At 71.5% G+C, this 113,308-nt stretch carries 105 protein-coding genes, 2 tRNA genes, 1 pseudogene and 1 riboswitch (2 of these 109 only partly in view); of the genes and pseudogenes, 40 read left to right on the forward strand and 68 right to left on the reverse strand.

The annotated features are described in order from the left end of the window. A pseudogene (locus tag AB1046_RS10675) lies at positions 1–111 on the reverse strand (HAD family hydrolase); its annotated part reaches 267 nt to the left of the window's first position; the annotation flags it as partial. Between the two features lie 62 nt (positions 112–173). On the opposite strand from AB1046_RS10675, the gene AB1046_RS10680 reads away from it, so the two are divergent. The 4 genes from AB1046_RS10680 to AB1046_RS10695 all read left to right on the forward strand — a co-directional run bounded on the left by AB1046_RS10680 (position 174) and on the right by AB1046_RS10695 (position 2,456). Next, positions 174–914: an XRE family transcriptional regulator gene (locus AB1046_RS10680; protein ID WP_369375096.1), complete on the forward strand. Its 741-nt coding sequence runs from the start codon at positions 174–176 to the stop codon at positions 912–914. Next, positions 911–1,405 carry an NUDIX domain-containing protein gene (locus AB1046_RS10685; RefSeq protein WP_369375097.1) on the forward strand — a complete coding sequence of 165 codons (495 nt, stop codon included), beginning with the start codon at positions 911–913 and terminating at the stop codon, positions 1,403–1,405. Before AB1046_RS10680 ends, AB1046_RS10685 begins: the two co-directional genes overlap by 4 nt. A 73-nt stretch (positions 1,406–1,478) precedes the next feature. Further along, the gene (locus tag AB1046_RS10690; RefSeq protein ID WP_369375098.1) at positions 1,479–1,970 is read left to right on the forward strand and encodes a TIGR00725 family protein; all 492 of its coding nucleotides are present in this window, start codon (positions 1,479–1,481) and stop codon (positions 1,968–1,970) included. Positions 1,971–2,162: 192 nt separating this feature from the next. Next, positions 2,163–2,456 carry a peptide deformylase gene (locus AB1046_RS10695; RefSeq protein WP_369375099.1) on the forward strand — a complete coding sequence of 98 codons (294 nt, stop codon included), beginning with the start codon at positions 2,163–2,165 and terminating at the stop codon, positions 2,454–2,456. A gap of 8 nt (positions 2,457–2,464) precedes the next feature. Here the strand turns inward: AB1046_RS10695 and AB1046_RS10700 are convergent, their stop codons facing one another. The 5 genes from AB1046_RS10700 to AB1046_RS10720 form a co-directional block, all read right to left on the reverse strand. Further along, complete coding sequence (locus AB1046_RS10700; RefSeq protein ID WP_369375101.1) at positions 2,465–3,142, reverse strand: DUF429 domain-containing protein; 678 nt, start codon at positions 3,140–3,142, stop codon at positions 2,465–2,467. Positions 3,143–3,206: 64 nt separating this feature from the next. After that, on the reverse strand, positions 3,207–3,584 hold the full coding sequence (locus tag AB1046_RS10705; RefSeq protein ID WP_369375104.1) for a hypothetical protein: 378 nt from the start codon (positions 3,582–3,584) through the stop codon (positions 3,207–3,209). Positions 3,585–3,705: 121 nt separating this feature from the next. Continuing rightward, a complete protein-coding gene (locus tag AB1046_RS10710; RefSeq protein WP_369375106.1) occupies positions 3,706–4,962 on the reverse strand; it encodes a hypothetical protein in 1,257 nt (418 codons plus the stop codon). Positions 4,963–5,112: 150 nt separating this feature from the next. Beyond that, on the reverse strand, positions 5,113–5,346 hold the full coding sequence (locus AB1046_RS10715; RefSeq protein WP_369375853.1) for a hypothetical protein: 234 nt from the start codon (positions 5,344–5,346) through the stop codon (positions 5,113–5,115). Then, on the reverse strand, positions 5,276–5,692 hold the full coding sequence (locus AB1046_RS10720) for an aminoglycoside phosphotransferase family protein (RefSeq protein ID WP_369375108.1): 417 nt from the start codon (positions 5,690–5,692) through the stop codon (positions 5,276–5,278). Before AB1046_RS10720 ends, AB1046_RS10715 begins: the two co-directional genes overlap by 71 nt. Before the next feature lie 201 nt (positions 5,693–5,893). Between AB1046_RS10720 and AB1046_RS10725 the strand changes: the two genes are divergently transcribed. The 3 genes from AB1046_RS10725 to AB1046_RS10735 all read left to right on the forward strand — a co-directional run bounded on the left by AB1046_RS10725 (position 5,894) and on the right by AB1046_RS10735 (position 7,995). After that, positions 5,894–6,574 carry a YceI family protein gene (locus AB1046_RS10725; RefSeq protein ID WP_369375110.1) on the forward strand — a complete coding sequence of 227 codons (681 nt, stop codon included), beginning with the start codon at positions 5,894–5,896 and terminating at the stop codon, positions 6,572–6,574. A gap of 72 nt (positions 6,575–6,646) precedes the next feature. Then, the gene (locus tag AB1046_RS10730) at positions 6,647–7,171 is read left to right on the forward strand and encodes a sigma-70 family RNA polymerase sigma factor (RefSeq protein WP_369375112.1); all 525 of its coding nucleotides are present in this window, start codon (positions 6,647–6,649) and stop codon (positions 7,169–7,171) included. Further along, complete coding sequence (locus tag AB1046_RS10735; RefSeq protein WP_369375114.1) at positions 7,168–7,995, forward strand: anti-sigma factor; 828 nt, start codon at positions 7,168–7,170, stop codon at positions 7,993–7,995. The genes AB1046_RS10730 and AB1046_RS10735 overlap by 4 nt, the downstream gene beginning before the upstream one ends. 35 nt (positions 7,996–8,030) lie before the next feature. On the opposite strand, the gene AB1046_RS10740 is transcribed toward AB1046_RS10735, so the two are convergent. The 5 genes from AB1046_RS10740 to AB1046_RS10760 all read right to left on the reverse strand — a co-directional run bounded on the left by AB1046_RS10740 (position 8,031) and on the right by AB1046_RS10760 (position 12,767). Then, on the reverse strand, positions 8,031–8,528 hold the full coding sequence (locus tag AB1046_RS10740; RefSeq protein WP_369375116.1) for a nitroreductase/quinone reductase family protein: 498 nt from the start codon (positions 8,526–8,528) through the stop codon (positions 8,031–8,033). A gap of 129 nt (positions 8,529–8,657) precedes the next feature. After that, positions 8,658–9,440 (reverse strand): endonuclease I family protein, encoded by a 783-nt coding sequence (locus AB1046_RS10745; RefSeq protein ID WP_369375118.1) that lies wholly within the window; start codon positions 9,438–9,440, stop codon positions 8,658–8,660. Between the two features lie 194 nt (positions 9,441–9,634). Beyond that, the gene (locus AB1046_RS10750) at positions 9,635–10,471 is read right to left on the reverse strand and encodes a carbohydrate ABC transporter permease (RefSeq protein WP_369375120.1); all 837 of its coding nucleotides are present in this window, start codon (positions 10,469–10,471) and stop codon (positions 9,635–9,637) included. A gap of 2 nt (positions 10,472–10,473) precedes the next feature. Next, on the reverse strand, positions 10,474–11,421 hold the full coding sequence (locus tag AB1046_RS10755; RefSeq protein ID WP_369375122.1) for a carbohydrate ABC transporter permease: 948 nt from the start codon (positions 11,419–11,421) through the stop codon (positions 10,474–10,476). Continuing rightward, positions 11,418–12,767 carry a sugar ABC transporter substrate-binding protein gene (locus AB1046_RS10760; RefSeq protein ID WP_369375124.1) on the reverse strand — a complete coding sequence of 450 codons (1,350 nt, stop codon included), beginning with the start codon at positions 12,765–12,767 and terminating at the stop codon, positions 11,418–11,420. Before AB1046_RS10760 ends, AB1046_RS10755 begins: the two co-directional genes overlap by 4 nt. 221 nt (positions 12,768–12,988) lie before the next feature. Between AB1046_RS10760 and AB1046_RS10765 the strand changes: the two genes are divergently transcribed. Then, positions 12,989–13,918, forward strand: coding sequence for a sugar-binding transcriptional regulator (locus tag AB1046_RS10765; protein ID WP_369375126.1), 930 nt, complete (start codon positions 12,989–12,991; stop codon positions 13,916–13,918). A 34-nt stretch (positions 13,919–13,952) separates the two neighbouring features. Here the strand turns inward: AB1046_RS10765 and AB1046_RS10770 are convergent, their stop codons facing one another. Next, positions 13,953–15,446: a mannitol dehydrogenase family protein gene (locus AB1046_RS10770; protein WP_369375128.1), complete on the reverse strand. Its 1,494-nt coding sequence runs from the start codon at positions 15,444–15,446 to the stop codon at positions 13,953–13,955. 102 nt (positions 15,447–15,548) lie between these two features. After that, positions 15,549–16,541, reverse strand: a complete 993-nt coding sequence (locus AB1046_RS10775; RefSeq protein WP_369375130.1) for a helix-turn-helix transcriptional regulator — start codon at positions 16,539–16,541, stop codon at positions 15,549–15,551. Positions 16,542–16,629: 88 nt separating this feature from the next. Between AB1046_RS10775 and AB1046_RS10780 the strand changes: the two genes are divergently transcribed. Beyond that, positions 16,630–17,796, forward strand: a complete 1,167-nt coding sequence (locus tag AB1046_RS10780) for an epoxide hydrolase family protein (protein WP_369375132.1) — start codon at positions 16,630–16,632, stop codon at positions 17,794–17,796. A 134-nt stretch (positions 17,797–17,930) separates the two neighbouring features. Here the strand turns inward: AB1046_RS10780 and aztD are convergent, their stop codons facing one another. Further along, entirely contained in the window at positions 17,931–19,214 is a 1,284-nt protein-coding gene (gene aztD, locus AB1046_RS10785) for a zinc metallochaperone AztD (protein ID WP_369375134.1), read from the reverse strand. A gap of 178 nt (positions 19,215–19,392) precedes the next feature. Beyond that, positions 19,393–20,958: a LuxR C-terminal-related transcriptional regulator gene (locus tag AB1046_RS10790; RefSeq protein ID WP_369375136.1), complete on the reverse strand. Its 1,566-nt coding sequence runs from the start codon at positions 20,956–20,958 to the stop codon at positions 19,393–19,395. Between the two features lie 168 nt (positions 20,959–21,126). Here AB1046_RS10790 and AB1046_RS10795 point away from each other — a divergent pair, with 168 nt between their 5' ends. Beyond that, complete coding sequence (locus AB1046_RS10795) at positions 21,127–22,521, forward strand: FAD-dependent oxidoreductase (protein ID WP_369375138.1); 1,395 nt, start codon at positions 21,127–21,129, stop codon at positions 22,519–22,521. Positions 22,522–22,605: 84 nt separating this feature from the next. On the opposite strand, the gene AB1046_RS10800 is transcribed toward AB1046_RS10795, so the two are convergent. Beyond that, positions 22,606–23,508 (reverse strand): alpha/beta fold hydrolase, encoded by a 903-nt coding sequence (locus AB1046_RS10800; protein ID WP_369375140.1) that lies wholly within the window; start codon positions 23,506–23,508, stop codon positions 22,606–22,608. A gap of 104 nt (positions 23,509–23,612) precedes the next feature. On the opposite strand from AB1046_RS10800, the gene AB1046_RS10805 reads away from it, so the two are divergent. Continuing rightward, complete coding sequence (locus tag AB1046_RS10805; protein WP_369375142.1) at positions 23,613–24,275, forward strand: TetR/AcrR family transcriptional regulator; 663 nt, start codon at positions 23,613–23,615, stop codon at positions 24,273–24,275. Here AB1046_RS10805 and AB1046_RS10810 read toward each other — a convergent pair. Next, positions 24,272–24,901, reverse strand: coding sequence for a DUF6518 family protein (locus AB1046_RS10810; RefSeq protein ID WP_369375144.1), 630 nt, complete (start codon positions 24,899–24,901; stop codon positions 24,272–24,274). The two genes, AB1046_RS10805 and AB1046_RS10810, sit on opposite strands and share 4 nt — an antisense overlap. Before the next feature lie 170 nt (positions 24,902–25,071). Between AB1046_RS10810 and AB1046_RS10815 the strand changes: the two genes are divergently transcribed. Then, positions 25,072–25,959: a helix-turn-helix transcriptional regulator gene (locus AB1046_RS10815; protein WP_369375146.1), complete on the forward strand. Its 888-nt coding sequence runs from the start codon at positions 25,072–25,074 to the stop codon at positions 25,957–25,959. On the opposite strand, the gene AB1046_RS10820 is transcribed toward AB1046_RS10815, so the two are convergent. Beyond that, the gene (locus tag AB1046_RS10820) at positions 25,937–26,566 is read right to left on the reverse strand and encodes a GyrI-like domain-containing protein (protein WP_369375148.1); all 630 of its coding nucleotides are present in this window, start codon (positions 26,564–26,566) and stop codon (positions 25,937–25,939) included. The genes AB1046_RS10815 and AB1046_RS10820 overlap by 23 nt on opposite strands. Before the next feature lie 163 nt (positions 26,567–26,729). Between AB1046_RS10820 and AB1046_RS10825 the strand changes: the two genes are divergently transcribed. Beyond that, positions 26,730–27,878 carry a DUF418 domain-containing protein gene (locus AB1046_RS10825; protein ID WP_369375150.1) on the forward strand — a complete coding sequence of 383 codons (1,149 nt, stop codon included), beginning with the start codon at positions 26,730–26,732 and terminating at the stop codon, positions 27,876–27,878. A gap of 8 nt (positions 27,879–27,886) precedes the next feature. Next, the gene (locus AB1046_RS10830; RefSeq protein ID WP_369375152.1) at positions 27,887–29,572 is read left to right on the forward strand and encodes a gamma-glutamyltransferase; all 1,686 of its coding nucleotides are present in this window, start codon (positions 27,887–27,889) and stop codon (positions 29,570–29,572) included. A gap of 59 nt (positions 29,573–29,631) precedes the next feature. On the opposite strand, the gene AB1046_RS10835 is transcribed toward AB1046_RS10830, so the two are convergent. The 14 genes from AB1046_RS10835 to rplU form a co-directional block, all read right to left on the reverse strand. Further along, on the reverse strand, positions 29,632–30,732 hold the full coding sequence (locus tag AB1046_RS10835) for a sorbosone dehydrogenase family protein (RefSeq protein ID WP_369375154.1): 1,101 nt from the start codon (positions 30,730–30,732) through the stop codon (positions 29,632–29,634). Between the two features lie 300 nt (positions 30,733–31,032). Continuing rightward, positions 31,033–31,108, reverse strand: a tRNA-Ala gene (locus tag AB1046_RS10840). Between the two features lie 109 nt (positions 31,109–31,217). Next, the gene (locus tag AB1046_RS10845) at positions 31,218–31,844 is read right to left on the reverse strand and encodes a superoxide dismutase (protein WP_369375156.1); all 627 of its coding nucleotides are present in this window, start codon (positions 31,842–31,844) and stop codon (positions 31,218–31,220) included. A gap of 174 nt (positions 31,845–32,018) precedes the next feature. After that, positions 32,019–32,091, reverse strand: a tRNA-Ala gene (locus tag AB1046_RS10850). Between the two features lie 91 nt (positions 32,092–32,182). After that, complete coding sequence (locus tag AB1046_RS10855) at positions 32,183–32,848, reverse strand: histidine phosphatase family protein (RefSeq protein WP_369375158.1); 666 nt, start codon at positions 32,846–32,848, stop codon at positions 32,183–32,185. Then, the gene (rsfS, locus tag AB1046_RS10860) at positions 32,845–33,282 is read right to left on the reverse strand and encodes a ribosome silencing factor (RefSeq protein WP_369375160.1); all 438 of its coding nucleotides are present in this window, start codon (positions 33,280–33,282) and stop codon (positions 32,845–32,847) included. Before rsfS ends, AB1046_RS10855 begins: the two co-directional genes overlap by 4 nt. After that, on the reverse strand, positions 33,279–34,487 hold the full coding sequence (locus tag AB1046_RS10865; RefSeq protein WP_369375162.1) for a hypothetical protein: 1,209 nt from the start codon (positions 34,485–34,487) through the stop codon (positions 33,279–33,281). Before AB1046_RS10865 ends, rsfS begins: the two co-directional genes overlap by 4 nt. Next, entirely contained in the window at positions 34,480–35,094 is a 615-nt protein-coding gene (gene nadD / locus AB1046_RS10870) for a nicotinate-nucleotide adenylyltransferase (RefSeq protein ID WP_369375164.1), read from the reverse strand. Before nadD ends, AB1046_RS10865 begins: the two co-directional genes overlap by 8 nt. 44 nt (positions 35,095–35,138) lie before the next feature. Continuing rightward, a complete protein-coding gene (locus AB1046_RS10875; RefSeq protein WP_369375166.1) occupies positions 35,139–35,291 on the reverse strand; it encodes a hypothetical protein in 153 nt (50 codons plus the stop codon). Positions 35,292–35,376: 85 nt separating this feature from the next. Further along, positions 35,377–36,696 carry a glutamate-5-semialdehyde dehydrogenase gene (locus AB1046_RS10880; RefSeq protein WP_369375168.1) on the reverse strand — a complete coding sequence of 440 codons (1,320 nt, stop codon included), beginning with the start codon at positions 36,694–36,696 and terminating at the stop codon, positions 35,377–35,379. Continuing rightward, positions 36,693–37,907 carry a glutamate 5-kinase gene (proB, locus tag AB1046_RS10885; protein ID WP_369375170.1) on the reverse strand — a complete coding sequence of 405 codons (1,215 nt, stop codon included), beginning with the start codon at positions 37,905–37,907 and terminating at the stop codon, positions 36,693–36,695. The genes AB1046_RS10880 and proB overlap by 4 nt, the downstream gene beginning before the upstream one ends. Positions 37,908–37,978: 71 nt before the next feature. Continuing rightward, positions 37,979–39,496 carry a GTPase ObgE gene (gene obgE / locus AB1046_RS10890; protein ID WP_369375172.1) on the reverse strand — a complete coding sequence of 506 codons (1,518 nt, stop codon included), beginning with the start codon at positions 39,494–39,496 and terminating at the stop codon, positions 37,979–37,981. Between the two features lie 121 nt (positions 39,497–39,617). Then, positions 39,618–39,875: a 50S ribosomal protein L27 gene (gene rpmA, locus AB1046_RS10895; RefSeq protein WP_369375174.1), complete on the reverse strand. Its 258-nt coding sequence runs from the start codon at positions 39,873–39,875 to the stop codon at positions 39,618–39,620. A gap of 88 nt (positions 39,876–39,963) precedes the next feature. Continuing rightward, entirely contained in the window at positions 39,964–40,272 is a 309-nt protein-coding gene (gene rplU / locus AB1046_RS10900) for a 50S ribosomal protein L21 (RefSeq protein WP_369375176.1), read from the reverse strand. 227 nt (positions 40,273–40,499) lie between these two features. Between rplU and AB1046_RS10905 the strand changes: the two genes are divergently transcribed. Together AB1046_RS10905 and AB1046_RS10910 are read left to right on the forward strand one after the other, a co-directional pair. After that, the gene (locus tag AB1046_RS10905; RefSeq protein WP_369375178.1) at positions 40,500–41,117 is read left to right on the forward strand and encodes a protein-L-isoaspartate O-methyltransferase; all 618 of its coding nucleotides are present in this window, start codon (positions 40,500–40,502) and stop codon (positions 41,115–41,117) included. Positions 41,118–41,292: 175 nt separating this feature from the next. Further along, a complete protein-coding gene (locus AB1046_RS10910; protein ID WP_369375180.1) occupies positions 41,293–42,402 on the forward strand; it encodes a fatty acid desaturase in 1,110 nt (369 codons plus the stop codon). Between the two features lie 14 nt (positions 42,403–42,416). On the opposite strand, the gene AB1046_RS10915 is transcribed toward AB1046_RS10910, so the two are convergent. Then, entirely contained in the window at positions 42,417–43,034 is a 618-nt protein-coding gene (locus tag AB1046_RS10915) for a thymidine kinase (RefSeq protein ID WP_369375182.1), read from the reverse strand. Positions 43,035–43,070: 36 nt separating this feature from the next. On the opposite strand from AB1046_RS10915, the gene AB1046_RS10920 reads away from it, so the two are divergent. Further along, the gene (locus AB1046_RS10920) at positions 43,071–43,745 is read left to right on the forward strand and encodes an alpha/beta fold hydrolase (RefSeq protein WP_369375184.1); all 675 of its coding nucleotides are present in this window, start codon (positions 43,071–43,073) and stop codon (positions 43,743–43,745) included. Here the strand turns inward: AB1046_RS10920 and AB1046_RS10925 are convergent. From AB1046_RS10925 to AB1046_RS10935, 3 genes are all read right to left on the reverse strand, one after another. Further along, positions 43,706–44,431 carry a GNAT family N-acetyltransferase gene (locus AB1046_RS10925; protein WP_369375186.1) on the reverse strand — a complete coding sequence of 242 codons (726 nt, stop codon included), beginning with the start codon at positions 44,429–44,431 and terminating at the stop codon, positions 43,706–43,708. The genes AB1046_RS10920 and AB1046_RS10925 overlap by 40 nt on opposite strands. Positions 44,432–44,672: 241 nt before the next feature. Further along, complete coding sequence (locus AB1046_RS10930) at positions 44,673–45,845, reverse strand: acyltransferase family protein (protein WP_369375188.1); 1,173 nt, start codon at positions 45,843–45,845, stop codon at positions 44,673–44,675. 196 nt (positions 45,846–46,041) lie between these two features. Next, the gene (locus tag AB1046_RS10935) at positions 46,042–49,986 is read right to left on the reverse strand and encodes an Rne/Rng family ribonuclease (RefSeq protein ID WP_369375655.1); all 3,945 of its coding nucleotides are present in this window, start codon (positions 49,984–49,986) and stop codon (positions 46,042–46,044) included. Positions 49,987–50,493: 507 nt separating this feature from the next. On the opposite strand from AB1046_RS10935, the gene AB1046_RS10940 reads away from it, so the two are divergent. The 4 genes from AB1046_RS10940 to cydC are packed head-to-tail and all read left to right on the forward strand — an operon-like array spanning position 50,494 to position 56,981. After that, positions 50,494–51,990, forward strand: a complete 1,497-nt coding sequence (locus AB1046_RS10940) for a cytochrome ubiquinol oxidase subunit I (RefSeq protein WP_369375190.1) — start codon at positions 50,494–50,496, stop codon at positions 51,988–51,990. Between the two features lie 35 nt (positions 51,991–52,025). Next, positions 52,026–53,075, forward strand: a complete 1,050-nt coding sequence (cydB, locus tag AB1046_RS10945; protein WP_369375657.1) for a cytochrome d ubiquinol oxidase subunit II — start codon at positions 52,026–52,028, stop codon at positions 53,073–53,075. 52 nt (positions 53,076–53,127) lie between these two features. Next, positions 53,128–55,020, forward strand: a complete 1,893-nt coding sequence (cydD, locus tag AB1046_RS10950) for a thiol reductant ABC exporter subunit CydD (protein ID WP_369375192.1) — start codon at positions 53,128–53,130, stop codon at positions 55,018–55,020. After that, entirely contained in the window at positions 55,017–56,981 is a 1,965-nt protein-coding gene (gene cydC, locus AB1046_RS10955) for a thiol reductant ABC exporter subunit CydC (RefSeq protein WP_369375194.1), read from the forward strand. Before cydD ends, cydC begins: the two co-directional genes overlap by 4 nt. Before the next feature lie 23 nt (positions 56,982–57,004). On the opposite strand, the gene AB1046_RS10960 is transcribed toward cydC, so the two are convergent. After that, positions 57,005–58,720, reverse strand: coding sequence for a phytoene desaturase family protein (locus AB1046_RS10960; protein WP_369375196.1), 1,716 nt, complete (start codon positions 58,718–58,720; stop codon positions 57,005–57,007). Between the two features lie 140 nt (positions 58,721–58,860). Next, a riboswitch (cyclic di-AMP (ydaO/yuaA leader) is annotated at positions 58,861–59,024 on the forward strand. 6 nt (positions 59,025–59,030) lie between these two features. On the opposite strand from AB1046_RS10960, the gene AB1046_RS10965 reads away from it, so the two are divergent. Next, the gene (locus AB1046_RS10965) at positions 59,031–59,933 is read left to right on the forward strand and encodes a C40 family peptidase (protein WP_369375198.1); all 903 of its coding nucleotides are present in this window, start codon (positions 59,031–59,033) and stop codon (positions 59,931–59,933) included. A 107-nt stretch (positions 59,934–60,040) separates the two neighbouring features. Beyond that, on the forward strand, positions 60,041–61,018 hold the full coding sequence (locus tag AB1046_RS10970; RefSeq protein WP_369375200.1) for an NAD(P)-dependent oxidoreductase: 978 nt from the start codon (positions 60,041–60,043) through the stop codon (positions 61,016–61,018). Positions 61,019–61,037: 19 nt separating this feature from the next. Here AB1046_RS10970 and mutM read toward each other — a convergent pair whose 3' ends face one another. The 9 genes from mutM to AB1046_RS11015 form a co-directional block, all read right to left on the reverse strand. Next, a complete protein-coding gene (mutM, locus tag AB1046_RS10975) occupies positions 61,038–62,102 on the reverse strand; it encodes a bifunctional DNA-formamidopyrimidine glycosylase/DNA-(apurinic or apyrimidinic site) lyase (RefSeq protein ID WP_369375202.1) in 1,065 nt (354 codons plus the stop codon). Next, positions 62,095–62,823: a ribonuclease III gene (gene rnc / locus AB1046_RS10980; RefSeq protein ID WP_369375659.1), complete on the reverse strand. Its 729-nt coding sequence runs from the start codon at positions 62,821–62,823 to the stop codon at positions 62,095–62,097. The genes mutM and rnc overlap by 8 nt, the downstream gene beginning before the upstream one ends. Positions 62,824–62,869: 46 nt before the next feature. Continuing rightward, positions 62,870–63,064: a 50S ribosomal protein L32 gene (rpmF, locus tag AB1046_RS10985; protein ID WP_108495103.1), complete on the reverse strand. Its 195-nt coding sequence runs from the start codon at positions 63,062–63,064 to the stop codon at positions 62,870–62,872. Between the two features lie 2 nt (positions 63,065–63,066). Beyond that, entirely contained in the window at positions 63,067–63,612 is a 546-nt protein-coding gene (locus tag AB1046_RS10990) for a DUF177 domain-containing protein (protein WP_369375205.1), read from the reverse strand. A 227-nt stretch (positions 63,613–63,839) separates the two neighbouring features. Further along, positions 63,840–64,337, reverse strand: a complete 498-nt coding sequence (gene coaD, locus AB1046_RS10995; protein WP_369375207.1) for a pantetheine-phosphate adenylyltransferase — start codon at positions 64,335–64,337, stop codon at positions 63,840–63,842. Positions 64,338–64,346: 9 nt separating this feature from the next. Further along, complete coding sequence (locus AB1046_RS11000; protein ID WP_369375209.1) at positions 64,347–65,024, reverse strand: RsmD family RNA methyltransferase; 678 nt, start codon at positions 65,022–65,024, stop codon at positions 64,347–64,349. Positions 65,025–65,046: 22 nt separating this feature from the next. Continuing rightward, on the reverse strand, positions 65,047–66,024 hold the full coding sequence (locus AB1046_RS11005; RefSeq protein WP_369375211.1) for an endonuclease/exonuclease/phosphatase family protein: 978 nt from the start codon (positions 66,022–66,024) through the stop codon (positions 65,047–65,049). Between the two features lie 140 nt (positions 66,025–66,164). Next, complete coding sequence (locus AB1046_RS11010; protein WP_369375213.1) at positions 66,165–68,531, reverse strand: ATP-dependent DNA helicase RecG; 2,367 nt, start codon at positions 68,529–68,531, stop codon at positions 66,165–66,167. After that, the gene (locus AB1046_RS11015; RefSeq protein WP_369375215.1) at positions 68,528–70,477 is read right to left on the reverse strand and encodes a DAK2 domain-containing protein; all 1,950 of its coding nucleotides are present in this window, start codon (positions 70,475–70,477) and stop codon (positions 68,528–68,530) included. Before AB1046_RS11015 ends, AB1046_RS11010 begins: the two co-directional genes overlap by 4 nt. A 345-nt stretch (positions 70,478–70,822) precedes the next feature. Between AB1046_RS11015 and rpmB the strand changes: the two genes are divergently transcribed. Together rpmB and AB1046_RS11025 are read left to right on the forward strand one after the other, a co-directional pair. Next, entirely contained in the window at positions 70,823–71,020 is a 198-nt protein-coding gene (gene rpmB / locus AB1046_RS11020; RefSeq protein WP_369375217.1) for a 50S ribosomal protein L28, read from the forward strand. A 191-nt stretch (positions 71,021–71,211) separates the two neighbouring features. Beyond that, the gene (locus AB1046_RS11025; protein ID WP_369375219.1) at positions 71,212–71,724 is read left to right on the forward strand and encodes an N-acetyltransferase family protein; all 513 of its coding nucleotides are present in this window, start codon (positions 71,212–71,214) and stop codon (positions 71,722–71,724) included. Between the two features lie 100 nt (positions 71,725–71,824). Here AB1046_RS11025 and AB1046_RS11030 read toward each other — a convergent pair whose 3' ends face one another. After that, positions 71,825–72,973, reverse strand: coding sequence for a thiamine-phosphate kinase (locus tag AB1046_RS11030; RefSeq protein ID WP_369375221.1), 1,149 nt, complete (start codon positions 72,971–72,973; stop codon positions 71,825–71,827). A gap of 33 nt (positions 72,974–73,006) precedes the next feature. Here AB1046_RS11030 and AB1046_RS11035 point away from each other — a divergent pair, with 33 nt between their 5' ends. From AB1046_RS11035 to AB1046_RS11045, 3 genes are all read left to right on the forward strand, one after another. Next, on the forward strand, positions 73,007–73,483 hold the full coding sequence (locus AB1046_RS11035; protein ID WP_369375223.1) for a DUF3515 family protein: 477 nt from the start codon (positions 73,007–73,009) through the stop codon (positions 73,481–73,483). A gap of 92 nt (positions 73,484–73,575) precedes the next feature. Next, a complete protein-coding gene (locus AB1046_RS11040) occupies positions 73,576–74,139 on the forward strand; it encodes a TetR/AcrR family transcriptional regulator (RefSeq protein WP_369375225.1) in 564 nt (187 codons plus the stop codon). Beyond that, on the forward strand, positions 74,133–74,288 hold the full coding sequence (locus tag AB1046_RS11045) for a hypothetical protein (RefSeq protein WP_369375227.1): 156 nt from the start codon (positions 74,133–74,135) through the stop codon (positions 74,286–74,288). Before AB1046_RS11040 ends, AB1046_RS11045 begins: the two co-directional genes overlap by 7 nt. A 21-nt stretch (positions 74,289–74,309) precedes the next feature. On the opposite strand, the gene AB1046_RS11050 is transcribed toward AB1046_RS11045, so the two are convergent. The 4 genes from AB1046_RS11050 to AB1046_RS11065 form a co-directional block, all read right to left on the reverse strand. After that, the gene (locus AB1046_RS11050; RefSeq protein WP_369375229.1) at positions 74,310–74,840 is read right to left on the reverse strand and encodes a DUF6232 family protein; all 531 of its coding nucleotides are present in this window, start codon (positions 74,838–74,840) and stop codon (positions 74,310–74,312) included. A gap of 41 nt (positions 74,841–74,881) precedes the next feature. Then, on the reverse strand, positions 74,882–76,060 hold the full coding sequence (locus AB1046_RS11055) for a D-alanine--D-alanine ligase family protein (RefSeq protein ID WP_369375231.1): 1,179 nt from the start codon (positions 76,058–76,060) through the stop codon (positions 74,882–74,884). Positions 76,061–76,152: 92 nt separating this feature from the next. After that, a complete protein-coding gene (locus tag AB1046_RS11060) occupies positions 76,153–77,775 on the reverse strand; it encodes an AMP-binding protein (protein WP_369375233.1) in 1,623 nt (540 codons plus the stop codon). Between the two features lie 171 nt (positions 77,776–77,946). After that, the gene (locus AB1046_RS11065; RefSeq protein ID WP_369375235.1) at positions 77,947–79,650 is read right to left on the reverse strand and encodes an aldehyde dehydrogenase family protein; all 1,704 of its coding nucleotides are present in this window, start codon (positions 79,648–79,650) and stop codon (positions 77,947–77,949) included. A 498-nt stretch (positions 79,651–80,148) separates the two neighbouring features. Here AB1046_RS11065 and AB1046_RS11070 point away from each other — a divergent pair, with 498 nt between their 5' ends. Together AB1046_RS11070 and AB1046_RS11075 are read left to right on the forward strand one after the other, a co-directional pair. Further along, positions 80,149–81,129 (forward strand): PucR family transcriptional regulator, encoded by a 981-nt coding sequence (locus AB1046_RS11070; protein ID WP_369375237.1) that lies wholly within the window; start codon positions 80,149–80,151, stop codon positions 81,127–81,129. A gap of 84 nt (positions 81,130–81,213) precedes the next feature. Then, on the forward strand, positions 81,214–82,407 hold the full coding sequence (locus AB1046_RS11075; protein ID WP_369375239.1) for an acyl-CoA dehydrogenase family protein: 1,194 nt from the start codon (positions 81,214–81,216) through the stop codon (positions 82,405–82,407). Between the two features lie 82 nt (positions 82,408–82,489). Here the strand turns inward: AB1046_RS11075 and AB1046_RS11080 are convergent, their stop codons facing one another. Both AB1046_RS11080 and AB1046_RS11085 read right to left on the reverse strand, forming a co-directional pair. Next, complete coding sequence (locus tag AB1046_RS11080) at positions 82,490–83,788, reverse strand: PLP-dependent aspartate aminotransferase family protein (RefSeq protein ID WP_369375241.1); 1,299 nt, start codon at positions 83,786–83,788, stop codon at positions 82,490–82,492. Between the two features lie 36 nt (positions 83,789–83,824). Then, positions 83,825–85,162 (reverse strand): MFS transporter, encoded by a 1,338-nt coding sequence (locus AB1046_RS11085; RefSeq protein ID WP_369375243.1) that lies wholly within the window; start codon positions 85,160–85,162, stop codon positions 83,825–83,827. 83 nt (positions 85,163–85,245) lie between these two features. Here AB1046_RS11085 and AB1046_RS11090 point away from each other — a divergent pair, with 83 nt between their 5' ends. Both AB1046_RS11090 and AB1046_RS11095 read left to right on the forward strand, forming a co-directional pair. Next, the gene (locus AB1046_RS11090) at positions 85,246–86,298 is read left to right on the forward strand and encodes a GlxA family transcriptional regulator (RefSeq protein ID WP_369375245.1); all 1,053 of its coding nucleotides are present in this window, start codon (positions 85,246–85,248) and stop codon (positions 86,296–86,298) included. A gap of 71 nt (positions 86,299–86,369) precedes the next feature. Further along, entirely contained in the window at positions 86,370–87,056 is a 687-nt protein-coding gene (locus AB1046_RS11095; RefSeq protein ID WP_369375247.1) for a hypothetical protein, read from the forward strand. Between the two features lie 58 nt (positions 87,057–87,114). Here the strand turns inward: AB1046_RS11095 and AB1046_RS11100 are convergent, their stop codons facing one another. The 3 genes from AB1046_RS11100 to murA all read right to left on the reverse strand — a co-directional run bounded on the left by AB1046_RS11100 (position 87,115) and on the right by murA (position 90,348). Continuing rightward, on the reverse strand, positions 87,115–88,113 hold the full coding sequence (locus tag AB1046_RS11100) for an NAD(P)H-dependent glycerol-3-phosphate dehydrogenase (RefSeq protein ID WP_369375661.1): 999 nt from the start codon (positions 88,111–88,113) through the stop codon (positions 87,115–87,117). Positions 88,114–88,226: 113 nt separating this feature from the next. Continuing rightward, entirely contained in the window at positions 88,227–88,982 is a 756-nt protein-coding gene (locus tag AB1046_RS11105; protein ID WP_369375249.1) for a lysophospholipid acyltransferase family protein, read from the reverse strand. 49 nt (positions 88,983–89,031) lie between these two features. Continuing rightward, on the reverse strand, positions 89,032–90,348 hold the full coding sequence (gene murA, locus AB1046_RS11110) for a UDP-N-acetylglucosamine 1-carboxyvinyltransferase (protein ID WP_369375251.1): 1,317 nt from the start codon (positions 90,346–90,348) through the stop codon (positions 89,032–89,034). 368 nt (positions 90,349–90,716) lie between these two features. On the opposite strand from murA, the gene AB1046_RS11115 reads away from it, so the two are divergent. Next, positions 90,717–92,096, forward strand: coding sequence for an MFS transporter (locus AB1046_RS11115; RefSeq protein WP_369375253.1), 1,380 nt, complete (start codon positions 90,717–90,719; stop codon positions 92,094–92,096). Positions 92,097–92,212: 116 nt separating this feature from the next. Here AB1046_RS11115 and AB1046_RS11120 read toward each other — a convergent pair whose 3' ends face one another. Continuing rightward, positions 92,213–92,608: a MarR family transcriptional regulator gene (locus AB1046_RS11120; RefSeq protein WP_369375255.1), complete on the reverse strand. Its 396-nt coding sequence runs from the start codon at positions 92,606–92,608 to the stop codon at positions 92,213–92,215. Between the two features lie 81 nt (positions 92,609–92,689). Here AB1046_RS11120 and AB1046_RS11125 point away from each other — a divergent pair, with 81 nt between their 5' ends. Continuing rightward, the gene (locus AB1046_RS11125) at positions 92,690–93,103 is read left to right on the forward strand and encodes an SgcJ/EcaC family oxidoreductase (protein WP_369375257.1); all 414 of its coding nucleotides are present in this window, start codon (positions 92,690–92,692) and stop codon (positions 93,101–93,103) included. Then, positions 93,100–93,759: an NAD(P)-dependent oxidoreductase gene (locus AB1046_RS11130; RefSeq protein ID WP_369375259.1), complete on the forward strand. Its 660-nt coding sequence runs from the start codon at positions 93,100–93,102 to the stop codon at positions 93,757–93,759. Before AB1046_RS11125 ends, AB1046_RS11130 begins: the two co-directional genes overlap by 4 nt. A gap of 12 nt (positions 93,760–93,771) precedes the next feature. Here AB1046_RS11130 and AB1046_RS11135 read toward each other — a convergent pair whose 3' ends face one another. Genes AB1046_RS11135 through AB1046_RS11145 form a run of 3 tightly spaced genes read right to left on the reverse strand, consistent with a single transcriptional unit; the run spans position 93,772 to position 96,928 of the window. Continuing rightward, positions 93,772–94,704, reverse strand: coding sequence for an ABC transporter permease subunit (locus AB1046_RS11135; protein WP_369375261.1), 933 nt, complete (start codon positions 94,702–94,704; stop codon positions 93,772–93,774). Between the two features lie 32 nt (positions 94,705–94,736). Next, positions 94,737–95,777 carry an ABC transporter ATP-binding protein gene (locus AB1046_RS11140; RefSeq protein ID WP_369375263.1) on the reverse strand — a complete coding sequence of 347 codons (1,041 nt, stop codon included), beginning with the start codon at positions 95,775–95,777 and terminating at the stop codon, positions 94,737–94,739. Next, positions 95,774–96,928 carry an outer membrane lipoprotein carrier protein LolA gene (locus AB1046_RS11145; RefSeq protein WP_369375265.1) on the reverse strand — a complete coding sequence of 385 codons (1,155 nt, stop codon included), beginning with the start codon at positions 96,926–96,928 and terminating at the stop codon, positions 95,774–95,776. The genes AB1046_RS11140 and AB1046_RS11145 overlap by 4 nt, the downstream gene beginning before the upstream one ends. A gap of 162 nt (positions 96,929–97,090) precedes the next feature. Between AB1046_RS11145 and AB1046_RS11150 the strand changes: the two genes are divergently transcribed. From AB1046_RS11150 to AB1046_RS11160, 3 genes are all read left to right on the forward strand, one after another. After that, positions 97,091–97,774 (forward strand): response regulator transcription factor, encoded by a 684-nt coding sequence (locus tag AB1046_RS11150; RefSeq protein ID WP_369375267.1) that lies wholly within the window; start codon positions 97,091–97,093, stop codon positions 97,772–97,774. Continuing rightward, the gene (locus AB1046_RS11155) at positions 97,774–99,111 is read left to right on the forward strand and encodes a sensor histidine kinase (RefSeq protein ID WP_369375269.1); all 1,338 of its coding nucleotides are present in this window, start codon (positions 97,774–97,776) and stop codon (positions 99,109–99,111) included. The genes AB1046_RS11150 and AB1046_RS11155 overlap by 1 nt, the downstream gene beginning before the upstream one ends. A gap of 64 nt (positions 99,112–99,175) precedes the next feature. Continuing rightward, entirely contained in the window at positions 99,176–99,922 is a 747-nt protein-coding gene (locus AB1046_RS11160; RefSeq protein ID WP_369375271.1) for a sulfite exporter TauE/SafE family protein, read from the forward strand. A gap of 1 nt (position 99,923) precedes the next feature. Here the strand turns inward: AB1046_RS11160 and AB1046_RS11165 are convergent, their stop codons facing one another. Genes AB1046_RS11165 through AB1046_RS11175 form a run of 3 tightly spaced genes read right to left on the reverse strand, consistent with a single transcriptional unit; the run spans position 99,924 to position 103,072 of the window. Beyond that, the gene (locus AB1046_RS11165) at positions 99,924–101,432 is read right to left on the reverse strand and encodes a tripartite tricarboxylate transporter permease (protein WP_369375273.1); all 1,509 of its coding nucleotides are present in this window, start codon (positions 101,430–101,432) and stop codon (positions 99,924–99,926) included. Between the two features lies 1 nt (position 101,433). Further along, a complete protein-coding gene (locus AB1046_RS11170; RefSeq protein ID WP_369375663.1) occupies positions 101,434–102,072 on the reverse strand; it encodes a tripartite tricarboxylate transporter TctB family protein in 639 nt (212 codons plus the stop codon). 1 nt (position 102,073) lies between these two features. Continuing rightward, positions 102,074–103,072, reverse strand: a complete 999-nt coding sequence (locus tag AB1046_RS11175) for a tripartite tricarboxylate transporter substrate-binding protein (protein WP_369375275.1) — start codon at positions 103,070–103,072, stop codon at positions 102,074–102,076. A gap of 102 nt (positions 103,073–103,174) precedes the next feature. On the opposite strand from AB1046_RS11175, the gene AB1046_RS11180 reads away from it, so the two are divergent. Beyond that, on the forward strand, positions 103,175–104,470 hold the full coding sequence (locus AB1046_RS11180; protein WP_369375277.1) for a hypothetical protein: 1,296 nt from the start codon (positions 103,175–103,177) through the stop codon (positions 104,468–104,470). Between the two features lie 69 nt (positions 104,471–104,539). On the opposite strand, the gene AB1046_RS11185 is transcribed toward AB1046_RS11180, so the two are convergent. The 5 genes from AB1046_RS11185 to AB1046_RS11205 all read right to left on the reverse strand — a co-directional run bounded on the left by AB1046_RS11185 (position 104,540) and on the right by AB1046_RS11205 (position 112,877). Next, positions 104,540–105,718, reverse strand: a complete 1,179-nt coding sequence (locus AB1046_RS11185; RefSeq protein WP_369375278.1) for an NUDIX domain-containing protein — start codon at positions 105,716–105,718, stop codon at positions 104,540–104,542. A 40-nt stretch (positions 105,719–105,758) separates the two neighbouring features. Then, complete coding sequence (locus AB1046_RS11190) at positions 105,759–108,005, reverse strand: MMPL family transporter (RefSeq protein WP_369375280.1); 2,247 nt, start codon at positions 108,003–108,005, stop codon at positions 105,759–105,761. Beyond that, positions 108,005–109,204, reverse strand: coding sequence for an alpha/beta hydrolase (locus AB1046_RS11195; RefSeq protein ID WP_369375282.1), 1,200 nt, complete (start codon positions 109,202–109,204; stop codon positions 108,005–108,007). Before AB1046_RS11195 ends, AB1046_RS11190 begins: the two co-directional genes overlap by 1 nt. A gap of 86 nt (positions 109,205–109,290) precedes the next feature. Beyond that, positions 109,291–110,358, reverse strand: a complete 1,068-nt coding sequence (locus AB1046_RS11200; protein WP_369375284.1) for an NAD-dependent epimerase/dehydratase family protein — start codon at positions 110,356–110,358, stop codon at positions 109,291–109,293. Continuing rightward, positions 110,355–112,877 carry an MMPL family transporter gene (locus AB1046_RS11205; protein WP_369375286.1) on the reverse strand — a complete coding sequence of 841 codons (2,523 nt, stop codon included), beginning with the start codon at positions 112,875–112,877 and terminating at the stop codon, positions 110,355–110,357. The genes AB1046_RS11200 and AB1046_RS11205 overlap by 4 nt, the downstream gene beginning before the upstream one ends. Before the next feature lie 108 nt (positions 112,878–112,985). Here AB1046_RS11205 and AB1046_RS11210 point away from each other — a divergent pair, with 108 nt between their 5' ends. Continuing rightward, on the forward strand, positions 112,986–113,308 hold the 5' portion of the coding sequence (locus tag AB1046_RS11210; RefSeq protein WP_369375288.1) for a MarR family winged helix-turn-helix transcriptional regulator. It continues 130 nt past the right edge of the window; 323 of the gene's 453 nt are visible here — the first part of the coding sequence; its start codon is at positions 112,986–112,988; its stop codon lies beyond the right edge, outside the window.

Raw genomic sequence — 113,308 nt, forward strand, 5'->3', positions numbered from 1 at the left:
GCGGGCGTCCACGGCCGGGCAAGGCGCGTTCACCGGTCTGGCGACGGTCGCCGTCCTGCACTTGCAATGCTTCTGCGTGAGCGCGGACAGCACATCGACACGGCAAGACATCTACCGACATCTTCCCGTCAGGGGTCTGTCGTGGGACGTCGTGGGGTGTCTAGGCTGTCGGGATGGTCAATGAACGATTCCGCCGTGCGATGCACCGGGGAGGGCTCGATATCCAGTCGCTTGCCGCGGCGGCCGAGGTATCCATGAAGTCGGTAGAGCGATGGCTCAGCGGCTCGTTGCCTTACCCGCGCACCCGCTACCGGGTCGCCGCGATCCTCCAGGAGGACGAGAGCTATCTGTGGCCGGAGGCAGTCAACGGAGCTTCCTTGGCAGGCGCGGAAGTGGTCGCGACCTACCCCCGCCGCAATGACGTGCCGCGGCACCTGTGGACCGAGCTGCTGCGCAACTCCGAACGGGACATCGACCTGCTGGCGTTCGCCGGACTCTTCCTCACCGAGGAGCACCCCGACTGGATGCCCACCCTCGCCGCGAAGGCAGAACAGGGAGCACGAGTTCGGATACTCCTCGGTGACCCCGCCGGCAATCAGCTGGCCGCCCGGGACACCGAGTACCGCATCGGAGGCGGGGTCGCCGGCCGGGTCGCCGCAGTGAAGGCCTACTACGAACAACAGATGCCCGACATGGTCGAGATCCGGTTCCATGACACCCCGCTGTACAACTCCATCTACCGGTTCGACGACGAGATGATGGTCAATACCCACGTCTACGGCGTGCTCGCCGCCTACACGCCGACCTTGCATCTACGCCGTATCGACGGCGCATACTTCAACACCTACGTCGAGTCCTACGAGCGGGTCTGGGCATCGGCACGGCCCGCCGAAGCCTTGGTGGAATCCAGATGAGCAAAGGCACCCGCCGGATCGACTACTGGCAGGACCCGGCCGCGCCGAAACCGACCAGCCGCAAGACCTCGGCCTCGGTGTTCGTGCGCGACGACCAGGGGCGCCTGCTGCTCCTGCAGCGGGTCGACAACGACCTGTGGACCATCCCCACCGGCGGAGTCAAGAAGGGCGAGACCGTCGGACAGGCCGGTGTCCGCGAGTGCCGTGAAGAGACCGGGCTCGACGTCGAAGTCACCGGCCTGGTCGGGGTGTTCTCCACCCCGGACCACGTCATCGTCTACCTGCACGGCGACAAGGTCGACGAGGTGCGCCAACCCATCAACATCTGCCTACGCGCCCGCCTGATCGGCGGACAGATCACACCCGAACCATCCGAGGCAGCCGACGTCCGGTGGGTCGACCCCGCCCACCTCGACGACTACCCGATCCACCCAGCCCTCCGGGCCCGAATCGACCACGGGCTGAACTCACCAGAGCCCTACATCGCCTGAGCGCCCCGTCGATCCTCGCTCGTGCTTCCGCATCAACGTGTCGATCGTCAATGCTCACCAGTAGGGAGATCCGATGCCCGTCCAGGTAGCCGTGTGCGGCCCACGCTTCTGCACGGAACGAGACAAAGATCAGGCTTACGAGGTGGGGCGCTTGCTCGCCCAGGCTGGGGCCACCGTCCTTAACGGCGGTGGCATCGGCGTCATGGCTGCCGTCTCGGCGGGCGCACGCTCGGCAGACGGGCTCGTCATCGGCATCCGTCCTGGAGCCACCCGCGACGACGCGAACCCTGACCTGAGTGCCGTACTGGTCACGAACATGGGCGAGGCCCGCAACGCCATCCTGGTGTGGTCGGCCGACGCGGTCATCGTCGTCGGCGGCTCGTGGGGCACCCTGTCCGAGCTCGCCCTGGCCAAGCGGCGCGGCGTACCGGTCGTCAGCCTTGGCGGCTGGCAGATCCTGGACGCTGATGGCAACCCCGTGCCCGACGCACCGCCGACCGCGGCGACACCGCGGGATGCCGTCACGTTCGCCCTCTCACGACCCGGCGAACCAGGGAGCCCATAGTTAACAGTGCAGGCACGCCGACCAACCGTCGAGCGCGCGTCAACCCGACCCACCGTTCAGAAGGAACCGATCACGAATGACTCTGCCCCGCAGCAACGACGACTGGATCAAGGGCATCCCCGGCGACGGCGTCGTTACGCTCGGCGACCCCTGGCTCAAGGCTCCCACCGCGCCGAGACCGGCCTGATCCAGATGCTCAACCCCGTCATCGTCGAACGCTCCAGCGAGACCGTGCTCGACTGGGAAGGCTGCTTCAGCATGCCGGGCTACATGGGACTGGTCCCCAGGGCAGCGAGCCTCACCGTCCGGTACACCGCCGAGTCCGGAGAGGCGGTCACCAGAGAGTTCACCGGGTACGCCGCCCGCGTCGTCCAGCATGAAACGGACCACCTCGACGGCTTCGTGTACATCGACCGCATGCCCGACATGACGAGTCTCACCACCACGCAGAACTACCTCGACCACCACCGCCCTACGCCGGCCTAGGGTCAAGGTCAGGCATGGATGCACGCGGCGATCCCGTCGAGCTGCTCAGGCGGATCCGGGTAGCGGACCGCCACTCCCCCGGCCACCCGCCGTGCGGTCCAGCACGCGACAGCAGCATCGAGAACGTCGTCCGGACCCGCGACCAGCCCTGCGAGGCCAACGTCAGCAGGGAACACGAGCCCGGCTTCCGCCAACAGGGCGCGCCGGTCTTCCAACCCCGCCCAAGTCGACTTCGCGGCCGGCAAATGGCGGTCCGCGAGGAAAGCGAACGACGCCTCGGGATGCACCTCCACGATGCGACGGTCGATCGACCGAACAACCTGGTCCACCTCGAGGATCCGAGGTGCCAGAGCCCAAGCCTGCTGGCTGATCCCCTTGTTCATCACCCGACGAGCCTCGGCGGACGCCTCCGCGTAGACCGACGCCGCCAGCACCGTGCGCGGCGGAGTCATGAACACCGACCGCCACCGCGGGCCGACTGCCCTGCGCGCCAACACGTCAGCCTGCCTCGGTTCGGCACCAGAAGGCAGTCCGATCGGGATGTCGATACCGACCACCTCGACCGTGCCATCGGCATCTGCTGCAGCAACAAGTCCGGTCAGCGTCGCATCCGCGTAAACACGGAGATCACTGGCGACCGCGACCCAGTACTTCCCTGCGGCGTCGACACCCAGCACCCGAACCATCGCTCTATAGTGTCCGACCGGCAGTTCCCAAGCACGGCCCGTCGAGATGAGCAGGGGGCCATCGCTAGTCGACCAACCGGTCGTACCCCACGTAGAACCGCGCCGACCCCGCCCCCGTGTCCATCACCCCGGTAACCACGCGCCGCAGGTCGAGCACACCCTGGAACGCGCTTGTCTCCCCCTCGGGCATCACCTCGGCCGCCAGTTCCTCCCCCGACATCCCGTCCGGAGCGTCCACAGTGAGCTCCCGCCAGCAGCCTCCGGAGCCGCAGCCCATGTCCTCGGCGACCACCCGCGCGCCGTCGGGCAACGCGGGCAGGGCCGACGCCGGAGGCTTTGCCCACTCGTCGACGAGCAACCACAACGGAGGGAACGTCAGACCCACTGCCGCGACCACGGCAAGCCCGACCACTCCACGGACGACGGTTCGGGCGCGCACCATGCGCAGACGATACCGACTGGCCGCGCAGGCCCTGGACCGTGCAGGCCCCACCCGGTACTGAGCCAGGAGGACGCCAGCGGTCGGGTCAGGTCAAGCAGTCAGGTCAGGTCAGGCGGTCAGGTCAGCGCGAGTAGAACCGCATGTACCAGAACCCGTCGGCGGGCGGCTCCCCACCCACACCGTCGCCGTCGTCCTCGTACTCGTACGTCACCACGACGGGGCCCCGTGAGCTGGCGTCCACCTGGAACGGCCCGCCGTTGGAGTAGTCGGAGAGGTGCCTCTGGTTCAGGACGCCGTCGGCCCGGTCCACCGTCAGGATGTCCGCGATCTCCACCCCCTCGCACACCAGGTTGATGTCGTCGATGTCGTGCCGGATCCCGACGGCCACGTAGGACCGCCCGCCAGGGACCATGCCGACGCCGAACTGGATGCCCTTGTCGCAGCTCGGGTCGGTCGGCGCGTCATGCCACCAGAGCAGCTTCTCGGCACGCCACTGCGGATCCGCGAACCGGGTGCGGATCTCGTACCGCCCGCTGGTCTTGACGGCCCAGATCAGGCGCGTCCCGGTGGTGCCGGTGGCGAGCACGGCCCGCGTGCTGGTGCGGAACTGGTAGCGCGGAAGCGTCGTGCTGGTGGTCTGCCGCCAGAGCTTGTTGCCCGCGATCACCGTCTCCCGGCCCTGCCCGTCAGTGACTATCGAGATCTTCGGCCGGGTGTTGTTCACGCTGCCGAGGTCACCCGCGGAAGCCCAGGTGCTCGACCCCTTCTGAAGGACCACCCGTCCGATCTGCGACGTCGCTCCGGTCCGGTCCGCCCAGACCACCGTGACCTTGCCGGCGTCGTTGATCACCACGTCCGCCAGCGCGCCGGCCAGATCGTTCGCCAGGGGGACGGTCTGCCAGGTGCCGCCGCGGATCAAGCGGCTCAGCTGCGGCGTCCCACCGCCGGGGGCCGTCCAGAGCAGCGCGGCATCTCCGTTGGTGTTGCCGACCAGCTTCGACTCCCCGATCGCCGCGGCGATCTGCACGGGACCGCCCCAGCTCGAACCGTTGAACACCCGCGACACGTTCCCGGTCACGGCCACGGCATAGTCGTCGGGACCCGCGACGACGCCGCCCTCGGACCGGACCGGTACCTCGACGGAGGACCAGTCCGCCCCCACGCCGTGCTCGAGGAACGAGTAGTCCAGGATGTCCGGGTCGGGCAGCCCGACGGCGAACACGCGGCCCGACCCGGACACGTCCACGTCGCGATACATCACGTCGTAGCGCTCGTTCGGCCAGCCGGGCGCCGGGTCCCCCGGTGCGGCCGACGCCGTCGGCGCAACGAGACCGGTCAGGGCGGCTGCCGCGATGACCACGGCTGCAGATCGACGCATGATGCCTCCAGTGCTCGGCGGCACGTGCCACTGCCACCCGCAGCCGGAGGCGTCGTCGCCTGCAGGCCGGAGGGTGCGCACGGCCTGGCTCGATCATCACACGATCCCGCGAAGCCCGTCGGCCGTTTCACCCCGCACGTCACCCCCAGGTCATTCGGCCGGCAGCGGGTCGCGCAGCACGTCGAGCGCGGTCACGATCATGGACTCCGGGAGCCCGGGCCGGACGGCGTCGAGCAGCAGGGCGGCCAGGTACGCCGACGACGTCGGCGCCCCGCTGAGCGAGCCAGGCCCCGAAACGGGCGCGATCCGGTACCTACGCCGTGAGGCGGTCCGCTTCGGCCAGCAGCAGGTCGCCGAAAGGCTGCATGCCGATACTGCAGGCATAGACGCCGCTGAAGATCGGAGCCCCGAGGCGCTCCAGCAGCAGGGCTTGCCGACCCAGGTCTTCGCCCAGCAGCTTGGCGCAGCCCGCTCCGTCCGCCAGGCGCAGCAGCGTGGCCTCCGGCCCGACGTCCCGGCCCGGCACACCGATCTTGAGGACGGCGGGAGCTCCGTCGGCCAGCGTCACCTCAAGGACCAGGGCGACGTGCCCACCCGCGAGGCTGGGCCCGATCAGCAGGGACCACTCCTGGGCCAGCGAGTCGACCATGCCCGGCAGCTCGTCCAGCCAGGATTCATGCCCGCTGGCTATCACCGTCTTGCGGACCTGGTCAGGAATGTCGAGGCGCACACCGCCAGGCTAGTCCGGGTGCCTCCTGCCGGGCCCTGCGCTAGACGCCATCTGGTCGAGGGACCGACGAAAGGTCCGCTACTGCGCGGCAGCAGATCTCTCCACACGAATTTTGAACTCGATTGAACCGATCGCCCCTTTCACCCGTCGTGTGGGTCAGGGGCCGACGTCCGGTCGGCCTGCGAACGAGAGGGGCGGAGCGTGCGCAGAGGGACAAAGGTGGCAGTAAGTGTCGGTGCGGCGGTAGTCGTGCTCGGTGGGGCAGCCGCGATCTGGGGACCGGGTCTGTACGCGGCTCAGGCACCCGAGGCGGCGGAGGTGCCCACGCTCGAGGAGTCGGCAGTACCGCTGCCCGACTCCGAGGCGGCTGCCGGCACATGGACCGTGAGCGAGGGGTCGTTCGCCGGGTACCGCGTCGACGAAGTGCTGAACAACGCGGACGTGACCGTCACCGGCCGGACCGAGGACGTCACCGGGTCGATCACCGTCGCGGACGGCTCGCTGACGGAGGCCACCGTCGAGGTGGACATGGCGAGCGTCGCGACCGACGAGGCCAACCGCGACGACTTCTTCCGGACCAACGCGCTGGAGGTCGGCACGTACCCGACGGCGACCTTCGAGCTCACCGAGCCCGCAACGATCGAGGAGGGCGCGACGGCCGTCGAGCTGACGGGCGACCTCACCGTCCACGGCGTCACGCAGCCCGCGACCTTCGAGGGTGAGGTCGCGGGAGACGCGGCCAGCGGCGACGTCGTGCAGGTCATCGGGAGCATCCCGATCACGTTCGCCGACTTCGACGTGGACGCCCCCTCCCTCGGGTTCGTGACGGTGGAGAATGAGGGCAGCATCGAGTTCTCGCTGCAGCTCCAGCCTGGCCAGTGACAGCCTGACCAGTGACAGCAGTGACAGCTCGAAAGTGACGGCAGTGCCGACGACGACGGAGGTGATCGGACCGTGAGCAGAGGTGACCCGCCCGCGGGTGCCGAGGACGAGCTCCTCGCCTCCGTGCACAACACGCACGCCGGTGCGCTGTACCGGTACGTCGTGCGCCGCACGGGCGACGAGGAGGAGGCACGCGACGTGGTGCAGGAGACCCTGCTGCGCGCGTGGCGGCACCCTGAGGTTCTGGAACGCTCGGAGGAGTCGGTTCGTGCGTGGCTGTTCACGGTCGCGCGGAACCTCACGGTCGATCACCTCCGCAGCGCCCGGCGCACCCGCGAGCGGGCCACCGGTCACGTCCCCGACCGCGAGGAGCGAGACACGACCCAGGCCGTGCTCGACTCCTGGCTCGTCGCGGACGCGCTGGTATCACTGTCGCCGGCACACCGGGCGGTCGTCGTAGGCGCGTACTACGGCGGCCGCTCGGTGGCCGAGCTCGCGACCGAGCTGAGCATCGCCCCCGGGACGGTGAAGTCGCGCCTGCACTACGGGCTGCGTGCGCTGCGCCTGGCCCTGCAGGAAAAAGGAGTCACGTCATGAACTCGGCGGCAGAAGGCGGGCACGGCGACCGGTACGCCGAGTGGGACGCGGCGTACGTGCTGGGCGCCCTGAGCCCGAGCGACCGTCGCGCCTTCGAGCATCACCTGGCCGAGTGCGACGCGTGCCGCGGCGCAGTGGCCGAGCTGGCCGGCCTGCCGGGCCTGCTCAGCACGCTGACCCCGGCGCACGCGGAGTCGCTCGTCACTGAAGAGCCTGGTCTTCAGCTGCCCGACGGCGGCGCGCCGGCCCTGCCCGGTGCCGGCCCCGCCGGCGACTCCGGTACCGGGATGGCACAGGTGATCCCGCTGGCGAACCTCGCGAGCGTGGCGCGCAGGTCCCGGTTCCGACGCCGGACGCTGGGCGCGGTGGCCGCGAGCGCCCTGCTGATCGCCGGCGTGGCCGGCGGTTCGTTGGTCGCCCGTAGCGGCTTCTTCGAGAGGCCGGACGATGCGGGCACGACGCCGTCGTCGGAGATCGTCGCGGACGCCCAGACCATCGAGCTGCTCCCCGTGGGTGAGGCGGACATGCACGCCGAGGTGGTGGCGACGCCCACGAGCTGGGGGACCAAGCTCGAGTGGAGCTGCGAGTACCCGCCGGTGCCCGGGCAGCCGTCGGGCGGTAGCTACGGATCGCAGGAGCCCATCCAGTACGAGCTCGTGGTGGTCGGCCGGGACGGCGAGCGCACGGTCGCGGGGACGTGGTTGTGGTCGGGCGGCGAGATCGCGGACCTGGACGCGTCGTCGCACGTGCCGCTGACCGATGTGGACCGCATCGAGATCACGCTCGACGGGCAGGAGGAGGCACTGGCGTCGGCGACGCTGTAACCCTGCTGGCGCGACCCGCCGTCACGACCCTGCCGTCACGACCGCGGTACGGGCTCCGGCCGCGGCGCCAGGACCACCACCGCCGTCTCGGTAGACCGGAGCGCGGCGTAGTCGTCCAGGTGTGCATCGAGCTCGCGCCACCTGGCCCACAGCCGGGTGCGCTCGTCGCCCTGCGCGATGTGCGACCGCACGGTGCGCTCCCCGTCGACGAGGTCCACGCAGGCCTCCGGGTGCTCCCGCAGGTTGCGCAGCCAGGCGGGCTCGCCGTCGGCCCAGCCGTTCATCGCCAGCAGGAGCAGGTCAGGGCCGTCCTCGATGTAGGCGAGGAGCACGCTGTGCTCGCACCCGGTGCGGCACCCGGTGGTGGTCAGGCGCAGCGTTCCCCAGCTCTTCCCCTTCGGACGGCGCAGGCCGATCCGGCCTCCGGTGATGCGGTACAGACGGCGGTGCAGCCCCCACACGGTGCGGACGAACCAGCGCGGTGCGACGCGCGGCGTCGTCTTCTGCTCGACTGACTTGTGTTCGTTCGACACGGTGACCCTCCGGGCACTCGGTTCGAGCCGCCGGGTGCGCTCGTCACTGAGCGACCGGCCTTCTCCACCCAGGGTAGAGACCACACCCCGGTCGCGACCAGAGGCGACCGGGGTGAGCGGACGGGTCGATCAGCCCCAGATCGCTTCCGCCCACTCCGGGTGGTCGATGAACGGGTTCCGGTTGCCCTGGTAGTCCTCGTAGATGATGTCGTTGCGGTTGGCCTCGGACGTGGAGACCGGGTCCTCGGCGTTCCAGTCCAGCAGCACCGAGATCCGGCCGTGGAACGGGACGGAGCCGTTGCCGGCGGTGTCGTTGGTCTCCAGGTCGGCGAAGGCGTCCTCGCCCTCGTAGCGCACCGCCATGTAGAGGATCATGCGCGCGACGTCGCCCTTGACGGCGTCGCGAGGCTCGAACGAGTTCGAGTCGGTGTAGCTGCCCGGTGCGCCGCTGACCGCGCTGCCGCCGTTGTCGAAGTCCTTGTTGCCACGGGTGCTGTTGACCTGGACGTCCTCGGGGCGCAGGTGGTGCAGGTCGGTGCCGGGGCCCGCCGTCGTGCCGAAGTCGCCGTGCGACTGCGCCCATACGTGCTCGCGGTTCCAGTTGCCGACGGCACCGCCGTTGAGGCTCTTCGCGCGCGACTGGCCGCCGTACAGGAGGATCACGTTGTTCGAGTTGTTGGGGTCCTGGTCGGTGACCATCAGCGCGGTCCACACCTGGCTGTAGGACAGCCGGGTGCTCACGCTGATGATGTCGTTCAGCTCGGACTTCAGCGCCTCACCGGTCAGGCCCGCCGTGCCGTTGTAGTAGCCGGGCGGGATGGCCGCGACCCCCTGCGCCGCGCCCTCCTGCGCGACCGCGCCGGGTGCCGTCAGCAGCCCGGCAGCAACCACGAGTGCGGACAGTCCGCTCAACCACGCTGTTCCACTCCCCCAAGCCCGCCCGAGACGTGTGCGCATCGTCGACCTCCGTGTGAGTCGGCCCGCGGCCCCCTGCGGGCAACGGTGCGTCATCAAAATGGCATGCGAAGGCTTTGACCTGCGGTGATCCCGGTAAACATCGCGTGAAATCTGCCAGATGTCGTAAATCTACGTAATTACCGAACCCCCTACTTGATCGCACCCATCGACAGCCCGCGGACGAGCTGCTTCTGCGCCACCCAGCCCGCGATGATCACGGGCAGCGAGGCGAGCAGGGCCGCCGCGCTCAGCCGGGCGAGGAACAGGCCCTCGCTCGTCATGGTCGACACGATGAGCACCGGCACGGTCGCCGCCTGCGACGCCGTGAGGTTGAGCGCGAAGAAGAACTCGTTCCACGCGAAGATCACGCAGATGAGCGCCGTCGCCGCGATGCCGGGCGCGACCATCGGGATGAGCACCGACCGCAGGGTCCGCATCAGCCCGGCGCCGTCGACGGACGCCGCCTCCAGCACCTCCCCGGGTACCTCCAGGAAGAACGACCGCATCATCCACACCGCGATCGGCAGGTTCATCGCCGTGTACAGGACCACCAGGGTCCAGATGTTGTCGAGCACCCGCAGCTGCCCGGCCACCACATAGATCGGCACGATGACGGCGACGACGGGCAGCATCTTGGTGGAGATGAAGAAGAACAGCACGTCGCTGACCTTCTCCACGGGCCGGATCGACAGCGCGTAGGCCGCCGGTATGCCGAGGAGCAGCACCAGCACGGTGGACACCCCGGTGGCGATCACGGAGTTGCCCACGTAGACCATGGACCCGCCCTCGAGCACGGCGCGGAACTGGTCGAGCGTCGGCGTGAAGAACCACGTCGGCGGGTCGGACGCCGCCTGGCTCTCCTGCTTGAACGCCGTGGCCGCCATCCAGGCGACGGGGAAGAAGAATGCCAGCGCCAGCAACCAGGTCAGCGTGGTCAGCACGCCACCTCCTGCTCGGCGGCGGTACGCGCGCGTCACGTCGGACATGCTCACTCCTTGACCTCGAAGCTACGGAAGATGAGGCGCAGCGCGGCGGAGGCCACGATGATCGTGGCGATCACGACGACGACGCCCATGGCGGCGGCCTGCCCGATGTCGAACCCGAGGAAGGCGCGCTGGTAGATGTAGAACGGCAGGTTCGCGCTGGCCGTACCGGGCCCGCCCGCCGTCATGAGATAGATCTGATCAAAGGTATTGACCACGTAGATGACACCGAGCAGCACGCCCAGCTCGATGTACCGCCGCAGGTGCGGCAGCGTGATCGAGGTCCAGACACGCCAGGGCCCGGCGCCGTCGACGGCGGCGGCCTCCAGCACGTCCTTCGGCTGTGCCTGCAGGCCGGCGAGCACAAGCAGCATCATGAACGGCGTCCACTGCCAGACGAGCGCCATCAGGATCGCGACGATCGGGTACGTGGACGTCCAGTCGATCGCCTCGATGCCGAACAGGCCGAGCGTCCAGTTGAACAGGCCGTAGGTCGGGTTGAGCAGCGCGATGGACCACAGCACCGACGTCGCCACCGGCATCACCAGGAACGGCGTGATGAGCATGGTGCGGGCCACGCTGCGCCCGAAGAACGGCCGGTCCAGCAGCAGCGCGAGCACGATCCCGAGCACCATCGCCACCAGCACGCAGCCCAGCGTGATGACCACCGAGTTCAGCGCGGTCTGGCGGAACGTCGAGTCCTGCGCGATGTCGAGGTAGTTCGACAGGCCGACGAACAGGTCCTCGCCCGGCCGCAGCAGGTTCTGCGAGCGCAGCGAGTACCAGATCGTCACCAGGAACGGCAGCTGCGTGACGATGACGGTGAAGATCAGGGCAGGCAGCAGCGGGGCGCGACGGCGCCACCCCTCAGCCCGGCTCGTCGCACGTTCGGACGCCGCCTTGCGGGCTGCCCTGCGCGAGCCTTCGAGCCGGCCGATGGTCGAGGTGCTCATTGCTCCTCCTGGGCCCGGTAGGTCTCCGCCACGGTTTCCGCGTAGCGCTGGGACTGACGGATGGCCTCGTCGACGGTGATCTGCCCGGCGATGGCCGCGGACATCTGCTGACCCACGCGGGTGCCGAGGTCCTGGAACTCGGGGATCCCGACGAACTGGATGCCCGGGTAGGGCACCGGGTGGGTCATCGCGGACTCCTGGGTGGCGCCGTTCATCGACTCCAGGGTGGCGTCGGCGTACGCCTGCGAGACCTCGGCGTACTCGGGGATCTCGTAGGTGGACAGCCGGCTGCCCGGGGGCACCCGCTCCCAGCCGATCTCCTGGCCCACCAGCTGGATGTACTCCTTGTTCGTCATCCAGGACACGAACTCCCAGGCGGCGTCCTTGTGCTGGCTCGTGGACGGGATGGCCAGCGACCAGCTGTAGAGCCAGCCCGACGACTCGGTCTCCGCGACGGGTGCCGGCACGTAGCCGACGGAGCCCGCGACGGTCGACGAGGCCGGGTCCTCGACCGAGGAGACCATCGAGGTCGCGTCGTACCACATGGCCGACTGGCCCTGGGCGAACCGCGTGAGGCAGTCGCCGAAGCCCGACGTCGCAGCGCCGGGCTGCCCGTAGGACTGCAGGATGTCGACGTAGGTCTCGATGGCCTCGCGGCTCTGAGGGGAGTCGAGGGTGGCGTTCCAGTCCTCGTCGAACCAGCCGCCGCCGAACGTGTTCATGACCGTGGTGATGGGCGCCATGTCCTCGCCCCAGCCGGCCAGGCCGCGCAGGCAGATGCCGGAGAAGTCGCTGGCCGGGTCGTTCAGCTCGGCGGCCAGGTCGCTCACCTCGTCCCAGGTCGGGTTGGCGGGCATCTCCAGCCCCGCCTCCTCGAACAGGTCGGTGCGGTAGGCCAGGAACGACGACTCCCCGTAGAACGGCACGGAGTACATGTCGTCGTCGTACGAGAGCGACTCGCGGACGCTGGGGACGAAGTCCTCGGCGTCGTACCCGTCGGTGGCGTCGATGTACGGCTGCAGGTCCTCGATCCAGCCGTTCTCGGCCCACATGGGCGTCTCGTAGTTGGAGATCATGACGACGTCGAACTCCCCGCCGCCGGTCGCGACCGAGGCCGTGATCTTGGCGCGGGCCTCGTTCTCGGGCAGCGACACGAACCGCACGTCCACGCCGGGGTGGGCGGCGCGGAACTCGTCCTGCAACGAGATCGCGTCCTGCATCTGCGGGTTGGACACGATCGCCACCACGATCGTCTCGCCGTCACCACCGCCTACTGCGCCCGCTCCGGCACAACCGGCCAGGGCCAGCGCGGCGGCCGCCGTCGCTGCAGTCGCCGCCGCTCGCACCGAAGCACCCCGTGCCGAACTACGCCGTGCCGAACTACCTCTCGGAGGTCGGAACATCCTTGTCCTCTCCTTGGCGCAGCCGTCGACTCCGCGCTCATCTGAGAATTTTTGTTTGCTCATCTGCATCCGCACAGTAGTTGGGTATGCTCAGGTGAGCAAGACCCCCCGCTCAATAGTCGCTCAACTGCCCCCGCTATCGCCTGCGGGAGTTAAGGACGCAGGTGACCCAGAACGACTCGAACCTCATGGTCGAGGTGAGCACGGACTACTACCTCGACGGCAAGTCGAAGGTCGAGATAGCCCGCCACCGCGGCATCTCCCGCTTCCAGGTCGCCCGCCTGCTCGCCCAGGCCCGCGATCTGGGCGTGGTCCGCATCGAGATCACCCCGCCCCGGGTCGACGGCGAACGGGGCGCCCGCCTCGCCGCGCGCCTGGGTGTGCGCGAGGTGCTGATCGCCGCCAGCGGCGACGACACCGCGGCGACCCGGGAGAACGTGGCCGTCGAGCTAGCCCGCGCGGCTCACGAGCACATCGTCGAGGGCACGACGGTCGGCGTGTCCTGGTCGCGCACCGTCGAGGCCGCCGTGCGGCACATCGGGCGCCTCCCCCACTGCGACGTCGTCCAGCTCGTCGGGGCGCTGCCGGTCGAGGGCAGCGGCAACTCCCTAGGGCTCATCAACACGTTCGCCCAGATGCCGGGCGTGCGCACCTGGCCCGTCTGGTCCCCGCTCCTGGTGGCCGACGCCGCCACCGCCGCGGGCATGCGCCGGCAGCCGGAGATCGCCGACGCGCTGGCCCGGGCCGATCGCCTCGACGTCGCGATCGTCGCCATCGGCCACTGGTCCGAGCGCACGTCCACCGTGTTCCCGCAGATCAGCGCGGAGGAGCAGCGGGCGGCCACCGAGGCGGGTGTCATCGCCGAGTGCTCGGGCCGCCTGTTCGATGCCGAGGGCCGGCCCGTCCGGACGAGCCTCGACGAGCGCGTAGTGGGAGTGACCCTGGAGCAGCTGGCGGCCACGCCGCAGGTCATCGCGATCGGCTACGGCGCCGCCGTCGCCCCGGGCCTGGCAGCCGCGGTACGCGGCGGCCTAGCCAACACCCTGGTGGTGGACGACGCGGCGGCGACGGCCCTGGAGACCCTTACCCCCTGACCAGTTACTGCCTGACCAGTTACCGCCTGACCAGTTACCGCCTGACCAGCGCCTCGACCGTGGCGCGGGCGCCGTTCTTGTGGAGGGACGCCAGCGCCGTCGTGTAGGCGGCGGTGAAGCGCCCGTCGTCGACCAGGTCGCCGAACACCTCGCGGTCGCGCAGGAACGCGAGCGGGTCGGCCTGCTGGGCGAGCGCGGCCTGGTGCAGCCGGTCGGCAAGACGGTCGACGATGTCGATCGGCTCGCCGACCTCGTCCACACCCTCGTCGTAGCGGGCCCAGGACGCCACCACGAGGGCAGCGTGCTCGATCGGCCCGCCGTTCGCGAGGTGGTAGCGGACCACGGGCAGCAGCCACTTCGGGATGCGGTCCGACGACTCGGCGCACAGCCGCGCCAGGGTGTCGGCCACGTGCGGGTTGGCGAAACGCTCGATCAGCGTGCGCTTGTACAGGTGCAGGTCGATGCCCGGCACCGGCTCCAGCGTGGGGGTGCCCTCGTCGTCCATGTAACCGAGCAGGAACCGGACGAACACGTCCTGCCCCGCCACCTCGTGCGCGTACCGGTACCCGGACAGGTACCCCACGTAGCACAGGGCCTGGTGGCTGGCGTTGAGCAGGCGCAGCTTCATCAGCTCGTACGGTTCGACGTCGGGCACCACCTGTACACCGGCGTCCTCGAACGGGGGCCGGCCGGTCGGGAACGTGTCCTCCAGGGCCCACTGCTCGAACGGCTCCGCCACGACGGGCCAGGCGTCGTCGACGCCGAAGCGCGTCGCCACCAGCTCGCGGTCGGCGTCCGTGGTGACGGGCGTGATCCGGTCGACCATGGAGCTCGGGAACGCGACCTCGGCCTCGATCCAGGCCGCGAGCTCGGCGTCCTTGGCTCGGGCGAACGTGGTGAACGCCCGCCGCGCGACCTCGCCGTTGCCCTGGATGTTGTCGCAGCTCATCACGGTGAAAGGCGGCAAACCCCGGTCCCGCCGGCGGCGCAGGGCCTCTGTGACCAGGCCGAACGTTGTCGCCGGGACGGCGCCGTCGGCCAGGTCCTGGGCTACCGCCGGATCGGCCAGGTCGAACTCGCCGGTGACGTGGTGGATGTTGTACCCGCCCTCGGTGACCGTGAGCGAGACGATGCGGACCTCGGGCGAGGCCATCTTCTCCAGCACGGCCTCGGGGTCGTCGGGGGCCAGCAGGTACTCCTTGATCGACCCGATCACACGCGCCCCCAGGCGCCCGTCCGGGTGCTTGAGCACGAGGGTGTAGAGGCCGTCCTGCGCGGCGAGCGCATCGCGCATCCGGGCGTCTCCCGGCAGCACGCCGACGCCGCAGATCGCCCAGTCCATCGCCTTGCCCTGCGCCATCAGCCGGTCGAGGTACATCGCCTGGTGCGCGCGGTGGAAGCCGCCCACCCCGAGATGGACGATTCCGGTGGTCAGCCGGGAGCGGTCGTAGGTGGGAACCGTCAGGTCCGCGCCGCCCGGCGCGGACGCCACCAGGGTGCCCACGGTCGCCTCGTCGAGTGCCGTCATCGTGCTCCTCCGCCGCCCTTCAGACTTCGTTGAACCAGCGGCCAGATTAACAGATGAGCACCACGGCGGTCACAGATGAGCGGGTCGCTGATCGGCAGCCGGTCAGGCCGGCACGCCCGGCGTTCCCGCCGCGCCCGGCAGCGCCGCGCCCGGCAGCGCCGCCGCGTACCGCCGGGACAGGACCCCGAGGTGCTCGACCAGCTCCGCCGGCCCCTCCACCGTGAAGTCCAGCCCGAGCAGACCGATCCACACGGCCACCATCTCGAGGCTGTCCCCGCCGGTGACGAGCACGCTCGTGCTGTCGTCCCGCGGCTCGACGGTCCCCACCGCCGGGTTGATGCGGGCGAGCACCTCGTCGGCCGGGGCGTGCACGACGATCCGGGCGTGCACCGCCCAGCCCGTCCGCGCCACCTCGCGCACCACGAGCTCGGTCAGGTCCACCGGCGGCTCGGTGGGCACGAACCGCCGTCCGCCGGGGTGGCGCAGCTCCAGCCAGTCCACCCGGAACGGCTGCCACCGGCCCGAGGCGACGTCCCGCCCCACGAGGTACCACCGGCGCTGCCAGGCCACGAGCCGGGCCGGCTCCACCTCCAGCGGTTCCTCGCGGTACCAGCAGCGCAACCCCTGATGGTCCCGGATCGCGGCGGCCAGCTCCGAGAGCAGCGCCGGGTCGACGACGGGATCCTCGACGTTGCTGTCCGTGTTCACCGGACCCGTGCTCGTGGCGTCACGCAGCGCCGCCACCTGGCGGCGCAGGCGCTCGGGCAGGACGTGCTCGAGCTTGCCGAGCGCCCGGGCGCTGCTCTCCTCGATCCCCGCGACGGCGCTTGCGGAGCGCAGGCCGACCGCCATGGCGACCGCCTCGTCGTCGTCGAGCACCAGCGGGGGCAGTTTGCCGCCCACGCCCAGCCGGTACCGGCCACCCGGCCCGCGCACGCTGTCGACGGGGTAGCCCAGGTCGCGCAGGCGCGCGACGTCGTTGCGCACCGTGCGGTCGGTGACGTCGAGCCGGTCGGCGAGCTCGGTCCCCGACCACTCGGCGCGGGACTGCAGCATGCCGAGGAGGGCGAGCAGGCGCCCCGCCGTCGTACTCATCGCGGCTCCCAAAATGTCCGAGAATTTACTCCACCCTTAAGAGAATAAAGGAACGAACGGTTCCTGAACGGCTCGTAATGTCTGAGACATGGAGACCACGCAGAACACCCAGGACACCACCGCCGCCGACATCCGCCCCTTCCGGATCGAGATCCCGCAGGCCGACCTCGACGACCTCGCGGACCGCCTCGCCCGGACCCGGTTCGCCCCGGCCGCCCCCGGCGACTCGTGGGACTACGGGACGCCCGAGGCGTACCTCCGCGAGTCCGTCGAGCAGTGGCGCAACGAGTTCGACTGGCGCTCGGTCGAGGAGCACGCCAACTCCTTCCCGCAGTTCATCACCGAGATCGACGGTCAGAACGTGCACTTCGTCCACGTCCGCTCGGCAGAGCCCGGCGCGCGAGCCCTGCTCCTCTCCCACACCTACCCGGGCTCGTTCCTCGAGTTCCTCGACCTGATCGGGCCCCTCACCGACCCGGTGGCCCACGGCGGCCGGGCCGAGGACGCGTTCCACGTGGTGGTCCCGTCCACCCCCGGCTTCGGCTTCAGCACCCCGCTGAGCGAGCCGGCCGACGGCGGGAGCTGGACCATGGCCCGCGTCGCCCGCACCTTCGACACGCTGATGCGGCAGCTCGGCTACGACTCCTACGGCATCCACGGCAGCGACGGCGGTGCCATGATCGGGCGCGAGCTGGCAGTGCTCGACCCGGAGGGCTTCCTCGGCGCGCACGTGCTGCAGCTCTTCTCGTTCCCCTCCGGCGCGGAGGGCGAGATGGACGGGTTCGGCCCCAAGGAGTTCGCCGCCCTCGGCCACATGCAGTGGTTCCAGAGCGTGGGCGGGTACAACGCGATGAACGGCTCGCGACCGCAGACGATCGCCGCCGGGCTCAGCGACTCGCCCGTCGCACAGCTCGCGTACAACGAGCTGTTCGAGAACTTCGGCAACGGCACCAGCCTCGTCTCCCGCGACCAGGTGCTCGCGCAGGTCAGCCTCTACTGGCTCACCAACACGTCCGCTACGGCGGTGCGGTACCACTACACCGAGCCGCGCTCCGGGGCGGAGCCGGTGGTGAGCACCGGCCGGATCGGCGTGGCCGTCTTCGCCGACGACTTCCAGACCATCCGGGCGTTCGCCGAGCGGGACAACGCGCGCATCGAGCACTGGGCCGAGTACCCGAAGGGCGGCCACTTCGCGGCCCTGGAGGTTCCGGAGCTGGTGGTCGAAGACCTCCGGGCCTTCTTCCCGAAGAACTGACCGCCCGCCGACCGAGCGCCAAGAAAGGTTCGCTTCGACCAAGCGGTACGGCCTGCATTCGTCACGGAATGCAGGCCGTACCGCTTGGTCGAAGCGGACCTTCTCAGTGCTGGTCCGTTCTCAGTGCCGGTCCGTCAATCGGCCTCGTGGGTGTGCGGCTCGTCGCCCGTCACGCCGTTCAGCTCGTTCGGGGTGACGCCCAGGTCGGCCGACTGCCAGACCTCACCCGTCTCGACGTCGACCGCGTGGATCGAGCCCGTCGCCGGGTCGGTCACGTACACGGAACCGTCCAGGACGAGGATCGCGGGGCGCGGGTCCTGCCACTCGACGGGCTCGGTCCACTCGTCGATCACCGGGATCGACCGCGTCAGCTCCGCCGTCTCCGGGTCGATCACGTGCACCTGGCCGTCGGTGCCGAGCACGAGGGCAGCGCCATCGTCACTGCGCGCGAGCGACCGGAACGTGTACGACGACGGCAGCTCGACCAGCTCCAGCTCCCCGCTCCGGGTGTCGATCAGCGAGACGCGCGTCGGACGCTCCAGCTCGGCGTCCTCGTCCGTCTTGTAGTCGCCGAGCACGATCGGCGAATCCTCGGTGCCGGCCTGGTTGCCGATGCGGCCGTACGCATCGGGCGACTCGACCTTCGTGATCTCGCCGTCCGCGTAGATCACCGCGCCGGTCTCGCAGCCGATCACCACCGCCTCGTCGGCGGCCACGGCCTCGCCGTGGACTCCGGGGCAGTCGTCGGACGCCGCGATCTCTTCGCCGTCGCCGTCGAGCACCCGGATGCCCGTGCGTGCATCCTCCGTGCCCTCCGAGACGACGAGCGTGTCGTCCGTCAGCTCTACGGCCACACCATGATGGGCCGACGGCGTCGTGTACTCCCTGGCTGCCGCGTCGGCGTCGGCCACGTGCTCCGAGTCGAGCACGCGGACCAGGCCGGTGCCGTCGTCGAACAGCGCGGTACGCCCCTCGTGGACGACGACGTGACCGGGCTCGACGGCCTCGTACCCGACGTCGGTGAGGACGGGATCCGCCGTCCAGTAGTGCGCGTGGTCCCCGTGGGCCTCGGCCCAGGTGCCCAGGTCGAGAGCGCGGAACTCGCCGCCCGTCGAGACCATCAGGTGACGCTCGTCGCCGGCGGCGTTGAGCCGGGTGAAGCCGTCCAGCTCGATCTGGCCGACGGTCTCGAGGCTCATCGCGTCCAGGACCAGGACGCCGCCGTCATACGAGACCGCGAGGCGTGGCGTGCGCGACTGGACCTCGGTGGCGTCCGGGGCGTCATGCTCGCCGCCGGTGGAGGCGGACCCCGAGGGCGAGCCGCCCGCCGCGCCGTCGCCCGCCGCGCAGGCACTCAGCAGGAGCAGGGGCAGCACGGCGCCGAGGCCGGCTGCCGTGCGAGTGGTGTGGTTTCTCATCGTTGGTCGGACGGCCCGGCCCGGGCCGCCCGCTCCTCTCTTCTAGAATGACAATCATTCTCATACCGGGCGCGAGTCAACCAGATGTGAGAACGATTCTCAAATAGCCGAGGTGGGTCGCGGGCTCGCGTGGCCAGCGCTGCGGCCATTCACGACGTGGTCATGGCCGATCCCGACGTCAGCGCCGAGCCGCCACCACGAGCGCCGTGAGCTGGTGGCGCGAGGAGATGTCGAGCTTGCGGTAGATCGAGGACAGCTGCGTCTCGACGGTGCGGATGCTCGTGTTGCCGATGCGGGCGATCTGCCGGTTGCTGCCGCCGTCGGCCGCCGCGAGCGCGACCTCCCGCTCCCGCTCGGTCAGGTGCTCCAGCAGCGAGTCCAGCGAGGACTCGTCCAGCACCCGCCCGGCGGCCGCCACCAGCGTGCGGTCGGAAGACTGCGCGGCGACGACACCCGCCCGCTCCAGCACACGCCGCGCCTCGGCGAAGCGGCCGTCGGCCCGGTGCCGGCGGCCGAGCTCGATCAGCGAGAGCACAAGCTGGTCGGGCAGCGCCTCGCCCGCCAGCATCGCTACCGAGTCCTCCAGCAGGGCGAGCGCCCGGCCCGGGTCGTCGGCGGCGGCGAGCAGACCCTCGACGCGGGCCGCCACGCCGTCGAGCAGCGGTCGCCGCCCGCCCGACATCGCGCGCAGCCGCGCGCAGACTTCCGCCGCCTCGTCCAGCTGCCCGAGCGCCACGTACGAGTGCGCGAGCGGGAAGTCCAGCCACAGGCGCCGGCCCGGCTCATGCAGGCCGAGCGAGTCGGCGAGCCTCTCGGCCTTGCGCAGCTGCCAGCCGGCCTCGCGCCACTCCTCGCGCCGGGCCGCCGCCAGCCCGACCAGGGCGGCACGGGTGAACGCGCCGTGCGCCTCCGAGCCGTGGAAGGTCGGCTCGGCGAGCAGCCCGCGCAGTGCGCCCTCGTCACCCTCCTGGACGGCGATCAGGCCGCGAGCGCGGAGCACCGACGGCGTCGGCGGGTCGGGCAGAGCGCCGAGCCGCTCGCCGTCGGCGAGATACGCACGGGCCGCGTGCGGCCGGCCGGCGAACAGCTCGACCATCGCGCGGTGGGTGGCGAACAGGCCGGCGATCATCAGCTGTCCGTCGGTGACCGCACGCTCGTAGAGCAGGCGGAGCGACGTCCGCGAGGTGTCGATGTCCCCGACCTGGTAGCTGAGCAGGCCGCGCTGCGCCTCGGCGCTGTCGACCGGCGCGACCAGCGTCAGGCCGGGTTCCAGGGCCGCCGCGGCCCGGTATGCCTCGTGGTCGAACCCCAGGCCCTGGTCCACCCGCACGTTGATCAGGTTGGTCAGCGCGCGGTGCTGCGCGACGGGTGCAGCGTCGAGCTCCCGCAGCTCGGTGAGGGCCTCCGTCGCCAGCCGCTCGGCTACAACGGGGTCGCCGCCGGCCTCGGCCCGGTAGTTCTTCAGGACGGCGACGATCACCGGGTCGGCAGCACCCCGGGCCTGCGCTACCTCGTCCAGGATCTGCAGCGCCCGCTCCTCACCCTTGACCACCATCGCCGCCATCAGCAGCAGGGGCAGGGCGCGGTCGAACAGCGGGACCGGCATGGTGGTCAGGTCGAGGCGGTCCAGGCGCGCCAGCGCACCCTCCACGTCCCCGCGCACGAACTGCCCCTCGATCGAGGCCAGGTCGAGCTCGCGCCCCGGCTCCAGGTGCGCAGCAGGGGTTTCGACGGCGGTGGTCACAGCAGTCACCTCGCAGGAGTCGGGGCTCGGCGGTGCGGGGAGGACCCACGGTCTCTAGGGAGGCGGCACCCGCCCGTCAGATACCGGCGAAGGGTGTGCGGGCGATACGTGGAGGCATACGTGGGTCCCCCGATGACGACGACGTCGGCGCTTCCTAACCTCGACGGCATGACCTTGACCACCAATCCCAACGGACCGCTGGCGGAAGGCGCGTTCGCCGATCCCGGAACTCCCGAGTACGACGAGGCCGCCGTCAGCTTCAACCTCGCCGCCCCCTTGCGCCCTATCGCCGCCACCACCGCACGCACCGTGGCCGACGCGCAGAACGCGATCCTAGAGGCCGGCGAGATCGGGGCGCGCATCGCCCCGATCTCCACCGGCCACTCGACCAGCATGCTCGGGCCCGTCGCGAGCAAGCTCTACGTGGTCCGCACCGTCCTGGACGAGCCGATCCGCGTCGACCCGGGCCGCGGGACCGTCTGGATCCCGGCCGGCGCCCGGTGGGGTGCAGTGGTCGATGCCGCCGCGGAGCACGGGTTTGCCGTGCCCCACGGCTCCAGCCCCACCGTCGGCGTGATCGGCTTCCTGCTCGGCGGCGGCCTGAGCTTCTACGGCCGCCAGCTGGGCGTCGCGGCGAACAGCGTGGTCTCCGTGACGCTGGCACTTGCGGACGGGGGCATCGTCACCGCGGACGCGAACAACGACCCGGAGCTCTTCCGGGCGGTGCGCGGCGGCGGTGGCGGCTTCGGCATCGTGCTGGGCGTGGAGCTGCGGATGCTCCCGCTGCGCACCGTGCTCACCGGGATGATCGTCTGGGACGCCGCCGAATCCGGTCCGGTCGCCCGCGCCTGGGCCGACTGGGCGGCGACCGCACCGCGTGCGGCGACCACCTCGATGCGGCTGCTGAACCTGCCGCCCGGCCCGATGACGCCCGAGCCGCTCCAGGGTCGGCAGATCCTCGCGATCGATGGCTCGATCATCGTGGACGACGACGCCCCGGAGCGCGCCGGGGAGGTTCTCCGCGACCTCGTAGACCCGCTGTCCGCGCTGGCCACCCCGCTCCTCGACACCTGGCACGTGGGCCCCGTCACCGACGCGGTGCGGACGCACGGCGACCCCGAGGACCCGCTGCCTGGCGCGAGCGACAGCTTCAGCCTGGCCGGCGTCGGCCACGACACGATCGACCGCTGGTATGCGGCTGCCGGGCCCGGGTCCGGCAGCCGGCTGATCGCCGCCGAGCTGCGCCAGCTCGGCGGGGCGTTCGCGGAGGCGCCCGCCGGGGCTGGTGTCTTCGGCAGCATCGAGGCAGACCTGGCCTCGTTCGGCATCGGCCTCGCGATCACACCCGAGGACCACAAGGAAGTGCGCGCGGACCTCGAGCGGCTCCGGGAGTCGCTCCGGCCGTACACGACCGACCGCACCGCGCCGACCCTGATCGAGAACCCGGCGACGCCGCGCCGGACCTTCTCGGCCGACGTCGAGGCGCAGGTCGACGCCGTCCGGGCGCGGGTGGATCCCGAGGGACTGTTCTCGCTCGACGCGCGCCGCTCGTCGGGCCTGTAGCGGGCACACACAGCGGGGCCTCACGCCGACGGCGTGGGGCCCCGCTGGTCTTCAGGTCTCAGGCTTCGAGGGTTCGGGAGAAACTCATCGCTCCCGATGTGCCGCGCTGTCGTGTACAGCACGGTCGTGCAGTGCCAGGAACGCCACGATCCGCTCGATGATCTGCTCCGGGATCTGACCACGCAGGCCGTGCCCGACGCCGGTGAAGATCTCGACCTCGGCGCTCGGGAGGTGCTCCGCGAGCCGCCGCCGCGCCGCGACCGGCTCCGCGATCACGGACTCGGCGCCGAAGATCACCAGCACTGGCGGGGCCAAAGACTCCAGCTCGGCATCCTTGAACGGTCGCGCCCAGCCGCCCGAGGGTCGGTAGCCCTGCGCAGCCTTCAAGCACGCCCACTCGAGGTCGGTCAACGTGACCCCCGGCGTCAGCCAGTCGGTCATCCTGCGCCAGCCCGCGTCGGTCTGGTTCGCCCCGAACCTGAGCATCTTCGCCAGGACCCGCAGCGGGACTTTGGTGAACACCCCGTTGGGCTCGATCAGGGACACGCTCGCCACCCGGTCCGCCGCGTGCACCGCCGCCAGGGTCGCGTGCCAGGCCCCTTGGGACTCCCCCAGCACGTGAACACGGTCGAGGCCGAGCCCGTCCAGCACCTCCGCGAACCAGACGCCGTAGTCGGCGTCGCCGGCCAGCGGGGCGGTCTGCACGCTGCGCCCCGCGGTTCCGATGGTGTCCAGGGCGTAGACGGCACGGTCCCGGGCCAGGCCCAGGACGACGTCGTGCCAGTTCAGGCCGGTGCCGCCGAACCCGTGCAGCAGCACGAGCGGCAACCCGTCGCCGGAACCGGACTGGCGGACGTGCGTCGGTCCGAACGCGGTCGGCACGTCGACTGTCATCGACGGCAGGGGCCAGAGGGGCTCCATCGCCTCGTAGGCGCGCAGGTAGGTCTCGCGTGCCGCGCCGTTCTTGAACCGTCCGACCCTGGCCATGGCTCCTCCGTCTTGTTGGTACGACCATATCACTTATGATGGTTTACACATACCATCAAGGCGGCCGTCGGGCTGCGACGACGAGCACGAGAGGGCGAACCCGCATGCCGAGACTGGCCGACCACGATCAGCGGCGAGCACAGATCACGGACGCCGCACGACGGGTCATCGCCGGCGACGGCCTGGGGGCCGCGACCTTCCAGTCGGTGGCCGCGGAGGCCGGCATCTCGGTGCGGCTGGTCCAGTACTACTTCGGCACCAAGCGCCAGTTCCTGCAGGCCACCCATCAGGCAGTCGTGGCAGGCGCCGGCTCCCGGTTCACGCGCAGCCTCAGCGCGCTCGGCAACGACCCCGCGCCGCGCGAGGTGATCCGCGCGATCCTTGCGGAACTGCTCCCGGCGGATGCCGCGCGACGGCAGGACGCCATCGTTCTGAACGCCTTCCACACGGCGGCGCTCACAACGCCCGACGACGGTCAGGAGGGCGTCGGCACGGCGGACATCGGTGCGAAGGACGTCAGCGCGGAGAACATCGGCGCCGAGGACACGCTGGGCGCGCCACGCTTCCTCGTGACGACGATCGCGGAGCAGCTCCGGCGGACCCGCGCCGGTGCGGCGCCAGCCGCGCGACGAGCGGCCGACTTGGATGCGGAGCTGATCGTGGCGAGCGCCGCCGGGCTGACCCAGCTCCTCCTCGTCGACATTCGCGCCGCGGGGCGCGCCGACCAGCTCCTCGACCGGCTCCTGGACCGGATGGTCGAGGGCTAAAGGCTCGAGTAGACGACGTAGAAGGCGACCGCGACGGCTACCGTGCCGCCAACCGCGAGGGTGGCAGGCAGCGCACCCCGAACTCGGCGGGCAAGCATGCCAATCAAGAGGACCAGGCCGACGACGCCGATCACCGACCAGTAGACCGGGCTGGTCGTCTCCCGGATGACCGTGAGCCCGTAGCCGGCTTCCCCGACGCCGATGCCCGCCAGCAGGGCCGTGCCGAGCGCTGCCCGGACACCGGTGGCCCGCAGCCAGGACACGGCGACGCCGACGAACGGGCCGACCACCAAGCCCACCGTCGCGAAGAGCAGCGGGTTGTAGACGTAGCCCCGGAGGTCGGCCGCCACCATGTACCCGAGCACGAGCAGGACAAAGCTCAGCGCGCCGAGCACCGCGGCGGGCGCGGTGCGCGCCCGGGACCAGTACACAAGCAGGGCGGTGAGCACGGTCCAGCCGCTGGCCGAGTTCGCGAAGGACGCGAGCGCGTCCGGCAGGAATCCCTGCGCGTACGACGTCAGCCCGCCCAGCAGGAAGCTCGCGACCACGACGATCCCGAACCGCACCAGCAGACGGGATGCGTCGGCACGGGTCGGCGACGTCTCGGCATAAGTGGCTGTGGTCATGACAAGAAACCTATCGACCGAAGCCCGGCCGGGCATCGGACCCAGGGCGGACCGGGTCAGACCCAGGGTGGATAAGGGGGCCGACGGCGGGGTCACTGCCGACCCCCGGCTGAGATCCCGGGTAACACCAGTGCCTCCCACGCCGGAACGGTCCGGCTTACCGTGAGGGCATGGGAGAGACCGACCACCGCGCCGAGGTCCGCGAGTTCCTCAGCTCGCGGCGGGCGCGCATCACACCGGAGCAGGCAGGCCTGCCCGCCTACGGCAACAACCGGCGCGTGCAGGGCCTGCGTCGCGAGGAGGTCGCGATGCTGGCCGGCGTCTCGGTCGACTACTACGTGCGGATGGAACGCGGGAACCTCGCCGGTGCCTCGGAGAGCGTGCTGGACGCCCTGGTCGGGGCCCTGCAGCTGGACGAGGCGGAACGCGACCACCTCTTCACGCTGGCCCGCACGGCAGGATCCGGCAGTCGCACCCGGCGCCGTCGGGCACCGAACAGCGTGCGGCCCGCCGTCCAGCAGGTGCTCGACGCGATCAGCGACGCACCCGCGTGGGTGCGCAACGGCCGTCACGACATAGTGGCGATGAACCGCCTGGCCCGCGCCCTGTACGCGCCGGTGCTGGCGAACCCGCGCCTGCCGGCGAACACCGCCCGGTTCGTCTACCTGGACCCCGCGGCCCAGGACTTCTTCGTCGACTGGGAGCGGATCGCCAAGGACTCCGCCTCGTACCTACGGCTGGAGGCCGGGCGTAATCCGCACGACCCGGACCTGGTCGCGCTGGTCGGTGAGCTCTCCACGCAGAGCGAGCTGTTCCGTCAGCGGTGGGCGTCGCACGACGTGCGCCTGCACCGCAGCGGCCAGAAGCGGCTGCGGCACCCGGTGGTCGGTCAGCTCGACCTGAACTTCGAGTCGATGGATCTGCCCTCAGAGCCCGGGCTGGTGCTCAACGTCTACACCGCCGCCGCCGGGACCCCGGCGGCGGACGGCCTCGCGCTGCTCGCCTCCTGGGCGGCCACACAGGAGGCCGCCGAGATCACGGGGCAGCCGAGCCCGTGACCGGCTGCCGCAGGATCGTCCGCCGTTTCTCGGGCGCGACCCTGCGGAGGTCGCTGAGGTAGATCTCGTGGTGCTTGCCGACCCTGCGCAGCCCACCCGCCGGGATGAACTCGTCGTGCATCCGCGCGAGCACCTCCGCCTCGGCGTCGAACGGCCCGACATGCAGCGTCTGCACACAGCGCCCCTCGGACAACGTCTCCAGGCGGACGTCGTCGAGGCGCGGCGGGCTGCTCTTCGCACGGACCTGCTCGACGGCAGAGGCGAACATCTCCTGGTCGATCCAGTCGGGCTGCAGGATCATCAGCGTCCAGTCCCAGCGTGACTTGTCACGCGCCACCGTGAAGGTGTCCATGTCGTCGGCCCACCACAGGCCCTCCAGCGGCATGACCACGTAGTCACGGCCGAGCGCGCGCTTGCTGGCGAACTTGCATGTATAGGCCAACGGGTAGAGCGACTCGACCGCCTCGGCAAAGGCGGTCGAAGTGTTCGGATCACCGTGCCCGTCCACCTTGAGGTATTGCAGGTCCGGGACGTCGACCACCCGAAAGCGGCCCGACTTCGCTTGATAGGCGTCGAGGCTCTTCTTGAGATCTGTCTTCTCTGACATCGGCACTCACATTACGCCCACGGAATGCCTACCTCCTATCTTCACAACGAAAGCAACCCAGCTGGGCCCGGCCGCGTTATATAAACGTGAAGAGAAGCGTTAATCCGGAGGTATGTCGATCGCGCGCACGCGTGAGCCGCCTTGCCTCGCTCGGCGAGCGGCCGTGAGGGTGGCGGCGGTAGCGGCACGTCCCCGGGTAGTGGGCCTCGACGCTGCGCGTGGGCTGGCGCTTCTCGGGATGATCGTCGTGAACGTCGGGCCGATCAGCTCGCAGTCGCTCCTGCAACGCCTCTACGTACTGCCCTACGGTCGGGCATCCGTGCTCTTCGTCGTCGTCGCGGGCATCGGGATGGGGTACCTGCTCAGCCGGCAGTCGGAGCGGGAACGGTGGTTGACGGTCACCTGGCGCGCAGCGCTCCTCTTCGCGGGTGGCGTGGCGCTGCAGGGGCTGACGGACCGGGTCAACGTGATCCTGCCGACCTATGCCGTCCTGTTCCTGCTGGCGCCGCTGCTGTGGCGCCTGCCCGGCCGGACCCTCCTGTGGATCGGCGGCGTGCTCCTGATCGCCGGGCCTGCCCTCCTCGTCGCGCACGACATGATCTGGCCGGCCACCCAGCCGCTCGGCCCGGTCACCTTCGGCACGCCGCCGTTGGAAGCCGCGGAGTCGCTCCTGTTCACCGGCCGGTACCCGCTGACGAGCTGGACGCTGCCGTTCATCGCCGGGCTGTGCGTCGCGCGGCTCGACCTCACCGACACCGTGGTTCTGCGCCGGCTCGCCGTCGGTGGTGCGGCCGTCACCGTCGGGGCCTTCGCCCTCTCCCAGCTCACGTACGCGCTGGTCGGACCGGCCGCAGACAGCGGACCGCTGCGCCTGCTGACCGGCGCCGCACACGGCCAGATGCCGTTGTGGCTGGCCAGCAGCATCGGCGGCGCGGTGGCCATCGTGGCGGCATTCTCGCTGGTTCAGCACCGATTCCACCGGGCATGGCTCCTCGGCTGGCTGGTCGCGTGCGGCCGGCTCTCGCTGACCCTCTACGTGCTCCACTTCGTGGTGCTCGCGCTGATCAAGCCCGAGCTGGGCTTCTCGTTCCGCCAGGGGGTGCTGGTGAGCGCCGCCCTCATGACCGCCGTGGTCGCGATAGCTGCCATCTGGGATCGGATGAGCTGGCCCGGCCCGCTCGAACGGCTGCTGCGCCAGACCTGGCTCCGGCCCTCCAGGGTGCAGGCGCCCACCCCGACCGTTCCTGCAACCACCGCGACCGTGCCCGCACCCACGCCGACGCCGACCGTACGAATCTCCGAAAGGACCTAGTAACAGTGATGAAGAGTGATCAGAGCAGGAGGCCGGGCGTCGTGGCGGCGTTCGCGGCTGCGACAGCCGTGACGGTGCTCAGCGCCTGCACGGCCACGTCGGCGCCGCCGTCGTCCAGCCCAACGGCGACGGCTTCGCCGTCGGCCTCCGCGCCATCCCCCTCGCCCTCGCCGGAGCCGGCGCTGGGCGGATACGGGGTCAGTGCCGGTCACCCGCTGGCCGCCGAGTCCGGCACCCGGATCCTTCAGAGCGGCGGCACCGCGGTGGACGCGGCGATCGCCGCCGCGTTCGCCGACGCGGTCCTGCAGCCGGCCAGCTCGGGGATTGGCGGCGGCGGCGTCGCGATAGTCGCGGCGGACGGGACCGCGACCAACTACGACTACCGCGAGGTGGTCAACCAGGCCGGCCAGATCCCGGACAGCGGCGCGGGGATTCCCGGCTTCGTCGCCGGGATGGAGCGTCTGCACAGCGACGGCGGAACCCTGCCCTGGGCCGAGCTGCTGCAGCCCGCGATCGAGATCGCGCAGAACGGCGCACCGGTCTCGCGCTACCTCGCGTCGCAGATCAGCGGCTATCCGGGCCCGGAGGTCACCTCGTCCCTGCCGCAGTTCCGGCGCGACGACGGCACGGTCCTCCAGCAGGGCGACACACTGGTCCAGGAGGAGCTGGCCGCGACCATGCGCACTCTCGCCGAGGAGGGTCCCGACGCCCTGTACACCGGTAGCCTCTCCTCGGCGCTGACCGAGACGCCGGGGATAGACAGCCAGTCCCTGGCCGACTACGAGGTCGAGGTCTCCGAACCCGCGTCGGGCCCGGTGGGCGAGTTCACGATGCTCTCGGCGGCACCAGCCCTGGCCGGCGCGGCGGTCATCCAGATGATGCAGATCGCGGAGGCCGCAGGGATCGGCGACGTCGACCCGGACTCGCCCGAGTACATCGACATCCTGTCGCGCGCCTGGCAGGTCGCCGATACCTCCGTGCAGCAGTACTTCGGCGACCCTCGCTTCGTGGACGTCCCGGTGGAACAGCTCACCGACCCCGAGCAGAACGCCGAGATCGCCGCCACCCTGCCGGACGCCACCGCGACGAGCACCAACTCGGCCGAGCTCGGTGGCTACGTGGGCGCGGCCAACACCACGCACATCTCGGTCGTCGACGCGGACGGTGTGGCGGTCTCGATGACCAACACCATCATGAACTACTGGGGCAGCGGGCAGTACGTGGCGGGGTTCTTCATCAACAACCAGCTCGGCCGGTTCAGCGACATCGGCCTGGAGGGCGCGAACCAACCGGAGCCCGGGCGCCGCTCCGTGACCTGGAGCTCACCATCCATGCTGCTCGACGACCAGGGACGCCCCGTGCTCGTGCTCGGCACCCCGGGCGGTCGCCAGATCCCCAACACCATCGCGAACGTCGTCGCGCGCTGGGCCCTGCACGGTCAGTCGCTGGAGACCGCGGTCCCCTCCGGCCGCTTCCTCCTGACGGGCGGCGAGCTCCAGCTGGAGCTCCCGCAGCTCGCCGACGAGCTCGGGGCGATGGGCTACACCGTCGACGTGAGCGGGGACGACACGGCGTCCCGGGCCGCCTACGGCTCCGTCCAGGCCCTCGCGATCAACTGGGAGACCGGCGGGGTCACCAGCTTCGCCGACGAACGGCGCGCGGCGGGGTTCGACGTGGGCACGCTGACCGAGTAGCGCCCGGTCCCGGCTGGGTGACGGCCGGTCACGACCTCGTGACCGGCCGTCGCAGCGCCTCAGCCGGCGGCAGTCTCGAGCGGCACGGAGAGCAGTCGCTCGTCGCCCTCGCGGGGCTCGCCGTTGCTGTCGGAGTTGCTGGTCAGCACCAGCAGCGACTCCCCGTCCGGCGCGAGATCGACCTCGCGCAGCCGGCCGAACTCGCCGCGGAAGTAGGTGGTGAAGGTGGCGCCCGCGGGGTCGGACACGTCGATGGCCATGAGCGACTCGCCGCGGAGGTTCGCCATGAACACGGTGTTGTCGACGACGGCGATGCCGGCCGGGCTCGCGTCGGCGACCGACCAGGTGAGCACCGGGTCGATGAAGTCCGGCGCGCCGCCCTCCCCCTCGATCTCGGGCCAGCCGTAGTTGCCGCCGGGCACTATCTCGTTCAGCTCGTCCCAGGCGTCCTCGCCGAACTCACTGGCCCACATCGTGCCGTCCGCCGACCAGGCGAGGCCCTCGATGTTGCGGTGGCCGAGGCTGTAGACGTAGCTGCCGGCGGTCGGGTTGTCGCCCGGCACCTCGCCTTCGGGCGTCAGGCGCAGGATCTTGCCGGCCAGCGACTCGGGGTCCTGGGCGTGTTCCTGGTCCGGGTCACCGGTCGCCGCGTAGAGCATGCCGTCCGGCCCGAAGGCGATGCGCCCGGCGTTGTGTCGCTCACCCCTCGGGATGCCGTCGAGGACGGTCTCGAACGCGCCGAGCGCGTAGCTCCCGGTGGTCCCGGTCAGTGGCGCCCGGACTATGCGCTGGCTGTCGTCGGCCGTGTAGAACGCGTAGAGGTAGGTCGGCTCACCCTCTGCGCCCTCGAGGAGGGCGATGCCCAGCACGCCGGACGTGCCCTGGATGACGGCGTCGCCGATCGTCGCCACCTCGCGGACCTCCCCGTTCTCGGTGAGCTCGCCGATGCTGCCGGTGTCACGGAAGCTGACCAGGCTCGACCCCGAGTCCATGACGACAAGCTCCCACGGGGTGCCGGTGATCCCCTCGGCCAGCACGCTCGGCTCGCCGAGCGGGATCCCGGCGGCAGGATCCGTCTGCGACGACGCGGGGGGTGACGCGGCCGGTGGTGTCTCTCCGGTGGTCCCGGCGGTGCAGCCGGCAAGGCTGCCAACCAGCACGAGCGAGACGTATACATTCCGGCGGCGGTGCATGGGGTGTCCTTTCAGGAAAAGATCAAGAGCCTGGCAGGCTCGTCGATGACAATAGTGTGCGGGTTCACCCAGGGAATCAGGCGCGTCGAACACGCCCAAGAAATGCCGTGTCTGCGCACTCGGCGAAAGAAACCCGAAAGGATGACCGAAAGAGAACCGAAAGAAATGGTCCACGGATTGGCGCACTCACGACCACTCACGACAAAGGGCCATTCCCTCCTCCTTGTGACAGGAGTACGGGAACGGCCCTCGTGAACTTCAGTGTTTTGGTGGAGCTGGGGGGACTCGAACCCCCGACCCCCTGCATGCCATGCAGGTGCGCTACCAGCTGCGCCACAGCCCCAAAGGTGTTCGCCCAGGTGGGCGAGCGTCGCAAGTCTAGACCGATTCGGCCCGTCCGACCAAAGCAGCCGACCGCGCGACGCCGCCGACCAGGGCGGACTCCTCGGCGGTCAGGCCGCCGGGCTGAGACTGCCGGTTGCCGCTCGCGCCCGGTCGAGCCGAGCCGCGACGTCGGACCAGTTGGCGAGGTTCCAGAACGCCTTGACGTAGTCGGCCTTGACGTTCAGGTAGTCCAGGTAGAACGCGTGCTCCCACATGTCGAGCAGCAGCAGCGGGGTGATGCCCAGCGGCACGTTCGCCTGCTGGTCGAACAGCTGGAACACCAGCAGCCGACCGCCGATGCTGTCCCAGCCAAGCACGGCCCACCCGGAGCCCTGGATGCCGGTGGCCGCCGCTGCGAAGTGCGCCTGGAACGCGGCGAAGCTGCCGAACTGGTCGACGATCGCTGCCGCGAGCTCGCCGTCCGGCTCCCCGCCGCCGTCGGGCGAGAGGTTGTGCCAGAACACCGTGTGGTTGGTGTGCCCGCCCAGGTTGAACGCGAGGTTCTTCTCGTGCAGGTTCACGGCGGCGAGGTCGCCGGTCTCGCGGGCCTGGGCCAGCGCGTCGAGCGCGGCGTTCGCGCCCGCCACGTACGCGGCGTGGTGCTTGTCGTGGTGCAGCTCCATGATGCGCCCGCTGATGTGCGGTTCGAGCGCCGCGTAGTCGTAGGGCAGGTCAGGCAGGGTGTAGACGGGCATTTCCTCGTCCTCTCGTCGAATGCTTCCGACGCTAGGACCTCAACCCCGGTTGAGGTCAATCGTCCGGTCGGGCAGGCCTGCGACCCCGCTCAGGCACCCGACAGACACTGGCTCGGCCCTCAGATACAAAAATGACGCGGGACATCTGAACGATGTCCCGCGTCATCACTTCGGTGGAGCTGGGGGGACTCGAACCCCCGACCCCCTGCATGCCATGCAGGTGCGCTACCAGCTGCGCCACAGCCCCGAATTGGTCTCCCCCAGCCATCCAGCCGGGCGAGCGTCGTCAGTCTATGCAGACCGACGCCAGAGACCAAATCAAAAGCGCGTGCGCTCGATCACGGCCGGGACTCGGGCCCGGACTGCCAGGTGTCGAGCGGGTACCCGGCCCCCACGTTGTGCGCCACGAGACGCCACGCGGGCGTCGCACCAGGCCCGGAGGCGTGCAGGTGCGACCAGTGCACGTTGTGCAGGCCGTGCAGCCCGCGCCACGTCACCGCGTCCAGGCCCAGCAGCCGCGTGATCCCCTGCGTGATCGCCGACCCGTGCGACACCACCACGAGGGTCTCCCCCGCGCCCAGGGATTCCGCGTGCCGCAGCACCGCCTCCTCCATGCGCCGCGCGACGGCGTCCTTGGACTCGATCCCGTCCGCCGCCAGGTCCCCGCCGCTGCGCCAGATCGCGTGCTCCTCGGGCCAGCTCTCGGCGATCTCGGCGTCGGTCAGGCCCTCCCAGCTGCCGAACGAACGCTCCCGCAGCCCGGCGTCGGTCACGACCTCAAGGCCGATGTGCCGCGCGTACGCGGCGGCCGTGTCCCGGGCGCGCTGCAGGTCGCTGGAGACCACCAGGGACGCCTTGTGCGACGCCGCGAGCGCGGTGGCGCCCTGCTCCGCCTGCCAGCGGCCTACCTCGTCGAGGGGGATGTCGATCTGGCCCTGCAGCCGCAGGCCCGCGTTGTACGCCGTGCGTGCGTGGCGCAGCAGGACGACCGTCCCCGCCGTCACCGGTGCGCGTCCCCGGCCAGGTGGATAGCGCCGTCGTCGGGTTCGCTGTACTCGGCAGTGTCGCCGCCGCCGCGCGCGTCCTCGGGGAGCGGGATCGCCGGGCAGTCCTTCCACAGGCGCTCGAGCGCGTAGTACGTGCGGTCCTCCTGGTGCTGGACGTGCACGACGATGTCGCCGAAGTCGATCAGCACCCAGCGGGCCTCGGACTTGCCCTCCCGCCGGATCGCCTTGACGCCCTCCTTGAAGAGCCGCTCCTCGACCGCGTCGACGATCGCGGAGACCTGACGCTCGCTGGCGCCGGACGCGATGAGGAACACATCGGTCAGTACCAGCTGCTCGCTCACGTCGAGCGCGATGATCTCCTGCGCCTTGACGTCGCTCGCCGCTCGCGCCGCGGCGATCGCTAGCTCGGTGGCACGTTCTGTCGCCGTCATGCAGACCCACTTCCCAGGAAGCCGGGTAACCCACCCGGCAGGGTGCCCAGCAGAACTGCGGCCTGGTCCGTCCCGTACCCGGGGTCGTCGCCCCTGAGCACCAGGTACCAGATCAGGAGACCCAGGACGAACGCGACCACAACCAGGATGATGTAGTGCAGCCAGGTGTACTGCGGGCCCTCGTCCTCTTCCTCGTCCCACTCGTCCTCCACCTCACGGCGGGACGCCCGGGACGGGGCGATCGGACCGGCGCCGAACTGGCCGGGGCCGCCGGGCTGCTGGCCCGGACCACCGAACTGGCCGGGGCCACCGGGCTGCTGGCCAGGGCCACCGATCTGTCCAGGGCCGGCCGCGCCGGGCCGACCGGGAAACGGGGAAGCGGGCCCAGCGGGCGCACCGCCCGGGGGCAGGGACTGCGGAGCTGACTGGGCGCCTGCCTCCCACGGGAGGGCCGGCGCGCTGCCCGACATCGAACCGCTGGGCGGGCTACCGGCCGGACGGCCCGTGCCCGGGCGCTGCTGGCCCAGGGCGCCCGGCGCTCCGGGCGCGCCTGCGCGGGTACCGAACGGCGACGGCGGGCTCGACGGCGGCTGGGCCGGAGCGGGGGCGCCCCACTGCGAGGTCTGGCCGGGGTTACCCGGAGCACCGGGGCCACCGGGGCCACCGGGCGCACCGGTCACCGGAGGAGCGCTCTGGCTGGCGAACCGCCCGGAGCGGCCCTGCTGGGGGGCCGGCTGCACGGGCGCACTGGTCGGACGAGCGCCGAACGGGCTGGGCGGTGCCTGCTGACCAGGGCCCTGCTGACCGGGCGCGCTGCGCTGACCGGGAGCACCACGGCCCCCGGGGGCCGACGGCGGGGCACCGTGGTTGCCCGGACCGGACGGGGCGCCGGGCCTGCCCTGACCGGGCGCGCCGGACCCGTACGGCTGCGGGTTGCCGCCTGGTTGCTGCACGGGCGTCAGGCGACCGGTCGCGTCCACACCACGCGAGCCGCCCGTCGCCTGCGGTGGCCGGGCGACCGGCGGGTTCTGCGGCCAGCCCCCCTCAGGCGCGGGCGCGGGCGCGCCACGGTGCGGAGGCTGCTGCGGCGCGCCACCCTGCGGCGGGTAGGCGCTACCACCACCACCGGCAGCAGCAGCCGCGGCGGCAGCCTCACGCTCGCGAATCTCGCGGCGCGTCATGGGACGACCCTTGTTGTCACTCATCGTGAAGACCTCGATACAGTCCGTGCTTGGCGATGTACTGGACTACGCCGTCAGGCACCAGATACCAGACCGGCAGACCCTCCTCGGCCCGACGACGACAGTCGGTCGAGGAGATGGCAAGCGCAGGAACCTCGAGTGTCGTCACACCGTCCCGAGGAAGCCCGTCCACGGTGAGCATGTGCCCCGGCCGTGTGACAGCGACGAAGTGTGCCATGTCCCAGAGCTTCTCGGCATCCTTCCACCGAAGAATCTGCTGGATGGCATCCGCTCCCGAGATGAAGAAGAGGTCCGCATCCGGGCGCTGCTTACGCAGGTCCCGGAGCGTGTCGACCGTGTAGGTGAGGCCCTCGCGGTCGATGTCGACGCGGCTCACCGTGAAGCGCGGGTTCGACGCCGTGGCGATCACCGTCATCAGATAGCGGTGCTCAGCCTGAGTGACCCGCTGCTTCTGCTTGAATCCCGGCCGGCCCGTGGGAACGAAGACGACCTGGTCCAGCCCCAGGTGGGCCACTGCCTCGCTCGCGGCCACGAGGTGGCCGTGGTGGATGGGATCGAACGTACCGCCCATCACTCCGATGCGCGGCCTGGTCCCAGTGGGGGCACTCATACGGTGGGTGCGCTCATCTGGTCGTCAGGCTCCCGTCTGGCGGATCAGTGCCGGTTGCCGACGTTGCGGAACGCGAACGTGACGACGAGTGCGGCGACGAGCGCGCCGAAGGCGATCAGGCCCATCACGATGGGATCGATCGGCTCGCTGGCGTGCTCCGAAGCGGCCTCGGCGGCCAGAACGGCGTTGTACAGCACTGGTATTCCTCCCAGTCGGACGTACTCAGGTGGGCTTTAGTCTCTCACGGACGAATTGCGGGGTGTGCACCAAAGCGTATGGGCCTCATGGCTTGATGTGCCCGTCACCGGTGACTACCCACTTGGTGGTCGTCAGCTCGGTCAGGCCCATGGGCCCTCGCGCGTGCAGCTTCTGCGTGGAGATGCCGATCTCGGCACCCAGGCCGAGCTCGGCGCCGTCGGTGAACCGGGTCGAGGCATTCACCATCACGGCCGCAGAATCCACCTCCGCCACGAACCGGTCCGCCGCCGTGATGTCCCGCGTCACTATCGCCTCCGTGTGCCCGGAGGACCAGGTGCGGATGTGCTCGATCGCCGCCTCCAGCGACGGCACCACCCGCACCCCGAGCTCGAGCGCCAGGTACTCCGTCGCCCAGTCCTCGTCCGTCGCGGGGACCATGTCGGCCCCTGCCGGTGCGAAGGCCATCGCCACCGGGTCCCCGTGCAGCACCACGCCGGCCTCGGCCAGCGCGGCGAGCGCCGCCGGGAGGAACGCCGCGGCGGCGTCCTCGTGCACCAGCAGCGTCTCGGCGGCGTTGCACACGCCGACCCGCTGGGTCTTGGCGTTCATCACTATCGCGACCGCCATGTCGACGTCAGCGGTCGCGTCCACGTAGACGTGCACGTTCCCCACACCCGTCTCGATGACGGGCACGAGGGACTCGCGCACGACGGTCTGGATGAGGTCTGCGCCGCCGCGCGGGATGAGGACGTCCACGAGGCCGCGGGCGCGCATGAGCGCCACACCGCCCGCACGGCCGTAGGCGTCGATCGACCGGACCAGGTCGGCCGGCAGGCCGCAGGCTTCCAGCGCGCCCCGCATCACCGCCACGATCACCGCGTTCGACGACGCCGCCGCGCTGCCCCCGCGCAGGATCACCGCGTTGCCGGACTTCAGGGCCAGGCCCGCGGCATCGACGGTCACGTTGGGGCGGGCCTCGTAGATCATGCCGACAACGCCCATCGGGACGCGGACCTGCCGCAGGCGCAGGCCGTTCGGCAGGGTCTGCCCGCGGACCACCTCGCCGACCGGGTCGGGCAGGCCCGAGACGTCGCGCAGCGCGCCGGCGATCTGCGCGATCCGCTCGGGGGTCAGCGCGAGGCGGTCCAGCAGACCGTCGGACATCCCGTTCGCGCGGCCCCGATCCAGGTCCTCCGCGTTGGCCGCGACGATCTGTTCCGCGGCCGCCACCAGGGCGTCCGCGATGGCACCGAGGGCGGCGTCCTTCGTCATCCGGTTCGCCGTGGCCAGGGTGCGCGAGGCGACCTTTGCGCGCCGGGCGATGTCGCGCACCGCCTCGGCCACCTCCGCGGTACGGACGTCCACGGTGCCCGGTGTCGCCTCGTCCTGGCTCACAGTCGTCATCCTTGGAGAGTACGTCGGGTGCGGGCGAATGCGGAGGTTGAACTCATCGGCCGTTCCAGCACCAGGTCGTCCCGGTGCACGACCACCCGGTCGTACCCCTCCCCGAGCTCGTCACGGAGCGAGTAGGTCGAGCGCCCCAGCAGCGCGGGGAGGTCGGTGGCGTCGAAGGCGACGAGGCCCCGGGCGACCACCGTGCCGTCGGGCGCGACGAGCTCGACCGGGTCTCCGGCGTCGAACTGCCCCTCGGCCCGGGTGATCCCAGCGGGCAGCAGCGAGGCGCGGCCGCCCAGGACGGCGCGCGCGGCGCCGTCGTCCAGGTGGAGGCGGCCCTGCGTGCGGGCGGCGTGCGCGATCCAGAGGCGGCGCGCCGAGGTGCGGCGTCCGGTGGCGGCGAAGAACGTACCGACGTCGTCCCCGGCGAGGGCGGAGGCGGCGTTCGCCGTGAGGGTGAGGACGGCGGGCACCCCCGCGCCGGTGGCGATCCGCACCGACTCCAGCTTGGTGACCATGCCGCCCGTGCCGACGGCGCTGCCGGGCGCTGTCACCTCGACGGCCGCGATGTCCGCGAGGTCGTCGACCAGCGGGATGCGGCGCGCGCCCGGACGCGACGGCGGTGCGTCGTGCAGGCCGTCGACGTCGGTCAGGAGCACCAGCGCGTCCGCGCGCACCAGGTGCGAGACGAGCGCCGCGAGGCGGTCGTTGTCCCCGAACTTCAGCTCGTCGGTAGTGACTGCGTCGTTCTCGTTGATGACCGGTACGACGCCGAGCGCGAGCAGGCGCTCCAGCGCCCGCTGGGCGTTGCGGTAGCGGGCGCGGCGCACGGTGTCCTCGGCGGTGAGCAGGATCTGCCCGATCTGGATGCCGAACGCCGCGAACTCCTCCTGGTACCGGCCCACCAGCTGGCCCTGACCCACGGACGCCGCGGCCTGCATGGTGGCGAGGTCACGCGGCCTGGTGCCGAGCCCGAGCGGGCCGATGCCCGCCGACACGGCGCCGGAGGTGACCAGCACCACCTGGCCGCCCGCGGCCTGCCGGGCGGCCAGCACCTCGACGACCCCGCGGAGCGCGCCCACGTCGAGGTGCCCCTCCGGACCGGTCAGCGACGACGAACCGATCTTCACCACCACCCGCTTGGCGGTGGCGATGGCGGAGCGAGCGCCCGCGCGACCGCCGGCTTCCTGGGGAGTCCCCGAGGGGGCGAGGGAGTTCACGCCCCCATCCTCTCCGGAGCCCGCCCAAGAACGCGCACTCATTTCAAACCCCGGGCAAGACCCGTTGGTTGTCAGTCGGCGTCGGGGTCGGTCCAGACCCCTGCCTCGCGCTCGGTCCACAGCTCCTGCCGCGCGGCGGTCTTCGCGTCCATGCGCTCGTTGAACTCGCGACGCTTGTCGCCACGGGTGGGCCGGTCGCTCTGCTCGAGCCGCAGGTCGGTACCGCGGCCGCCGAGCAGCTCCGGACCGGTCTGCAGGGTCGGCTCCCAGTCGAAGACGACGGCGTTCTTCGGGTTGCCGATGCGCACCTCGTCGCCGGCGACGGCGCCGGCCTTGAACAGCCCGTCCTCGACGCCGATCTTCGCGAGCCGGTCAGCGAGGAAGCCGACGGCCTCGTCGTTGTTGAAGTCGGTCTGGCGCACCCAGCGCTCGGGCTTGTCGCCGCGCACCTCGAACCAGTAGTCCGTCTCGCCGCCCAGGCGGCGCACGGTGAACCTCGCCTCGTTCACGGCGCGCGGGCGCAGCACGACCGGCGCGGGCTCGGGGGCGGGCGCAGCGGCGCGGGCCTTCTCCACAATCTCGGCCAGGGCGAACTTCAGCTCACGCAGGCCCTCGTGGGACGCGGTCGAGATCTCGAAGACGCGCAGCCCGCGCGCCTCGAGGTCGGCCTTGACGAAGTCCGCGAGCTCGCGGGCCTCGGGCACGTCGATCTTGTTGAGCACCACGAGCCGGGGGCGCTCGCTCATCGGCACCCGCCCGCCCTCGAGGCCGATGTCACCGGAGTACGCGGCGAGCTCCGCCTCGATCACGTCGAGGTCGCTGATCGGGTCGCGGCCCGGCTCCAGCGTGGCGCAGTCGAGCACGTGCACGATCATCGCCGTCCGCTCGATGTGGCGCAGGAACTCCAGGCCCAGGCCCTTGCCCTCGCTCGCACCGGGGATCAGGCCCGGCACGTCGGCGACGGTGAACCGCGACTGGCCGGCCTGCACCACGCCGAGGTTCGGCACCAGGGTCGTGAACGGGTAGTCCGCGATCTTCGGCCGCGCGGCCGAGATGGCGGCGATCAGCGACGACTTGCCGGCGCTCGGGAAGCCCACGAGCGCGACGTCGGCGATCGTCTTGACCTCGAGCTCGATGTCGGCCTCCTCGCCCTCCTCGCCGAGGAGAGCGAACCCGGGGGCCTTGCGCTTGGGCGACGACAGCGCCCGGTTGCCCAGGCCGCCCTTGCCGCCCGCGGCGACCACGTACTCGGCACCATCGCCCACGAGGTCGGCCAGGACGTTGCCGTCCAGGTCCTTCACGACAGTGCCGTCCGGCACCTTCAGCACCAGGTCGCCGCCCTTGGCGCCGTCCCGGTCGTCGCCCATCCCCTGGGTGCCCGACGTCGCGCGGCGGTGCGGCGAGTGGTGGTACTCCAGCAGGGTGGTGGTGTTGGCGTCGACGACCAGCTTGACGGTGCCGCCGTCGCCGCCGTTACCGCCGTCGGGCCCCGCAAGGGGCTTGAACTTCTCGCGACGGATCGAGGCGCAGCCGTTCCCGCCGTTACCGCCGGCGGCGTGGAGAACCACGCGGTCTACGAAGCTGGCCATGTCTCGATCCTCTCAAGTACTGCACAGGTAATGCTCAGGTGGAGCAGCTCTCTGAGCCGCTCCATAAAAAGCCAAAGGGGCGCACCGTCACCGGTGCGCCCCTTTACGCGGAAGCCGGAGCTCAGGCCTCGACAGTCACGATGTCGATGACCTTGCGGCCACGACGGTTGCCGAACAGCACGGCGCCGGGGGTCAGGGCGAACAGCGTGTCGTCCTTGCCGCGGCCGACGTTGTTGCCGGGGTGGAAGTGGGTGCCGCGCTGGCGGACGATGATCTCGCCGGCCTTCACGACCTGGCCACCGAAGCGCTTGACGCCGAGGCGCTGGGCGTTGGAGTCACGACCGTTGCGCGAGGAGCTCGCGCCCTTCTTGTGTGCCATCTGTAGGACCTGTCTTTCGGGACGAAGTAGAAGAAGAAGTTTCGGGATCGCGCGCGGGCTCACTCAGCCGAGGAGCCCGCAGCGGAAGTCACTTGATACCAGTGACCTTCAGGCGGGTCAGCGACTGACGGTGACCCTGACGCTTGCGGTAGCCGGTCTTGTTCTTGAACTTGAGGATCACGATCTTCGGACCCTTCTCGTCCCGAACGACCTCGGCGGTGACCTTGACCTTCGCCAGCTTCTTCGCGTCGGTGGTCACCTTCTCCCCGTCCACGAGCAGGAGGGCCGGGAGCTCAACGGTCTCACCGGGGGTCGCCTGGACACGGTCCATGACGACGATGGTCCCGACGGACACCTTCTCCTGGCGGCCACCGGCCTTGACGATCGCGTACACCACGTTCAACTCATCTCTCTAGTCTTGGCGTGCGCGCACGACGGGATTCACCGGCTTTGCTGTGACTCGCTCCGCCGCGGCGGTCGAGTGCGGTGCGCCATGGGCACGCAGGACGGGTGCGCAGACAGCACACCGAAGATCTAGATTACGCGATGCTCCGAGCGGGTTCAAACCGACAGCCCGTGGCCTTGACCACCATCCTGTGCCTACGCTGGGCCCAGGTGATCCCGATGGCCTCTGATCCAGCTTCTGATCCAGCAGTAGATGGTCCGGCAGCAGAGCACGACGAAGTCGAGCGCGCCATGCGCGCGGTCGCCCGCCGTGAGTTCCTGCCGCGCTCCCAACGGCCGTTCGCGGGCCAGGACCGCCCGCTGCCCATCGGCCGCGGGCAGACCTCCTCGCAGCCGACGACGGTCGCCGCCATGCTCCGCCTCCTGCGTGTGCCGCTGGGCGCGCGCCTGCTCGACGTCGGCGCGGGCTCCGGCTGGACCACCGCGCTGCTCGCCTACCTGGCCGGGCCGAAGGGCGCGGTGCTCGGCGTGGAGCGCGACGACCGGCTCGCCGAGTGGGGTGCGGCCAACGTCGACCGCGCCGGGATGGGCTGGGCGACGCTCGTGCAGGCGGTGCCTGGCGTGCTCGGCTACCCGCGGAAGAACGGCTGGGACCGGATCCTGGTGTCGGCGTCGGCTCCCGCGCTGCCGCGCGCACTGGTGGACCAGGTCGGGATCGGCGGCCGCATGGTCATCCCCGTCCGGACGACGCTGGTGCTCATCGAGCGCCTGCCGGACGGCCGCATCCGCGCGACCGACCACGGCGGATACCGGTTCGTACCGCTCATCGAGGGTTGAAACGCCCGGCCATGGACAAGCAAAGGTAAACACAAAGTCTAGAACCCTTCGCGAGGCGTCCACATCTCCCCCCGCGACGGTAACCTACGGTCCCGTAGGCTCGGGGTATCCGCACGATGGGCGAGACCGTCCGACTCCACGACTGAGAAGTCGACACCGAGCTAGTGAGGACCTCATGGCCCAAGCTGCCCCCTCCGTCCGCGACGGCTTTCGCCCGACCAAGCCCCGCGACCCCGATGCCCAGCCAGTGACCAGCACCTATTCGTCCCTGGCTCGCACCGTGCGCGACGCAGGACTGCTCGGCCGAGCTCACCACTACTACGCCTGGAACCTCGCCGCGCTCACCGTCGCGCTCGGCGGGATCATCACCGGGTTCGTGCTGCTGGGCGACTCCTGGTTCCAGCTCCTCATGGCGGGGGCGCTCGGCCTCGTGCTGACGCAGTTCGCCTTCGTGGCGCACGAGGCGTCGCACCGTCAGGTCTTCGTGTCCGGGCCGCGCAACGACCGCGTGGGCCGCCTGATCGCCAACGCGGTGGTCGGTATCAGCTACTCGTGGTGGATGAACAAGCACACGAGGCACCACGCGAACCCGAACAAGGTCGACAAGGACCCGGACATCGCGAACGACACGATCGCGTTCACCGAGGACGGTGTGCGGCAGCACCGCGGGCTCAAGCGGTGGATCAACCGCTACCAGGGCTGGCTGTTCTTCCCGCTGCTCACGCTCGAGGGCCTGAACCTGCACATCACCTCGGTCCAGTCGCTGTTCCACGGCCCGCCCGAGACCCTGCGGGCCCGCATCAACGAGCTCGTCGTCATCACCGTCCGGCTCAGCGCGTACCTCGCGATCCTGTTCTGGGCGCTGCCGCTCGGGATGGCCTTCGCGTTCCTGGGCGTGCAGATGGCCGTGTTCGGCGTCTACATGGGCGCGTCGTTCGCGCCCAACCACAAGGGCATGGCGATCATCCCCGCGGAGACCCGCCTCGACTTCCTGTCCAGGCAGGTCCTGACGTCGCGGAACATCCGCGGCGGCTGGTTCATGAGCATCCTCATGGGCGGGCTCAACTTCCAGATCGAGCACCACCTGTTCCCGAGCATGCCTCGGCCGCACCTGATCCGGACCGCCGAGATCGTCCGGGAGCACTGCGCCACCCTGGGCATCCCCTACACGGAGACGAGCCTGGCGCAGTCGTACCTGATAGTCGTCAACTACCTGAACCGGGTGGGCCTAGCGGCCCGCGACCCGTTCGACTGCCCGGAGTACCACACGCTCCGCAAGCTCTGACGGGGCCGCGGGGATCACGCGATCCGATGCCGGCGGCATCGGGCCTCGTAGGACTCCGAGCCGCCTACGTGGGCGGCTACCGGTGTCAGCGCGGCTCCCGGGTGGGCAGGGCCGACGTCGGACACCGATGGCGCACCCGGGATGCGGACGTGGAACGCGGCGTCTGCGCCGCAGACCGAGCAGACGGCGGTGAGCTTTTCCACCGACTCGGCGAGCGCCATCAGCTCGGGCAGCGGCGCGAAGGGCTGGCCGTCGAACGTGACCGACAGCCCGGCGACGACCACGACGAGCCCACGGTCCGCGAGGTCCGAGACCACGGGAACGAGCCCGACGCCGAAGAACTGAGCCTCGTCGATGGCGACGAGCTCGGTGCCGGCGTTGGTCGCGGTCCTGGCGTCGAGCAAGCCCGGGATCTCCGCGGCGTCCGACACCGCGTGCGACGGCAGCTCCGCCCCCGAGTGCGACGTGACCCGGCCGGTCCCCCGCCGGGTGTCCAGGGCGTGGTTCACGACCAGCACACCGCGCCGCGCGATCCGGGCACGGCGCACCCGGCGCAGCAGCTCCTCGGACTTGCCGGCGAACATCGGGCCGGCGATCACTTCGACTCGTCCCGCACCCAGACCGTCTTCCATGGGTGTCAGTCAAGCATTCCCGTTACGTTGACGGGCATGGCCGCCGACGACAAGACCGTACTGTTCCTGCCCGGCCTGGGCGCCGGCGTTGATCCGTGGGCGGCGCAGCTGGGCGCGTTGCCCGCCGGGTTCACGGGTCTCGCCCCCGAGATACCCGGCCTCTCCGAAGCCGCGACGCCCGGCAGGTTCACGTTCGCCGGCGCGGCGCTCGCGCTGCGCGACCTGCTCGACGAGCACGGCATCGAACGCGCGCACGTCTGCGGCCTGTCGCTGGGCGGGATGACGGCAACCCAGCTCGCGCTGGACTTTCCCGAGCGGATCGCCTCGCTCGTGCTCTCCGGCAGCCAGGTGCGCCCGCACCCCGCCCTCATGGCGATCCTGAGGACGGTCGTCCGGGTGCTGCCGGAGAGCCACGCCGAGCGCATGGGGATGACCAAGGCGATGTGGCTCGGGGCCCTCCGGGTGGTCGCCGACCTCAACTTCCGCGGCCGCCTGGGGAGCATCCAGGTGCCGACCCTCGTCCTGTGCGGCAGCCTGGACGTCGTCAACATTCTCCCGGCGCGCGAGCTCGCCGCCGGCATCCCCAACGCCGAGCTGCGGATCGTCCCGCGCGCCGGACACCCGTGGAACGTCGAGCGCCCCGAGCTCTTCTCCCAGACCATCGCCGATTTCTACACCCGGCTGCCCGGCTCGAACTCACCCGGGGCCTGACGCCTCGTCCGGGCACACCACTCGTCACGTAGCACGCCCATGACCACCGAGTCGTAACGGACGCCTTCGACCACTCTGGCTTGCCGGAACCGCGCTTCCTCAACGAAGCCCAGCGCCGTCCCGACGCTGAGCATCGCCCGATTGCCGGACCAGGTCGCGAAGTCCAACCGCACCCATGGCGTGCGCTCGAACAGCAAAGAGGTCCATAGGGCGAGCGCCGTGCGCCCGATCCCTCGGCCCCGCACCGCCGGGTCGTACACGGTGACGCCCATCCGGGCCCACTCCGTCTCGCGTGATTCCCAGTACCAGGCGACAGTCCCAACCAGCTCGCCGTCGACGTCCACCACCAGCCGACGAGGTGGCGCCGCCTGGCTCTCGGACGGCGGGATGCCCGGGCGTTCAGCACAGCAGCTGCTGCCAGGCTGCTCCCGATCCTGGCAGCAACTGCTGTGGTCACCTTCCGGCTGCGGCGCCCAGATTAGACCGTTGTCCCGTGCGAGGGACGTGACCAAGCTGTCAGCCTCGGCGTCGATCGGTACCGGGTAATAGGGGCCGTCCCAGCAATGCCAGTCGTGCTCGGGTCGCAGCCACGCGCGGAAAGCGTCGAGGTCGGGAGCCGTCCAGCCGCGAAGGGCCACTGTCGATCCGGTGGCGGTCACGCCGCGGGAGTAGATCTCGGGTGCCACGGGCCCGATCCTCTCCGGAACCATGCCTCGGGCGGAAGGCAATTACGAGATGCGGTTGGGTCTGACGGACCCCCTGATCCGTCGAGTTCGGTCGGTTGCACGCCAGGCTTTATGAGATCGGTCGCTTGCCTTGAGATCGGTCGTTTGATTGACCGATCTCAAGGCAAGCGACCGAAGTCACGGATGGGCTGGTGCAAGGGACCGAAGTCAGCCGCCCCCGGCTGCCGGCCTAGCCTCCGCACTACAGCACCCGCGCGACTCCCGGGATGCGGCGCAGCAGGTGGGCGAAGCCCCAGCAGAGCGGTATCGCGAGCGCGAGCAGGATCAGGAACTTCACGCCCGCCGGGGCCACCAGCGGCGCGAAGAGCATGGCGACGCCGACCAGCACCAGCGGGTGGATGACGTACACCGCGAACGAGTTCTGCGCGGCGAACCTCGCCCACGCTGGCTGCCCGGAGAACTTCTCCCGGAACAGCACCAGCAGAGCCACGATCATGCTCACCGCGAAGATGTTCTCGGCGACGGCGGAGGCCAGCAGCGCCAGGGCTCCGGCGCCGGGCGCCGTCGCCAGGGCGGTCGTACCGGCCGCCATTCCCAGGCCGACGACGGCCACCACCAGCGCCGCCCACCCCTGCCGCACCGTCAGCGCGGTGAGCCAGCCGCGTCGAGTCGCCAGGAGCCCGACCACAAAGAGGATCACGTACTGCGGCAGGTAGGCCGGCGTCGGCAGCCCGACGACCTCCCAGTAGGTGCCGGCCGGAACCACGAGGCGCCAGAGGAACGTCGCCAGGCCCAGCACCCCGACGAGCCCGGCGATCGCCCAGAAGCCGACCGGACGCGGCTGCGCGGCGACGCCCTGCGCCCCGGCAACGCCCTCCGCCCCGACACCGCCGTCGACCACGACGCCGGACCGGACGCCGACCCGGGCGCGCAGCGCGCGGAAGGCGGCGTAGGCGAGCGTCAGCACCAGGAGCACCTCGACGAACCACAGCGGCCCCGGGTCGCCCACGGTGAACCAGAAGTGCAGGAACGACTCGCCCTCCGCGCTGCGCGCCGGCCACTCCCGCAGGGACAGGACCGGCCGCGCCACCAGCCAGTACGCCACCAGCGGGATCCCGAGCCGGATCAGGCGGTCCCGGGCGAAGGCGCCCGGCCCCTTGCGGTCGACCGACCCGGGGACGAACAGGCCGGAGATCAGGAAGAAGAAACCCATGAAGTAGAACTGGTTCACGACCGCGAACACCACCAGCGCGATGCCCGAGGGGCTCGTGCTGGGCTCGGTCCAGTACCAGAACGGAAGCGCGCTGTACGTGAGGGCGCTGTGGTGCGCCAGGACCAGCACGGTCAGCATGATCCGCAGGTTGTCGACGTACCCCAGCCTGGAAGTTGTCGGCCTTGCGGCGAGCGTTGTCATCTTCGGTCTCCCGACCCTCGTTGGTTCATTACTCGACTAATGAACCACAGAACGTCGGAGTTCCGCAAGAGAGTTTTGTCAGCGACCTGTCGGCACGAAAAAACGAGGGCCGCCACCTCACGGTGGCGACCCTCGTAGATTCAGATCAGTCGGTGCAGGTCAGCGGCCTAGCAGCCGCGACCAGAACCCCTTTTTCTCAGGCGACCTCGTCGCCAGCTCCTTTGGGCGGTTCCGGCTGCCCAGTGCCGGAGCCCCCCTCCGGCGCCTCGTTCGCTGACGGTGCATCGCTCGACGACTGTGCATCGTTCGACGACAGTTCACCGTTCGACGACGGCGCGTCATCCGTCGACGGCACGGCGGCGATCAGCGCGTCAGGCGCGTCCGCCGTCTCCGGCGAACCAGAGAAGCCGGGCGACCCGGCCGACGTCGGCGAACCGGCGGAGCCGGACGGCGATCCCCCGGTAGGCAGCTGGATCTCGTCGAGGGTCGCGGGGCCGTCGTCCACGGGATCCTTCGTCTCGTGCGCGTGCTGCGCCGCGGCGGCGATCGTGGCGAGCGTGGCCTTGACGGCCTCGCGGGCCTCGGACCGCTCCTCGGGCAGGCTGGCGACCGGAGCCACCGGCTCCAGCGAAGCCGACTTCTCCTTGCCGCGCTTGCGGCGCGTCCGCGCGGAACGCGGGCCCTCGTCGGACACCGCCGGCGCGCTGCCGGAGCCCACGCCGTTGCCCGACTTCTCGATGGGCTCGTCGTGCACGATGAACCCGCGGCCCTTGCAGTGCTCGCACGTCTCGGAGAACGCCTCGACGAGGCCCTGGCCCACACGCTTGCGCGTCATCTGGACCAGGCCGAGCGAGGTCACCTCCGCCACCTGGTGCTTGGTGCGGTCCCGGCCGAGGCACTCGACCAGCCGGCGCAGCACCAGGTCACGGTTGGACTCGAGCACCATGTCGATGAAGTCGATGACGATGATGCCGCCGATGTCGCGCAGGCGAAGCTGCCGCACGATCTCCTCGGCCGCCTCGAGGTTGTTCCGCGTGACGGTCTCCTCGAGCGTGCCGCCCGCACCGGTGAACTTGCCGGTGTTGACGTCCACGACCGTCATGGCCTCGGTGCGGTCGATGACCAGCGAGCCGCCCGAGGGCAGCCAGACCTTGCGGTCCATCCCCTTGGCGAGCTGCTCGTCCACGCGGTGCACGTGGAACACGTCGGTGTTCTCGGCCCACTTGGACACACGCTCACGCAGGTCGGGAGCGAGCTCCTCGACGTAGTGCGCGATCTCGTCCCACGCACCCTCGCCCTGCACCACCAGCGACGAGAAGTCGTCGTTGAAGATGTCGCGGACCACACGGATGGCCATGTCGGGCTCGCCCTGCAGCAGCGCCGGGGCGTTCGCCTTCTTGGCCTTGGCCTGGATGGCGTCCCACTGCCCCTGCAGACGCTCGACGTCGGCGCGCAGCTCGTCCTCGCTCGCCCCCTCGGCGGCGGTACGCACGATGACGCCCGCACCCTCGGGGACCACCTCGCGGAGGATCTTCTTGAGGCGCGACCGCTCGGTGTCGGGCAGCTTGCGGCTGATCCCGGTCATGCCGCCACCCGGCACGAACACCAGGTACCGGCCGGCGAGCGTGACCTGGCTCGTGAGCCGGGCACCCTTGTGGCCGATCGGGTCCTTGGTGACCTGCACCAGGACGGAGTCGCCCGACTTCAGCGCCTGCTCGATCCGGCGCGGCTGACCTTCCAGACCCGCGGCGTCCCAGTTGACCTCGCCCGCGTACAGCACGGCGTTGCGGCCCTTGCCGACGTCGACGAACGCGGCCTCCATGGAGGGCAGCACGTTCTGGACCCGGCCCAGGTACACGTTGCCGGCCATCGACGCCTGCGACTGCTGCGAGACGTAGTGCTCCACGAGCACACCGTCCTCCAGCACGGCGATCTGCGTGCGGCCGTCCTTCTCGCGCACGATCATCGACCGCTGCACCGACTCGCGGCGCGCCAGGAACTCGGCCTCGGTGATGATCTGGCGGCGGCGACCGTGGTCGCGGCCCTCGCGGCGGCGCTGACGCTTCGCCTCGAGGCGCGTGGAGCCCTTGAGCGCGGTGACCTCGTCGCTACGGACCAGGTCGCCCCGGCCGGCGTCGCTCCGGCTCGAGCGGACGGCGGCGGCCTCGGCGCGCTCGCCGCGTGTACCCCGGCGACGACGGCGACGGCGGCGGCTGCCGCCCTCCCCATCGCCTGCGTCCTGGGCCGAGTCCTCGGCGTCGCCCTCGACGTCGCCGTCCTCGTCGTCGGACGCCTGCGCGTCCTCCTCGGAGTCGTCGTCCTGGTCCTCGTCGGCCGAGTCGTCCATGTCGTCCGAGCGGTTCGCACGGCCGCCACGGCGGCCTCGTCCGCCCCGACGACGACGACGGCGCGACGGGCGCACGTCCTCGTCGTCGTACTCCTCGAAGTCGGCCGGGGCGAGCTCCTCGAGCTCGATGCCCTCGGCGGCCAGCTCCTCCTCGATCGCCTCGACCTCGTCCGCGGCAGCTATGTCGTCCTCGCTCAGCTCGACAGCGAGGAACTGCGGTACTGCCCAGTCGTCAGTCTCGGGGGCGTCAGCCTCGGGGGCGTCCGCCTCGACGGCGGGCTCCTGAGTGGCGAAGTCGGCCGGCGACTCGACGGCCGGTGCAGCCTGCCAGGCGTCCTCGGTGTCCTGGACGTCGGGTCGAGCGGCGGGCTCGCCCGTGCGACGCACGGCCCGGCGAGAACCGGAACGGCGGGCCCTGGGCTCGGCGGGGGCCTCTGTCCTGGATTCCGTCCTGGCCTCTGCCTGAGCTTCGGGCCGGGTCCGCGCGGGCGCCTTGGCCTCGGCGGCCCGGGGAGCCGGCGGCGCAACCTCTGCGGCGGGCGCGGGCGTCTCGGCGACAGGCTCGACGGCGCGGGCGACCGGGCGGGCGAACTGCGGCGTCAGGTCCTGCGGACGCGGCGGCCCGGCGGGAGCCTGTGCGCGCCGCGAGCGGCGGGCCGAGTCGTCGGGCGCCTGGAAGAGCAGCGCCGTCGTGGCGAGCCGCGGAACGCGCGTGCCCGAGGTGGTCGAGGCGGTCGACGCCGCGGGCTGCGCGGGTGCGTCGGGCGTCTCGGCCACGGGGACCTCGAACGGCTCCGACGTCGAACGACGGCTTCGGCGCGCGCGGGTCTTCGGGGCCTGCTCGGCCGGGGCGGCGGGCGTCTCGGCGCCGAACGAATCGGTGACGAACGAGTCGGTGACGAACGAGTCGGTGACGAACGAGTCGGTGACGAACGAGTCGGTGGCAGCCGCCACCGGGCTCTCCTCGACCGACGTCGGCTCGGCCGCCTGCTCCACGACCGGCTCGGTCGAGGCGGGCTTGCGGCGCGAGCGCGCGCGCTTGGGCGCTTCCGGCTCGTCGGCCGTCTCGACCGCGGGCGCCGCCGAAACCGGCTCCGCCCTCTTGCGGGTACGACGCTTCGGGGCGGCCTTCTCGCCGTCCGCCGTCGGACCGCCGGGAAGGATGATGTCGTCGAGGCTGGCGACCTCGTGGACCGGGGCGTCGGTGGTCACCACGGGCTCCGGGAGCACGATGTCGAGCGGAGCGGACTCCGCGGCGGCGGGCTCGGGCTCGACCTCGAACTCGGGCACGGGCGTCGGCTCAGGCACGATCGTCGGCTCGGGCGCGAGCTCAGGCTCGGCAGCGAGCTCAGGCTCGACAACCTCGGGCTCGACGACCTCCGACTCGACGACCGGAGCGGCCTCGGCTGTGACATTGGTCTCGATCAGGCTCGGCTCGCTCACCGGGGCGAGCTCGGCGGCAGGCACCGGCGTCGGCTCGGCAGCGACAGGGCTGGGAGCCGTGGGCGAAGAGATGCCACGCGTCGCCCGGCGACGCGGGCGCTTGGTGGCCGGCTCGCTCGCCGCGGCGGTGGCGGACGTGGCAACGGCGGCGGTACCGCCGGTGGTCACGGGCTGGGCCTCGGTGGTAGCGGCGGATCCGACGACGATGGGCTCGACGGTGGCCGTAGAAACTACGGACCGGGTGGCCCTGCGACGCGGGCGCTTGACCGGCGTCGTATCTGCCGGAGCCTCCCCACCAGTGGTGACCTGGGCGACTGCCTCAGGTGCGTCGTGATCATCCTGTGACCCGATGGTCGAACCGGTGGTGCTGGAAGGCGTCACGTGAGGTGCTCCTGTAGCCGGCGTCCGCTCCACACCATGCGGACCGCCAGGCGGTCGGTCGTACGGTGCTGCATCGCGGCGAAGCGACACACCCGAACGGAAGTCTCGGCTGCGGCCCTGTTCCTGCGATCTTCGCGGACGCCAGCGGCCACGTTCTGTCGTGACAACGGCACCGCGTGCGGATCGCGGGCAGTGTTGGACTCTGCAGGCCGCGCAGGGATGTGGGCCCGCACGGCTCCGACCAGTATCGCACAGGAGGCGGCGCTCACCTCGCGAGACGCCGAACGTGACCTACGTGGCACTCGATACGCGCTTCGCGGGACGCCAGATGAGCAGAGTGAGGTCCGGGCTGCGTGTAGTGTGCCTTGTGAAGACATTCACAAGCGACGGAACCCCCCATCCGTACCGTGCGGACCTGCCCGCTCACGCCTAGCGTCCAAGGCAACGATCCGTTCGGAGACATCCCTGGAGCTCGGAGTGGAAGCACTCGACCTGGCACGCTGGCAGTTCGGCATCACCACCGTCTATCACTTCATCTTCGTGCCGCTCACCATCGGGCTAGCGCCCCTGGTAGCGGTCATGCAGACGGCCTGGGTCCGCACCGGGAACGAGCGGTGGCTGAAGCTGACCAAGTTCTTCGGCAAGCTCTTCCTGATCAACTTCGCGCTCGGCGTCGTCACCGGCATCGTGCAGGAGTTCCAGTTCGGGATGAACTGGAGCGAGTACTCCCGGTTCGTCGGCGACGTGTTCGGCGCCCCGCTCGCCATGGAGGCCCTCGCGGCCTTCTTCGTCGAGTCGACGTTCCTCGGCCTGTGGATCTTCGGCTGGGACCGGCTGAGCAAGCGCGTGCACCTCGCCTGCATCTGGGCCGCCGCCATCGCGGTGAACCTGTCGGCCTTCTTCATCCTGGCGGCCAACTCGTGGATGCAGCACCCGGTCGGCGCCCGGTTCAACCCGGAGACCGGCCGCGCCGAGATGGAGTCGATCTGGGCGATCCTCGCCAACAACACGCTGTGGGCGGCCTTCCCGCACGCGGTGGCCGCCGCGTTCCTCACGGCCGGAACGTTCGTGGCCGGGATCGCCGCGTGGTGGATGGTGCGCCTGGCCCGGACCAAGCAGGAAGAGTCCATCGAGCTCGCCCGGACCGTGTACCGCCCCGCCGTGATCCTGGGCACCGTGGTCATGCTGGTCGCCGGCGTCGGCGTTGCCCTGACGGGCGACGCGCAGGGCAAGCTGATGTTCGAGCAGCAGCCGGGCAAGATGGCGTCCGCCGAGGCGCTCTGCGAGGGCGAGGAGGCGGCGAACTTCTCGATCCTGACCATCGGGGACCTGTCCAACTCGTGCGAGGGCGTGCGGCACATCCTGGAGGTGCCGGGCCTGGCCAGCTACCTGGGCACCGGCCACTTCTCCGGCGAGGAGAGCTTCCTGCCGGGCGTCAACGACGTGCAGGAGGAGTACGCCGACCGGTTCGGCGAGACCGACGAGGCCGGCAACCCCATCTCGTACACGCCCAACCTCGCCGTCACCTACTGGAGCTTCCGGCTCATGATCGGGTTCGCCGCCGGCTCCGCCCTGCTCGCCCTGGCCGCGCTCTGGTTCACCCGCGGCGGCCGGGTCAGCGACAACCCCTGGTTCGCCCGCATCGGGATCGCCGCGATCCCGACCCCGTTCCTCGCCTCGTCGTTCGGGTGGATCTTCACCGAGATGGGACGCCAGCCCTGGGTGGTGGCCCCGAACCCCACGGGGATCGACGAGATCCGGCTGCTCACGATGCGCGGCGTCTCAGAGGTGGTGAGTCCCGGCATGGTGCTGACCTCGATGATCGTGTTCACCCTGCTCTACGGCGTGCTCGCCGTGGTCTGGTACCGCCTCATGCACCGGTACGCGGTCGAGGGTGTGCCCAAGTCGGTGCGCGACGAGTCACCCGAGGCGGCCGACGACGAGACAGACCGGCCGCTCTCGTTCGCCTACTGACCAACTTCGAACAGACCTAAGATAGGGACGTGACCGTGGACCTCGCACTCGTGTGGTTCGTCATCCTCGCGGTCCTGTGGACCGGGTACCTCGTGCTGGAGGGCTTCGACTTCGGCGTCGGGATGCTGATGTCCCTGCTGCCGCGCGGCGACGCCGCCCATCGGGAGAAGGAACGGCGGGTGCTGGTGAACAGCATCGGCCCGGTCTGGGACGGCAACGAGGTGTGGCTCATCACGGCGGGCGCCGCCACCTTCGCGGCGTTCCCCGAGTGGTACGCCACCCTGTTCTCCGGCTTCTACCTGCCGCTGCTCGCCATCCTGGTGGCGCTCATCGTGCGCGGAGTCGCCTTCGAGTACCGCGGCAAGATCGCCGACGCCGCCTGGGCGCGCCGCTGCGACATAGCGATCCAGGTGGGTTCGTGGGTGCCCGCCGTGCTGTGGGGCGTGACGTTCGCGAACCTGGTCCGCGGCGTGGAGCTGGACGCGGCGCACCAGTACGTGGGCGGGTTCTGGGCCCTGTTCAACCCGTTCGCGCTGCTGGGCGGCGCCACGACCCTCGTGCTGTTCCTCCTGCACGGCTGCGTGTTCGTGGCGCTCAAGACCGACGGCGCGATCCGGGCCCGCGCCCGGAAGTTCGCGGGGGTGCTGTCGGTGGCGGCCCTGGCCGTCGTCGGCGGGTGGGCCGTCTGGGCGCAGGTCGCGTTCTCCGTCACCTGGACGTGGGCCGTCGTGGCTGCTGCCGCGCTGGCGCTGGTCGGCGTCGTGCTGACGAACCGCGCCGGGCGCGAGGGCTACGCGTTCGGCCTCTCCGCCGTGACGATCGTCGCCGCCGTCGTGCTGATCTTCGGGTCCATGTACCCCGACGTGATGCCCGGCCTGGGCGGGAGCCCGTCGCTGAGCATCGCGGAGGCCTCCTCGACCCCGTACACGCTGCGGATCATGACCTGGGTGGCCGTGGTGCTCACGCCCGTGGTGATCCTGTACCAGGGGTGGACGTACTGGGTCTTTAGGCGTCGGCTGACGGTGGAGCACATCCCTGCGCCGGCGGGGCTGACCTGGAAGAAGATCAAGGAGTCGGCATTCTGAACCAGATCCTGGGTCTGAGCCAGGGCCCGGGCGGGTGCGGGACCATCAGCGGATGAAGCCCCTCGATCCGCGCCTGCTGCGGGAGGTCCGTGCGGCCCGCTGGTACGTCGTGCTCACGGTCGGGCTCGGCGTGGCCGCGGCCGGGCTGATCGTCGCCCAGGCGCTGCTCATCGCCGCGCTGCTCGCGCCGGTCGTGCGGGGCGACGGCGTGTCGGGGCCCGCGATGACGTGGTCCTTCGCGGGACTGGCGCTCGTGATCGCCGGGCGGGCAGGCGTCGCTTGGGCGCAGGAACGCTACGCGCTGCGCGCCGCCGCCCGGACGATCGCCGAGCTGCGCCGCGCACTGGTCGAGGGGTGGGCGCTGCGCGGGCCCCGGGCGGGCGGAGCGGCGTCGGGCAAGGGGCACGGCGCGAGCCCGGAGGCCGAGGTCGCGACCCTCGCGACGCGCGGGCTCGACGCACTGGAGCCGTACCTCGTGCGCTACGTGCCGCAGCTTGTGCTGACGGCGCTGGTCACGCCCGCGCTCGTGATCGTGGTGCTCGGCCTGGACTGGGTCTCGGCGGTGATCGTGATCGTGACGCTGCCGCTGGTGCCGGTGTTCATGGTGCTCGTCGGGCGACTGACCGCAGGGGCCTCAGAGCGGCGACTCGCCACGGTGGAACGACTCGGCGCGCAAGTGCTCGACCTCGTCGCCGGGCTGCCGACGCTGCGCGCGTTCGGGCGGTCGTTCGGCCCGGGAGAGCGGGTGCGCGCGCTGGGCGAGGCCTCCCGCAGGGCCACGATGGGCACGCTGCGGATCGCGTTCCTCTCCTCGATGGTGCTGGAGCTGCTGACCACACTGTCGGTGGCGATCGTCGCCGTCGGAGTGGGGCTGCGGCTCGTCGAGGGCGCCATGTTGCTTCAGCCGGCGATCGCTGTGCTGGTGCTCGCGCCTGAGGTGTACCTGCCGCTGCGGCGGGTAGGGGCTGAGTTTCACGCTTCAGTTGACGGGGTGGCGGCTGTTTCTCGGGTGTTCGCTCTGCTTGGTTCCGACCGGTCGGAGGGCGGGGATGTTCCTGCAGAGGCGAAGCTTGCGACAGGGGTGGCGGGCTGGGGCCTGGTGCTGGAGGGGGTTTCCGTGCGGGCGGCGGGGCGGGGGGTGATTGCTCCTGCCGGACTGTCCGCGCGGGTACCGCTGGGGGCCGGGGCTGGTGGCCGCGGGACGGTTGTCGCGCTGCGGGGAGCCAGCGGGTCGGGGAAGTCGACGGCGGTGCTCGCGATTCTCGGACTGCTGGCGCCGGATGCCGGGCGCGTGGGGCTGGTCTCTCCCGACGGTGGGTTCCACGATCTGGCGGCGCTGCCGGACGGCGGGCTGGACGGCTGGTGGGCCGGGCTCACGTGGGTGCCGCAGCGGCCGTCGCTCCCGCCGGGGCGGCTGCGCGACGTCGTCCTGGACGGTGTTCCTGACGCGGGTCGGACGCTTGCCGAGGCGGCGCGGCTTACGGGGCTGAACGCCGTCGTCGAATCGCTGCCCGAGGGCTGGGACACGCGCGTCGGGCTCGGCGGCGTGGGGCTGTCCGTGGGGCAGCGGCAGCGCGTCGCGCTCACATCCGCCCTGCTCGACGACGCGGTCACCAAGCCGCTGGTGATCCTCGACGAGCCGACTGCGCACCTCGACGCGCGGGGTGAGCAGGCGGTGCTCGACACCGTCCGGTCCTGGCGCGACGCGGGCCGGACCGTGCTCGTCGTCGCGCACCGGGCGTCGCTGCTCGAGCTCGCCGACCAGGTGATCGACGTCCGTTCTGCGCCGGACCCGGGTTCGATGGCCGACCCGAGAGCAACGACGGACTCGGCGAGGAACCGAGGAGCGACGACGGAACCGGCGACAGAGCCGGCAGCAGGGCCGGTGGCACGGCAGACCGCGGACCCGACGTCGGGCCCCGCGACAGACCGGGAGGCACGATGACCGCCCCGACGCGGAGCCGGACGTCGAGCGCCGCGCGGGTCGCACAATCCGACCCGCTGCGGCGCGTCCTGCCCCTGCTGGAGGTCCGCCCGGGCAAGGTCGCCGCCGCGATCGGGCTCGGGGTCCTGGCCCTGGCCTGCGCGATCGGGCTCGCGGCGGTCGCCGCCTGGCTCATTGCCCGGGCGTCGCAGATGCCGCCGGTGCTCACGCTGTCGGTGGCCGTGGTCGCGGTGCGGGCCTTCGGGATCGGGCGCGGTGTGCTGCGCTACTGCGAGCGCCTCGCCTCCCACGACGTCGCCCTGCGGGGCATGGCCGCCCTGCGCGCCAACCTGTACGACCTGCTCGCCGCCGACGACCGGCCGGTCACAGTGCGGCGCGGCGAGCTCCTGGCGCGGGTCGGCCAGGACGTGGATGACGTCGGCGACGTCGTGGTCCGCGCGATCGTGCCCGCCGGTGTCGCGGTCGTGACGTCGCTGGGTTCGGTGATCCTGCTGGGTGCGCTGCTGCCGGCTGCGGGTGTGGCGCTGGCGTTCTGCCTGGTCCTGGCCGGGATCGTGACGCCGTGGCTCGCCGCGCGGGCAGCGGCCAGGACCGAGGCGCGGGGGGCTGCCGCCCGCGGCGAGGTGACCACGCTGGCGCTGGAGATCCTGGAGGAGTCGGCGCCGCTGCGCGTCGCGGGCCGGTTCGACGCGCGGCTGGGCGACCTGAAGGCCGCTGACGCGCGCCTGTCCGACGTCGCCGACGACGGCGCCCGCACCGCAGGGCTCGCCGCCGCCCTGGGGGTGTTGGCCCAGGGCCTCGCGGTGCTGGCCGCGCTGGCGCTCGGGATCCCGGGGGCGTTGTCGGGTTCGTTGTCGCCCGAGGCGCTGTCGGTGGTCGTGCTGACGCCGCTCGCGGTGTTCGAGGCGACCGCCGCGCTCCCCGCCGCCGCGGTCCAGCTGCACCGCTCGCGCGAGGCCGCGCGGCGGTTGCTGGCGCTGCTGCCCGCGGAAACTTCGGCGGAGCCCGGGTCGGGGCAGTTGTCAGACGCCGACGTCGGCCGAGTGACCGCAGGGTCTGACGCGTCCGGCGCGTCTGGTGCGTCCGGCGCGTCTGGTGTGTCCGGCGCGTCTGGTGTGTCCGGCGCGTCTGGTGTGTCCGGGGCCGACGGCGACGCGCTGCTCGTGCTCGACGACGTCGCCGCCGGCTGGCCCGACGCCGGCGGTCTGCCGCGCACCGCCGTCGAGGGTGTGTCCCTCACGCTGCGGCCGGGTTGGGTCGTGGCGCTGGCCGGGCCGTCCGGCGTCGGGAAGACGACGCTGCTCATGACGGCGGCCGGCCTGATCCCGCCCGTCGCCGGAACCGTGTCCGCGCGGTCGGCAGAAGGTCACGTGGTCGGCAACCCGGGTTACCGACCACGTGACGAACTGCCGACCGCCCGCACCGGTGCGCTGTTCGTTGCCGAGGACGGGCACGTGTTCGACACGACAGTGCTGGAGAACCTGCGGGTCGTGCGCGGCAACGTCACGCCGGACGAGGCGCGGGCCGCGCTCGGCGCCGTCGGGCTGGGTGCTTGGCTCGCGGCGCTCCCCGAGGGGCTGGACACCGTCGTCGGCACGGGCGCGGCCGCTGTTTCGGGCGGCGAGCGCCGTCGGCTGCTGATCGCCCGCGCGCTGCTGTCCCCCGCGCGAGTGCTGCTCGTGGACGAGCCAGCCGAGCACCTGGACGGCGACACCGCCGACGCGCTGGTGCGTGCACTGGCGGAGCATGCCCGCAAGACCGGTCGGGCCGTGCTGCTGGCGACGCACCGCCTCACGCCGCTGGCCGCCGCGGACGAGGTGCTGCTCCTGGGGGACGGCGCCAACGCGGCGCCGGCGGCCGGCGCTCCGGCGCGGGTCGTGGCCCGCGGAGATCACGAGCACCTCCTCGCCGCGAACCCCGGATACGCGTGGTCGGCTACCCAGGAGAACTTCCCGGCCTGAGTTTGACCATGCGAGCCGATCGGTCAGCCGGCCAGCACCGCCATCGCCGCCGCTCGGCCCGGGATGCCGCTCACTCCCCCGCCGCGGCGGGCGCCCGCGCCCGCCAGCAGCACCCGCGGGTGCTCGGTCTCGACGCCCCAGCGGCCGGCGTCGGCGTCGGACTCGGCGAACGGCCAGGTCAGGTCGCGGTGGAAGATGTGCCCGCCAGGCAGCCCGACGTCGCCCTCCAGGTCGACGGGGGTGCGCACCTCCAGGCAGGGCGCGCCGTCGGCGTCGAGCGCGAGCACGTCCTCGATGGGCTCGGCCAGCACGGAGTTCAGGGACGCGAGCGTGGCCGCCAGGGCTCGCTCGCGGGCGCCGTCAGGATCCGCGCGGAACAACCGGGCCGGCATGTGCAGCCCGAAGAGCGTGATGGTCTGGGCCTCGGTCCCGGCCAGCGCCGGACCGAGGATCGTCCGGTCGGACAGCGTGTGGCAGTAGATCTCGCTCGGCGGCAGGTCCGGGATGCGCCCGGCCGCCGCCTGCGCGTACGCGTCCTGGAGCTGGGTCAGGGACTCGTTGACGTGCAGCGTCCCGCTGAACGCGGCCACGGGGTCGACGTCGTCACGCAGCCGGGGCAGCCGCTTCAGCAGCATGTTCACCTTGAGCTGGGCGCCTTCGGGGTACGACGCCGCGGCCGCACCAGCGACGTCCGGTGCAACCGCGCCGGCGCCTCCCCCGCCGGCGGCCAGCAGCCGGTCCAGCTCGGCCGGGGCGCACGCCGCGAGCACGTGTCCGGCGCGCACACCCCGGGTGCGCCCGTCGGCGTCGGTCCAGGCGACCTCCGGATCCGAAGCACCTGACGCGCCCGGGGCACCCGAAGCACTCAGGCCCCCCGAGGCGCCCGGGTCCACAGCGGTGACGGTCGCCGAGGTGACGATCGTCGCGCCCGCGGCCACCGCGGCGTCGCGCAGGGCGCCCGAGACGGCGCCCATGCCGCCCACCGGCACGTCCCAGTCGCCGGTCCCGTTGCCGATCACGTGGTAGAGGAAGCAGCGGTTCTGCCGCAGGGACGGCTCGTCGACGTCGGCGAACGTGCCGATCAGGCCGTCGGTGGCGGCCACGCCGCGTACGACGTCGTCGGCGAAAGTGCGCCGCAGCACCGCGCCGAGGGGCTCCTCGAAGAGGGCGCGCCAGGCGGCCTCCCCCACGCCATCGACCACGAGGTCCCGCACGGCCGCACGCGGGAGCAGCGGCTCGGTGAGCGTCGGCGCGAGGCGGCGGGCGACCTCGGCGGTCATCGTGTAGAAGCGCCCCCAGGCCTCGAAATCGGCGTCGGATCCGCTCCCCGAGCCGGTACCTGAGCCAGTGCCTGAGCCCGAGCCAGTGCCAGTGCCGGCCAGGCGCCGGAACGAGGCGCGCGTGGCGGCGGCGTCCTGGGTGTCGACGAGGAGGCCGCCGTCGGCCACGGGGGTGTAGGAGGAGTAGCGGCGACGCACGAGGCGGATCGGCAGCCCGAGCTCGTCGATCACCTGCCGCGGCAGGAGCGAGACGAGGTAGGAGTAGCGCGACAGCCGCGCGTCCACGCCGGCGAACGGGCGGGCCGAGACGGCGGCGCCGCCGACGTGGTCGGCACGCTCCAGGACGAGGACGGATCGGCCGCCTTGGGCCGCGTACGCCGCTGCGGTGAGGCCGTTGTGACCGCCGCCCACGATGACGACGTCGTACCGGGAGCGAGTGGAATCGGGCATGTCCGCCATGGTGGCACGGGCACTCAGCGGGGGCACTCATTGCCAGGAACGTGCCTGCCCAGGACGCTATGTGACCTAATCGTGACATTTGAGAGAAAGGTGGGTACGGTCATGACACCTCGCCAGCAACGGCGGGGTCCTGGTCCGGACGCCGAGCCCTGTCACCGGATCTGAGCAGCTAGAACGTGACAGGGGCGGGGGAACCAAGTAAGCGGGCACGCGAGTGTCCTCGGGGTGAAGCCTCCTTTGGAGGCCGGGTGAACTGAACTCCCCATCCGAACCCGACAGCTCACTTCGTAGGCGTCCGAGGAGATCACTGGTGACCGTACTCACCGACCGCACCCACAACCGGGCGGACGACCAGACCGCCCGCCCGAACAACCGGGGGCGGCACCGCGCCGAAGGCCCCGCACTCACCCCCTTCACCGCACTCACCCAGACCGCCGCCGAGAATGCCGCCCGTACCGGCGCCATCGCGGTCGTCACGTCCGGCATGCTGGCCTCGGTCTTCACCCAGACCGCTTCCTCCGCGCCCGCCGAGACGCACACCCAGGCCGCACTGGCCAACGCCACACCGGTCAGCAACACGGTCGACACCGCGCCCCGCGCCGGCCTCGCCGAGAACCTCGTGACCAAGGTCAAGGTCACACAGGACGCCGACTTCTGGGCCGAGCGTGGAAGCGTCACCGTGACGCCGTACGCCGAGACCGAGGCCGGCATCGCCGAAGCCAAGGCGAAGGCAGAGGCCGAGGCTCGCGCCAAGGCCGAGGCGGAAGCCGAGGCACGGGCCGAAGCCGAGGCGGCAGCCGCCGCTGAGGCCGCGGCCGAGGCCTCAGCGGAAGCCGAGGCCGCCGCGGTCTCCAGCAGCGCGGAGTCCTCCGACCTGGGCCAGCAGGCAGTCAACCTGGCTCTCGAGTACGTGGGCGTGCCCTACGTGTGGGGCGGCTCGTCCCCCAGCGTGGGCTTCGACTGCTCCGGTCTGGTCAGCTACGTCTACGGGCAGCTCGGGATCAGCATCCCGCACAGCTCCGCGCAGATCTCGACCATCGGCTACCAGGTCTCCGCCGCGAACGCCCAGCCGGGCGACATCGTCTGGACGCCGGGCCACGTCGCCCTCTACGCGGGCGACGGCAAGGTCGTCGAGGCGCAGCAGGCGGGCACCCCCGTGCAGTACGGCACCATGTGGCAGGACAACCCGGTGTTCATCCGGGTGACGGGCTGACCTGACCCACCCGGTACTGCGAAGCAGAGCGTCTGTCCTGCCCTTCCCCAAGAACAGGCCGGACGCTCTGCTTCGCCGCTCGACCCTGGTCCGGTAACGTCCCCGGCGTGAAGATCCTCGTACCGGACGTGCCGTTCGACCTCGACTTCCCGGCCCTGCTGCCCGACGGCGGAGCCTCCTTCGCGCCCGGCGGCACCGACACGGTGGTCGCTTATCGCATGAACGAGCCGGTGCCCGACGAGCACCTCGACGCCGAGCTGCTGGTCACCTGGGCCAGCCCGCCGAAGATCGTCGCCGACGCCGCCCGCCGCCTGACCGGGCTCCGCTGGGTGCAGACCCTCTCCGCGGGGCCTGACGTCGCGCTGCGCGCCGGGTTCGGTCCCGACGTCGTCATCTCCTCCGGCCAGTCCCTGCACGACGACACCGTCACCGAGCACGCCTTGGCCCTGATCCTGGCCTCGGTGCGCCGGATCGACGTCTCCCTCGCCGCGCAGCGGGAGCACCGCTGGGCCAAGGAGATCTCGTTCGCGCAGGGCGACCCCGTCACCGGCCGCGAGTACACGCTCGACGGCGCCCGCGTGACCATCTGGGGCTTCGGGTCCATCGCCCTGCGTCTGGCCCCGCTGCTGACGGCGCTCGGCGCGCAGGTCACCGGCGTCGCCTCCCGGGCGGGCGAACGCTCCGGGTACCGGGTGGTGGGCGCCGACGAGCTGGACGCGCAGCTGGCCGAGACCGACCTGCTCGTCTCGTTGCTGCCCGGCCTGCCCAGCACGCGGCACATCCTCGACGCCCGCCTGCTGAGCCTGCTGCCGCCGACCGCCCGCTTCGTCAACGTCGGGCGGGGAGCGACCGTCGACGAGGAGGCGCTCGTGGCCGCGCTGCGGTCCGGCGCTCTTGCCGGCGCGGCGCTCGACGTCATGGAGACCGAGCCGCTGCCCGCGGACTCGCCGCTGTGGGACGTCCCGAACCTGATCCTCACGCCCCACGTGGCGGGCGGACGCCCCCGCGGCGCGGCCCGCTTCCTGGCCGCCCAGCTGACGTCCTGGCACAAGGGCGAGGAGCTACGCAACGTAGTCAAGCGCTGACAGGCTTGGTTGTGGGCAGTTAACCCCTGGGGCCCCTGGGGCGGGGTTGGCAGACCGGGCAGGTGAATGACGAGCGGTTCATGAACGGGTCCCGGCGGATCAGCGCGCCGCAGCGGCGGCAGGCCTCGTTCTCGCGGCCGTACACCGCGAGCGACCGGTCGAAGTAGCCCGACTGCCCGTTCACGTTGACGTACAGGTCGTCGAAGCTGGTGCCGCCCTGGGCGAGCGCCTCGCGCATGACCTCGGCCGCCGAGTCCAGCACCCGGCGCACGTCCGCGACCTTGAGCTTGTCGGTCGGCCGGGCCCAGTGCACCTGCGCGCGCCACAGCGCCTCGTCGGCGTAGATGTTGCCCACGCCGGACACGACCGTCTGGTCCAGCAGCGCCCGCTTGATCTGGGTCCGACGACGACGCACCCGGCGCACCAGCTCGTCAAGGTCGAGGTTCGGGTCGAGCAGGTCGCGCGCGATGTGCGCCACCGGCCCGGGCAGCACCGGCAGGTCGGAACCGTGACCGGCCGGGGCCGCACTCCCCCGGGGCAGGCCGTCACCGTCGGGCACCAGGTCCTGCACGCTCAGGTGCCCGAACGTGCGCTGGTCGACGAAGTCGAGGTAGCGCGCGCCGGAGGGCGCTCCGGTCAGGTGCAGGCGAACGCGCAGGTGCGGGTGCCGCCAGTCGTCCGCGGCCGTGCCCAGCGCGGAGCTCGGCCCGGCACCCGCCTCCGCGCCGGACTGCTCCAGGCCCAGCACCACGCTCGACGCGTGCCCTGGGTCGTCGCCCACCACGGCGTCGCGCACAAGAAGCTGTCCCGACATACCGAGGTGGGCCAGCAGGGCCGCGGCAGGAGAGGACTCGACCGGCTCGACCGCCGGCGAAAGATCCGCGAGCGGGAGCCAGAGGAACTTGCCGCGGCGCACCGCGGCCGTCAGGCGCCGGCCGGTGAGCTGGTCGCGGAACGAGCCCGGGCCGCCGTCGTGCCGCCGGACGCTGTACTCGCGGAACACCTCGACGTCGCGCACCACCGCGCCGACGACCAGGCGGTCGAGACCGTCCCGGACGGTCTCGACCTCGGGAAGCTCAGGCACCGGGGGCTGCTGCGTCGTTCTTGGCGTCGTTCTTCGAGGCGTCGTCCTTGGGCAGCGGGAACTGCTCCAGGAGCGCCCGGTACGTCTCCTCGGCCGCGCCCTGCTCGGCGTGCTTCTTCGCGCTGCCGGAGCCGGAACCGTAGGTGACGCCGTCGATCACGACCGTCGAGTGGAAGACCCGCGCGTGCTCGGGGCCCTCGAACGTCGCCACGTAGTCGGGCGAGCCCAGGCCGCGTTCGGCGGAGGCCTCCTGCAGCGAGGTCTTCCAGTCCAGCCCGGCGCCCAGGCCGGCGGCGACGTCGAGCGTCGAGTCCGCGAGGCGGTGCACCAGGGCACGCGATGTCTCCAGGCCGTGCGACAGATAGGTCGCCCCGATCAGGGCCTCGACCGTGTCGGACAGGATCGAGTCCTTCTCGAAGCCCCGCGTGCGGATCTCACCCTTGCCGAGCAGCACGTACTTGCCCAGGCCGAGGGTGCGCGCGATCGCGGCGAGCGCACGCTGCGACACCGTCGCCGCCCGCATGCGCGCCAGGTCCCCCTCAGACAGGTCGGGGTGACGCCGGTACAGCGCCTCGGTGACCACCAGACCCAGCACGGTGTCGCCCAGGAACTCCAGGCGCTCGTTCGTGGGGATGCCCCCGGCCTCGTGCGCGAACGACCGGTGAGTCAGTGCCAGCACAAGAAGCTCGGGGTCCAGATGGACCCCGAGCTTCTCAAGCAGCGCGGTAGGTTCCGGCCTCGCCGGCGACGTCCCGCCCTTGGCCACGTCAGCCCGCGTGAACGGTCTTCAGGGCGTCGCGGTAGGTGCGGCCCTTGTAGGTGCCGCACGTCGGGCACGCCGTGTGCGGCAGCTTGTTGCCCTGGCACTGCGGGCAGGTGGTGAGGGTCGCTGCGGTGGTCTTCCACTGCGAACGACGCGCACGGGTGTTGCTGCGCGACATCTTGCGCTTCGGAACAGCCACGGCTAGCTCTCTTTCGTCTCGTCCGACACGCTCGTAGGTTCGAGCATGCTCTGAAGCGCCGACCAACGAGGGTCGACTACGTCATGGTGATGACCGGGGTCGTCAGCCAGGCGCGCTCCGCACTCGGAGCACAGGCCCGGGCAGTCCTCCCGGCACAGCGGTTGAAATGGTAGTGCAGTCACGACCGAATCCCGAAGCGAAGGCTCCAGGTCGGCCATGTCGTCCTCGTTCAGGACGTATTCCTCGTCGTCCAGGTCCGACTCCGTGTCGTCCGCCCCGCGGTTGTCCGCTCCGCGCTTCGCCGACGTAGCGGTCTTCTCGGGGTAGGCAAACAGCTCGGCGATCTCGACCGTGAGCTCACGGGTGATGTCGTCGAGGCAGCGGCTGCACTCGCCCTTGGCCGTGCCGCGGACGGTGCCGGAGACCAGCACGCCCTCCATCACGGACTCGAGCCGCAGGTCCAGCTCCAGGTCAGAGCCTTCCGGGATACCGATCACGGCAGTGCCGAGGTCCGACGGCGCCTGCACGGTCGCGCTGTGCGTACGCATCGATCCGGCACGCCGAGAAAGCTCGTGCGTGTCGAGCACGAGCGGCGAGTTCGGTTCGCGGGCGATAGCAAGCTCCGATGAGGGCAGTGTCGGTTCAGTGTCCGAGAGGACGATGAGGGGGGTGGACCGGCGCAGAACGTCACGGCGCGGACCAAAAACCAATCTTACGACATGGATCGGGCCTCACGCGCGCCCGCACGGGGTGACAGGCCTCACGAGCCGGCGGGCTACTGGCCCAAGGCGGACCGCAAGGCCTCCGGCACCCCCGCCGGAACCAGGTCGTCGACCGGTCCCCCGTGCCGCGCGATGTCCTTGACCAGCGACGACGCGACGTGCGCGTACCGCTGGTCGCCCGGCAGGAAGATCGTCTCGACGCCCGACAGGTGCCGGTTCATGAGCGCCATCGGCTGCTCGGCGTCGAAGTCGCCGCCGCCGCGCAGGCCCTTCACGACGGCGACCGCCCCGATCTCCCGGCAGAAGTCCACCAGCAGCCCCTGGACGACGGCGACGCGGACCCGGGCGAGCGCCGGGTCGGCCTGAGCGGCGGACTCCAGGGCCGCGCGCACGAGACCGGCGCGAGTCTCCAGGTCGAGCAGGCCGGACTTGCCGGGGTTCTTCGCGACGCCGACCACCACCTCGTCGAACATCGTGGCGGCGCGGCGCACGACGTCCAGGTGGCCGAGGGTGATGGGGTCGAACGACCCGGGGCAGACGACGGTGGTCACGCGTCCACGCTATCCGACGGCCGTGTCCGAGGGCTCCGCGACCGAAGGCTGTGCGTCCGAGGGCTCCGCGTAGTAGACGGCCGTGTCCCCGTAGTCCTTGCGGGCGAACGCGGCCAGGCCGGACGGCCAGGCCGGCTCGGGCGTCCGGATAGAGCGCTCGACCACCAGTACCGCACCGGCGGCCAGCACACCCGGCGCGGCCAGGTGGGTCAGGACCCCTACGAGCGTGGCTTCGTCGAGGTCGTACGGCGGGTCGAGGAAGACGAGGTCCAGCGGCGCCGTCGGGCCGGGACCTGCGTCGGAACCTGCGCCGAGAGCTGGGCCGGGAGCTGGGCCGGGAGCTGGGCGCGGCCCCGCGGCCGCCAGCGCCGCGGCGAACCGCTCCGCGGTCTCCGTCGCGACACGCACCCCGGTCAGGCCAAGCATCGCGACGTTCTTGCGCGCGACGTCGGTGGCGGGGCGGGCGCTGTCCACGAGGGTCACCGAGAGCGCGCCGCGGCTCGCGGCCTCCAGCCCGAGCGCGCCCGAGCCGGCGTAGAGGTCGAGGACGCGGGCGCCGTCGAGCACGTCGAGATGCTCCAGCCGGGAGAAGATCGCCTCGCGGACACGGTCGCTGGTAGGGCGGGTGCCCTTGGCCGGCACACCGATGGTGCGGCCGCCCACGGAGCCCGCGACGATCCTGGTCACGCCCGCGAGCCTAACGCGCCGGCTACGGGGCTGAGGTGTCGAGGTGGGCGACTATCGGGAGGTGGTCGCTGCCCGTCTCACCGAGAGCGCGAGTCTCCGTGACCGTGGCACCGCGCGCCAGCACGTGATCGATCTGCGCCACCGGGAAGGCCGCCGGGTAGGTGAACTCGAAGCCGGTGGTCGGCGCGGTGACGAGGTTGGTCAGCGGCGCGATGGCGTCGTCGGTCAGTACGGCGTTCAGGTCTCCCGACACGATGACCGTGTCGTTCTCCTCGGCGTTGACGGCGTCCGCCAGCGCGAGCGCGCTCGCATTGCGCAGCAGCGTCTCGAACCCGCCGCTCCCGAACCGGACCGACGGCAGGTGCGCCGCGAACAGCACGACGGCCGTGTCCTCGCGCTCGATCACCACACGCAGGCAGCGGTCCCAGGAGGCGTCGACACCCTCGGGCCGGATGTCGACGGGCGTCGCGTCCCGCAGCGGGTACCTCGACCAGATGCCGACGGTGCCCTGCGTCTCGTGGTGGGGCAGCGTCTCGCCGAACGCCTGTGTGTACTGCTCGGCCAGGGCGTCCGACACCTCGGTGAGCGTCACGACGTCCGGCTCTGCGGCGAGGAGCACCTCCGCGGTGCCCGCCACGTCGGTGTTGGTGTCGCTGACGTTGTGCTGCACCAGTGTCAGGTCACCGGGCTCGGGGACCGCCGGGCGCACCTGCGGCAGGAAGACCCAGACCCAGGCAGCGAGCGGCAGCAGGACGGCGAGGATCGCGAGCGCCGACCGGCGCAGCAGCGCCGCGAGGATCCCGAGCGGCACGGCGAGCCCGAGCCAGGGCAGGAACGACTGGACGAGGCTGCCGAGGTTTCCCCAGCGGTTCGGCACGAAGTCGTGCGCCACGAGCAGGACGGCGACCAGGACGGAACCGAGCGCCAGCAGCCGCCCGCGCTGCCAGGCGGTCTTGGCGGGCCTGTCGGTGTGGATCGCATGCCTCGCGTCGACCGTCATTGGCGGGAACTCTATCGGCTGAGTGTTGCGGGCGTAAGGATCGGGTCAGCCCTTCGGCTCGGGGATTTCACCTGCTGAAACCCGGGCGCCAGAACAGGAGCAGCCTCACCCGCACGGCCGCAACCCCGAGCGGTCGTCGCTCACGCTCGTTCGAGGAACTCCTCCTGCTCCTCGTCGAGCTGCGCCCGGATCGCCTTGGCAAGCTCCGGGAACTCACTCAGGTCCGGGGACGCCCGCACGACGTCGGCGGCCGCCGTGCGCGCCTCCTCGATGAGGCCCGCATCCTTGACGACCCGCAGGAGGCGCAGGGAGCTGGCCCTGCCCGACTGCGCGGCGCCGAGCACGTCGCCCTCGCTGCGCAGCTCCAGGTCGAGGTTCGCGAGCTTGAAGCCGTCGGTGGTCTGCGTCATGGCCTCCAGCCGGGCGTAGGCGGGGGTGCCAGGCTCGGCGTCGGACACCAGGAGGCACAGGCCCGGGTCCGTGCCGCGCCCCACGCGTCCGCGCAGCTGGTGGAGCTGGGAGATGCCGAACCGGTCGGCGTCGAAGATCACCATGGCCGTCGCCTCGGGGACGTCCACGCCCACCTCGACCACCGTGGTGGAGACCAGCACCGGTGCCTCGCCGGTGGCGAACCGGGCCATGGCGGTCTCCTTCTGGTCGGGCGGCAGCTGCCCGTGCAGCACGCCGATCTCGACGCCCGCCAGCTCGGGCCGCGAGCGCAGCTCCTCGACCACCTCGAGGACGGCGCGCAGCGGCGGGCGGTCGGCGGGGCCGGCCGCGTCCGCGCCGGGGGCGTCGAGGAACTCGGGAACGTCGTCGAAGTCCTTGGTCGCGGCTCTGCTGCTCCCCTTGGGGCTCCCCTTGGGGGCCTCCTTGAAGCTGCTCTCCTCGAAGCTGCTCTCCTCGAAGCCTTCCGCGGAGCTCTCCTTGGGCGCGGTCCCCTTGTCGTCCTCGTCCGGGTGGATCCGCGCGCAGACGACGTAGGCGCGCCGACCCGCGTCGACCTCCTCGCGCACCCTCGCCCAGGTGCGGTCCGTCCAGCGGGTGTTGCCCGCGGGGACGGCGACCGTCGTGATGCCCGCCCGCCCGGCGGGCACCTGGGTGAGGGACGACGTCTCCAGGTCGCCGAAGACCGTCATCGCCACCGTGCGCGGGATGGGCGTGGCAGTCATGACCAGCAGGTGCGGCGAGACCCGCCCCTTGGCGCGCAGCGCGTCCCGCTGCTCGACGCCGAACCGGTGCTGCTCGTCCACGACGACGAGCCCCAGGTCGGCGAACTGCACCTGCTCGGACAGCAGCGCGTGCGTACCGATCACTATCCCGGCCTGACCGCTCGCGGCCTGCAGGAGCGCCTCCTTGCGGGCTTTCGCGCCGAGCGAGCCGGTGAGCAGCGCCACCTGGGTGCTGGTGCCGGTGCGCTCCGCGCCGAACAGCGTCCCGGCGTCGGCCAGCGGGCCGAGCAGGGCCCGCAGGGTCCGGGCATGCTGTGCGGCAAGCACCTCGGTGGGGGCGAGCAGCGCGGCCTGGCCGCCGGCGTCGACGACCTGCAGCATGGCGCGCAGGGCGACCACCGTCTTGCCGCTGCCGACCTCGCCCTGCAGCAGCCGGTGCATCGGGCGGGGGCTGGCGAGCTCGGTGGCGATCTCGTCGCCCACCTCGCGCTGGCCGTCGGTGAGCTCGAACGGGAGGGACGCGTCGAAGTCCGTGAGGATGCCCGCCTGCCCGTCGGGGAGCGGCGGCCGGGCGGTGGCATCCTCGGCGGCGGTGCGGGCCCGGCGCTGCGCGAGCGCGACCTGCAGCACGAATGCCTCCTCGAACCGCATCCGGTGCCGGGCCTGGTAGGCCTCCTCCAGCGTCGCGGGGCGGTGCAGGCTGCGCAGGGCGGCGGCCCGTCCGGGCAGGCCCTGGCGCTCGCGCACCTCGTCGGGCACGGGGTCCGGCACGTCGTCGTCGGACAGCGTGTCGAGGACCACGCGCAGCGCGCCCTGGATCTTCCAGCTCGGGATGCCCGCGGCCGCCGGGTAGATCGGGATTGGCTTGGTGGCGTGCTCCAGGAGCGCCTCGTCGCTGTCGAGGTCGGACTCCTCCCCCATCAGCGTGAAGTCCGGGTGGGAGAGCTGCCGCGACCCCCGGTACAGGCCGACAGTGCCCGTGAACAGGCCCTTTGCTCCCGGAACCAGGCGCTTCTCGTGGTTGTAGAGCGAGCCGCGGTGCTTGCCGAAAAAGGTGAGCGACAGCCGGCTCTTCCCGTCCGTCACGATCACCTCCATGAGCGCGCCGGTGCGGTTGCGCATGGGCCGCACGGTCGCCTGCTCGACCTGGGCGAGGATCGTCACGTGCTCACCCACCTCCAGCGCGCCGATGTCCGAGAGCGCGCCCGGGTCGGCGTACCGGCGCGGGTAGTGGCCGAGCAGGTCGCCCACGGTGTGCAGCCCGAGCTTGCCCAGGGCGGTCGCCGTCCGCTTGTCGAAGGTGCGCTCCAGGCGCTCGTCCGTTCGCTCGCTCATCCCTCCCCCTCCAGGCCCTGCCCATCCAGTGCCGGCCCGTCCGGTCCCTGCCCATCCAGTGCCGGCCCGTCCGGTCCCTGCCCGACGGCGGCCTCCGTACCCAGGCATACCCCGTCACCCGGGTGGCCGGTCGCGAGGACGACGAGCTCCGCGTCCGGCGCCCGCTCCGCCAGCACGGCGGCCAGCCGGTCGGGCAGGTCCGCGGGGACGTCCGCGTCGAGCAGGGCCGTCACCACCGTGGTCGCCGGGCCCGCCGTCTCGCGCAGGGCGTCGATCGCAGCGGCGCCCCGTGCGACCGTCACGGTCAGCCCGGCGAGCGCCTCGGACACGACCGCATGCGCGTCGACGGCGGGTGCGTCGGCCCCGGCAGGCAGGCCGATCGGCAGCAGCGTCCCGAGAGCGGCGAGCGCCACAACGGCATGTACATCTGTAGGTGCCGGCACGGCGACCAGCTCGTCGACGTCGAGGTGCTCCTCAGCTCCGGCTGGCGCCTCCGGCGCCCCGAGGAGCAGCACGCGCCGGGCGCCGGTCGACGCGGCGGCGCGGCCGGCGTCGTCGGCCGTGAGTGGCCCCACCGTGCTGCCGAGGCCGCCCGTGAGGAGCACGACGGCGCCCGCGTGCGCGAGGTCGGCCGCCAGCCCCGGCGCCGACGTCGCGACCACGACTCCCCACTCGGTCTGCCCCGCTGCCTCCAGGTGCCGCACGTGCACCTGAGCCAGGGTGCCCGCGCGCGCCGCCGTCGCCGCGATCGCGAGCGCCTGGTCGAGATGGTCGGTGTGGACGTGGGCCTGCCAGACAGCCGTACCGGTGCCGGCGTCCCCGCCGACGACCACCACTGAGTCGCCCACCTCACCGAGCGCACCCCGCAGCTCGGCCGCGACGGTCTCCGACGCCGCCTCGGCGGGCCCGGTGAGCACGAACATGAGCTCGAGGGCACCCGAGCCGGCGTCGTGCGGCTCTGCGGTGGGCGCCCCTGCACCGGACGGCCCGACGCCGGGCGCGTCGAGGACGGGCGGCGGTGCGCCGGCGTCGAGCAGCTGGTCCAGGGTCACGGCATCCATGGTGCCGTCCGCCACTGACATTCCGGCTGACATTCCGGCTGCCACGCCCCCTGGCACTCCGGCTGCCGCTGAACCAGCCGCTGTGCCCGTCACGGAGCCTGCCGGCCCGCCCGCCACACCAGCCGTCGCTCCAGCCGTCGCTCCAGCCGTCGCGACGACCAGCGCGTCGAGCACGAGGACCAGGCCCAGCGCCCCGGCGTCGAGCACACCAGCGGCACGCAGGACGTCGAGCTCGTCCCGGCTCGCCCGCGCGGCCGTCCGGGCGGCGGCCGCCGCTGCGGTCACGACCTGCAGCGGACCCGCGGCAGGCCCGGCCGCACCCCCAGGCGCACTCCCAGCGGTGCTCCCTGCCGACGAGCTCTCGACCAAGACCTCGACCGAGACCTCGACAGCACCCTCGGCCTCCCGCGCCGCAGCCGCCGCGGCGTCGGCCGCCGTGAGGATGGTGCCCTCCTCCGGCCGGGCCACCGCCGATCTGGCCGACATCGCCGCCCGCGTGAGCAGGTCGGCCGTGCCGCCCCCGCGCCGGGCCGCGACCGCGAGCCCGCGCAGCCACTCGCTGAGGATCACGCCGGAGTTGCCCCGCGCGCCCAGCAGGGCCGCCCGGGCGAGCGTCGCGAGCAGCTGGGGTCCCGGCGTCCCAGCGGGCGCCGCGGCGACCGCCCGGTCCCCCTCGCGGAGGGTCAGGTAGAGGTTGGTGCCGGTGTCGGCGTCGGCCACCGGGAAGACATTGACCCGGTCGATCGCGTCGCGCTCCCGGCGCAGGGCCCCCGTCGCTCCGCGGGTCCAGGCCCGCACCAGGCCCGGATCCTCAAGGCGGACGACGGCCGGGAACGGCTCCGGACCGGAATCGGCTGCCCGGCTGCCGCTGTCGACGTCGGTCACGCTCTGCCCTCCTGCACTCGGCCCTGCACTCGGTGTTACCCGGGCGCGCAGGCCCGAACGGATCCCACCGTACCCAGCGGCTGGGACCGTTGCGTGCGGCCATCCACGGGCCCGGCGCCGCAAGCACGGGTCGACCGGGCCCGCGCAACCGACCGACGCAGGCGGATGTGACGCACCACCCCGCGGCTACGGTTTGAGGGCGCGGCCTGCGATCGGGTACTCTGTCGAAGTTGCCTGGTCGGCTTAAGAAGCGTTGATTGCTCTGAAGCGTCCGGGTCACCCCTCAACCATCCATCACGTCGTGCTGTCATTCTGCACCGGCGTGCACGACATTCAGGAGACACCGTGGCTGCCAACTGCGACGTCTGCGGCAAGGGCCCCGGCTTCGGGCACTCTGTCTCGCACTCTCACATCCGCACCAAGCGTCGCTGGAACCCGAACATCCAGCGCGTCCGTGCGATCGTGAGCGGGACTCCCAAGCGTGTCAACGTGTGCACCTCCTGCCTCAAGGCCGGCAAGGTTACGCGCAAGGCCTCGGCCTGACGCTGCCGCAGCCGGGTCGCTGACGCGACCCGTCAATGCTTGACGAAGACTGCTTGACGAAGACGCCCGACCGGGTGAAAACTCGGCGGGCGTCTTTGGCGTTCCACAAGGTGTTCCAGAACCCGCATCAACCTTCATACAAAACCAAAGAAGTAGTTGCGCCCAGCACCCGGTGATGGAAAGGTGAGGTCATGATGGCACCGGAAGACGTGACCATCCGCCCAGCAACGACGACCGACGCCGAAGCCATCGCTCGTGTCGACATCGCCTCCTGGCGTGGTGCTTACTCAGAGATACTGTCCAGCTCCTACCTGGCGTCGCTCGACGTCACCGAGCGAGCCAGCCGATGGAAAGCGGCAGTGACCGCGGCCGATACGACGGTCCTCGTTGCCGAGGACGCGAGCGGCACCGTCGGATTCACCAGCGTGGGCCCGACCCGCGACGAGGACGCCGAGCCCGGCGACCTCGAGATCTACGCGATCTACCTGCATCCCCGCGCGTGGGGCAGCGGCGTGGCACGCGACCTGATGCGCACCGTGCTCGACGGCCTGGACCCGGGCGTCGTCGTGACCCTCTGGATCCTCAAGGGCAACAACCGCGCACAGCACTTCTACCGGCGGCACGGTTTCCAGCCCGACGGCACCGAGCGCATAGACGACATCGGCGGCCGGCCGCTAACTCAGCTCCGCTTCCGCAAGCGCTGAGGTCGGCACCCTGCACTGAGGCCGTGACTTGGCACCGAGGTCGGCTCAGGCCTGGACCGACCTCGGTGCCAAGTCACGACCTCACGCGAAACTGCCGACCTCATGCTCCGAAGTGGTCCCAGCCTGGGCCGACGGCGGGGGCACGGCCGCCGATCGTGACGGCCGGCGCGGCGGCTTCGGCCTCCTCGCCGTCCCCGGCCGCGATGTCTGCAACCTCGCCCTGCCCGGTCGCGCCGTCCTCGACCTCGCCGTCCCCAGCCTCCAGCACCTGCCCGACGGCGGTCCAGGCCTCCGGCAGCCGGGTACCGGCCGGGAACGTGGCGAGCAGCCCGTGGTCCTCTCCTCCGGCCCAGATCCAGCGGTTGACCAGCCCGTCGATGTCGGCGGTGCCCGGCCCCCACCCCGGGTCGCCGAGCCCCGTGGCCGCGGCCACGGCTCGCGCCGCCGAGTGCAGTGCTTCCCGGTCCGCGGCGAACGCCCCCGCGTCGAGGTCGATCCGCACCGCACTCGCGTGCGCCACCCGCCCGGCGTCGCGCAGGAGGCCGTCGGAGAGGTCGAGCATCGAGGTGGCACCCGCCTGCGCCGCCGTCACACCGGCCGCGAGCGGCGGGTCGGGCCGCAGGTACGCGGTCACGAGCCGCTCCCACGCGTCCTCCAGGAGCACACCGTCGGTCACCTCCAGCGGCGCCGAGGACAACGGGACGCGGACCAGCCCGGCCTCCAGCAGGGCCAGCCCCGCGGCCGACCAGCCGCGTACCCCCGCGTGCGCGACGACGTCGCCAGGCCGTGCGCCCGACCGCAGCACCGGCGCGCGGTCCTCCAGGTCGCCGTGCACGGTGATGCTCACGACGAGGCACGGGCCACCCGAGAGGTCACCGCCGACGGCGCCGGCGCCGACTGGCGCGCAGCCGTCGGCCAGGCCCCTGGCCAGCCCCGTCACCCACTCCAGCTCGGTGTCGCCGGGCACCACCAGGGACGTCACCAGCGCCGTCGGGCGTGCGCCCATGGCCGCGATGTCGGCAAAGTTCTGCGCGACGGCCCGACGTCCGACGTCGTACCCGGTGGACCAGCGGGCGCGGAAGTGGCGGTCCTCGACCAGCACGTCGGTCGAGACGACGAACCGGCCGTCGGGAGCCGCGAGCACCGCGGCGTCGTCGCCGGGCCCGAGCAGCGTGGCGGTCCCCTGGGGAAGCAGGGGCACGATGCGCTCGAGGATCTGCTCCTCGGAGAGGTCACGGACGCGGGTCACCGCTCGACCCTAAGGGACAGGTAACGTATCTCCGTGCTTCCCGTCCGGTTTGTTGCCGCCCTGACCACCGCCGTTCTCGCGAGCGTGGCGCTCGGTGGGTGCGCGCGCACGATCGGTGTGGAGGTCGCGCCGAACGCCGCCGACCCCGTGTGCGCCGAGGTCATCCTCGCCGTCCCGGAGGAGCTCGGCCCGGACCTGCCGAAGGTGCCGACCAACGCCCAGGCCACGGCGGCCTGGGGCGAGCCGGGCGCTGCGGTGACCATGCGCTGCGGCGTCGAGCAGCAGGGCCCGTCCGCTGACTGCCAGCACGTCGACACCGGCAACGGGACCACGGTCGACTGGATCGTCACCACCGACGACGCGGGCACCTGGTCGTTCGTGACCTACGGCCGCGAGCCCGCGGTCGAGGTGATCGTGCCGCCGGCGGTCACCGAGGACCACTCGACGTCGTTCATCGCTGACCTCGCCGGCGCCGTGACGCTGGTCCCTGCCACCAAGGAGTGTCAGTGAGCCAGGCAGTCTCAGCGGAACCAGCCTCAGCGGAACCAGCCACAGCGGAACCAGCCACAGCAGCACCGGCCTCAGCAGCGCCAGCGCCGCCGGTGCAGTCCCGGCGCGAACGCCTGCGCGACGAGCTGCGGCGCGAGGTGCTCGACGCGGCCCGCCACCAGCTCGCCGGGCAGCACGGCCTGAGCAAGCTCACGATGGCCGCCGTCGCCAAGGAGGTCGGGGTGACGCCGCCCGCGCTGTACCGGCACTTCGACAACCGGCAGGACGTCATCGCCCAGCTCTGCGTCCGGATCGTCGAGGAGGTGCTGGAGCTGCTCGCCGCAGCCGTCGCACGCCAGGAGCCTGGCGACACCGCGGCGGCCCTGCTCGCCTCGACCCGGGTCTCGCTCGACTGGGCGGTCCGCAACCCGGCCGAGTTCGACCTGGTCATCGGCTCGGGGATCCGCTCTGAGCTCACCGACAGCCACGACCTGCAGCGCCGCATGGCCGAGATGGTCGGGGGCACTACGTGCCTCTCTTCCGCGACCTGGCGGCCTCCGGCCTGCCGTACCCGGCCGACGACGAGATCCGCCCCGAGCTGGCCGACCAGGTACGCCGGTACCGCGACGCCGTCGGCGGGCCGGACCTGCCGCTCGGCGTCGCCTACCTCATGGTGACCAGCTGGCGGCAGGTCTACGGGCTGCAGTGCATGGCCGTCTACGGCCACCAGGAGTTCGCGTTCGGCGACCACGTAGCGCTCCACGAGGACATGGTGTCCGCGCTGCTGGAGCGGTTCGGGCTGGACCCGCACCCGACGGTGCGCTGAGTCAGCGCACGGTGCGCCAAGTCAGCGCGCCATCGACTCCTTGCCGGTCTCCAGGGTGTGCAGGTCGTCCGCGTTCGTGATGACCTCGATGGTCCCGTGGTACCGGATGGTCGGGTCCTTCATCGCCGCGCCCAGGAGCTGGGCGAGGGCGGCCAGGTGCCGAGGGTCGTGCGAGCAGATGCGGTGCACGTGCTGGGTGGCGGTGATCAGCACCAGGGCGAAGACCGGGTACCGCCACAGGGGCTGCCACAGCTCGGTGCGCTGCCACAGCCGCGCCGCGGGCCAGGCGAGCCCGGCGCCGGCCGTGGCGACGACGGCCTCCCACGGCACCTCGGCACCCACCAGCCGCAGCAGCAGCAAGACCACGGCGGCGATGGCGAACGGATAGGCGACCTGGTTCGCCCAGGGGCCGATCGGCTGGGGCTTCGCCACGCCGACCACCTCGAACCGCATGACGGCGCTCAGGGCGAACGTGGAGAGACCGACCGTGAACATCCCGTTGGTGACCCGCACGTCACGCACGGCGTACTTGTAGCGCGGCCCGCGCAGCATTGTGCCTCCTCAGAGCCCTGTGAGAGGCACAGTACAGGCGATCAGCGCAGGCCGGTGGGGCGCTCCAGAGCGAGTTGGACAAGCTCGTCGATCAGCTCCGGGTAGCTCAGCCCCGAGGCCTCCCACATGCGCGGATACATCGAGAACGGGGTAAAGCCCGGCATGGTGTTGATCTCGTTGACCACCACCTGGCCGTCGGGCGTCACGAACACGTCCACCCGGGCCAGGCCCTCGGCGTCGATCGCCTCGAAGGTCCGCACAGCGATCTCCTGGATCTCCTTGATGACGGCGTCCGGCAGGTCGGCCGGGCACGACAGGACCGTCGCCGCCTCGTCGAAGTACTTGGCCTCGTAGTCGTAGAAGCCGCTCTTCGACTCGTCGGTCACCAGGACCTCTCCCGGCAGGGACGCCCGCGGGCGGCCCCCGCCGCGGCCGCCGAGCACCGAGCACTCGATCTCCCGGCCGACGACGCCCGCCTCGACCATCACCTTGGGGTCGAACCTGCGCGCCTCGTCGACGGCGGCGGCCAGGTCGTCCAGCGAGTCCACCCGGGAGATGCCGAGCGACGAGCCGGCGCGGGCCGGCTTGACGAACACCGGCAGACCGAGCTGCTCGACGGCCGCCAGCACGGCGTCGCGGCGGTCGTCCCAGTCGCCCGGCTTGATCACCGCGTAAGTGCCGATCGGCAGGCCCTGCGCCGCGAACACCATCTTCATGAAGTGCTTGTCCATGCCGACGGCGGACGCGAGCACCCCGGAGCCGACGTACCGCGCGTCGGCGAGCTCAAGCAGGCCCTGCAGGGTCCCGTCCTCGCCGTACGGGCCGTGCAGCAGCGGAAACACCACGTCGACGTCGGCCAGGGCGGACGGCGCCTGGCCCGGCTCCAGCACCCGCAGCGCGGTGTCGCCCACGGTCATCGGAAGCACGACGTCGGCGGCGGACGCGGGGACCTCGGGCGCCTTCCCGTCGGTGATGGCCCAGCGCTCGGGCTCGTCCGCGGCGATGACCCACTGGCCGTTCGGGGTGATGCCCACGGGCACCACCTCGTACTTCGAGCGGTCGATGGCACCCAGCACGCCGCCGGCCGTGGCGACGGAGATCCCGTGCTCGCCGGAGCGCCCGCCGAAGAGGATCACTACGCGGGTCTTGCGGGCGACGTCCGGCGTCGGCACGGGACTCAGGTTCCTGGCGGAGGCCGGCTCAGGTGTGTGGTGCGACATCTCGCTCGACGCTACCTGAACCGGCCCCCACGGGCCGGGCGAGGCACCTCAGACCGCGACCCTCAGGCACGCGACCCTCAGGCACGCGACCCTCAGGCGGTGGCCGCCCGAAGGTCCTTGCGCAGGATCTTTCCGGACGCCGACTTCGGCACCGCGTCGATGAACTCGACGGTCCGCACCTTCTTGTACGGGGCGACCTGCTCCGCGACGAACCCGATGACCTCGGCCTCGGTCAGCTCCTGCCCCGCGGCGATCACCACGAACGCCTTCGGGATCTCGCCGGCCTCCTCGTCGGGCAGGCCGATCACCGCGACGTCAGCGATCTTCGGGTGCGACAGCAGCAACGCCTCCAGCTCCGCGGGCGGCACCTGGTAGCCCTTGTACTTGATCAGCTCCTTGAGCCGGTCCACCACCCAGAACACGCCTTCGGCGTCGACCGTGACGATGTCGCCCGTGTGCAGGAACCCGTCCGGCTCCAGCGTGTCCGCCGTCGCCTGCTCGTTGCCGAGGTAGCCGACCATCACGTTCGGGCCACGGCACAACAGCTCACCCGGGCCCGAGACCCCCTCGGCCGGCTGCTCGATCTCCGCACCCGTCGCCGGATCCACGATCCTGGCCTCCATGCCGGCCACCAGCAGGCCCACCGAACCCGACGAGATGTCCGGGCGGTCGACCGGGATGACGTGCGAGACCGGCGACATCTCGGTCATGCCGTAACCCTGCAGCACCCGCACGCTGGGGCCGAGCCGGTCGAGGACCGCCCCGGCGAGCTTCTCGTCGAGCGGCGCCGCGCCGGACAGCACGGCCCGCACGCTGGAGATGTCGTACGAGTCGACGAGCGGGTGCTTGGCCAGCGCGAGCGCGATCGGCGGCGCCACGAACAGGAACGACGCCCGCTGCTCCTGGATCACGCCAAGGTACTGCGCCAGGTCGAACCGGGGCAGCGTCACCAGCTTCGCGCGGGACCGCAGGGCCAGGTTCAGCAGCACCGTCATCCCGTAGATGTGGAAGAACGGCAGCACGCACGGCACCACGTCGTCGGGCCGCACGCCGATCGCGAAGGTCTGCGCCACGTTCGCGACGAGGTTGGTGTGCGTCAGCATGACGCCCTTGGGGCGGCCCGTCGTGCCCGACGAGTACGGCAGCACCGCGAGGTGGGTCGCCGGGTCGAACGAGACGTCCGGGGCCGGGTGCGGCTCGGCCAGCAGGTCGGCCAGGGACGCATGACTGGCGCCGGTGTCCCCTGGAGTCTCCCCCGCGGCGGAGGCGCCGCCGTCGAGCACCACCACCTGCTCAGCCGTCAGGCCCGCGCCCAGGGCCCCGCCCTCACCCGCCGCCAGCAGCGCCGAGACGGTGATCATCAGCCGCGCACCGGAGTCGGCCAGCTGCTTGGTGATCTCCGGGGCGCTCGCCAGGGCGTTGACCGTGGTCACCGTGACCCCGGCCCGCAGCAGGCCGTGGAACACGGTGATGTACGCGGGGACGTTCGGCGCGTGCAGGGCGACGACGTCACCCACCCCGAACCCGCGCGCCGCCACAGCACCCGCCACCGCGTCGATCTGCGCGATCAGCGAGCGGAACGTCGTCTCCGCCCCACTGACGCCGTCAACCACAGCCACACGGTCCAGCTCGTCATCGGTGATGTCGCCGAACAGGTACTCGTACACGCTGACGGGCGGGATCTCCACGTCGGGCAGCGGGCTCCGGATAACCACAGTCAGTCCCCATCCTGTTCGATCTCGGTGTTCGGGCGCCGGACCTCCGTTGGTCTGGCGCATTCGCATTGTGCCGCCCCGGTGCACGGTCGCGCACCGAGGGCGCCGTCATCCACAGAGCATCCTCATAGAAACGGTCAGCCGCGACACGGCCATCTGCGAGGAGCGCCGTCACGCACGGAAAGCCGCGAGCAGGACAGGCACCAGCCTGCCCCACGACGGCTGCACCGCGAAGCGGGTCAGCTCCCGGCCCGTCTGGGTCCCGCTGCGGGAGCGGTTGAACCACGGCGGCTTGGGGAAGAGCGAGGGCTCCCCGTGCAGGATGCTGCGCGGGAACGGGCGGAACGGCCCGGTCACTACGCTGCGCTCGGGCCCGGACAGCAGGTGCCCGTTGTGCACCACATCCATCCCGGAGCCGACGTCGGCCACCGTGTGCCCGGGGAACGCGCCCCACGACGCACCGGGCAGGAGGAAGCCCACCGCGGTCCACGCGTTGATCGCTACGGTGCCGTAGCGCAGGTCGGCGATGGCGCCGTCGAACGCCGGGCCCATCGCCTTGCGGTCCTGGGGCCGCACCACGACATTGGCGCCCAGCGTCCCGTAGAGGGAGTCGTTGGCGAAGCCGACGGCAGCGCGCATGAACTCGATGCCCTGGCCCGGCAGCTGGGTCCAGGCCAGCACGGGCGCGAAGTACTCGTCGGTGCAGGCCGGGTCGCCCGGCGCGACCTCCAGCAGGATGCTGCCGCCCACGTGCTCGGCATCGGGATGCGTCTGGTTCGCTCGCGCGACCTTGGCGTCCGAGCCGGGGTACCAGGGTTCGCGGGCCGGCGCGGTGTCCAGGGCGCGGCGCAGCTCGGCGAGGAACGCGTCCTTCTGCGCCCAGTCCGCCGAAAGCACGACCACCTGACCAGCCACGCAGTTGTGCCCGGCATTGTGCAGGCGCATCGAGACCAGGTGCTCGGCCTGGAACCGCAGGTCGGCGTCGCTCCACCGGCCGGGCACCACGATCATGGGCGCTACGCCGCCCAGCTCGCTCGTGATCGGCACCTTCAACCTGGGGTCGTTCGCTGCCCGACGGCGCTCGGCCTCCTCGCCGGTACCCCACACGATCGCGTCATGCGTCACCGCGGAACCGGTGATGTGCACCTTGTCGATGCCGCTGTGCGCCGTGAGGTAGGCGCCGACGGCGCCGTCGCCGTTGACGATCCGGAGCACACCGACCTCGATCAGGGGCGCGAGCGCCCTGCGATACACCCCGAGCAGGCCGCCGAACGTGGGGTTGAGCTTCACGAGGGAGGCCCGGTTGTGCGCGACGAGCTCGTAGAACGCGTCCAGCGGTGCGATCGAGGAGATGTTGCCGGCGCCCAGCACGAGCCCGACGCCGCCGTACTCGCCCACCTTGCCGGCGCCCAGGCCCGCTTCGCTGCGCACCTGCTGCTCGGGCACACCCGGCGGCATCCAGACCTCGGCCCGGATGCCGTTGAACAGCACCCACTCCTTGGCGGTGCGCGGCAGCACCCGCACCGCCACCCGGTTGCCCGGCGCGCTACCGACCTTGAGCCCGTCCAGCGGCGACCGGCCCGCGGCGAGCGCCTCGTAGGAGCGCGCGTAGATCGCGGCGCTCTCGAGCGCGCCGTACGGGCCGGTCATCCACTCCTCGCCCAGGTACGGCGCGGACGGCGCGATGTTCTTGGCCTTGGCGGCGCCCGCCGTCCACTCGTAGGCGACCTCGGCGATCGACGCGTGGACCCGGCGGAACAGCGCCCCCCGGTCCGCGACGGGTAACTGGGCCCAGCGCTCCGCGCCGACCTTGAGCTCGGCGACCGCCTGGTCGAGCTCGCGCTCCGTCGCGGCTTGCGTGTCCGTCACACTCATCAGCTGTCTCCTTCGACGGCATCTCGACCGCATCTTCGACCGCATCTCGACCGCATCACATCCGACCGTGCGGGCCAATCCCGCGCGGATCCGCGCTGACCGGCGCTGACCCGCGCTGACCCGCGCTGCAATAGCCTAGGGGTCCGGGGCGGCCAGGGCGAGACCCAGTACCAGCCGGTTCGCTGCGGCTCGTTTTACATCTCAGCCCTCGATGCACACCGCGCCCACCGCGGTTAGGCTGCCTGGCATGTCGGACATCGCCGTGACCGGTCGCCACGACCTCCGCGATGCACTGGACCTGCTGAGCACGCAGGTCACCGACAGCATCCTGCACGCCGAGCCGATCCAGGGCGCGGCCCGCTTCCCCGTCGACGCCGTCCAGCCCCTGGTCCGCGCCAACATGGCGGAGATCCTCGCCGCGCTCGCCGGTGAGACGTCGTCGCTCGCCCCGGCCCGGGAGGCCGGCTCACCGCGGCCGAGGGCATCGCGCCGGACCTGTTGCAGCACGCGTTCCGCCTGGCCGGCCTGCGCATCTGGGAGGAGCTCGCCCGGCGGCTGCGCTCCCGGCAGGACACCTCAGCCCTGCTGCGGGCCTCGTCGCGCGTCTGGTTCGCTATCGACCGCTCCTCCAACGTCGCGGTGCGGAAACACCTGGAAGCCCACCTGGAAGCCGACGCCGACCTGGGCGAGGACATGGCCCGCACCGAGCTCCTGCGCGGAGTCCTCACCGGGGCGGTGCACGATCTCGAGACTGCGCGGCGAGCCCTCGGCCTGCCGAAGGACGCGATGCTGGTGGTCGCGGTGACGGCGCCCGGCGGGGCGAGCGGTCTCGGTGGGGCCGGCGGTATCGGTGGGGCCAGCGGTCTCGGTGGAGCCGGCGGTATCGGTGGAGCCGGGGGTCTCGGTGGGGCGACGGCGTCCGGCGTCGGTCCAGGCCAGGTGACTACCCGCCGGCTGACCCACGAGGGCGATCGCCTGATCCTCGTGGCCGCCCCCACGTCACAGGACGCCCGCGGCACCCTGGCCGAGCTCGCCGCGCACGCCCGGACCGGCGCGAGCCTGCCGTTCACGAGCCTCGTTGATGCGCCCGCGGCGCTTGCCCAGGCACGCACGGCCGTGCGCTCCCTGCCCCTGGGCCGCGCCGGGCTGTCCCGCTACGGCGACCGCCCGCTCGACGCCCTGCTGGTGGCCGACCACGAACGCGCACTGGAGCTGGCGACCGCCGTCCTCGGTGGACTGAAGGACCGCGACCCGCGGGACGAGGAGCTGCTGCTCGGCACCATCGAGGCGTGGTTCGAGCACGGCGGGTCCGGCACCAGGGCCGCCGTCGCGCTGCACTGCCACCGGAACACGGTGCTGAACCGGCTGGCGCGCATCGCGGACCTGACCGGCCGGGACGTCAACGACCCGCGCGCAGCGGCGGAGCTGTACGCGGCAGTGCGTGCTCGCCGGCTCCATCACAGCCCGGCCGACTCCTGAGATCGGGAAAACAAACTCCCGTTACTCCTGAAACGAGCCGGTAATATCACCCATGGAATCACCCTCCGGCGTTAGCCTCTGGAGGTGACTCACCTCCTGTCTGCCTCGCTGCTCGCCGGCCTGCGCGAGCGCGCTGCCGACTACGACCGTGACAACGCCTTCTTCGCCGAGGACCTGGCCGACCTGCAGGCCGCCGGTTATCTCGGCGCGATGGTCCCCACGGCCCTCGGCGGCGGGGGGCGAACGTTGCGCGAGACCGCCCGTGACCAGGCCCGGTTGTCCGCCCACGCACCCGCGACGGCGCTGGCGATCAACATGCACCACGTGTGGGTCGGGGTGGGCCGCTACCTGCACGAACGCGGCGACTCGTCCCTCGACTGGCTGCTGTCCGAGGCGGCGTCGGGCGAGGTGTTCGGCTTCGGCTACTCGGAGCCCGGCAACGACCTGGTGCTGCTCGGCTCGCGCACGGAGGCGCGGCCCGACGGCGCGGGCGGGTACACGTTCCACGGCCGCAAGATCTTCACGTCCAACTCCCCTGCCTGGACGCGGCTGGGTGTGCTCGGGCTCGAGACGTCGGGCGGCGGCGGCCGGAACGGACGGGCCGGCCGGAACGGCAGCGAGCCGCGGCTGGTGCACGCCTTCGTCAAGCGGGACGGCGGCGGGTTCGAGATCCTCGACGACTGGGACACGATCGGCATGCGCGCCTCCCAGTCGCGCACCACGATGCTCGACGGCGCCCACGCGCCCGCGGACCGGGTGCTGCGCCTGCTGCCGCCCGGCCCCTCGCTGGACCCGTACGTCGTGGGCATCTTCACGTCGTTCGAGGTGCTGGTGGCCGCGGTGTACGCGGGGATCGGCGACCGCGCGCTGGAGCTGGCGGTCGAGGCCGCGCAGAAGCGCACGTCGATGAAGACCGGCAAGGTCTACGCACAGGACGCGGACGTGCGCCGCCGCATCGCGGACATGGCGCTGGCGCAGGACAGCGTGTGGCTCCAGATCGACGCCCTCACCCGGGAGCTCGACGAGGCGGCGTCGGACCCCGCGCTGGATCGTGGCGCCGGCTGGTTCCGGGCCACCGCCGGGCTCAAGGTGCGCGTCACCGACACGGCGCGGGAGGTCGTGGACCAGGCGATCCGGGTGTCGGGCGGATCTACCTACTTCAACGGGTCCGAGCTCGGCCGCCTCTACCGCGACGTGCTCGCGGGCACGTTCCACCCGTCCAGCGACGACTCGGCCCACGCGACGATCGCCCAGTCCCTCCTGGGCCCGCTCGACTGACCCCTCGTGGCTGTGGGTGCGATCGTTGCGCCTAGACCGGACGCGAAGTCGCAACGGTCGCGCCCATAACCAGGTGCGATGTTCAGGCGCGGAGGGCCTGGTCCAGGTCAGCCCAGAGGTCCTCGACGTCCTCGATGCCGACCGAGAGGCGCAGCAGGTCCTCGGGCACGGTCCGCGCCTCGGTGCCCCAGCGGCGGCGGCGCTCCAGCATCGACTCGACCCCGCCGAGCGACGTAGCGGGGAGCCACAGGCGCACGGCGTCGACGACGGCGTCGGCGCGCTCGGCGGCGTCGGCCCCTGACCCGGCCGAACCGGCCGAACCGGCCGAACCAGCCGACCCAGCACCAACCCGCGCCTTCGGCCGGACGCCGATGATCGCCCCGAACCCGGTCATCTGCGCCTTCGCCCGCTCGTGGCCGGGGTCGCCGGGCAGCGAGGGGTGCCGCACCTCGGCGACCTCGGGGTGGTCCACGAGGCGGCGGGCGAGCTCGGCCGCGTTCGCCTGGGCGCGCTCGAAGCGCAGCGCCAGGGTGCGCAGGCCGCGCAGCGCGAGCCAGACCTCGAACGGGCCGGCGATCGCGCCGTGCAGGGTGCGGTGCTCACGCAGCGTTGCGGCCAACCCGGCGTCACGCGTCACGAGAGCGCCCAGAACGACGTCGGAGTGGCCCGCCAGGTACTTCGTCACCGAGTGCAGCACGATGTCGGCGCCGTGCTCCAGCGGCCGCTGGCCCAGCGGGGTGGCGAACGTGTTGTCGACCACCGAGCGCACCCCGGCGGCCCGGGCGGCGCCCAGGACGGCGGGCAGGTCCGCGACCTCCAGCATGGGGTTGGTGGGCGACTCGACCAGCAGCAGGTCGGCGCCGTCGAGCGCCGCGACCACCGCGTCCGTGTCCGCGATGTCGACGTGCCGCAGGGTCACGCCGTGCCGCTCGGACACCTGCCGGGCCAGCACCATGCCCGCCTGGTAGGCGTGCAGCGGCAGTACGAGCGTGCCGCCGTCGGGCACCAGGGAGAAGACGGCGGCGAGCGCCGCCATGCCCGAGCCGAAGACGATGCCCTCCCCGTTGGCCCGGCCGTTGGCCGCGCCGTCGACCCCGCCGTCGACCCCGCCGTTGATCCCGCCGGTGGCCCCGCCAGCGGCGCCTCCGGCGCCGGACTCCAGCGCGACGAGTGCCTCCTCGAACGGGTGCCAGGCGTCGTTGTCGCCGCGCGCGTAGGACAGCTCCTTGGGAGTGACCTCGCCCCGCGACACGTACGTCGAGTTCAGCGGGAGCGAAGGGTTCACGTGCCCGCCCTGCGCGCGGTCGGGGCGCCCGGCAGTGACGACGACGGTGGCGGGCGCGGGTCCGGTCGGCGCGCGGTGCTCAGGGGTGGTGCTCATGACGGCGAGAATACGTCCGTGCGAGCGCCGGGTGGCTCACGCGTCTGGCACCCGGGACGCCGGCTCCTCCTGCCTGACTCGCCGGATCACCAGCGACATGAGCGCGGCCCCGGCGCACAGGGCGCCCGCGCCGTACCAGACGGCGTCGTACGAGCCGGTCATGTCGCGGACCAGGCCGCCCGCGAACGCCACGATCCCCGCGCCGACCTGGTGCGCGGCGAGCACCCAGCCGAACACGATCGGTGCGTCCTCGCCGTAGAACTCGCGGCACAGGGCGAGCGTGGGCGGCACGGTCGCCACCCAGTCCAGCCCGTAGAAGACGATGAAGAAGATCATCGGCATCTCGACGAACGGGGCCATGAGCGACGGCAGGAACAGCAGCGATACGCCGCGCAGCGTGTAGTAGACCCCCAGCAGCACGCGGGGCGAGTAGCGGTCGGTGAGCCAGCCCGACCCGATGGTGCCGATCACGTCCACGACCCCGATCACGGCGAGCAGGCTCGCGGCGACGGTGATCGGCATGCCGTGGTCGTGGGCGCCGGGCACGAAATGGGTGCGGACCAACCCGTTCGTCGTCGCCCCGCAGATGGCGAACGCCCCGGCCAGGAGCCAGAACGGGCCGGTGCGGGCGGCGTCGAACAGGGCGGTGACCGCGCGCCGGGCCGCGCCGCGGGCCGGCGCGGGCTTGGGCGCGTACTCGCCGCCGTAGGGCGCGAGCCCCAGGTCCGCCGGGTGGTCGCGCAGCAGGAAGAGCACGAGCGGGATCGCCACGAGAGCGGCGATGGCCACGGTGACCGACGCCGGCCGCCAACCCTGGTTCTCGACGATCCACGCGAGCAGCGGCAGGAACACCAGCTGGCCCGACGCCGTCGCCGCCGTCAGCACACCGCTGACCAGGCCGCGCCTGGCCACGAACCAGCGGCCGGTCACGGTGGCGGTGAACGCCAGCGCCATGCTGCCGCTGCCCACCCCGACCATGAGCCCCCAGCCGAGCACGAACTGCCACGGCTCGGACATCCACACGGTCGACAGGGCGCCGGCCGTGATGACGACCAGCGCGATGCTGACCACGGGCCGCATGCCGAACCGGTCCATGAGCGCGGCGGCGAAGGGCGCCGTCAGCCCGTACAGGACCACCTGCAGGCCGATGCCGAAGCCGATGGTCGCGCGCGACCAGCCGAGCTCCGCGTTCAGCGGGTCCACGAACAGGCCGGGAGCGGCGGTGAACGCGGCGGCGCACATGACGGTCACGAAGCTGACCAGGGCCACCCACCAGGCGGGGTGGATGCGCGGAGTGGGGCGGCTGGGCTGGCCTTGTGCCGGCCCCTGCGGCTCGTTCTGGCCCGCGGGCACCGGGAGGTCTGTCTGGGTCACGACCTCAGCATGCGGCGCCGCTGCCGTCGGAACCAGTGGCCCGAAGGACACACATCGCTAGGTTTGAGCCATATGATCGGGACATGGCTCCTCAGACCGTGCGCAAGACCGTGCACAGGCACCGCGTCGCCGTGCTGATCCGGCCGGGTTTCATCCCGTTCGAGCTCGGGATCCCGCACCGGATCTTCGGCATCGCGCGCGACACCGAGCACCAGCCCCTCTACGAGGTGGTGACCTGCACCCCCGGCGGCCCCGGCCTGGTGCGGTCGGACTCCGACGTCGCGGTCCAGGTGGAGCACGGGCCCGAGGCTCTGGAGACCGCGGACACGGTGGTGGTACCGGCGTCGCACACGACCGGCCCGGACGGCGCCGACCCAGACAGCACAGCCCAGCAGCTGACACCCGAGCTCGCCCAGGCGCTTGCCCGCATCCGGCCCGGCGCGCGCCTCATGTCGATCTGCACCGGCGCGTTCGTGCTCGCCTCCGCAGGGCTGCTCGACGGTCGCCCCGCCACTACCCACTGGTCGGAGACCGAGCGGTTCCGGCAGCTCTATCCGCGCGTGCACCTCGACCCAGGTGTGCTTTACACCGACGACGGCGACGTGCTCACCTCCGCGGGCGTCGCCTCCGGGATCGACCTGTGCCTGCACGTGGTGCGGCGGGACCACGGCGCCGCCGTCGCGCAGGACGTCGCACGCCGCACCGTGGTGCCACCGCACCGCGACGGCGGCCAGGCGCAGTACATCAGGCTGCCGGTGACGGGCACCGAGCGGACCGGCGGCCTCGGGACAGACGGTGTTGGCCACCGCGGCACGGGCACCGCCGCCACCCGCGCCTGGGCGGGCGACCGGCTGGGCGAGGCGCTGACCCTGTCCGCGATGGCCCGGCACGCCGCGATGTCGGTGCGGACGTTCACCCGCAGGTTCCGTGACGAGACCGGCGAGAGCCCCGGTCAGTGGCTCACCCGGCAGCGGGTCGAAGCCGCGCGGACGCTGCTGGAGGCGAGCGACCTACCGGTCGAGCAGATCGCGCGGAACTGCGGCTTCGGCACGGCGCAGTCCCTGCGGGCCCACGTGCAGTCGGCCCTGGGCGTGACGCCGTCGGCTTACCGCCGCACATTCCACCGCGCGGCGTGAACAAACCGGCGTCACCAAACCGAAGCCAGTTCGCCGACCACGCGGCCGACTGAGCGCCTAAAGTGAATGACATGGGACGCGCCGCACAGAAAGCCCTGACAGCCGCCACCGCCGCCGCGCTGCTGCTGGCCGGGTGCACCGCGGGCGGCGACCAGCCGGGGCCCGAGGACACGAGCCCCGCGCCGATCGTCTCCGTGCCGGCCGCCCCGTCGCCGTCGGCCACCGAAAGCTCCGAAAGCTCCGAAGACCCGGGTGACGACACCCCCGAACCGGCCGTCACCGCTACCGAGGCCGCCCCGGGTCCGCCCTTCTCGGCGAACACCAGGCCCGACGTCGCGGAGCCCAGCGGCGAGGGCGAGACCTTCCTGTCCGTCACGAACGTCCGCGCGGCCACGCACGACGGCTACGACCGCGTTGTGTTCGACCTGGACGGCAGGGGCAGCGGCCAGCCCGGCTGGCGCGTCGAGTACGTGGACGAGGCGACCGACGACGGTTCGGGGCACGCCGTCGACGTCAGCGGCGACGCGATCCTGCGGGTGTCGCTGTCGGGCACGGCGACCCCGACGGACAGCGGCGTCGAGGGGTTCTCAGGCGATCGCATCGAGCCCGCGGACACGGAGTCGATCGACGAGATCGTGTACCGCTACTGGTTCGAGGGTTATACGACGGCGTTCCTCGGGGTGGACGACGGCGAGCAGCCGTTCCGCGCGTTCCTGCTGGAGGACCCCATGCGCGTAGTGGTGGACGTCCAGCACTGACAGCGACATCCAGCCGTGGCGTTCAGCACTAGCCGCGTTCAGCACTGACCGCCCGGGCTCAGCCGGCGATCTCCGACTTCTTGGGCCGCGCGAGCAGTGTCGCCGCGAGGTCGGACAGGGGCAGCTTGCCCGCCAGCACGTCGACCACACCGGTGGTGATCGGCATCTCGACGTCGTGGGCGCGGGCCAGCTCCAGCACCGATTGGGACGACTTGACGCCCTCCGCGGTGCCGCCGGTCGCCTTGATCGCCTCGGCGAGCGCCATCCCCTCCCCCAGGTGCTTGCCGAGCCGGTGGTTGCGCGACAGCGGCGACGCGCACGTCGCCGTCAGGTCGCCCATGCCGGCCAGCCCGGAGAATGTCGCGACGTCGGCCCCGAGCGCGAGGCCGAGGCGCGTGATCTCCACGAGGCCGCGCGTGATGAGCGCGGACAGCGTGTTCCAGCCGAAGCCCTGGCCCTGGGCCATGCCGGCCGCCAGGGCGATGATGTTCTTCACCGCGCCGCAGAGCTCCACGCCCACGACGTCGGTGTTGGTGTACGGGCGGAAGTAAGCAGTCGAGCACGCGGAGGCCACAAGCTGCGCCGTGGCCTCGCTGCGCGAGGCGACCACGGTCAGCGTCGGCTGCCGCTCCGCGATCTCGGGTGCCAGGTTGGGGCCGGAGACGACGGCGACACGTTCGTCGGGCAGGTCCAGCACCTCGGCGATGACCTGGCTCATGCGCTTGTCCGTGCCGAGCTCCACACCCTTCATCAGGGAGACGACGACGGCGTCCGGCGCCGCCACCTGGTGCACCAGGTCCTTCATCGACTCCAGGGTCGCGCGCGCCACCTGGGACGGCACCGACACGACCACTATCGACGCGCCCCGCAGGGCGACGGCCGGGTCGGTAGTGCCGTGCATAGCGGGCAGCTGCACACCCGGCAGGTACTTCTCGTTGCGGTGCTTCCGGTCGACGGCGTCGAGCACGTCGGCGTCCCGGCCCCACAGGGTGACGTCGCACCCGGCGTCGGCCAGGACCATCGCGAACGTGGTGCCCATCGAGCCCGCGCCGAGCACGGCGACCTTCGTCGGTGCTGGCGGCTGTGCTGGCGGCTGTGCTGGCGGCTGTGCTGGCGTCTGCGCTGTGGGCGTGGGCGGCTGTTCTGCGGGCGTCTGTCCTGAAGGCGCGCTCACGGGCGCTCCACCGGCGGGTAGCTCGTCATCTTGACCTCGTAGTCGGGGTGCTTGCGCAGGTCGAACCGCGGTTTGGGGGCAACCTCGCCGCGGATCTGCTCCAGCTCGGCGGTGATGCCGTCCATGATCCGCGACGTGGCCTCGCGCAGGGTGGCGTTGTCCTGCGGGCGACCATAGAGGTCGCTCAGGTCCACTGGTGGGCCGGTCTGGATGGTCACCTTCTTGCGCGGGAACGGCCAGCGCAGCATGCCGTACCGCGGCATGATCTCGGTGACCCCCCACTGGGCGATCGGGAGCACCGGCAGGCGCGTCGTCAGGGCGATCCGGGCCACTCCGGTCTTGCCCTCCATCGGCCAGTACTCGGGGTCCCGCGTCAGCGTGCCCTCCGGCAGGATCGCCACGCAGGCCCCGTCGCCGAGCTGGCTCGCGGCGTCCCGCAGCGACTCGGCGGCCTTCGTCGAGTCCCGGTCGACGGGAATCATCTTGGTGGCCCGCAGGGCCCACCCCGTCAGCGGCGACGTGAACAGGCCGCGCTTGGCCAGGATGCGCGGCTCCCGGCCGTTGTCGAAGAGGTAGTGCGCGATCGTCAGCGCGTCGAGCTCGGTGACGTGATTGGCCGCGGCGATGAACCCGCCCTTGGCCGGGAAGTTCTCCCCGCCCTTCCAGTCGTACTTGCACAGCGCGAACATGAGGTTGCGCACGATGAACGCGACCAAGCGGAACATGCGCGACTCAGGACGAGGGATGGACACGGCCGAAAGGATACTCGGCCGCGCCCCCTCCTCTGGTAGCGCCCCCGGGTCAGCCGCGGGCGACGTCGGCGCCGAGGGCTTCCAGCTTGGCCTGGAAGTTCTCGTAGCCCCGGTCGATCAGGCCGATGCCGCGCACCGTGGACTGGCCCTTGGCGGCCAGGGCCGCGATGAGGTGGCTGAACCCGCCGCGCAGGTCCGGGACCTCGATGTCGGCAGCGGAGAGCGGCGTCGGTCCGGAGATGACGGCGGAGTGGTGGAAGTTGCGCTGGCCGAACCGGCAGTCGCGGCCGCCCAGGCACTCCTTGTAGACCTGGATCGTGGCGCCCATCTTGCGCAGGGCGTCGGCGAAGCCGAACCGGTTCTCGTACACGGTCTCGTGCACGATCGACAGGCCGTTGGCCTGCGTGAGCGCGACGACGAGAGGCTGCTGCCAGTCGGTCATGAAGCCGGGGTGCACGTCGGTCTCGAGCACTATGGACTTCAGGTCGCCGCCGGCGTGCCAGAAGCGGATCCCGTCGTCCTGCACCTCGAACCGGCCGCCGACCTTCCGGTACGTGTTGAGGAAGGTCATCATGTCGGCCTGCGTAGCGCCCTTGACGGTGATGTCGCCGCCCGTGGCAAGAGCCGCCGCGGCCCAGGAGGCGGTCTCGATCCGGTCGTTCAGGGCGGTGTGGGTGTACCCGTCGAGGCGGTCGACGCCCTCGATCCGGATCACGCGGTCGGTGTCGACCGAGATGATGGCGCCCATCTTCTGCAGCACCGCGATGAGGTCCATGATCTCGGGCTCGATGGCCGCACCGGACAGCTCGGTGATGCCGTCCGCGCGGACGGCCGTGAGCAGTGTCTGCTCAGTGGCGCCCACCGACGGGTACGGCAGGGAGATCTTGGTGCCCTGCAGGCGGCGCGGCGCGCGCAGGTGGATACCACCCGGCCGCTTGTCGACGACGGCGCCGAACTGGCGCAGGATGTCGAGGTGGTAGTTGATCGGCCGGTCGCCGATCCGGCAGCCGCCCAGGTCAGGGATGAACGCCTCGCCGAGCCGGTGCAGCAGCGGCCCGCAGAACAGGATCGGGATGCGGCTGGAACCGGCGTGGGCGTCGATGTCGGCCACGTGGGCCGACTCCACGTTGGACGGGTCGAGGTCCAGGATGCCGGCGTCGGTGTCGTACTTGACGTTCACACCATGCAGGTCCAGGAGTCCCGAGACGACCTTGACGTCGCGGATCTGCGGAACGTTCCGCAGCACGCTCGGCGTCTCCCCCAGCAGGGAAGCCACCATGGACTTCGACACGAAGTTCTTTGCGCCTCGAACGGTGATGGCCCCGGTCAACGGGTTGCCGCCGTTCACATACAGCAGATCGTTCATATCCTCGTCGTCGTCTCGTTCGTATCGATGATTTCGTACCGATGACTTGGTACCGATTCGTTCCGATGGATCTCCGATGACGGATCTCCGCTGGCGGACCCTCCCGGGGGCGCCCGGTCGATCCTGCCCCTCAGCGCCGGTCGTGCCAACACGTGCACGGGCGCGAGTATTCGCCGTTCACCACACCTTCACTCGCTGCCTGCACTCGCGGAGGCGCTCCTTCGCAGGTCGGGACGCCGCACTCGATGCCGCACTCCAGGGCTCCAGGGCGCCTGCGCGTTGCGGGTGTCGGCAGACTACGTCAAGACCCCATCCGCGATATGAGACGCACCTTTCGAATCGCGGACCTGCTGCCTAGTGTCGCGGGCATGAGCACCCCTGCAACGCCGGCAGCCGGCACCACCGACGGCGGGCAGAGCGCCGCGCCGGCCGGGAACCCGCGTGGTCGCGTCGTCGTCGCCTCCCTCATCGGTACGTCGATCGAGTTCTACGACTTCTACATCTACGCGACGGCCGCCTCGCTGGTGTTCCCCGCGCTGTTCTTCCCGAACGCCGAGGACCCCACCACCCAGCTGCTGTCGTCCTTCGCCGTGTTTGGTGTCGCCTTCGTGGCGCGGCCGGTGGGCTCGGTGCTGTTCGGCCACTTCGGCGACCGCGTCGGCCGCAAGGCGACCCTGGTGGCGTCGCTGCTCACGATGGGTATCGCGACGATCCTGATCGGCCTCATCCCCGCGGCGTCGACCCCGGGATGGGCCTTCGCGGCCCCGGCGGTGCTCGTGCTGTGCCGGTTCTGCCAGGGCCTCGGCCTCGGCGGCGAGTGGAGCGGCGCCGCGCTGCTCGCCACGGAGAACGCGCCGAAGGGCAAGCGCGCCATCTACGGCACGTTCCCGCAGCTGGGCGCGCCCATCGGCTTCATCCTCGCCAACACGGTGTTCATCGCCCTGTCGAGCACCCTGACACCCGAGCAGTTCGCCGACTGGGGCTGGCGCATCCCGTTCCTCGCGTCCGCGGTGCTCGTGATCGTCGGCCTGTGGGTGCGGCTCTCGCTGCTCGAGACGCCCGCGTTCCGCAAGGTCATCGAGGCCGAGGCGATCACCAGGGTGCCGGTGGCCAGCGTGTTCCGTACCTCGTGGCGGCAGATCGTGTCCGGCACGTTCATCATGCTGGCCACGTACGCGCTGTTCTACCTGATGACGACCTTCACCCTGAACTACGGCATCGCCCCGACCGAGCCGATCGACGGCGCCCCCGCCGGCCTGGGCTTCGAGCGGATCGACTTCCTCTGGATGCTGATCGTCGGCGTCGTGTTCTTCGGCATCTTCACTCTCGTGTCGGGCCCGATGGCGGAGAGGTTCGGCCGACGCAAGCACCTCATCTGGGTCACCGTGGCGATCATCGTGTTCGGCGGCTCGTTCGTGCCGCTGTTCGCCGCGGGCCAGGTCGGCGCGCAGACCCTGCTGATCATCGGCTTCACGCTGATGGGCCTCACGTTCGGCCCGATGGCCGCCGTGCTGCCCGAGCTGTTCCCGGCCAACGTCCGGTACACGGGCTCCGGGATCGCCTACAACCTGTCGTCGGTCCTCGGGGCGGCCGTGGCCCCGTTCATCGCGGTGTGGCTGTGGGCACAGGCCGGCTCGCCGGTCCTCGTCGGCGTCTACCTCTCCGCGATGGCGGTGATCACGCTCGTCGCGCTGCTCCTGACGCGCGAGACGCGCGACGTCGACTACGACGACAACGTCACGGCCTGAGGACCAAACGCCAGGTCCCTTACTGCTACGTCCGACGCCGTCGCACGCCTTCCGAGCGGGAGGCGAGCGACGGCGTCGAACGTTGGATGCAAGCCAGACCAGGCAACGCGGCGGAGTCATGGGGCCCTGAGCGAGCGCGCAGATTCGGAGTACACCTGGCTGGCGGCGTCGATGTAGGTAGCGATTCCCGACAGCTGCTCGCTCGACATGGCGGCCAACGCGGCAGCGATGGGTGCCCGGACGGCCTCGAGCGTGCGTTCCAGATCGCCGGGCAGCATGCCGGTGTGCTCGACGACGACGCGCCTACGGTCGCCAGGGTCGTCCCCACGACGCGCAATCCCGGCGTCGATGAGCCGGTCCACGAGCCGAGATCCAGCCGCAAGCGACAGGCCGAGTCGACGGGCAAGCTCGCCGCTCGTTATCGGCCCCTCCAGGTCGAGAAGGTTGCTCGCTTGATAGTCCGTGCCCGACAGGCCAACCGAGTCGGCAGCGGCCTGGTGGAACAGCGTCAAGGCGGCCAGGTATCGGCGATACGCCGCTGGGTCCAGGGCCCGGCCTTGTCTAGTATTTGCGTTCATGCAACTATTGCTCCCATGCAACAGAGTCTAGAACATCTTCTCGATCAGATGGTGACGGCGTGGGATTCCGGCGATGCGCAGGCGTACGCAAGCTTGTTCACCCCGACCGCGACGTACGTGACCTTCGCCGGCTCGGTGAGCAGCGGGCGGGATGCCATCGCGCGCGATCACGAGCCGGTGCTCACCCGATTCCAGAGAGGCAGCCGGATGCGCATGCGCGTCACGAGCACGCGCCTCATCAGCGACGACGTGGCCATCGTGGTGAGTGAGGGTGGCATCAGCAAGGGCAAGCGCATCCCGCTCGACAAGGTGCAGACGTTCGTCCTAGAGCGTCAGCTGGACGGGACATGGCTCTGCTCCGCGTTCCAGAACAGCAAGAAGAACAGGCTGATGATCTGGCTCGCCAGTCGTGGCGGTGATCGAGCGTGAGTGATGTCCCACCAGAGGCGGTCTGCATCGTGGGCGCCGCGGGGCGTACCGGAGCTCACCTGGTCGATCTTGCGCTCGGGCGCGGCCTCGCAGTGACCGTCGTCGTCCGTGATCGGCGACGCCTGCAGCGTGCGGACGTCGAAGTGGTCGAGGCTGATGCCGCCAGATTCCCCATCGCGGGTGGCGTCCTCCGTGACGGCATGCCGGTCATCTCCGCAATCGCCCCTCACGGTCGCGGCCCGACCACCGCAGTGAGCGACGCCACGCGCAACTTGGTTCGCTCCATGGAGGCCCTCGACAATCCCGGACGACTCGTCATCACGAGCAGCAGGAACCTGGTGGCCACCAGGCCGTGGTTCTTCGTCGCGCCGACCAAATTCGCGTTCAGGCACGTCTACGCAGACCTGACGAGAGCCGAGGACCTTGTCCGGGGCTCCGCGCTGGCGTGGACCATCGCACGAGCGACTCGACTGACCGACAACGTTCCGCGCGGAAGCGTCTGGACCGACCACGAGCCGAACGCCACGGGTGGCGACTGGCAGCTCCCACGACCCGACTACGCGCGCGCCCTACTGGACCTCGCCCTCGCGACGTCGCCGCGGCACATGACCATCGGGATCAATGGCGGTAGGCCTTCATCGGCTCAACCTCGCTGACTGGACCCGCTCTCAGCCGTCGCGGGTAGTGAGCCGGGCATAAGCCAGCGAGAGACCGATGACCAGGTAGCACAGCGCCCGGAACGCGCCCTCGGCCAGCCCGTCGAACGACACCGGGTCCCGGATCAGGTCGACCAGGCTGTCCAGCGACGACGGCAGCAGGTACGGGTGCAGCCAGTCCAGCGCCGAGAACTGCAGCAGCACCTGGGAGACGATCAGTCCGCCGAGCACGCTCACGACCACGACCATGGGGTGCTCGGTGGACGCCGAGATGGCCAGCGCCACGGCGCCGACCGCCATCAGGTACACCGTTGCCCAGGCGATCGCGATCGCCAGCCGCCACAGCACACCCCCGATCGACAGCTCCGTGCCGGACATCGACACCAGGCCGTCGGTCCCGGCGAGGACCAGCCCGGTCACCAGACCGGACGTGACGACCAGCGTGGACGCTGCCAGGGCGACGACGAGCACACCTACCGACTTGACCACCAGCAGCCGGCCACGGGCCACCGGGGCGAGCAGCCAGCCCCGCAGCGCACCGGTGGACTGCTCGCCGGCAAGCGCGTCACCGCTCGCCATCGCCACGGTCAACGGCAGCAGGAGCATCAGCAGCGTCATCAGCGACCCAAGCGGCAGCACAAAGGCGCTGGTGGCCATCGTCACGAAGATCGGCGCCTCCCCGCCGGCCCCGGCCGCCCCTGGGCCGACCGGTGCTGATGCCCCCGGACCGTCCAGCGACAGATCGACGGCCACGCCGGTGATCACCGGGAGCGCGGCCAGCAGAGCGAGCACAACAAGCGTCCTCGGCCGCCGGAAGATCCACCGCACCTCGGCCCGCAGCAGGCGTCCGAACGGGGCGCGACGCCGGGCGGGCAGGACCTCGGGCGGGACGGTGCCCTCCGGGAGGGTCATCGGGCCGGTCGCCATCGGGCCACCTGTCGTCATCGGGCCACCTGTCGCCATCGGGCCACTTGTCGTCATCGGGCCGCCTCCGGCTCGTCGGTGTCCAGCTCGCCTGCCAGCTCGCCGACCACCTCGCCGACGTCGTGCGTAAGCCGCGCGAAGGCCTCCTCCAGCCCCGTGCGCTCCCGCCGGGCCTCGTCCACGCCGACGCCGGCCCGGACCAGCGTCTCGATCACGGTCGCCGGGGACGTCGTCGTAAGGTCCACCCGCACGCCGTCGGGCGCGAGCCGCGCGGGGATCCGGTGGTCGCGCAGGGTGTCGACGGCGGACGCACCGTCCGACGTGGACACGAGCAGCGTGGGGCTGCCGGACTCCAGGAGGTCGTCCAGCGCGCCCTGCGCCACGACGACACCCTGGTTCAGCACGACCACGTGCGTGCAGGTGGCCTCGACCTCCGCCAGGAGGTGCGACGAGACGAGCACCGTCACACCGGCTGCGTGCAGCTCGGCGATGATCCGGCGGACCTCCTGCGTGCCGGCCGGGTCGAGTCCGTTCGTCGGCTCGTCCAGCACCACGAGCCGACGCGGCGCCAGCAGCGCCGAGGCAAGCCCCAGACGCTGCTTCATGCCGAGCGAGTAAGCGCGGTACTTCTTCCTGGCCGCGTCCGCCAGGCCGACCCGCTCCAGCGCGTCCGACACGACGCCGTCCAGCCCTCCACCGGCCAGTCCCCTGCCGGCCAGCAACGGCTCGGCGGCGGCGAACCGCAGCAGGTTCTCCCTGCCGGACAGGAACGGGTGGAAGCCCGGCCCCTCCACCAGCGCCCCGACGTGCGGGAGCACGTGGTCGACCTCGTCGGGTACCCGCACCCCCAGCAGCTCGATCTCGCCCTCGGTCGGTCGCACCAGCCCGAGCAGCATCCGGATGGTCGTCGTCTTGCCGGAGCCGTTCGGCCCCAGCATCCCGACCACCGCCCCTTCCGGCACCTCCAGGTCGACGCCGTCCACGGCGACAGCGCCGCGATAGACCTTGCGCAGCCCCCGGGTACGCGCCGCGAAGGCGGTACCGGATGCGCCCTTCGCCTCCGGTACCGCCACCTCGGCGCGCGCTGTGGTCACTCGGTGCCCAGGGCGTCGACGAGCACCTGCTGCGGCACCGCGCCGGCCGCGATCCGGCCGTCGTCGGCGATGATGACGCCACCGACGGCGAACGGGACGTGCGTGCCGGAACCGAACTCGCCCGACACCGGTTCGCCGATCTGGCCGAGCAGCCCGTCCAGATCCTGCCCGGACTCGGCGGAGCCCTCGGGCAGTGCGCCCGCGGGGGCCCCCGGTGCGTCGGCAGGAGCCGCGCCGATCACCACCGTGTCCCAGCCGTCGCCGACGGTCGTCAGACCCTGCTCGGTGCCCGGCTCTGTTCCCTCGGCACCGCTCTCGGCGCCGGCGCGCTCACCCGCCGCCCCGGCGAGGTCGCCCGCCTCGGTGGTCTCGACCTCGGCGCCCTCCGGCGGCGTGAACTCGAAGAGGTCCGCATCCTGCGCACCGACCTCGAACTCGACGAAACCGAGCGACAGGACCGGGTCGGAGCTGCCGTTGGCGAACACGTCGAACCGCAGCGGGACGCGCGTCTCCTCGTCGATCGCCACCGTGACCTCCCGCAGCAGCGTCTTCTCCGCCGGCTTCGGCGTCAGCACGAGCTCGTAGGCGGCACGGCCCGCGACGCGCGCCGTGCCGTCCACGACGATGTCGCTGGTCGGGCGCAGGCGCTCGATGATCTCGGTCGCGGCCTGCGACGGGTCGGCCAGCCCGTTCGTCATCTCGCCTGCTGCCGAGCCCCCGGCGTGCTCACGGGCTGCCGCGAGGTCGGCCTCGTCCCAGGTGACGTGCTGCACGGTGTTCTCCTGCGAGTCGTAGGCCCACGCCTCGTCCGGGGTCTTCACGAACGTCAGCTCGGACGACTGCCGCTCGACCTGGACCCTGGCGCTCTCCTCGCCGTCGTGGAACACCCGCACCGCGTCGAAGTCGAGCAGCTCCGCGTCGATCGGCGTCCCAGGGACCGAGGGCAGCCCGAGCTCGTTCTGCACCTCGGCCACCCCCGCGAACGCGGGCGGCCGGGCCTCCAGAGCCGATGCCACCAGCTGCTCGGCGTCGATGGCGGGAAGCACCGGATCGTCGTCCGCGCCCGCGGGCAGCGCGGTCAGCGCCAGACCTGCGATTCCGGCGGCGATGCCCGTCCCGGCAGCGATCAGCGCCTTTGTGCTCGGCCTCATGTCCCGCTCCTTCGCTCGTGGATCCAGTGTGCTGCATCCGTCTGTTTGGTCTACCTGCAACGATGCCCCCCGTCGGCTGAGACGGCGCTGAGAAGCCGGCTCAGGCTGAGATGCCGCTGAGAACAGGACTGGAGTGCCGCCGCGTACGGCAAACTGGCAGGCATGAGGCCGCAGATACTCGTGGTCGACGACGAGCCGGGCGTGCGCAAGGCGCTGGACCGCGGCCTGCGCGCCGAGGGCATGGACGTCACGGTCGCCGCCGACGGACCGACCGCGCTGCGGCTGGCGCGCACCGGGTCGTTCGACGCGATCCTGCTGGACATCATGATCCCCGGCCTGTCCGGGTACCGAGTGCTGCAGGAGCTGCGCGCCGACGGCGTCGCGACACCCGTGCTGTTCGTCTCTGCGAAGGACGGCGAGGTGGACCAGGCCGACGGGCTCGACCTCGGCGCCGACGGCTACCTGGTCAAGCCGTTCTCCTTCGTGGTGCTGCTCGCCCAGCTGCGTGCCCTCCTGCGCCGCGCCGCGACGGGAACCACACGGGGCCCGATCCGGCTCGGGCCGCTGACCGTCGACCGCGGGGCGCGGACGGTCCGGTACGACGACGTCGACGTCCCGCTGAGCCCGCGCGAGTACGCGCTGCTGGCGGCGCTGGCCTCGCGGGCCGGGACCGTGTGGACCAAGCAGGAGCTGCTGGACGAGGTCTGGGGCGACGAGCGGGCAGCGACCAGGAACGTCGTCGAGGTGTACGTCGGCTACCTGCGGCGCAAGCTGTCCGCCGTCGGCGCCGACGACCTGGTGCGGACCGTCCGGGGGCACGGGTACCGGCTCGGGGGTCCGGACTAGTGCGCAGCGTGTCGCTGCGCCTGCGGATCACCGCCCTCGCCACGGCGATCACGCTGGCCTGCCTGCTGGGTCTGGCGATGGTCGCCAGCCGGGGTCTCGGGCCCCTCCTCACGCACGCCGTGGACGACGAGCTCCAGGTGGCGCTGAGCGGCGCCGCCCACGACGTCGTCGCCGGCCAGGCACCCGTCGCGCCCGGCGGAATGGAGGTGCACGTCCTCGACACGGCGGGCGGACCAGTGGACGACGGCGCCCCAGCGGCGCTGTCCCAAGATCAGGTTCGCGCGCTGAAAGCTGGTACCCCGCTCACCGCGGGCGACCAGCAGCCGGTCCGCTGGCACGGCACCGTCGTCACCGCACCCGACGGGAGCCAGCGGCTCGTGGTCGCCGGGACCGGGCTCGTGGGCCAGCACGCCGCCGAGGTCGCGGGCGACCGGTGGTTGCTCGTCACCGCGCTCGTCGGGACCGTGGTGGCCGGGGTCGCCATCTGGTTCGCCGTCGGGTCCGCGCTGCTCCCGGTCGCCCGGATGCGGCAGTCCGTCCGCCAGCTCGCGCCCGGTGCCCGCGTGGAGGTTCCGGGCGCCGCGGCAGGTGAGCTGCGCGCCCTGGCCGACGACTTCAACGTACTGCTGGACCGGACGGAGGCCACCACGGAACGGCTGCGGCGGTTCACGGGCGATGCGGCGCACGAGCTGCGGTCCCCCGTTGCGTCCATCCGCGTGCAGTCCGAGGTCGCGGTAGCCAATCCCGATCCGGTGGTCTCGCAGGAGGTGCACGCCGACGTCCTCGCGGACGCCGAACGGCTCTCCGCGCTGCTCGACGGGCTGCTGACGCTCGCGCGCTCGGACGCCGGGGAGCTGCCGCCGGCGGACTCCGTCGACCTGGTCGCCGAGGTGCGTGCCGCGGTGGCGCGCACGGAGGTAGCGCGCACAGAGGTAGTAGACGGGGCGGAGCCGCCGGTGCAGATGGTGGTCAACGCGATGACCGGCAAAGCCTGGGCGGCCGCCGCGCACACCGAGACCGAGGTCGTACTGGACAACCTCTTGCGCAACGCCTGCCGGTACACCCGGACGCGGGTGGTGGTGTCGGTCCTGACGAGCCGGACCGGCGTGCGCGTGCTCGTCGACGACGACGGCCCGGGCGTCCGGCCCGAGCACCGGGCGAAAGTCTTCGACCGCTTCTACCGGGTCTCGGACGACCGTGCGCGCTCGTCCGGCGGCGCCGGCCTCGGCCTGGCCCTGGTCGCGGTGCTCGTCCGGCGCAGGGGCGGTCGGGTCGCCGTCGGCGAGTCGCCCGACGGCGGCGCCCGGTTCACCGTCGTCTGGCCCCGGGCAGACTGAGCAACCGACCGATGTCACAGGGCGCAAGCCTGGACGACCCTGGGCGGGGCGATAGCGTGGCGACGTGGAGACGACGGCGCTGATCGCAGCCTGCGTGGCCGTAGTCGTCGGCGCGGGCCTGCAGCGGATCGCCGGGATGGGCCTCGGCATGGTGGCCGCCCCGGTGCTCACGGTGTTCCTCGGCGCGTCGCTCGGCGTGCTGATCAGCAACGTCGCGGCGATCGTCACGGCTCTGATCATCCTGCGTGCCCTGCGGGACCGGGTGGAGTGGCGGCGGGTGCTGACGATCCTGCCGCTGATGCTCGTCGGCTCGATCCTGGGCGCCCTGACCGTGCGCGAGGCCGACTCCTCGTGGCTGGACGTGATCGTGGGCGGGTCGGTGCTGATCGCGCTGGCCGCCTCGGCCGTGCTGCGCCGGCGGGTGACGATCAAGGGCCGGCCCGTCGCCGTGATCACGGGCCTGGCGGCCGGCTTCATGAACACGACGTCGGGCGTCGCCGCGCCCGCGTGGACGGCGTACGCGCTGGCCACGCGCTGGGACCACCGCTCGTTCGCCGCGACCCTGCAGCCGCTATTCGTGGTCATGAACGTGATGTCGGTGGCCACCAAGCTGGGCTTCGGCGCGATCCCGTCCGGCTCCGCACCGGCGTGGTGGGTCTGGCCGGTGCTCCTCGCCGGGGTGCTCGCCGGCGTGGCGCTCGGCACCGTCCTGGCCCGCCGCGTGCCGACCCGGGTCGCATCCATCATCGCGCTGACGGTAGCCGTGGCGGGCGCGGTGACGGCCCTGACCCGGGGCCTGCTCACCCTCTGAGTCAGTCGTCCTCGACGAAGACCTCGTCTCGTTTGCGCCGGATCGCCGGAAGCATCGCGATCACCAACGCGAGAGCGGCGACCACGAGCAGCGCCGCCGAGATCGGGCGCGTCAGGAACACGGTGGGGTCTCCGTGCGAGATGAGCAGCGCCCGGCGGAGATGGTCCTCCAGGAGCGGCCCGAGCACAAAGCCGAGCAGCAGCGGCGCGGGCTCGCACCCACATCGGATGAGTACAAACGCACCCACGCCGAGGACCGCCATGACGACCACGTGGAACGGGTTCTGGTCGACCGCGTAGGTGCCGAGGCAGGCGAACGCGATGATCGCGGGGAACATCACCGAGTACGGCACGTCGAGCAGCTTCACCCACAGCCGGATCAGGGGCAGGTTCAGCACAAGGAGCAGCGCGTTGCCGATGAACATGGACGCGATGAGTCCCCAGACGAGCTCGGGCTGGTCCGACATGACGCTCGGTCCGGGCTGGATGCCCTGGACGATGAGGGCACTGAGCAGCAACGCCATCACGGGGTGTGCCGGCAGGCCCAGCGCGAGCAACGGCACGAACGACGTCTGAGCGGCCGCGTTGTTCGCCGACTCCGGCCCTGCCACCCCCTCGATCGCGCCCCGGCCGAACTGCTCCGGGTGCTTCGAGATCCGCTTCTCCACGGCATACGCCCCGTAGGAGGCGAGCACGTGCCCGCCACCCGGCAGCACCCCGAGCACCGACCCGAGCCCCGTCGCACGCAGCACGGGGCCGACCATCCGGCGTCGGTCCTCCCGGGTGGGCCACAGGTTCTCGACCTTCGCCGCGACCCGGACCCGGGTGCGCGGGTCGTGCAGGTTCTTCAGGATCTCGGCGATGCCGAACACGGCGACCGCGACGGCCACGAAGCTCAGCCCGGCCCACAGCTCGCGGACCCCGAACGTAAAGCGCGGCACCGCCGTGTACAGGTCCTGGCCGATCATGCCGAGCAGGATGCCGAGCACGATCATCGCGAGGGCCTTGACCGTGGAGCCGCTGGCCAGCGCGATGGATGCCACCAGGCCGAGCACCACCACCGCGAACATCTCGGCGGAGCCGAAGGTCAGCGCCGCGGTGGCGAGGGGGGCTGCCGCGGCCGCCAGCACGAACGTCCCGACGAGGCCCGCGAAGAACGAGCCGAGCGCCGCCGCCGCGAGCGCCACGCCGGCCCGTCCCTGCCGGGCCATCGGGTGCCCGTCGATAGCCGTCACCGCCGACGACGACTCCCCGGGGATGTTCAGCAGGATCGCCGTGGTCGAGCCGCCGTACTGCGCGCCGTAGTAGATGCCGGCGAGCATGATGATGCCCGTCACCGAGTCGTCGAAGGTGAAGGTCAGCGGCAGGAGAAGGGCGATCGACGCCGTCGGGCCGATGCCGGGCAGCACCCCGACCGCCGTGCCGAGGAACACACCCAGCATGCAGAACAGCAGGTTGTGCAGGACGAACGCCTGGGAGAAGCCGAGCGCGAGGTTGTCGAGAAGTTCCATCTCACCCACCCAGCCATTCGCCGAAGAGCGGCAGGCGCAGCTGCAGCGCCAGCACAAAGATGACCCAGCACAGCGCGGTCAGCCCCACCGAGATCACCAGGACCCGGCGCCACGACACCCCGTCCCGCGCGAGGGCGGCCAGCAGCACCGCCCCGAACGTGGCGAGGATGACGCCGAGCCCGTCGATGGTCGCGGCGAAGAAGACGATCGCCGCGGAGATCATCACCAGCGGCCGCCACTCCAGCCCGGCGAGGGGGCGCGGGTCGGGTTGGTCGACGACGGGGTGGTCGACGACGGGTTGGTCGACGACGTCCGCGTCGACTCCCGCATCAGCTCGATCGTCGATTCGCTCGTCGACTTCTTTGTCCGACGGCGCCGCGTCGGTGACGTCGTCCGACGGCGCCGCGTCGGTGACGAAGTCGGACGACGCCGGGTCCGGCGCGACGTACGCCTTGACGACGCACACCGCACCGAGCACCGCCAGGAGCAGGCCGAGGACCAGCGGCAGGTAGCCGGGGCCCATGTCGAGCAGCTCGCCGAGCTCGTAGCCGAGCGCACCCACGGCGAACGCCGCACCGAGACCAAGGAAGATCAGGCCCGCGACGAGGTCGCTCGTCGAGCCGGGCCGCAGCGCGCGGATCTCAGCCTCCCTGCGAGCCGATGACCTCGGACCAGGTCGCGATCTGCTCCGTCAGCAGCGCGGTGTGCGCCTCGGGCGTCGCCTGGTCGAGCGCTACGGGGGTGGTACCGAGCTCCGCCATATCGTCGATGACCGACTGGTCCGCGAGCGCGGTCTGGAGCGCTGCGGTGAGCGCCTCCACCACCTCGTCCGGCGTCTCGGCCGGTACGTACAGGCCGTGCCACACGGAGACCGCGATGTCGGGCTGGCCCGCCTCGGCGGTGGTGGGCAGGTCGGGCAGGGCGTCGATGCGTTCCGGCGTGGTGACCGCGTACGCCTTGACCGTGCCGTCCGTGATCTGGCTGGTCGTGTTGGTGGTCTGGTCGCACATGAAGTCGACCTGGCTGCCGATCAGGTCCTCGATGGCCAGGGCCGTGCCGTCATAGGGGACCGTCGTCACCTCGACGCCGAGGGCGTTCGTCAGGAGGCGCCCGCAGAGGTCGGAGGCGGCGCCCTCGCCCGCGGTCGCCATCGTCACCTCGTCCTGGTTCTCCTGGACGTAGGTCACGAGGTCCTCGAGCGTGTCCGGCTCGAAGTCGGGGCGCGCGATGATCGTCATGGGCACCTCGGTGACCAGGCCGATCGTGCGGAAGTCCGTCAGCGGGTCATAGGCCAGGTTCTCGCCGTAGAGGGCGGGCGCCGTCGACATGCCGATGTGGTGCATGAGCACGGTGTAGCCGTCGGGGTCGGCGGTGGCTGCCTGGCCCGCACCGACGGTGCCGCCGGCGCCGTCGACGTTCTGGACCACGATCTGCACGCCGAGCTCCTCGGCCATGGGCTCGGCGATCATCCGGGTCACGGTGTCGGTGGGACCGCCCGCCGAGAACGGCACGATCACCTCGATGTCGCCGTCGGGGTACGCGGCGGGGTCAGCGCCCGAGGAACAGGCGGCCAGCACGATGCCGAGGCCGGCCAGCGCGGCGAAGCGCGCGGCGGTCTTCCGGGGTCCGGCGGGGGTCATGTCCGTCTCCGATCAGCTTTGATCCGGTGAAGCGGTTGAGACCGTGACAGTACCGCCGCGCATGTGACGCCCGCCACAAACTCGGCACGGCTTGATCGAACGGTGACCTGGGCAGTCATCGACGGCAGTGGGGGTTACCGCAATACTTACCGCGTGATCCGGATCCTGCGCTCCCTGTCGGTCGGGTTCGCCCTGGCCTGCGCCCTGCTGGCGCCCCTCGGGCTGGGCCACGACGACCCCGGCTGGTGGCTGCCCACTGCAGCGATCATCGCCATCTCGACGATCGTCCTGACGGGAATCGCGGGCGCCGCCGCGAACGCGGCCGGGATGGGTGCGCTGCGCCCCGCGCCGTCGGCCGACACCATCGCCACCGCGGAGCGCGAGGGGCGTCTGCACCTGGCCAAGGTCCTGGACATCAAGTCCACCGGGACCCTGATCAACAACAACCCGGTGGCCGAGCTGCGGCTCGTCGTCGCGACGTCGGCCCGCGCGCCGTACACGACCCGGACCCGCGCGCTGATCGACCAGGTGCGGCTGCCGCAGTTCCAGCCGGGCAACATCGTGGTGGTGCTGCAGGACAAGGCTGACGCCCCGCGGGTGGCTCTGGTCCAGTCGCCGCCCCAGAGCTGGCGGGAGAAGGCAGAGAAGGCCGAGGACAGCGCCCGCATCAGCCGGCTGGGCGACGCCCCCGAGTGGTCCGGGCCGGCGCCGTCGTCCGGCGGGATGCGGGACGCCCGGGGGATCCTGCGGATCCCCGCAGCGGTGCTCGTCCTGCTCCTGGTCGTCGGCTTCGCCGCGCGCCTCTACCCGGTGCGGGCCGACATCACCGCGATCGTCACCGGCACGCCGCTGGCCGAGGTCGCCGCGGCCCAGGAGCTGCGTGTCGCCAGGGAGAACAGCACGCTGAACCCGGAGCGCGTGCAAGAAGTGATCGACGACTTCGTGGCCGAGGCGGGGCACAGCCGCTTCACGAGCGTCCGCCTCGGCTGGACACACGCCTCGGCCACCATGCCGACCGCGCCCGGTGCGAACACTACGGACGACCTCACCTGGAGGAACGGCGGGGTCTCGGGACACGATCCGTCGTTGATCCAGCCGAGCGACGACGAGCTGCCGCTGCAGACCTTCGACGCCGCCGACGTCGACTGGGACGAGCTCCTGGGCCTCGCCGACCGGCTGCCGCAGCAGGCCGGCTTCCAGCCTGACGACGTAGCGATCGTCTTTGTCGAAGTGCCTCCGAGCGCGTTCAACGACGCCAGCCTCCCCTACGAGATCGATGTCTCGGGATCGGGCCCCTACTACGACGCGACGGTGACCTACAACCCTGACGGCGAGGTCATCAACATGTACGGCGGGGCCGAGGGGTCCGAGATCGCGGAGTGGGAAGCCAACCACTGACGAGCTGGGCCCAGGACGCAGGGCTCAGGACAACAGAGCTCAGGACAACAGGGCTCAGAACGACAGGCCTCAGGACACCCCGGCCTCGGCCAGCAGCGCCTCGCGGTTGGTCCGGATGAATCCCTTCAGCGCGGCGGGCACCAGGTCGATGGCGGCGAGCGCAGCGTCGTCGCGCAGGTCGACGTGCTCGACGTCGTAGGTGCCGCGGACCGGCTCCTGGAACTCCGGGCCGGACCGCAGCGCCAGGTCCATCGAGACCACACGCGCGAGGAAGTAGTTGTGCACCGCTACCCCGGCGTCCTTGGGCTGGGAGGTCAGGAACACCTGCCGGACGATCTTCGCCGTCGCTCCGAGCTCCTCGAACAGCTCCCGGTGCAGCCCGTCCTCCACCGACGTGTCCTCCGGTTCGACGCCGCCGCCCGGCGTGACCCAGTACGGCGCGCGCCCCCGGACCGTCCGCTTGATCACCACGAGGCGGCCCGCCTCGTCCAGCAGGATCGCGCGCGCCGCGCGCCGCACCACCACCGGCGGCCGGGTCGAGGCCGCGGGGATCTCGTCGACGACGGGCGCCTGCCGCAGGTACCCCTCGAACAGCGGCCCGCCGGCCGCGTCCAGCGTCGCCCGCGCCACCGCGACCATCGCCTGGTCGTCGTGCCGAGCCGCCACCCAGCGGGCGGCGTAACCGAGGTCCCAGGCGCGCAGCTCGCGCAGCAGCCACTTGCCGCCGCCGTCCCACCGCCCGGCCGCCGCCAGGGCCAGGTGCCCGACCCGCTCCCACAGCACCGAGCGGACCACGTCCGCCTCGCCGCCGTCGCGCGCGTAGGCGAGGTCGTCCAGCAGGTCGGTCACGGCGTACCGGGCGTCCTCCAGCGCGGTGTCGGGGGCCGGCCCCGGGCCTGCGTCCAGCACGGCCTGGCACTCCGCCTTCAGCCCGGCGGAGTCAGCCTCCCCCACCAACGGCACACCCGTGGCGATCATCCGTACCAGCGTCGGCTTCCTGCGTGCCGTCTCCTGCGCGATGAACCAGCGGTGTCCGGCCTCGGGGTTCACGAACAGCTCGACCGGCCAGCCCCGCCAGCGCACCGCGTCCCGGTGCCCGACGGCGTCGTCCGGCACGCAGACGACGATGTCCAGGTCCGACCCGGCCGTCCGTGCTCCCGGGTCGAGCACACTGCCTGCCAGCAGCGCCCAGCGAGCCTCGGGGTAACGGTCGGCGACCAGGGCGGCGGCATCGGCAATGGGGTCCACGGCAGACATCATCTGGCACTGGAGCAAACGGACCTATTCGTTATCGTGAATTCTCCGGCACCGGGTCCGGTGCCGGGTCCGGCGCCTGGTCCAGCTCCGGCACCGGCGCCGCCTGCGGCCGCACCCCCTGGCGTCCCTCCGGAGCCCGCAGCCAGCGCGGCGCCCACCAGTTCGCCTCGCCGAGCAGCTTGACGCTCGCCGGGAGCAGCACGAGCCGCACGAGCGTCGCGTCGACGAGGACCACGAGCGCCATGCCGAGGCCGACCATCTTGAGGTACACCACCCCCGACGACAGGTACACGAGGAACGAGAGGGCGAGGATGCCCGCGGCCGTCGTGACGAGCGGGGCCGACATCTGCAGGCCGCGCGCGACGGCGTCCTCCAGCCGGCGACCGGAATCGTGCTCCTGGAGGATGCGCGACAGCAGCAGCACCTCGTAGTCCATGGAGAGCCCGAACGTCACGCAGAACATGAGGATCGGGATGGACAGGTCGAGGGTTCCGGTAGCGGTGAACCCGAGCAGGCTGCTCAGGTTCCCGTCCTGGAACACCCAGACGAGCACCCCGCCGAGGACCGACAGGCTGAGCAGGTTGAGCACCGCCGCCTTGAGCGGCAGCACGATGCTGCGCACCGACAGCATGAGCACGAGCGTGCTCACCACGATGACGAACAGGAAGACCCACGGCAGTCGCTCGACGAGCGCCGAGCGGTAGTCGTCGAGCACGGCGGGATACCCGCCGACGACGGCCCCGGGCCCCTCGCCCGCATCCGCATTCCAGACGTCTGCCGTGGCGCGCACGTCGGTGACCAGCCCGTACGGGTCGCTGTCGAGGCGCTCCGACGTCGGGACGATGACCACCGGTGCCGCGAACGTCTCGGGCGACGCACCGGCCGCAGCGCCGTCGACGTACCGCTCGCCGCCGCCATGCGCCTCCGCGACACCGTCGACCGTGGAGAACGCCTCGGCGAGAGAGGCCGACTGCTCCGCCGTCCAGGTGGCGCCCGAGCTCGGGAGGGCGAAGAGGCTGTCGGCCACCTCGCTGTCGAAGTCGGCCCGGATGGCGTCCTGGACCTGGCGGCTGGTGGTCTCGGCGGGCAGGATCCGGTCGTCCGGCGGGCCGACCCGCAGCCCGAGCAGCGGCGCGCCCAGGGCGAGCACAAACACACCGGCCAGCGCCACGTACACGAGCGGGCGCCGCATGGTCCGCCGCGCGACGCGCTCGAACCAACCGGTCGGAGTGGTCGGCAGGGCGGCCCGCGACAGGTCGAGCCGCTCCCCCAGCAGCGCCAGCACGGCAGGCAGTACGACGACGGCGCCGAGGCTCGCCACCACCACGACGGCCACGCCTGCGTAGGCGAACGAGCGCAGGAACGGGAACGGGAGCAGCAGGAGGCCGAGCAGCGAGGCGGAGACCGCGGCGCCGCTGACGAGCACCGTCATGCCGGCGCCCCGCACCGCCTCGGCCGCGGCCCGGGCGGGCGAGAGGCCCGCCGCGCGCCCCTCCGCATGGCGGGCTATGACGAACAGGCCGTAGTCGACGCCGAGCGCTATCGCCATGACGAGCACGAGGTTGGCCGCGAACGTCGAGACGTCCGTCAGTGCGGCCACGATCCTCAGCGCACCCATCGACCCGATGATCGTGACGACGCCCAGGGCGAGGATCAGCGCCGCCGGGACGAACCGGCGGAACACGAGGACAAGCAGCAGGAACACACCGGGCAGCACTATCGCCTCGGCAAGGGTGAAGCCCCGTCGCGCCTCGTCCGAGACCTGGCGGAACACCTCCTCCTGCCCGCCGAACGCGACGGTGACGGGCCCGCGGCCACCGGACCACTCGGCCGACAGCTCGCCCACGAGCGCGCGCGCCTCGGTCGCCTCGCCCGCGGCCCGCGCGACGATCAGCGCCTGGCTCCCGTCGCCGCTGCGGAGCACCTCCCAGTCGTCGGCCGACCAGTAGGAGAAGACGTCCTCGATGCCCGGCTCGGCGTCCAGCGCCGCCTCGACCTCGCCGGCCGCCTGCGCGACGTCGGCCTGGTCGACGTCGCCGTCGCGCGCCGTGATCAGCACCGTGACGTTGGGCGGGCCGCTGCCGAGGCCCGCGAGCTCCTCCTGGGCGAGCACCGCGGGCGAGCCGGGGGTCTCGAAGCGGGCGAGCTGGAGCTGCGGGAGGGTGCCCGCCGCGAGGACCCCGGCGACCGCGAGGACAACGGCGCTGATGAGCAGCACCCGCTTCGGTCGCCGGGTGACGGCCTCGCCGAACCGGCCGAGCGTGTTGCTCTGTTCCATCAGAAGCCCTCTCCGTCGAGCCAGGAGGTGAGCCCGTCGAGGGCTACCTCGTGCTGGCGAGCAAGGTCGAAGTAGTGGCCGGCGCCGGGCACCTCGACCAGCGTGGTCGACGGGGCGCCGGCCAGCAGGGTCTTGTGCACGCCGCCGAGCTGCACGCGCGCGTCGAGCTCCCCGTAGAGGAACAGGACGGGCACGTCGATCTCGCGCAGCCGCTCGGCGTCGACCATCACGCCCGCGAGCTGGGAGACCATGTCGCCGCACGGGTGCTTGTTCTGCTTGCCCGCGCTGTACTCGATCACCTCTGGCTCGGTGTCCGCGAAGTTGCCCTCGACGAACTCGCGCCGGCCCAGGTCGTACAGGGCGTAGCCGGACGGGTCGTCCGGCTCCTCGGACGGCGTGCCGCCGGACATGCAGGAGCCGAGCGCCGCCTGGAACCGGGCGGTCGCCTCGTCGGTCAGCCCGCCGTCGGCCCAGCCGGAGACGACCATGCCGTCCACGTCGCCGTACGAGATCGCCTCGAGCTGGACGACCTGCCCGCCGTTGGAGTGCCCGAGGGTCGTCACCTCGGTGAACGACGGCGCGGGCGTGTCGCCCGCCCACTCGTACTCGCCCGACCGCAGCGCCTGGACGATCTGGTGCAGCATGTCCGCCTGCGAGCCGATGCACATGTGCCGCCCGTCGGGCCGGTCGCTGGCGTCGTAGCCGAGCCGGTCGATGGTGAGCGACACGTGACCGCGCTCTGCCATCTCGTACGAGTGGTGGTAGCCCTCGACGGGCACCCGCCAGTACCACTCGCCCGAGGCGATGCCGTGCTCGTACACCGTCACCGCCCGGCCGCCGCCAAGCATGGTGGCGGGGCCGGTGAGGTGACCGCTGATCGTGTAGGTCTCGCCGTCGGACGGGCAGGCCAGCGCGGAGGTGTTGCGGTTGACGACCGTGAAGGAGACCGCCTCGTCGACAACCCCCGGCGGGACGTCCAGCGCGGGCTCGTCGGCCGCGGTCACTGGTTCGGTCGCCAGCTCCGTGCGGGGAGCCGTGTCGGCCACTGTGTTGGCAGCGGCAGCGGCAGCGGCAGCGTTGGTGGCGGCGTTGGTGTCGGCCGGCGCGCCGACCGCGGCTGGGACAACGAGGACGGCGCCTACGACGGCGGCGCAGAACACGGCGACCGCCAGGTTCCTGCCACGATGTGGTGTGCTCATCAGTGCTCGTTCCTTCACCTCTCGGGTACGGTCCGCCGGCGGATCCGCCGGCTTCGACGTGCTCGTGCTCGTGCGCAGGCGGCGGCTCACAGGAGCCCCTCCGCCCGGTACCAGGCGGCCTCGTCGCGGAGGGTTTCCGCCGCCGGCCGGAACTCGATGCCCAGCTCCTGGCGTACCCGGTCGGAGCTGACGCGCGCCTTGTCGCCCTCCACTAGGACCTCGACTCCGGCCCGGTTTGCGACGTCCTCCCGGCCTGTCAGGCGGTTGACCGCGCCGACGGCGGACGCGAGGCCGATCGTGAGCCGGCCGGGCAGGGCACGCGGGGCACGGCGCCCCGTCTCGCTCGCGATCACCGCGGCGAGGTCGCGCAGGCGCTCCCAGCGGCCAGCGGCGATGTACCGGCGGCCGCTGACCGCCATGCCGCTGATCCCCGCGTCGAGGACCCGGACGCACACCTCGGCGACGTCGCGCGCGTCGACCATGCTGTTGCCGACGTCGGGCAGGACGGGCAGCTCACCTCGGGCGATCGACAGGAAGAGGCGGCCGGACGACGTCGGGCCGCTGTCCCCCGGGCCCCACATCCAGCCGGGCAGGACGAGCGGGACGGCGGGGCCACGCCCGTGCGCCACGTGCGCCTGCACCACCGCCTCGGCGGCTACCTTGCTGGCCGCGTAGCCGTTCACGGCGTCGGCGGGCGGCGGCGACTCCTCGTCAGCGGGTGCCGACACCCCGCCCTTGGCGAGCGCCGCGGTGGAGCTGACGTGCACGACGGTGCGGATGTCGTGCCGCTCGGCGGCGGCCAGGAGCCGCCCGAGCGCCGTCACGTTGGTCTCGTACAGCACGTGCGGGTCGGCACCTGGCTGGTAGAACTCCCGGAAGTACGCGGCGGCGTGCACCACCGACCCGACGTCGGGCAGGACCTTGTCCCACACGTCCGGGTCGACGGTGTCGCCGACGACTACCCGCACCTCGGACGGCAGGAGCCGGGCGGCGCGCTCGGCGTCGCGCGCGAGCACGGTGACGGGCCGGCCGAGCTCGACCAGCCGGCGCACCACCGACGAGCCGAGGAGGCCGGTGGCCCCGGTGACGAGGACTGGCTCGGTCTCGAACTCGGTCTCGGACTCGGACTCGGACTCGGACTCGGACTCGGTCATCGTTCCTCCGCGGTAGTGGCGAGGACCGGCACCGCACCGGCCCGGTCTCCGGCGCCGGGCGAGACCCGGTCCGGTCGGGGGTCCTGCGCGGCGCCGGTCGTCGCGGCGTCCGGTCCTGTGCCTGTGCCTGTGTCTGTGCCTGTGCCTGCGTCCGCATCGGCGTCCGCATCCGGGCCGGGTCCCGCGGCCGCCTTGGCGGGGGCGGGCGCCCCCTCGTGCCACCCGATCCGGGCGTGCAGCCGGCGCAGCGGGCCCGGTGCCCACCACGTCCACCGCCCGGTGAGCGCCATGAAGGCCGGGACCAGGGTGGTGCGCACGATCGTCGCGTCCACCAGGACGGCGAGCGCCACGCCGAGGCCGAGCATCTGCGTGTTGGCGATCCGGGAGGAGCCGATGGCGATGAGCACGGTGGCGAGGATGAGCGCCGCGGCAGTGATGACGCCTCCGGTGCGCTGCATAGCGGTGGCTACCGCCTCCTGCAGGTCGCCCGTGCGCCGGTGCTCCTCCACGGTCCGGGCCAGGAGGAAGACGCCGTAGTCCATGGAGAGCCCGAACGCGACGCACGCCATGAGCACCGGGACCGTCGTGTCGATGTAGCCCGTGGGCGTGAAACCGAGCAGGCCGGCGAAGTTGCCCTCCTGGAACACCCACACGATCGCGCCGAGCATCGCGGTGAGGCTGAGCCCGTTGGCGAGGACCGCCTGCAGGGGCAGGATGACGCTGCCGGTCAGGAGGAAGACGATGATCAGCGCCGAGCCGATGGCGATGGCGAGCGCGATCGGCAGGAGGCTCCCGATCGAGTCCTGGCTGTCGACGAGCGTGGCGGGCTGCCCGCCGACTAGGAAGTTCTCGGCCTCCGGCAGGGCCCGGATCTCGCGCGCCATCTCCTGTGCGCGGCCGCCGGTCAGCGGGATGTCGGCGTCCGCGGTCACGTTGAGCAGCACCGGCCGCTCGCCAGGGGCTGCGACGACGAGGTCGCCGACGACCGCCGAGACGGAGGCGCCGGTGCCGGGCACGGGCTCGACGTCCTCGACCCCGTCGATGCGCAGGACGGCGTCACGCACCGCGTCGATGTCGTCGGTGTCGCTGCCCGCCGGGAGCATCAGCGTGGCCATGGACGCGCCCCCGGAGGTGAACTCGTCCCGCAGGAGCTGCTGTGCCGCGCGCACCGGCGAGTCCTCGGCGAGCTGCCGGAAGTCGGCCTCCCCGAAGGTGACGCTCCGGAAGGGGAGGGCGAGGATCAGGAGGGCTGCACCGACGGTGAGGGCGACGACCCACCGGTGCCGCATGACGCCCCGGGTCCACGACGCCCACCTGCCGACGGTCGGTCCGGTGGTCGTCGTCCCGGTGGAGGTCGGACCGGTGGAGGTCGGACCGGTGGAGGTCGGACCGGTGGTCGTCGTCCCGGTGGTCGTCGTCCCGGTGGTCGTAGCGATGGTGATCGGCTCGCCGACGATGGGCGCCGACGACGATTCCGTGGCCTTCCGCCGGCCGAGCCGCCAGCCCCGGCCGGGCCGGAGCCGGTCGCCGAGGAGCGTGAGCACCGCGGGCAGCACAAGCAGCGCGGCGAGCGCCGACAGGGCCACGACGGCGACGCCCGCGTAGGCGAACGACCGGAGGAAGTACAGCGGGAAGATGAGGAGCGACGAGAGCGCGGCCGCGACGGTGATGGCGGAGAACAGCACGGTCCGGCCGGCCGAGCTCACGGTCTTGCGCACCGCCGTCGGGACGTCGTCGGTGGCGACGAGCTCCTCGCGGAAGCGCCGGACCACGAGCAGCGCGTAGTCGATCGCGAGGCCCAGGCCGAGGGCCGTGGTCAGGTTGATCGAGAAGACCGAGACGTCGGTGAACAGGGTCAGGCCCATCAGGATCGCGTTGGTGCCCATGATGGAGGCGACCCCGACGGCGAGCGGCAGGCCCGCGGCGAGGAAGCCGCCGAACACGACGAGCAGGATGACCAGCGTGATGGGCAGCACGATCAGCTCCGCGCGAGCGAGGTCCTCCTGGATCGTGGCCTGGAGCTCGGCATAGACGGCGCCCGGGCCGATGACCGCCACGTCCAGGCCGTCCCGCTCACCGGCGAACTGGTCCTGGATGTTCGCTACCGCCTCGTTGACCGCCTGCTCGTCGCCGGCCACGCGGGCCGCGACTATCGCGTGCTGACCGTCCGCCGAGCGCAGCGCGCCGATCGGGGTACGCCAGTACGACGAGACGCCCTCGACCCCGGGCGTCTCGGCCAGCTGCTCGGTCAGGCGCAGGCCCGTCGCGGCGACGCCGGGGGCGGCCACGTCCTCCGGCGCGGTGACGAGGAGCACAACGTCGGGGGCAGCCTGCGGGGCATGGTCCTCGATCGCAGTGGCGACCAGCGACGACTCGGCCCCGGGGTCAGTCACGCCACCCGCGCCCAGCCGGCTCTCCACGCCGCTGCCGAGCACGCCACCCAGGGCGATGAACACCACCGCCACGATCAGGAGCAGGCGTGGGCGCCGTGTTGCTAGGGCACCGATATTATCGAACATCGAAGGCCTCCGTATGCGCCAATAGTAGACTGTATCGATCATAGGCCTGACGTATTGATGACCGCAACGGCCGCGGTCACCGTCAGCGCCGCCAGAAAGGAGCTGGCAGTGGGAATCTCAGAACGAACGCCGCTGTCACAGACCATCGGATACCGCCTGATCAAGGTGGGTGAGATGGTCCTGGAGACAGCCGAGCAGGTGCTCGCACCGACAGGGATCAAGCCGAGGCAGTACAACGTGCTCGTCACCCTCTCGGTCGACGCGACCCTGTCCCAGCGCGAGCTGAGCACGGCGCTGGGGATCGACCCGAACGTCATGGTCGACGTCATCGACGAGCTCGAACGGCAGGGCTTCGCCCGACGTGAGCGGAGCCCGGTCGACCGCCGTCGCCATATCGTGGTGGTCAGTCCCAAAGGGAAGACGGCGCTCGC

Source organism: Promicromonospora sp. Populi (assembly GCF_041081105.1).
In the GTDB taxonomy this organism is placed as follows: domain Bacteria; phylum Actinomycetota; class Actinomycetes; order Actinomycetales; family Cellulomonadaceae; genus Promicromonospora.

Bases quoted from the DNA above. Each gene is read 5' to 3' on its own strand.
- murA (WP_369375251.1), bottom strand. From the start codon at position 90,348: ATGAACGATCTGCTGTATGTGAACGGCGGCAACCCGTTGACCGGGGCC.
- AB1046_RS10880 (WP_369375168.1), bottom strand. From the start codon at position 36,696: ATGACGACTGTGAGCCAGGACGAGGCGACACCGGGCACCGTGGACGTC.
- AB1046_RS10705 (WP_369375104.1), bottom strand. From the start codon at position 3,584: ATGGTGCGCGCCCGAACCGTCGTCCGTGGAGTGGTCGGGCTTGCCGTG.
- AB1046_RS10960 (WP_369375196.1), bottom strand. From the start codon at position 58,720: ATGGCGGACATGCCCGATTCCACTCGCTCCCGGTACGACGTCGTCATC.
- AB1046_RS10685 (WP_369375097.1), top strand. From the start codon at position 911: ATGAGCAAAGGCACCCGCCGGATCGACTACTGGCAGGACCCGGCCGCG.
- AB1046_RS11095 (WP_369375247.1), top strand. From the start codon at position 86,370: ATGGGACGCGCCGCACAGAAAGCCCTGACAGCCGCCACCGCCGCCGCG.
- AB1046_RS10795 (WP_369375138.1), top strand. From the start codon at position 21,127: ATGACCTTGACCACCAATCCCAACGGACCGCTGGCGGAAGGCGCGTTC.
- AB1046_RS10735 (WP_369375114.1), top strand. From the start codon at position 7,168: ATGAACTCGGCGGCAGAAGGCGGGCACGGCGACCGGTACGCCGAGTGG.
- AB1046_RS11165 (WP_369375273.1), bottom strand. From the start codon at position 101,432: ATGGAACTTCTCGACAACCTCGCGCTCGGCTTCTCCCAGGCGTTCGTC.
- AB1046_RS10990 (WP_369375205.1), bottom strand. From the start codon at position 63,612: ATGCGTACGCACAGCGCGACCGTGCAGGCGCCGTCGGACCTCGGCACT.
- obgE (WP_369375172.1), bottom strand. From the start codon at position 39,496: ATGGCCAGCTTCGTAGACCGCGTGGTTCTCCACGCCGCCGGCGGTAAC.
- AB1046_RS10820 (WP_369375148.1), bottom strand. From the start codon at position 26,566: ATGTCAGAGAAGACAGATCTCAAGAAGAGCCTCGACGCCTATCAAGCG.
- AB1046_RS10810 (WP_369375144.1), bottom strand. From the start codon at position 24,901: ATGACCACAGCCACTTATGCCGAGACGTCGCCGACCCGTGCCGACGCA.
- AB1046_RS10750 (WP_369375120.1), bottom strand. From the start codon at position 10,471: ATGTCCGACGTGACGCGCGCGTACCGCCGCCGAGCAGGAGGTGGCGTG.
- AB1046_RS11175 (WP_369375275.1), bottom strand. From the start codon at position 103,072: ATGACCCCCGCCGGACCCCGGAAGACCGCCGCGCGCTTCGCCGCGCTG.
- AB1046_RS10905 (WP_369375178.1), top strand. From the start codon at position 40,500: ATGGCCTCTGATCCAGCTTCTGATCCAGCAGTAGATGGTCCGGCAGCA.
- AB1046_RS11145 (WP_369375265.1), bottom strand. From the start codon at position 96,928: ATGAGGCCGAGCACAAAGGCGCTGATCGCTGCCGGGACGGGCATCGCC.
- AB1046_RS11150 (WP_369375267.1), top strand. From the start codon at position 97,091: ATGAGGCCGCAGATACTCGTGGTCGACGACGAGCCGGGCGTGCGCAAG.
- AB1046_RS11045 (WP_369375227.1), top strand. From the start codon at position 74,133: ATGGTGACCAGCTGGCGGCAGGTCTACGGGCTGCAGTGCATGGCCGTC.
- AB1046_RS10915 (WP_369375182.1), bottom strand. From the start codon at position 43,034: ATGGAAGACGGTCTGGGTGCGGGACGAGTCGAAGTGATCGCCGGCCCG.
- AB1046_RS10700 (WP_369375101.1), bottom strand. From the start codon at position 3,142: ATGGTTCGGGTGCTGGGTGTCGACGCCGCAGGGAAGTACTGGGTCGCG.
- AB1046_RS10755 (WP_369375122.1), bottom strand. From the start codon at position 11,421: ATGAGCACCTCGACCATCGGCCGGCTCGAAGGCTCGCGCAGGGCAGCC.
- AB1046_RS10930 (WP_369375188.1), bottom strand. From the start codon at position 45,845: ATGACAACGCTCGCCGCAAGGCCGACAACTTCCAGGCTGGGGTACGTC.
- AB1046_RS10815 (WP_369375146.1), top strand. From the start codon at position 25,072: ATGGGAGAGACCGACCACCGCGCCGAGGTCCGCGAGTTCCTCAGCTCG.
- AB1046_RS10695 (WP_369375099.1), top strand. From the start codon at position 2,163: ATGCTCAACCCCGTCATCGTCGAACGCTCCAGCGAGACCGTGCTCGAC.
- AB1046_RS11025 (WP_369375219.1), top strand. From the start codon at position 71,212: ATGATGGCACCGGAAGACGTGACCATCCGCCCAGCAACGACGACCGAC.
- AB1046_RS10715 (WP_369375853.1), bottom strand. From the start codon at position 5,346: ATGCCTGCAGTATCGGCATGCAGCCTTTCGGCGACCTGCTGCTGGCCG.
- rsfS (WP_369375160.1), bottom strand. From the start codon at position 33,282: ATGACGGCGACAGAACGTGCCACCGAGCTAGCGATCGCCGCGGCGCGA.
- AB1046_RS11190 (WP_369375280.1), bottom strand. From the start codon at position 108,005: ATGGAACAGAGCAACACGCTCGGCCGGTTCGGCGAGGCCGTCACCCGG.
- AB1046_RS11010 (WP_369375213.1), bottom strand. From the start codon at position 68,531: ATGAGCGAGCGAACGGACGAGCGCCTGGAGCGCACCTTCGACAAGCGG.
- AB1046_RS11195 (WP_369375282.1), bottom strand. From the start codon at position 109,204: ATGAGCACACCACATCGTGGCAGGAACCTGGCGGTCGCCGTGTTCTGC.
- AB1046_RS10910 (WP_369375180.1), top strand. From the start codon at position 41,293: ATGGCCCAAGCTGCCCCCTCCGTCCGCGACGGCTTTCGCCCGACCAAG.
- AB1046_RS11205 (WP_369375286.1), bottom strand. From the start codon at position 112,877: ATGTTCGATAATATCGGTGCCCTAGCAACACGGCGCCCACGCCTGCTC.
- AB1046_RS11135 (WP_369375261.1), bottom strand. From the start codon at position 94,704: ATGACGACAGGTGGCCCGATGGCGACCGGCCCGATGACCCTCCCGGAG.
- AB1046_RS11115 (WP_369375253.1), top strand. From the start codon at position 90,717: ATGAGCACCCCTGCAACGCCGGCAGCCGGCACCACCGACGGCGGGCAG.
- AB1046_RS10770 (WP_369375128.1), bottom strand. From the start codon at position 15,446: ATGACGGCACTCGACGAGGCGACCGTGGGCACCCTGGTGGCGTCCGCG.
- AB1046_RS10830 (WP_369375152.1), top strand. From the start codon at position 27,887: ATGAAGAGTGATCAGAGCAGGAGGCCGGGCGTCGTGGCGGCGTTCGCG.
- AB1046_RS10690 (WP_369375098.1), top strand. From the start codon at position 1,479: ATGCCCGTCCAGGTAGCCGTGTGCGGCCCACGCTTCTGCACGGAACGA.
- AB1046_RS10845 (WP_369375156.1), bottom strand. From the start codon at position 31,844: ATGCCCGTCTACACCCTGCCTGACCTGCCCTACGACTACGCGGCGCTC.
- AB1046_RS10865 (WP_369375162.1), bottom strand. From the start codon at position 34,487: ATGAGTGACAACAAGGGTCGTCCCATGACGCGCCGCGAGATTCGCGAG.
- AB1046_RS11125 (WP_369375257.1), top strand. From the start codon at position 92,690: ATGCAACAGAGTCTAGAACATCTTCTCGATCAGATGGTGACGGCGTGG.
- nadD (WP_369375164.1), bottom strand. From the start codon at position 35,094: ATGAGTGCCCCCACTGGGACCAGGCCGCGCATCGGAGTGATGGGCGGT.
- AB1046_RS10710 (WP_369375106.1), bottom strand. From the start codon at position 4,962: ATGCGTCGATCTGCAGCCGTGGTCATCGCGGCAGCCGCCCTGACCGGT.
- rpmA (WP_369375174.1), bottom strand. From the start codon at position 39,875: ATGGCACACAAGAAGGGCGCGAGCTCCTCGCGCAACGGTCGTGACTCC.
- AB1046_RS11200 (WP_369375284.1), bottom strand. From the start codon at position 110,358: ATGACCGAGTCCGAGTCCGAGTCCGAGTCCGAGTCCGAGACCGAGTTC.
- AB1046_RS10800 (WP_369375140.1), bottom strand. From the start codon at position 23,508: ATGGCCAGGGTCGGACGGTTCAAGAACGGCGCGGCACGCGAGACCTAC.
- AB1046_RS10920 (WP_369375184.1), top strand. From the start codon at position 43,071: ATGGCCGCCGACGACAAGACCGTACTGTTCCTGCCCGGCCTGGGCGCC.
- AB1046_RS10775 (WP_369375130.1), bottom strand. From the start codon at position 16,541: ATGAGTACGACGGCGGGGCGCCTGCTCGCCCTCCTCGGCATGCTGCAG.
- cydD (WP_369375192.1), top strand. From the start codon at position 53,128: ATGAAGCCCCTCGATCCGCGCCTGCTGCGGGAGGTCCGTGCGGCCCGC.
- AB1046_RS10805 (WP_369375142.1), top strand. From the start codon at position 23,613: ATGCCGAGACTGGCCGACCACGATCAGCGGCGAGCACAGATCACGGAC.
- AB1046_RS11080 (WP_369375241.1), bottom strand. From the start codon at position 83,788: ATGAGCACCACCCCTGAGCACCGCGCGCCGACCGGACCCGCGCCCGCC.
- cydC (WP_369375194.1), top strand. From the start codon at position 55,017: ATGACCGCCCCGACGCGGAGCCGGACGTCGAGCGCCGCGCGGGTCGCA.
- AB1046_RS11050 (WP_369375229.1), bottom strand. From the start codon at position 74,840: ATGCTGCGCGGGCCGCGCTACAAGTACGCCGTGCGTGACGTGCGGGTC.
- AB1046_RS11005 (WP_369375211.1), bottom strand. From the start codon at position 66,024: ATGACGGTCGACGCGAGGCATGCGATCCACACCGACAGGCCCGCCAAG.
- AB1046_RS10680 (WP_369375096.1), top strand. From the start codon at position 174: ATGGTCAATGAACGATTCCGCCGTGCGATGCACCGGGGAGGGCTCGAT.
- aztD (WP_369375134.1), bottom strand. From the start codon at position 19,214: ATGAGAAACCACACCACTCGCACGGCAGCCGGCCTCGGCGCCGTGCTG.
- AB1046_RS11090 (WP_369375245.1), top strand. From the start codon at position 85,246: ATGGCTCCTCAGACCGTGCGCAAGACCGTGCACAGGCACCGCGTCGCC.
- AB1046_RS10780 (WP_369375132.1), top strand. From the start codon at position 16,630: ATGGAGACCACGCAGAACACCCAGGACACCACCGCCGCCGACATCCGC.
- AB1046_RS11055 (WP_369375231.1), bottom strand. From the start codon at position 76,060: ATGTCGCACCACACACCTGAGCCGGCCTCCGCCAGGAACCTGAGTCCC.
- AB1046_RS11065 (WP_369375235.1), bottom strand. From the start codon at position 79,650: ATGAGTGTGACGGACACGCAAGCCGCGACGGAGCGCGAGCTCGACCAG.